Source organism: Paenibacillus sp. FSL R10-2771 (assembly GCF_038000205.1).
Lineage (GTDB): Bacteria > Bacillota > Bacilli > Paenibacillales > Paenibacillaceae > Paenibacillus_AQ > Paenibacillus_AQ phytohabitans.
The window spans coordinates 1-115,343 of the sequence record NZ_JBBOBM010000001.1; the positions used below are offsets into that span (position 1 = coordinate 1).

Annotated in this window: 107 protein-coding genes, 12 tRNA genes, 1 rRNA gene, 2 pseudogenes and 1 other annotated feature (1 of these 123 running past the window's edge); of the genes and pseudogenes, 101 read left to right on the top strand and 21 right to left on the bottom strand. The window is 50.4% G+C overall.

All coding sequences use genetic code 11. The features are described 5' to 3' along the window. The 13 genes from rrf to NSU14_RS00060 all read left to right on the top strand — a co-directional run. Positions 1-73 (top strand): 5S ribosomal RNA (rrf, locus tag NSU14_RS35885); the annotation flags it as partial. A 9-nt stretch (positions 74-82) separates the two neighbouring features. Next, a tRNA-Asn gene (locus tag NSU14_RS00005) sits at positions 83-158 on the top strand. 1 nt (position 159) lies between these two features. Then, positions 160-235 (top strand) — tRNA-Thr (locus tag NSU14_RS00010). A 12-nt stretch (positions 236-247) separates the two neighbouring features. Then, a tRNA-Glu gene (locus NSU14_RS00015) sits at positions 248-322 on the top strand. A gap of 32 nt (positions 323-354) precedes the next feature. After that, a tRNA-Val gene (locus NSU14_RS00020) sits at positions 355-430 on the top strand. 53 nt (positions 431-483) lie between these two features. Further along, positions 484-557: transfer RNA gene (locus NSU14_RS00025), tRNA-Gln, on the top strand. 5 nt (positions 558-562) lie between these two features. After that, a tRNA-Lys gene (locus tag NSU14_RS00030) sits at positions 563-635 on the top strand. A gap of 16 nt (positions 636-651) precedes the next feature. Continuing rightward, a tRNA-Leu gene (locus NSU14_RS00035) sits at positions 652-735 on the top strand. A gap of 7 nt (positions 736-742) precedes the next feature. Continuing rightward, positions 743-817, top strand: a tRNA-Gly gene (locus tag NSU14_RS00040). Between the two features lie 8 nt (positions 818-825). Further along, positions 826-902: transfer RNA gene (locus NSU14_RS00045), tRNA-Arg, on the top strand. Positions 903-915: 13 nt separating this feature from the next. Next, positions 916-989, top strand: a tRNA-Pro gene (locus NSU14_RS00050). A gap of 12 nt (positions 990-1,001) precedes the next feature. Beyond that, positions 1,002-1,075, top strand: a tRNA-Gly gene (locus NSU14_RS00055). Positions 1,076-1,093: 18 nt separating this feature from the next. Then, positions 1,094-1,167 (top strand) — tRNA-Pro (locus NSU14_RS00060). Between the two features lie 79 nt (positions 1,168-1,246). Here the strand turns inward: NSU14_RS00060 and NSU14_RS00065 are convergent. Further along, positions 1,247-1,660 carry an ImmA/IrrE family metallo-endopeptidase gene (locus tag NSU14_RS00065; RefSeq protein ID WP_039294354.1) on the bottom strand — a complete coding sequence of 138 codons (414 nt, stop codon included), beginning with the start codon at positions 1,658-1,660 and terminating at the stop codon, positions 1,247-1,249. A gap of 42 nt (positions 1,661-1,702) precedes the next feature. Continuing rightward, entirely contained in the window at positions 1,703-2,146 is a 444-nt protein-coding gene (locus NSU14_RS00070) for a helix-turn-helix transcriptional regulator (protein WP_340941949.1), read from the bottom strand. Between the two features lie 292 nt (positions 2,147-2,438). On the opposite strand from NSU14_RS00070, the gene NSU14_RS00075 reads away from it, so the two are divergent. From NSU14_RS00075 to NSU14_RS00230, 32 genes are all read left to right on the top strand, one after another. Next, entirely contained in the window at positions 2,439-2,915 is a 477-nt protein-coding gene (locus tag NSU14_RS00075; protein ID WP_418794484.1) for an ArpU family phage packaging/lysis transcriptional regulator, read from the top strand. 407 nt (positions 2,916-3,322) lie between these two features. After that, on the top strand, positions 3,323-3,745 hold the full coding sequence (locus NSU14_RS00080) for a phage tail terminator family protein (RefSeq protein WP_042140118.1): 423 nt from the start codon (positions 3,323-3,325) through the stop codon (positions 3,743-3,745). After that, on the top strand, positions 3,742-3,948 hold the full coding sequence (locus NSU14_RS00085; RefSeq protein WP_076247153.1) for a hypothetical protein: 207 nt from the start codon (positions 3,742-3,744) through the stop codon (positions 3,946-3,948). Before NSU14_RS00080 ends, NSU14_RS00085 begins: the two co-directional genes overlap by 4 nt. Further along, positions 3,948-5,270, top strand: coding sequence for a phage tail sheath family protein (locus tag NSU14_RS00090; protein ID WP_076247150.1), 1,323 nt, complete (start codon positions 3,948-3,950; stop codon positions 5,268-5,270). Before NSU14_RS00085 ends, NSU14_RS00090 begins: the two co-directional genes overlap by 1 nt. Position 5,271: 1 nt before the next feature. Beyond that, complete coding sequence (locus NSU14_RS00095) at positions 5,272-5,742, top strand: phage tail tube protein (protein ID WP_039294168.1); 471 nt, start codon at positions 5,272-5,274, stop codon at positions 5,740-5,742. Positions 5,743-5,849: 107 nt separating this feature from the next. After that, positions 5,850-6,272 carry a phage tail assembly chaperone gene (locus tag NSU14_RS00100; protein WP_039294170.1) on the top strand — a complete coding sequence of 141 codons (423 nt, stop codon included), beginning with the start codon at positions 5,850-5,852 and terminating at the stop codon, positions 6,270-6,272. Positions 6,273-6,464: 192 nt separating this feature from the next. Beyond that, on the top strand, positions 6,465-8,297 hold the full coding sequence (locus tag NSU14_RS00105) for a hypothetical protein (RefSeq protein WP_340941954.1): 1,833 nt from the start codon (positions 6,465-6,467) through the stop codon (positions 8,295-8,297). Between the two features lies 1 nt (position 8,298). Continuing rightward, positions 8,299-9,045 carry a LysM peptidoglycan-binding domain-containing protein gene (locus NSU14_RS00110; RefSeq protein WP_042140114.1) on the top strand — a complete coding sequence of 249 codons (747 nt, stop codon included), beginning with the start codon at positions 8,299-8,301 and terminating at the stop codon, positions 9,043-9,045. A gap of 12 nt (positions 9,046-9,057) precedes the next feature. Beyond that, the gene (locus tag NSU14_RS00115; RefSeq protein WP_042140113.1) at positions 9,058-10,020 is read left to right on the top strand and encodes an XkdQ/YqbQ family protein; all 963 of its coding nucleotides are present in this window, start codon (positions 9,058-9,060) and stop codon (positions 10,018-10,020) included. Positions 10,021-10,025: 5 nt separating this feature from the next. Further along, complete coding sequence (locus NSU14_RS00120; RefSeq protein ID WP_076247140.1) at positions 10,026-10,319, top strand: DUF2577 domain-containing protein; 294 nt, start codon at positions 10,026-10,028, stop codon at positions 10,317-10,319. Next, positions 10,316-10,744, top strand: a complete 429-nt coding sequence (locus NSU14_RS00125) for a DUF2634 domain-containing protein (protein WP_052422123.1) — start codon at positions 10,316-10,318, stop codon at positions 10,742-10,744. The genes NSU14_RS00120 and NSU14_RS00125 overlap by 4 nt, the downstream gene beginning before the upstream one ends. Continuing rightward, complete coding sequence (locus NSU14_RS00130) at positions 10,737-11,795, top strand: baseplate J/gp47 family protein (protein WP_340941961.1); 1,059 nt, start codon at positions 10,737-10,739, stop codon at positions 11,793-11,795. Before NSU14_RS00125 ends, NSU14_RS00130 begins: the two co-directional genes overlap by 8 nt. Before the next feature lie 2 nt (positions 11,796-11,797). Continuing rightward, positions 11,798-12,211: a hypothetical protein gene (locus NSU14_RS00135; protein ID WP_042140110.1), complete on the top strand. Its 414-nt coding sequence runs from the start codon at positions 11,798-11,800 to the stop codon at positions 12,209-12,211. Position 12,212: 1 nt separating this feature from the next. After that, positions 12,213-13,235 carry a DUF2793 domain-containing protein gene (locus NSU14_RS00140; RefSeq protein WP_340941963.1) on the top strand — a complete coding sequence of 341 codons (1,023 nt, stop codon included), beginning with the start codon at positions 12,213-12,215 and terminating at the stop codon, positions 13,233-13,235. A gap of 12 nt (positions 13,236-13,247) precedes the next feature. Further along, the gene (locus NSU14_RS00145; RefSeq protein ID WP_076247129.1) at positions 13,248-13,583 is read left to right on the top strand and encodes a hyaluronate lyase N-terminal domain-containing protein; all 336 of its coding nucleotides are present in this window, start codon (positions 13,248-13,250) and stop codon (positions 13,581-13,583) included. Positions 13,584-13,585: 2 nt separating this feature from the next. Next, the gene (locus tag NSU14_RS00150; RefSeq protein ID WP_076247127.1) at positions 13,586-14,197 is read left to right on the top strand and encodes a putative phage tail protein; all 612 of its coding nucleotides are present in this window, start codon (positions 13,586-13,588) and stop codon (positions 14,195-14,197) included. Positions 14,198-14,208: 11 nt separating this feature from the next. Continuing rightward, the gene (locus NSU14_RS00155; protein ID WP_340941966.1) at positions 14,209-15,759 is read left to right on the top strand and encodes a hypothetical protein; all 1,551 of its coding nucleotides are present in this window, start codon (positions 14,209-14,211) and stop codon (positions 15,757-15,759) included. Positions 15,760-15,772: 13 nt separating this feature from the next. Then, positions 15,773-16,246, top strand: a complete 474-nt coding sequence (locus NSU14_RS00160) for an XkdW family protein (RefSeq protein WP_340941968.1) — start codon at positions 15,773-15,775, stop codon at positions 16,244-16,246. A 51-nt stretch (positions 16,247-16,297) separates the two neighbouring features. Continuing rightward, positions 16,298-16,429, top strand: coding sequence for a hypothetical protein (locus tag NSU14_RS00165; RefSeq protein WP_340941970.1), 132 nt, complete (start codon positions 16,298-16,300; stop codon positions 16,427-16,429). Between the two features lie 89 nt (positions 16,430-16,518). Beyond that, positions 16,519-16,833 carry a hypothetical protein gene (locus tag NSU14_RS00170; RefSeq protein WP_039294205.1) on the top strand — a complete coding sequence of 105 codons (315 nt, stop codon included), beginning with the start codon at positions 16,519-16,521 and terminating at the stop codon, positions 16,831-16,833. Between the two features lies 1 nt (position 16,834). Further along, positions 16,835-17,032 carry a hypothetical protein gene (locus NSU14_RS00175; protein ID WP_042140105.1) on the top strand — a complete coding sequence of 66 codons (198 nt, stop codon included), beginning with the start codon at positions 16,835-16,837 and terminating at the stop codon, positions 17,030-17,032. Further along, positions 17,019-17,411 (top strand): hypothetical protein, encoded by a 393-nt coding sequence (locus NSU14_RS00180; RefSeq protein ID WP_076247123.1) that lies wholly within the window; start codon positions 17,019-17,021, stop codon positions 17,409-17,411. Before NSU14_RS00175 ends, NSU14_RS00180 begins: the two co-directional genes overlap by 14 nt. Beyond that, positions 17,383-18,090 carry a M15 family metallopeptidase gene (locus tag NSU14_RS00185; protein WP_340941976.1) on the top strand — a complete coding sequence of 236 codons (708 nt, stop codon included), beginning with the start codon at positions 17,383-17,385 and terminating at the stop codon, positions 18,088-18,090. The genes NSU14_RS00180 and NSU14_RS00185 overlap by 29 nt, the downstream gene beginning before the upstream one ends. After that, positions 18,087-18,368, top strand: coding sequence for a holin (locus NSU14_RS00190; RefSeq protein WP_076247118.1), 282 nt, complete (start codon positions 18,087-18,089; stop codon positions 18,366-18,368). Before NSU14_RS00185 ends, NSU14_RS00190 begins: the two co-directional genes overlap by 4 nt. 288 nt (positions 18,369-18,656) lie before the next feature. Next, positions 18,657-21,449, top strand: coding sequence for a phosphoenolpyruvate carboxylase (ppc, locus tag NSU14_RS00195; RefSeq protein ID WP_039294221.1), 2,793 nt, complete (start codon positions 18,657-18,659; stop codon positions 21,447-21,449). Between the two features lie 580 nt (positions 21,450-22,029). Continuing rightward, entirely contained in the window at positions 22,030-22,596 is a 567-nt protein-coding gene (gene sigW, locus NSU14_RS00200; RefSeq protein ID WP_039294228.1) for an RNA polymerase sigma factor SigW, read from the top strand. A 124-nt stretch (positions 22,597-22,720) separates the two neighbouring features. After that, a complete protein-coding gene (locus NSU14_RS00205; RefSeq protein ID WP_039294231.1) occupies positions 22,721-23,335 on the top strand; it encodes a zf-HC2 domain-containing protein in 615 nt (204 codons plus the stop codon). Positions 23,336-23,546: 211 nt separating this feature from the next. Further along, positions 23,547-24,377 (top strand): diadenylate cyclase CdaA, encoded by an 831-nt coding sequence (gene cdaA, locus NSU14_RS00210; protein ID WP_039294234.1) that lies wholly within the window; start codon positions 23,547-23,549, stop codon positions 24,375-24,377. Then, a complete protein-coding gene (locus NSU14_RS00215) occupies positions 24,370-25,818 on the top strand; it encodes a CdaR family protein (protein WP_052422121.1) in 1,449 nt (482 codons plus the stop codon). The genes cdaA and NSU14_RS00215 overlap by 8 nt, the downstream gene beginning before the upstream one ends. A 111-nt stretch (positions 25,819-25,929) precedes the next feature. Further along, entirely contained in the window at positions 25,930-27,270 is a 1,341-nt protein-coding gene (gene glmM, locus NSU14_RS00220) for a phosphoglucosamine mutase (protein WP_039294242.1), read from the top strand. 648 nt (positions 27,271-27,918) lie between these two features. After that, positions 27,919-29,751: a glutamine--fructose-6-phosphate transaminase (isomerizing) gene (gene glmS, locus NSU14_RS00225; RefSeq protein WP_340941985.1), complete on the top strand. Its 1,833-nt coding sequence runs from the start codon at positions 27,919-27,921 to the stop codon at positions 29,749-29,751. Between the two features lie 213 nt (positions 29,752-29,964). Continuing rightward, on the top strand, positions 29,965-30,300 hold the full coding sequence (locus tag NSU14_RS00230; RefSeq protein WP_340948869.1) for a helix-turn-helix domain-containing protein: 336 nt from the start codon (positions 29,965-29,967) through the stop codon (positions 30,298-30,300). A gap of 629 nt (positions 30,301-30,929) precedes the next feature. Here the strand turns inward: NSU14_RS00230 and NSU14_RS00235 are convergent. Both NSU14_RS00235 and NSU14_RS00240 read right to left on the bottom strand, forming a co-directional pair. Then, positions 30,930-31,217, bottom strand: a complete 288-nt coding sequence (locus NSU14_RS00235) for a Dabb family protein (protein WP_340941987.1) — start codon at positions 31,215-31,217, stop codon at positions 30,930-30,932. A 24-nt stretch (positions 31,218-31,241) separates the two neighbouring features. Further along, complete coding sequence (locus NSU14_RS00240; RefSeq protein WP_340941990.1) at positions 31,242-31,967, bottom strand: TetR/AcrR family transcriptional regulator; 726 nt, start codon at positions 31,965-31,967, stop codon at positions 31,242-31,244. A gap of 386 nt (positions 31,968-32,353) precedes the next feature. Here NSU14_RS00240 and NSU14_RS00245 point away from each other — a divergent pair, with 386 nt between their 5' ends. From NSU14_RS00245 to NSU14_RS35890, 3 genes are all read left to right on the top strand, one after another. Then, positions 32,354-32,917, top strand: a complete 564-nt coding sequence (locus tag NSU14_RS00245) for a DUF402 domain-containing protein (RefSeq protein ID WP_340941992.1) — start codon at positions 32,354-32,356, stop codon at positions 32,915-32,917. Positions 32,918-33,162: 245 nt separating this feature from the next. Beyond that, the gene (locus NSU14_RS00250; protein ID WP_340941994.1) at positions 33,163-34,077 is read left to right on the top strand and encodes a phosphotransferase; all 915 of its coding nucleotides are present in this window, start codon (positions 33,163-33,165) and stop codon (positions 34,075-34,077) included. Beyond that, the gene (locus tag NSU14_RS35890; protein ID WP_076248456.1) at positions 34,037-34,252 is read left to right on the top strand and encodes a DUF4275 family protein; all 216 of its coding nucleotides are present in this window, start codon (positions 34,037-34,039) and stop codon (positions 34,250-34,252) included. Before NSU14_RS00250 ends, NSU14_RS35890 begins: the two co-directional genes overlap by 41 nt. Positions 34,253-35,005: 753 nt before the next feature. On the opposite strand, the gene NSU14_RS00255 is transcribed toward NSU14_RS35890, so the two are convergent. Then, positions 35,006-36,172, bottom strand: a complete 1,167-nt coding sequence (locus tag NSU14_RS00255; protein WP_340941996.1) for a hypothetical protein — start codon at positions 36,170-36,172, stop codon at positions 35,006-35,008. Between NSU14_RS00255 and NSU14_RS00260 the strand changes: the two genes are divergently transcribed. The 3 genes from NSU14_RS00260 (at position 36,124) to NSU14_RS00270 (ending at position 38,769) form a co-directional block, all read left to right on the top strand. Continuing rightward, complete coding sequence (locus NSU14_RS00260; protein ID WP_340941999.1) at positions 36,124-36,720, top strand: HNH endonuclease; 597 nt, start codon at positions 36,124-36,126, stop codon at positions 36,718-36,720. The two genes, NSU14_RS00255 and NSU14_RS00260, sit on opposite strands and share 49 nt — an antisense overlap. 830 nt (positions 36,721-37,550) lie before the next feature. Then, the gene (locus NSU14_RS00265; protein WP_076247110.1) at positions 37,551-38,087 is read left to right on the top strand and encodes a GNAT family N-acetyltransferase; all 537 of its coding nucleotides are present in this window, start codon (positions 37,551-37,553) and stop codon (positions 38,085-38,087) included. A 139-nt stretch (positions 38,088-38,226) separates the two neighbouring features. Then, a complete protein-coding gene (locus NSU14_RS00270) occupies positions 38,227-38,769 on the top strand; it encodes an O-acetyl-ADP-ribose deacetylase (protein ID WP_340942001.1) in 543 nt (180 codons plus the stop codon). 93 nt (positions 38,770-38,862) lie between these two features. Here the strand turns inward: NSU14_RS00270 and NSU14_RS00275 are convergent, their stop codons facing one another. Next, a complete protein-coding gene (locus NSU14_RS00275) occupies positions 38,863-39,684 on the bottom strand; it encodes a DUF2785 domain-containing protein (protein WP_336102573.1) in 822 nt (273 codons plus the stop codon). Positions 39,685-39,990: 306 nt separating this feature from the next. Here NSU14_RS00275 and NSU14_RS00280 point away from each other — a divergent pair, with 306 nt between their 5' ends. Next, entirely contained in the window at positions 39,991-41,817 is a 1,827-nt protein-coding gene (locus tag NSU14_RS00280) for an APC family permease (RefSeq protein WP_039300618.1), read from the top strand. A gap of 75 nt (positions 41,818-41,892) precedes the next feature. Here the strand turns inward: NSU14_RS00280 and NSU14_RS00285 are convergent, their stop codons facing one another. Continuing rightward, positions 41,893-44,547 carry a cation-translocating P-type ATPase gene (locus tag NSU14_RS00285; RefSeq protein ID WP_340942006.1) on the bottom strand — a complete coding sequence of 885 codons (2,655 nt, stop codon included), beginning with the start codon at positions 44,545-44,547 and terminating at the stop codon, positions 41,893-41,895. Between the two features lie 265 nt (positions 44,548-44,812). Here NSU14_RS00285 and NSU14_RS00290 point away from each other — a divergent pair. The 6 genes and pseudogenes from NSU14_RS00290 to NSU14_RS00315 form a co-directional block, all read left to right on the top strand. Beyond that, positions 44,813-45,237, top strand: a pseudogene (locus tag NSU14_RS00290) (DMT family transporter); the annotation flags it as partial. A 221-nt stretch (positions 45,238-45,458) separates the two neighbouring features. Then, positions 45,459-45,950 carry a DUF6933 domain-containing protein gene (locus tag NSU14_RS00295; protein WP_042140097.1) on the top strand — a complete coding sequence of 164 codons (492 nt, stop codon included), beginning with the start codon at positions 45,459-45,461 and terminating at the stop codon, positions 45,948-45,950. A gap of 18 nt (positions 45,951-45,968) precedes the next feature. Beyond that, entirely contained in the window at positions 45,969-46,784 is an 816-nt protein-coding gene (locus NSU14_RS00300; protein WP_336102571.1) for a GNAT family N-acetyltransferase, read from the top strand. A 553-nt stretch (positions 46,785-47,337) separates the two neighbouring features. Beyond that, the gene (locus NSU14_RS00305; protein WP_340942011.1) at positions 47,338-47,874 is read left to right on the top strand and encodes a M50 family metallopeptidase; all 537 of its coding nucleotides are present in this window, start codon (positions 47,338-47,340) and stop codon (positions 47,872-47,874) included. 146 nt (positions 47,875-48,020) lie between these two features. After that, on the top strand, positions 48,021-48,533 hold the full coding sequence (locus NSU14_RS00310) for a nuclear transport factor 2 family protein (protein WP_340942013.1): 513 nt from the start codon (positions 48,021-48,023) through the stop codon (positions 48,531-48,533). Next, a complete protein-coding gene (locus tag NSU14_RS00315) occupies positions 48,530-49,189 on the top strand; it encodes an NAD(P)H-dependent oxidoreductase (RefSeq protein ID WP_042140094.1) in 660 nt (219 codons plus the stop codon). The genes NSU14_RS00310 and NSU14_RS00315 overlap by 4 nt, the downstream gene beginning before the upstream one ends. Before the next feature lie 13 nt (positions 49,190-49,202). On the opposite strand, the gene NSU14_RS00320 is transcribed toward NSU14_RS00315, so the two are convergent. Further along, the gene (locus NSU14_RS00320) at positions 49,203-49,553 is read right to left on the bottom strand and encodes a winged helix-turn-helix transcriptional regulator (protein WP_042140093.1); all 351 of its coding nucleotides are present in this window, start codon (positions 49,551-49,553) and stop codon (positions 49,203-49,205) included. Between the two features lie 337 nt (positions 49,554-49,890). Between NSU14_RS00320 and NSU14_RS00325 the strand changes: the two genes are divergently transcribed. The 7 genes from NSU14_RS00325 (at position 49,891) to NSU14_RS00355 (ending at position 57,088) form a co-directional block, all read left to right on the top strand. Beyond that, positions 49,891-51,309, top strand: coding sequence for an ABC transporter substrate-binding protein (locus NSU14_RS00325; RefSeq protein ID WP_081970294.1), 1,419 nt, complete (start codon positions 49,891-49,893; stop codon positions 51,307-51,309). Positions 51,310-51,371: 62 nt separating this feature from the next. Then, positions 51,372-52,355: a carbohydrate ABC transporter permease gene (locus NSU14_RS00330; RefSeq protein ID WP_039300634.1), complete on the top strand. Its 984-nt coding sequence runs from the start codon at positions 51,372-51,374 to the stop codon at positions 52,353-52,355. Further along, positions 52,345-53,199, top strand: coding sequence for a carbohydrate ABC transporter permease (locus NSU14_RS00335; protein ID WP_042140092.1), 855 nt, complete (start codon positions 52,345-52,347; stop codon positions 53,197-53,199). Before NSU14_RS00330 ends, NSU14_RS00335 begins: the two co-directional genes overlap by 11 nt. A 300-nt stretch (positions 53,200-53,499) precedes the next feature. Continuing rightward, positions 53,500-54,462 carry an AraC family transcriptional regulator gene (locus NSU14_RS00340; protein WP_340942020.1) on the top strand — a complete coding sequence of 321 codons (963 nt, stop codon included), beginning with the start codon at positions 53,500-53,502 and terminating at the stop codon, positions 54,460-54,462. Positions 54,463-54,693: 231 nt separating this feature from the next. Beyond that, on the top strand, positions 54,694-55,590 hold the full coding sequence (locus tag NSU14_RS00345; protein ID WP_336102569.1) for an SDR family oxidoreductase: 897 nt from the start codon (positions 54,694-54,696) through the stop codon (positions 55,588-55,590). A 197-nt stretch (positions 55,591-55,787) separates the two neighbouring features. Continuing rightward, positions 55,788-56,273, top strand: a complete 486-nt coding sequence (locus tag NSU14_RS00350; protein WP_042140090.1) for a cysteine hydrolase family protein — start codon at positions 55,788-55,790, stop codon at positions 56,271-56,273. 29 nt (positions 56,274-56,302) lie between these two features. After that, complete coding sequence (locus NSU14_RS00355) at positions 56,303-57,088, top strand: alpha/beta fold hydrolase (protein ID WP_340942024.1); 786 nt, start codon at positions 56,303-56,305, stop codon at positions 57,086-57,088. Between the two features lie 102 nt (positions 57,089-57,190). On the opposite strand, the gene NSU14_RS00360 is transcribed toward NSU14_RS00355, so the two are convergent. Beyond that, positions 57,191-58,240 carry an LLM class flavin-dependent oxidoreductase gene (locus NSU14_RS00360; protein WP_042141705.1) on the bottom strand — a complete coding sequence of 350 codons (1,050 nt, stop codon included), beginning with the start codon at positions 58,238-58,240 and terminating at the stop codon, positions 57,191-57,193. Between the two features lie 192 nt (positions 58,241-58,432). Here NSU14_RS00360 and NSU14_RS00365 point away from each other — a divergent pair, with 192 nt between their 5' ends. Continuing rightward, positions 58,433-60,136 carry a peptidase G2 autoproteolytic cleavage domain-containing protein gene (locus tag NSU14_RS00365; RefSeq protein WP_340942027.1) on the top strand — a complete coding sequence of 568 codons (1,704 nt, stop codon included), beginning with the start codon at positions 58,433-58,435 and terminating at the stop codon, positions 60,134-60,136. 296 nt (positions 60,137-60,432) lie between these two features. On the opposite strand, the gene NSU14_RS00370 is transcribed toward NSU14_RS00365, so the two are convergent. Genes NSU14_RS00370 through NSU14_RS00380 form a run of 3 tightly spaced genes read right to left on the bottom strand, consistent with a single transcriptional unit; the run spans position 60,433 to position 62,277 of the window. After that, complete coding sequence (locus NSU14_RS00370; RefSeq protein ID WP_340942029.1) at positions 60,433-60,933, bottom strand: arsinothricin resistance N-acetyltransferase ArsN1 family A; 501 nt, start codon at positions 60,931-60,933, stop codon at positions 60,433-60,435. Positions 60,934-60,962: 29 nt separating this feature from the next. After that, positions 60,963-61,781, bottom strand: coding sequence for an arsenite methyltransferase (locus NSU14_RS00375; protein ID WP_445669988.1), 819 nt, complete (start codon positions 61,779-61,781; stop codon positions 60,963-60,965). A 46-nt stretch (positions 61,782-61,827) separates the two neighbouring features. Continuing rightward, on the bottom strand, positions 61,828-62,277 hold the full coding sequence (locus NSU14_RS00380) for a MarR family winged helix-turn-helix transcriptional regulator (RefSeq protein WP_042140086.1): 450 nt from the start codon (positions 62,275-62,277) through the stop codon (positions 61,828-61,830). Between the two features lie 140 nt (positions 62,278-62,417). Here NSU14_RS00380 and NSU14_RS00385 point away from each other — a divergent pair, with 140 nt between their 5' ends. From NSU14_RS00385 to arsC, 3 genes are all read left to right on the top strand, one after another. Further along, on the top strand, positions 62,418-62,744 hold the full coding sequence (locus tag NSU14_RS00385; RefSeq protein ID WP_042140085.1) for an ArsR/SmtB family transcription factor: 327 nt from the start codon (positions 62,418-62,420) through the stop codon (positions 62,742-62,744). A gap of 119 nt (positions 62,745-62,863) precedes the next feature. Then, the gene (locus tag NSU14_RS00390; RefSeq protein ID WP_039300663.1) at positions 62,864-64,153 is read left to right on the top strand and encodes an arsenic transporter; all 1,290 of its coding nucleotides are present in this window, start codon (positions 62,864-62,866) and stop codon (positions 64,151-64,153) included. Between the two features lie 25 nt (positions 64,154-64,178). Then, a complete protein-coding gene (gene arsC / locus NSU14_RS00395) occupies positions 64,179-64,598 on the top strand; it encodes an arsenate reductase (thioredoxin) (protein ID WP_171717555.1) in 420 nt (139 codons plus the stop codon). Positions 64,599-65,042: 444 nt separating this feature from the next. Here arsC and NSU14_RS00400 read toward each other — a convergent pair whose 3' ends face one another. Further along, positions 65,043-66,278, bottom strand: a complete 1,236-nt coding sequence (locus NSU14_RS00400; protein ID WP_340942039.1) for an oxalate decarboxylase family bicupin — start codon at positions 66,276-66,278, stop codon at positions 65,043-65,045. Between the two features lie 150 nt (positions 66,279-66,428). Here NSU14_RS00400 and NSU14_RS00405 point away from each other — a divergent pair, with 150 nt between their 5' ends. The 5 genes from NSU14_RS00405 (at position 66,429) to NSU14_RS00425 (ending at position 72,399) form a co-directional block, all read left to right on the top strand. Then, positions 66,429-67,985: a hypothetical protein gene (locus tag NSU14_RS00405; protein WP_076247087.1), complete on the top strand. Its 1,557-nt coding sequence runs from the start codon at positions 66,429-66,431 to the stop codon at positions 67,983-67,985. An 81-nt stretch (positions 67,986-68,066) separates the two neighbouring features. After that, positions 68,067-68,329, top strand: a binding site (T-box leader). 76 nt (positions 68,330-68,405) lie between these two features. Beyond that, the gene (locus NSU14_RS00410; RefSeq protein WP_340942043.1) at positions 68,406-70,109 is read left to right on the top strand and encodes a glutamine--tRNA ligase/YqeY domain fusion protein; all 1,704 of its coding nucleotides are present in this window, start codon (positions 68,406-68,408) and stop codon (positions 70,107-70,109) included. Positions 70,110-70,183: 74 nt separating this feature from the next. Continuing rightward, entirely contained in the window at positions 70,184-70,387 is a 204-nt protein-coding gene (locus NSU14_RS00415) for a hypothetical protein (protein ID WP_340942046.1), read from the top strand. A 414-nt stretch (positions 70,388-70,801) separates the two neighbouring features. Continuing rightward, the gene (locus NSU14_RS00420; protein WP_042141703.1) at positions 70,802-72,097 is read left to right on the top strand and encodes an Nramp family divalent metal transporter; all 1,296 of its coding nucleotides are present in this window, start codon (positions 70,802-70,804) and stop codon (positions 72,095-72,097) included. A 32-nt stretch (positions 72,098-72,129) separates the two neighbouring features. Further along, positions 72,130-72,399: a hypothetical protein gene (locus tag NSU14_RS00425; protein WP_340942048.1), complete on the top strand. Its 270-nt coding sequence runs from the start codon at positions 72,130-72,132 to the stop codon at positions 72,397-72,399. Positions 72,400-72,692: 293 nt separating this feature from the next. On the opposite strand, the gene NSU14_RS00430 is transcribed toward NSU14_RS00425, so the two are convergent. The 3 genes from NSU14_RS00430 to NSU14_RS00440 all read right to left on the bottom strand — a co-directional run bounded on the left by NSU14_RS00430 (position 72,693) and on the right by NSU14_RS00440 (position 75,851). Then, positions 72,693-74,009 carry an ABC transporter substrate-binding protein gene (locus NSU14_RS00430; protein ID WP_340942050.1) on the bottom strand — a complete coding sequence of 439 codons (1,317 nt, stop codon included), beginning with the start codon at positions 74,007-74,009 and terminating at the stop codon, positions 72,693-72,695. A gap of 115 nt (positions 74,010-74,124) precedes the next feature. Beyond that, positions 74,125-74,961 (bottom strand): carbohydrate ABC transporter permease, encoded by an 837-nt coding sequence (locus tag NSU14_RS00435; protein ID WP_039300683.1) that lies wholly within the window; start codon positions 74,959-74,961, stop codon positions 74,125-74,127. After that, the gene (locus tag NSU14_RS00440) at positions 74,961-75,851 is read right to left on the bottom strand and encodes a carbohydrate ABC transporter permease (protein ID WP_039300685.1); all 891 of its coding nucleotides are present in this window, start codon (positions 75,849-75,851) and stop codon (positions 74,961-74,963) included. Before NSU14_RS00440 ends, NSU14_RS00435 begins: the two co-directional genes overlap by 1 nt. Before the next feature lie 191 nt (positions 75,852-76,042). On the opposite strand from NSU14_RS00440, the gene NSU14_RS00445 reads away from it, so the two are divergent. The 3 genes from NSU14_RS00445 (at position 76,043) to NSU14_RS00455 (ending at position 80,628) form a co-directional block, all read left to right on the top strand. Next, positions 76,043-77,866 carry a sensor histidine kinase gene (locus NSU14_RS00445; RefSeq protein ID WP_340942052.1) on the top strand — a complete coding sequence of 608 codons (1,824 nt, stop codon included), beginning with the start codon at positions 76,043-76,045 and terminating at the stop codon, positions 77,864-77,866. 78 nt (positions 77,867-77,944) lie between these two features. Beyond that, positions 77,945-79,525, top strand: a complete 1,581-nt coding sequence (locus NSU14_RS00450) for a response regulator (RefSeq protein ID WP_340942055.1) — start codon at positions 77,945-77,947, stop codon at positions 79,523-79,525. 101 nt (positions 79,526-79,626) lie between these two features. Beyond that, on the top strand, positions 79,627-80,628 hold the full coding sequence (locus NSU14_RS00455; RefSeq protein ID WP_039300694.1) for an HD-GYP domain-containing protein: 1,002 nt from the start codon (positions 79,627-79,629) through the stop codon (positions 80,626-80,628). Positions 80,629-80,645: 17 nt separating this feature from the next. Here NSU14_RS00455 and NSU14_RS00460 read toward each other — a convergent pair whose 3' ends face one another. Continuing rightward, the gene (locus NSU14_RS00460; RefSeq protein ID WP_340942057.1) at positions 80,646-81,782 is read right to left on the bottom strand and encodes an N-acetylmuramoyl-L-alanine amidase; all 1,137 of its coding nucleotides are present in this window, start codon (positions 81,780-81,782) and stop codon (positions 80,646-80,648) included. A 224-nt stretch (positions 81,783-82,006) separates the two neighbouring features. Between NSU14_RS00460 and NSU14_RS00465 the strand changes: the two genes are divergently transcribed. Further along, positions 82,007-83,008, top strand: a complete 1,002-nt coding sequence (locus NSU14_RS00465) for a TIR domain-containing protein (protein ID WP_042140073.1) — start codon at positions 82,007-82,009, stop codon at positions 83,006-83,008. A gap of 4 nt (positions 83,009-83,012) precedes the next feature. Beyond that, positions 83,013-83,240 carry a hypothetical protein gene (locus tag NSU14_RS00470; protein ID WP_052422117.1) on the top strand — a complete coding sequence of 76 codons (228 nt, stop codon included), beginning with the start codon at positions 83,013-83,015 and terminating at the stop codon, positions 83,238-83,240. A gap of 874 nt (positions 83,241-84,114) precedes the next feature. Here the strand turns inward: NSU14_RS00470 and NSU14_RS00475 are convergent. Beyond that, positions 84,115-85,356, bottom strand: a complete 1,242-nt coding sequence (locus NSU14_RS00475; protein WP_340942062.1) for an MFS transporter — start codon at positions 85,354-85,356, stop codon at positions 84,115-84,117. A 126-nt stretch (positions 85,357-85,482) separates the two neighbouring features. On the opposite strand from NSU14_RS00475, the gene NSU14_RS00480 reads away from it, so the two are divergent. After that, on the top strand, positions 85,483-86,349 hold the full coding sequence (locus tag NSU14_RS00480) for a helix-turn-helix domain-containing protein (protein ID WP_336102479.1): 867 nt from the start codon (positions 85,483-85,485) through the stop codon (positions 86,347-86,349). Positions 86,350-86,424: 75 nt separating this feature from the next. Here NSU14_RS00480 and NSU14_RS00485 read toward each other — a convergent pair whose 3' ends face one another. After that, the gene (locus NSU14_RS00485) at positions 86,425-87,537 is read right to left on the bottom strand and encodes an LLM class flavin-dependent oxidoreductase (protein WP_076247058.1); all 1,113 of its coding nucleotides are present in this window, start codon (positions 87,535-87,537) and stop codon (positions 86,425-86,427) included. Between the two features lie 471 nt (positions 87,538-88,008). Here NSU14_RS00485 and NSU14_RS00490 point away from each other — a divergent pair, with 471 nt between their 5' ends. The 9 genes from NSU14_RS00490 (at position 88,009) to NSU14_RS00530 (ending at position 96,865) form a co-directional block, all read left to right on the top strand. Next, positions 88,009-88,785 carry an ABC transporter ATP-binding protein gene (locus NSU14_RS00490; protein ID WP_042140068.1) on the top strand — a complete coding sequence of 259 codons (777 nt, stop codon included), beginning with the start codon at positions 88,009-88,011 and terminating at the stop codon, positions 88,783-88,785. Between the two features lie 355 nt (positions 88,786-89,140). Beyond that, entirely contained in the window at positions 89,141-89,962 is an 822-nt protein-coding gene (locus NSU14_RS00495) for an ABC transporter permease (RefSeq protein ID WP_340942068.1), read from the top strand. A gap of 14 nt (positions 89,963-89,976) precedes the next feature. Then, a complete protein-coding gene (locus tag NSU14_RS00500) occupies positions 89,977-90,864 on the top strand; it encodes an ABC transporter permease (RefSeq protein ID WP_052422116.1) in 888 nt (295 codons plus the stop codon). 49 nt (positions 90,865-90,913) lie between these two features. Beyond that, the gene (locus tag NSU14_RS00505) at positions 90,914-92,521 is read left to right on the top strand and encodes an FAD-dependent oxidoreductase (RefSeq protein WP_042140066.1); all 1,608 of its coding nucleotides are present in this window, start codon (positions 90,914-90,916) and stop codon (positions 92,519-92,521) included. Further along, positions 92,518-92,850 (top strand): 4Fe-4S dicluster domain-containing protein, encoded by a 333-nt coding sequence (locus NSU14_RS00510; protein ID WP_042140065.1) that lies wholly within the window; start codon positions 92,518-92,520, stop codon positions 92,848-92,850. Before NSU14_RS00505 ends, NSU14_RS00510 begins: the two co-directional genes overlap by 4 nt. Positions 92,851-92,944: 94 nt before the next feature. Beyond that, entirely contained in the window at positions 92,945-94,015 is a 1,071-nt protein-coding gene (locus tag NSU14_RS00515; RefSeq protein ID WP_042140064.1) for an ABC transporter substrate-binding protein, read from the top strand. A gap of 53 nt (positions 94,016-94,068) precedes the next feature. Then, on the top strand, positions 94,069-94,869 hold the full coding sequence (locus NSU14_RS00520) for an alpha/beta hydrolase family protein (RefSeq protein ID WP_340942074.1): 801 nt from the start codon (positions 94,069-94,071) through the stop codon (positions 94,867-94,869). Between the two features lie 44 nt (positions 94,870-94,913). Continuing rightward, complete coding sequence (locus NSU14_RS00525) at positions 94,914-96,524, top strand: FAD-binding protein (protein ID WP_340942076.1); 1,611 nt, start codon at positions 94,914-94,916, stop codon at positions 96,522-96,524. Then, positions 96,521-96,865, top strand: coding sequence for a 4Fe-4S dicluster domain-containing protein (locus NSU14_RS00530; protein ID WP_039297374.1), 345 nt, complete (start codon positions 96,521-96,523; stop codon positions 96,863-96,865). Before NSU14_RS00525 ends, NSU14_RS00530 begins: the two co-directional genes overlap by 4 nt. A gap of 120 nt (positions 96,866-96,985) precedes the next feature. On the opposite strand, the gene NSU14_RS00535 is transcribed toward NSU14_RS00530, so the two are convergent. After that, positions 96,986-97,531: a glutathione peroxidase gene (locus NSU14_RS00535; RefSeq protein ID WP_039297377.1), complete on the bottom strand. Its 546-nt coding sequence runs from the start codon at positions 97,529-97,531 to the stop codon at positions 96,986-96,988. Positions 97,532-97,822: 291 nt separating this feature from the next. On the opposite strand from NSU14_RS00535, the pseudogene NSU14_RS00540 reads away from it, so the two are divergent. The 10 genes and pseudogenes from NSU14_RS00540 to NSU14_RS00585 form a co-directional block, all read left to right on the top strand. Beyond that, positions 97,823-97,912 (top strand): annotated as a pseudogene (locus tag NSU14_RS00540) (Na-translocating system protein MpsC family protein); the annotation flags it as partial. Positions 97,913-98,029: 117 nt separating this feature from the next. After that, on the top strand, positions 98,030-98,497 hold the full coding sequence (locus tag NSU14_RS00545; RefSeq protein WP_340948870.1) for a Na-translocating system protein MpsC family protein: 468 nt from the start codon (positions 98,030-98,032) through the stop codon (positions 98,495-98,497). Between the two features lie 150 nt (positions 98,498-98,647). Continuing rightward, positions 98,648-99,037 carry a response regulator gene (locus NSU14_RS00550; RefSeq protein WP_076247047.1) on the top strand — a complete coding sequence of 130 codons (390 nt, stop codon included), beginning with the start codon at positions 98,648-98,650 and terminating at the stop codon, positions 99,035-99,037. A 218-nt stretch (positions 99,038-99,255) separates the two neighbouring features. Beyond that, positions 99,256-101,532 carry a PAS domain-containing hybrid sensor histidine kinase/response regulator gene (locus NSU14_RS00555; protein ID WP_076247044.1) on the top strand — a complete coding sequence of 759 codons (2,277 nt, stop codon included), beginning with the start codon at positions 99,256-99,258 and terminating at the stop codon, positions 101,530-101,532. Positions 101,533-102,029: 497 nt separating this feature from the next. Continuing rightward, entirely contained in the window at positions 102,030-103,106 is a 1,077-nt protein-coding gene (locus NSU14_RS00560; protein WP_042140059.1) for a bifunctional 3-deoxy-7-phosphoheptulonate synthase/chorismate mutase, read from the top strand. Between the two features lie 197 nt (positions 103,107-103,303). Then, positions 103,304-104,758, top strand: a complete 1,455-nt coding sequence (locus tag NSU14_RS00565) for a SulP family inorganic anion transporter (RefSeq protein WP_042140058.1) — start codon at positions 103,304-103,306, stop codon at positions 104,756-104,758. Between the two features lie 248 nt (positions 104,759-105,006). Next, positions 105,007-106,716, top strand: a complete 1,710-nt coding sequence (locus NSU14_RS00570; RefSeq protein ID WP_256703995.1) for a methyl-accepting chemotaxis protein — start codon at positions 105,007-105,009, stop codon at positions 106,714-106,716. 127 nt (positions 106,717-106,843) lie between these two features. Beyond that, a complete protein-coding gene (gene deoC / locus NSU14_RS00575; protein WP_042140056.1) occupies positions 106,844-107,521 on the top strand; it encodes a deoxyribose-phosphate aldolase in 678 nt (225 codons plus the stop codon). A gap of 989 nt (positions 107,522-108,510) precedes the next feature. After that, the gene (locus NSU14_RS00580; protein ID WP_042140043.1) at positions 108,511-109,806 is read left to right on the top strand and encodes a homocysteine synthase; all 1,296 of its coding nucleotides are present in this window, start codon (positions 108,511-108,513) and stop codon (positions 109,804-109,806) included. 539 nt (positions 109,807-110,345) lie between these two features. Then, entirely contained in the window at positions 110,346-111,407 is a 1,062-nt protein-coding gene (locus NSU14_RS00585) for a hypothetical protein (protein ID WP_340942087.1), read from the top strand. Positions 111,408-112,531: 1,124 nt separating this feature from the next. On the opposite strand, the gene NSU14_RS00590 is transcribed toward NSU14_RS00585, so the two are convergent. After that, entirely contained in the window at positions 112,532-113,332 is an 801-nt protein-coding gene (locus NSU14_RS00590) for a polysaccharide deacetylase family protein (protein WP_340942090.1), read from the bottom strand. 628 nt (positions 113,333-113,960) lie between these two features. Between NSU14_RS00590 and bglB the strand changes: the two genes are divergently transcribed. Both bglB and NSU14_RS00600 read left to right on the top strand, forming a co-directional pair. Continuing rightward, positions 113,961-115,025, top strand: coding sequence for a beta-galactosidase BglB (gene bglB, locus NSU14_RS00595; RefSeq protein WP_340942092.1), 1,065 nt, complete (start codon positions 113,961-113,963; stop codon positions 115,023-115,025). After that, positions 115,018-115,343: the 5' portion of an SGNH/GDSL hydrolase family protein gene (locus NSU14_RS00600; RefSeq protein WP_083705677.1), read on the top strand. Its footprint extends 700 nt past the window's final position; only the first 326 of its 1,026 coding nucleotides appear in the window; the start codon lies at positions 115,018-115,020; the stop codon falls past the right edge of the window. Before bglB ends, NSU14_RS00600 begins: the two co-directional genes overlap by 8 nt.

Here is a 115,343-nt window from a genome sequence, read left to right on the forward strand (position 1 = left end):
CACGACCGTTAAGCCCTCCAGCGCCGATGGTACTTGGACCGAAGGGTCCTGGGAGAGTAGGACGCTGCCAAGCGGACAATATTCCCTGATAGCTCAGTTGGTAGAGCACTCGACTGTTAATCGAGTTGTCACAGGTTCGAGTCCTGTTCGGGGAGCCATGCTCTCATAGCTCAGCAGGTAGAGTGCTTCCATGGTAAGGAAGAGGTCACCGGTTCGAATCCGGTTGAGAGCTCCACAGATTTACTAAGGCCCGTTGGTCAAGGGGTTAAGACACCTCCCTTTCACGGAGGTAACATGGGTTCGAATCCCATACGGGTCACCAATTTTTATACCCCTTTGGGTCACCATACATATGGAGGCTTAGCTCAGCTGGGAGAGCATCTGCCTTACAAGCAGAGGGTCGGGGGTTCGAACCCCTCAGCCTCCACCATAATTTTCTTGATATTTGTGGGAGATTGTGGGCATTATATAGGTATCTATTGTAGGGGATTCGCCAAGCGGTAAGGCAACGGACTCTGACTCCGTCATCATAGGTTCGAATCCTATATCCCCTGCCAATTGCGAGCCATTAGCTCAGTTGGTAGAGCACCTGACTTTTAATCAGGGTGTCGAAGGTTCGAGTCCTTCATGGCTCACTTTTATTAGTTTTATGCGCGTGTGGCGGAATGGCAGACGCACCAGACTTAGGATCTGGCGTCGTAAGACGTGGGGGTTCAAGTCCCTTCACGCGCACCACTTGTTTGCGGACGTGGCTCAGCGGTAGAGCATCGCCTTGCCAAGGCGAGGGTCGCGGGTTCGATTCCCGTCGTCCGCTCCATAATTTTTGCGCCCTTAGCTCAGCTGGATAGAGCGTTTGACTACGAATCAAAAGGTCGGGAGTTCGAATCTCTCAGGGCGCGCCATTTATAACTTCATCGGGATGTAGCTCAGCTTGGTAGAGCACCTGGTTTGGGACCAGGGGGTCGCATGTTCAAATCGTGTCATCCCGATATTTCACCTTTGCGGGTGTAGTTCAATGGTAGAACTTCAGCCTTCCAAGCTGATAGCGTGGGTTCGATTCCCATCACCCGCTCCATATTAAATTTCATAGTTTCGGGATGTAGCTCAGCTTGGTAGAGCACCTGGTTTGGGACCAGGGGGTCGCATGTTCAAATCGTGTCATCCCGATAACACAGCTAATAGCTGGCAATGAACTCTTACTTCGGTAAGAGTTTTTTGTTGCGTTATTAAAGGAACATATGTTCCTTTAATCGTCTAAAAAAAAGACAACCTCTGCCGGGATGCCGATCCTTGCATAATAGCTCTGTAAAGATTCATCCTGCTCGATAGAAGTTCCAGCGGATAGCAGCTTCACTGCGAATATATTAGCCTGACGCTCCAGCTTCCCCGGTGAGAAAAAAGAGTTTTCCTCCAGGAAAAAACGGTTGACCCCTTTATGCAGACGGTCATGAGCCAATTCATGCGCACATACAAACCGCTGCCACTCCAGAGGCAGCTCATTATGAATGACGATAAACCTTCTTCTTAACTTACGGTAATACAAGCCCTTGGTGCCTTCGCCCAGATTGATGAATCTGATGTGAATGCCGAGGGCCCCAGCCAGCTCGAAGGGGTTGTTGGTTTTATATTTTTTGACCAGACGCTTGATTAGCTCATCCATATTCTTCACCCGCAGCATGTTAATAGTTGTATGATTGCCTGGCTATTCCTTCGTACCTGAATCGTGCTTGGGCTTGGTTCTTTTGTTCATCTGCTTGGCCTCCCAGAATAGGCCTGTTAATACATCCTTGATCCGCTGCTTATCCTCCTTGTTCAGTGGGATTCCGTCGAACATCAGCTCGCCATCATCCTCAAGCATTTGACGGAAATCCCGTTTATCCTTACTCGTAGCCCATGCGGGCACTAACCCTCCAGTACTGCTCTGTGATTCGGTTAAATGACCGGCATGGCCCATAAGCTCCTCATAAGAGACATCGGTCGCTTCAGCAATCTTACGCAGTGTAGCCGGCTTAGGGACGCCCCGCAGTCCATTCTCTATCCGCGAAATTTGTGCTCCGCTAATCCCGGCAAGGGATGCCAACTGATTGATTGTCAGTCCCTTTCCTTCCCGTAGCTGTTTCAGATAGTTCCCGAATTCCTCTGCCATCGTTAACCACTCCTTATCACCTAATAAGCTGTTGCTATTAATATAAGCTATTTATGCCAATAGGTAAACAATAAAGCGGCTATTATTGCCAAAAGGTAAGATAAATAATGAATATAGCTTGTTTATGCTCTAAAACGGGCCTAAATGGCATTTTACGGAATTGGCAGATAAGTGGTATATTATTGAAAAATGCGAACAACATACGAACAAGTAGAATTCTACCACATTTCGCTGGAAAGGTCCGCAATAAAGTTCTCAAATCTGTATGACATCAAAAGGAGTGGTTAACATGATGATTCTAGCTTCGCTGCCCGAGCTTGACCGCCGTCTTACTCAGGTCACTATAGAGAATATGCTGGAGAAATACCGTATTTTTAAGACCGTAACTTTCGAGGCTAAAGAGGCCGGGATTACGTACTCCTATACGGAAAGATTCCATGGCGCGACTAACTCGGTTACGGATCAGACGGCGGCCATAGCAACTCATAACGTGGATGTGCCAGCTGCAAGAAGAGCATACTGTGCAATGATAGATTCCGTAGTAGAGAGACTTACACTTAGAGAACAGCAGCTTGTGCGGGAGCGTTACTTGCGCAGAGAGGAGAGCTACGACTACACGATCTATAATCATGTGTTTGATCCCCCGGTGAGCAAGGACACTTATGTGAAAATAAGGTCGAAGGCGTTCTATAAGATGGCGCTGGCGCTCGCAGATCTGCAGTTGTTGTCATTAGCTTCGCTAGAGAAAACATCAGGGACCCGCAAGTAGAAATAGCAGACTGCCTGCTGAAGCTGAAGCGCTTCACGTTTAGATAATAAGTAGTGCACGAAGCCGTGTTGCCCAATGGGTGATGCGGCTTTTTTTGCGGCACCACTGGTACCTCCTTTTTTCATCCCAAGGGTCTCCGGAAGTTAGTCCTTTCTCCTCTATAATAGCGTCTGCGCAAGGATTCAAAGGGTCTATATTTATAACATGGCAAATGAAGCAGAAGGACACCGCAGGAGCATGAATGCTCTACAAGATACAGTCCCTTGGTGGCTGAGGCACAAGTGTGGTGGAAGTTCCTTCAGCAGTTGCCTAATACAAGCGGATATTATTCTTGTCAGGATAGTATCCGTTGTGATTCCAGGAAGGGGGGAGGGATTATCACAACTAATCTTGAGAGGAATGAAATCATGACTGTACAACAATTGCGGGAGAACATCACAGATGCGCTGGCACAGTTTTATCCGGATGTACCTGTCTATGTGGAAGGGGACAAGCCGCAGTCAGCCTACTTCAAACCGGAGCTCATCTCAGCAACGTACGACCGGCAGCGGGAAGGCCGATATATGGCGGTGTACCGCTTCGGTATCCGCTACGAGCAGGGAAGTCTGCTGGATGCAGAGAGCATGGCGGACGGCTTGTGTGAAGCGCTGGCGGCCAGGGAAAGCGGGAATTCTTCTTTTCGTGTGATTCGCCAGTCATGGGAGGCAGGAGCAGAGGGACATGGGCCGCTGTTCACAGTGGACTATATGCTCTATCTCCAGAAGCAGAAGCAGCCGCAGGGCGAGTCAGAACTGATGGGTCACTTCACAGAAGGAGCACGGCTGAAATGAGTTCAAAGGAAACGAATGCAAGTGAACTGAAGCGGGGCGGGGAAGAGCAGAATGCTTTTGGCAAGAAGCAGATTATGGGTTCTGTCGTATACACGCCGAAGGAAAAAGATGTACTGGAAGTAGTTCTGCAAGAGAGCGGGAGCTACACCCTGGAAGAGGCTAAGCAATTAATGGAGCTTTATCTAAATAAGGAGGTTATCTAATGGCTGGAGGAACATGGACAACACAAAACAAGGTGCGTCCGGGGGTATATGTAAATGTGGCTTCGAACGGAAGCGTGTCAGGTAAAATGGGGGAACGCGGTACGGCGGCCCTGGCGCTTACGCTGCCTTGGGGACAAGCTGGAGTCATTCTTAAGCTTACTGCCCAGGATGATTTCAAGCAGAAGCTAGGGTTTGATCTGACAGATTCGCAGCTGCTGCCGGTAAGAGAGGTGCTGAAACGGGCAGGTACGCTGCTGCTCTACCGCTTGAATCAGGGAGTTAAGGCTACTGTCACCAATAACGGGGTTCAGGCTACAGCGCTGTATGGTGGGGAACGCGGAAACGCACTCAAGATCGTTATCGAAAAGAATATCGACGACAACGCTCAGTTCGATGTGCGGACTTTGCTTGAGAATACAGAGGTGGACAAGCAGACAGTAGCTGCGGCTGCCGGGCTGACTGCGAACGACTATGTAGAATTTAAGCCGAATGGACCCGGTGCGCTGACATTAACAGCTGGAATGCCGCTTGTAAGCGGTGCGAATGGTACGGTAACGAATGCAGAACATAGCGACTTCCTGGCGGCGCTGGAGGTTCAGGACTTCCAGACTGTGGGGCTGGTATCCGAGGATAACACACTCAAGGCGCTATATAGCGCTTATGTGAAGCGTCTGCGCAATACGGAAGGCAAGAAGGTCCAGGCGGTATTGTCCGATTATGCTACGGCTGACCATGAGGGCATTATCAGTGTGGCAAACGGTGTAGTGCTGAGTGATGGAACCGTGGTGGATAAAGCGCATGCCGTGGCTTGGGTAGCCGGTGCTACTGCCGCCGCTGCAGTGAACGAATCTCTGACTTATCAGGCCTATGATGATGCCGTTGACGCGGATGTGCGCTTCAGCCATTCCGAGACCGTAGCCGCGCTTACAGACGGTGAACTGCTCTTTACGTATAATGGCGGCCGGGCTGTGGTCGAGCAGGATATCAACACGTTCACTTCCTTTTCACCAGACAAGGGGAAGGCATTCTCCAAAAACCGTGTGCTGCGCGTGCTGGATGGAATCGCCGGAGATTTGAAGCGGATTTTTGAGAATTACTTCATCGGTAAATTGCCGAATAATGAAGACGGGCGTGCGCTGTTCTGGTCGCAGTGCGTTACCTATATGAATGATCTGCAGAACCTGGGGGCGATTGAGAACTTCAACGCACAGAGCGATATTGTAGTTACCCCGGGAGCGGACAGTGACAGTGTTGTACTGGATGTGGCTGTGAAGCCGGTGGATTCCGTAGAAAAAGTATATATGAAAGTGAAGGTGGTTTAAGATGACATTCTTGAAAGCCAGCGATACGCTATCCGGCCAGGAGGGCCGGGCCTATGCCACAATTAACGGACAGACGGAAGAAATGTTCTATGTAAAAACGCTGGAGGCCACGGTGGAGAAGCAGAAGGCGGAAGTGAAAACGCTTGGCCGCCGCGGGGTGCAGCATAAGGCAACCGGATGGTCGGGCAGCGGTACGATGACGATTTTCTATATGACGAGCCGTTTCCGCCAAATGATGCTGGAATACATGAAGACGGGGATTGACCAATATTTCAGTATTATTGTGACGAATGAAGATCCGTCCTCTACAGTTGGCGCGCAGCGCATCATGCTGAAGGATGTTAATCTGGACAGTGTCATTATGGCCTCGCTGGATACGGAATCGGATGCGCTTGAGGAAGAGGTCAGCTTTACCTTTGAGGATGTGGAATTGGTTCAGCCCTTCAGTGCCCCGGCAAATTCCGGCCAATAAGATTAAGCAGGCATATCCATAGACAACAGCTGGAAAGACCCGGGCGTATTATATGGCGGCGGGTCTCTTCTTTTGTTGATACACAATAAGAATCCGGGAGGAACAACATGAGTGAATTAAGTTTGTTTTTTGCACAAAATGCGGCATGTGATACAACAGAGGAGTTTGTGGTCTCGCAACGTTTCAAGGATAAGGAAGGTAAAGCTGCCGTCTGGAAGCTGCGCAGCATGAATGAGGATGAGAACCAGGAATGCCGCAAAGCCGCAACCCGCAAGGTCAAAGGAAAAAACGGCACCTACACCACAGAGATTGATCCCAATGAGTATATGGCCAAGCTGATGACAGCAAGCGTAGTGCATCCGGATCTGAAGAATACCGAGCTGCAGCGTTCTTATGGGGTGATGGGGGCCGAATCACTGCTGCGCAAAATGCTGCTGCCCGGTGAGTTCGCGGCGCTTGGAGAGCGGGTACAGGCCCTGAACGGCTTCGCTACAGATATGAACGAGCTGGTAGATGACGTAAAAAACTAATCAACGAGGGCGATGGTGAGGCCAATCTGGCCTACTACGCCCTCCACGAGCTGCATATTCTGCCGCATGAGCTGATGAAGCTCTCCGTCCGCGAACGTGCGGCGATCTATGCCATGATTGCTGTGCGCGTGGACAAGGAGAAGCGGGAGCGCGCCCGGAGTAAGGGGAAGAAGAGATGAAGGGGGTGAATGAATGGAAATTACGAGTACAGCATTGGTTCCCGTAACAGCATTAACCGTCTGGCAAAATGTGAACTCACAGTGGGACCGGCTGAACCAGAATTTTAACCGGGCCAGCCACTCGCTGGGTGATCTGCAGCAGATACTGGAGCGGGTGTATGAAGAGAAAAACAAGTCTTTCATGGAAGGGTTCATGCAGTCTCAGGAAGCGGCCAGACGGATCGCGGATGAAGGTGACTCTTCCAGGTCCCGCCGCTCTGCGGGCAGTTCTAACGATGACGATCCGGATAATAACGGTGTCCGGAATGCCAAAAGCGGATTCATGGGTGAAGTTCAAAAAATAATGAAGGCACTGGACGTAGGCGGATTCGAACTAATCACTTACGTTGGGGATAAAGCCATAGGTTATATGCAGAACAAGAAGAAGGAAGCTGCAGCGGAAAAGGAACAAAAGGCAGCAGAAAAGGCACGGAAAGCAGCGGAGCCGGGATTCCTCTCCAAAACGAAGGACTCCTTGGGTTCACTGGACCTTGGCGGTGTGTTCGATAAGGTTAAGTCTCTGGGTACGAAAGCGATAGCTGCGAACGCAACGGAAGAAGATAAGGGGAAATGGAACAAGCTGCAGGGCAACATGGATAGCGCAGTTGAAATGATGGGTCAAAAAGCCATCGTTGCGTTGCGTCCGATTCTGGATACCTTGAATAATGCATTTCAGTCTGAAGGAATGTCTACTGCACTAAATCTGATCGCGAATGCATTCTTGGTAATAGCTGCTGTGATTGGAGAAGTTGTAAATGGCATCTTGTATATGTTTACAGCGTTCCAGGAGAACTGGGATGTTGTAGGGCCGATCCTTGCGGCCATTGCCATTGTCTTCATAGCTGCAATGATTGTGCAGTTATATAATCTTGCTGCCGCGTGGCTTGTAGGCATGTGGCCGATCCTTTTAATTGTTGCGGCTGTAGCGCTGCTTATCTATATTCTTCAACAAGCAGGTGTGTCCGTAAACGAGGTAGTGGCTTTTATCGGGGGAGCTTTTGGCTGGCTGCGGGCAACGATAGAGAATTTTGTTATCGGTCTCTATAATAACTTCGTTTCATTTGCAGACTTCTTCCGTAACTTGTTTATTGATCCGACATATGCGGTTCAGAAGCTGTTTTATGACCTGGCAACGAATTTCCTGGGCTTCATTTACCAAATGGCGTTAGGTGTTGAAAGCTTTGCAGGCGGTTTCGTAAAGGCCATAGCAGAAGGCATCAATTTTGTACTTAAGGGAATTCAAGTTATGGCAGGGTGGTTAAGCAAATTCCCCGGTTTTGAATTTCTGGCCGATTTCAAACCTAACTTTCTTGAAGCAGAGAATCCGCATGTCTTCAGTGATATGGTTAAGAATGCTCAAGGTACCCTGGTAGAGCCTACATCAACTAAGGATGTATACAATACCCCAAAGAAAAAATTTGTGGATACCGTCCAGGCTGTAGAGGAGTACAAGGACAAAACATTAGCTGTAGTCAATAAATTCAATACCAAGCTGGATCAGGCTAAGCCTAAAGATGATAAATCCCAGAATCCTGCTCAAGCCGCTGCAGCGAACATCAACAGCGTCAACAAAGTGGGCGAAGTAGGTTCTATTAATGAAAAGGTGGATATCTCAAGTGATGACCTGGACATGCTGCGGGAGCTGGCGGAGATTCAGTCGATTCAGAATTTTGTCGAGCTGACGCCAACTGTGCAGGTAACAACGGGTAATATTAATAACTCCGGCGATATTGACTCCATCATCACGAAGATCGGGCAAAAGCTGAAAGAGGAATTTGTCTCTACGGCCCAGGGGGTGTACACGTAACATGGAGGAGTATGGGTTCTATCTTAGCTTCAACAACTATGAAGAGGTGATCCGGCTTCCGGTTAACCCTGAGACCCTCGAGATCAAAGAGAATGGCGACAGCAAGAGCTATACGGTCATTGATTTTGGCGAGATCAATGCTATTGCCTATCCGAAGCTGACGGAGATCACCATTGAGAGTATTTTTCCGGCTCAGTATTATCCGTTTGTGGTGTATTCGGGAGAGAATGCCGGCAAGCTGCTGAAGCCCTATGAATATGTGGAGCTGATCCGGAAATGGATGCTGAGCCGCAGGCCGGTCCGGTTTGTTTTCTCGGGGCTGAAGGCGGTGAATATGCAGGATACGCAGACTCCAGATTGGCTGAAGCAGGCGAATACGCAGGCGCAGCAGACTTTTACCGGGGACATTGGCATCAATATGGCGGTCAGCATTGAAAGCTTCTCCTGGAAGCTGAGTGCGGGTTCTTCCGGGGATATCGAGTATACTATCGGTCTCAAAAAATATGTGTTCTACCAGGCGTTAGCCATGAAGGTTGACAACAAGGGTGAAGTGAAGACGCAGCAGAAACGGGCAAGCGAGAAGACAGCTCCCGCCACTTATACGATCAAAGCCGGGGATACCCTCTGGTCTATTGCTCAAAAGCACCTGGGTGACGGCAGCAAAAGCAAAACTCTGCAAAAGCTTAACAGTATCCCGGACAGTGAACTGAAGAAGCTTAAAATCGGCAGAGTGATTAAGCTGTCGTAGGAGGCCATGGCGATGGAATTAATAGTAATCAATAAAGAAGGCGCGATCTGGGATGTTTCCGGGATTGCCACTGATATCTCATGGAAAACCACGCGTACCGGAAAGCCTGCCACACTAGAGCTTACGCTGGCGGACAGCGGGATTTATCAGCATGCGAAGTTCGGCATCAGTAACGGGGATATTGTGCAGTTCAGGAAAGACGGGATTGATGTATTCTACGGATTCGTCTTCAGCATCGATACGGGAGCGAATCAGGAAATTAAGCTGACGGCGTATGACCAGATCCGTTATCTGCTGGGCAACGGCAGCTACGTGCTGCAGGATATTACTGCAAGTGAGCTGATCCGCAAAGTCGCTACAGACTATGGCCTTCGGCTCGGAGTGCTGGACCCGGCGAAGTACACGATTCCCTCCCTGATCGAGGATAATAAAAAATTGCTTGATATTATTATGGGCGCCATCGGCAGCGAGCTGCAGTATATGGGCCAGCTGATGGCTTTTTATGATGATTTCGGAAAGCTGACCCTGCGTGCGCCTCAGGCAATGCTGCTGAATGTGATCCTTGGTGCTGGTCATTATCTGTATGATTATTCGCTTAAAAGAAGCATTGACGATGATACGTACAATACGATCCTGCTCTATCAAGACAATGAGGAAACCGGCAAACGTGAGTTTTTCCCGGCAACGGATAAGGAAAATGTGGAACGCTGGGGAATTCTTCATCTGTACCAGAAGGCGGATGACAAGGCGAATGCTGCGCAAATCCAGGAGAAGGCAGGCAATCTGCTCAAGCTGCATAACCGCGAGAAGCTTAGCCTCTCTGTACAAGCGATTGGTGATATTCGGGTCCGGGCCGGGAATTTCATCTATGTACTGCTTGATGAGTTTGAGACGCAGCTGTTTCTGGTCGACCAATGCAGCCATAAGATTTCAGGCGGGGAGCATACGATGTCCCTAGACATTAAGGTGGTGTAGAAGACATGCTCGATATTATTAAACAAGCAAGCCTCGGGGCCGTATCGAATACGAATCCGGTGGCTTTTTCTTATGGAACGGTAGTCGGGGCACAGCCGTTGCAGATCCAGGTGGAGCAGCGGTTCATTCTGACTGGACCGGCGCTGGTTGTGCCAGAGTCCGTGATGGAGAGCAAGGCAGTGCTTGAGGGCAGAGAGATCTTGCTCCGCCGGGGTCTGGCAGCGGGTGACCGCGTGCTGCTCGTCCGGATGCAGGGCGGGCAGAGCTATATCGTTCTGGATCGGCTGGTGGACCTATGATCCCGGCAATCGGCAGATCGGGTCCGGTTACGGCAGCTCTTGAGGGGAGTGCAACAGCTTCAGGCATTAGCCCCAGCCTAACGTACCGGATGGATTTTGAGCACAAGCGGATAGCCGGACGTATGGATGGACTTGAGGCAGTGAAACAGGCAGCAGTTAAGGTGCTGCAGACCGCCCGTTTCGAGCATTTGATCTATAGTCCAAACTACGGAACGGAATGGAGTCTCGTACTGGGACAGGACAGGCTGCTGGCCCGGCCGGAGCTGCGCAGAATCGTAAGTGAGGCGCTGCTTCAGGATGAGCGGATTCAGCAGCTTGAGGATGTGGAAATTCTTTTTAACGGTGATACGGTAAGCTTCAGCTGCACAGCTGTCACGGTTTACGGCAATTTTGAACTGAGAAAGGAGGAGATTGCCGGTGTATGAAGATCAGACCTATGAGGCCCTGCTCGAACGCATGCTGGACCGGGTTCCGGAAGGGATGGACAAGCGCGAGGGAAGCATTATTTATGATGCACTCGCTCCGGCGGCGGCCGAAATGGCCCAGATGTATATTGAGCTTGAGGTCAGCAATAATCTGTATTTCCCTGATACAGCGGGTGGTGAGTATCTGGAACGCAGCATTGCCTGGACGGGAATCACCCGTCACCCCGCAGGAAAAGCGCAGCTGAGCGGAAAGTTCTATACCAGCGGAGGGGAACTGCTGGATGTTCCTCTGGGCAGCCGGTTTTCGCTGGGCTTGCTCAACTATAGCGCGGCGGAGAAGCTGTCACCCGGAACGTACAGTCTCGAAAGTGAGACCGCCAGTGCAGAGGGGAATCAGTACTCGGGTGCGCTGCTGCCCATCGATTATATCCCGGGGCTGGCACGTGGGGAGATTACGGCACTGCTCGTTCCCGGTACGGATGCGGAGTCAGATGAGGCGCTGCGCCAGCGGTACTTTGATTCGGCAAGACGGCCTTCGACGAGCGGCAATAAATATCATTATATGGAATGGGCACAGGACATCCAGGGCGTAGGGGGAGCGCGGGTCTTTCCGCTATGGGCCGGACCGAAGACGGTCAAAGTGGTCATTGTAAATGCGGAGCATAAGCCTGCTTCCGCGCTGCTGGTCTCTCAAGTGCAGCAATACATTGATCCTGCTCCGGGACTTGGCGAAGGACAAGCTCCGGTGGGAGCTGTAGTGACGGTGGAATCGGCCACAGGCAAAACCATTAACGTCACTGCCAGGGTTACACTGGCAGCGGGTTATGCGCTGCAGCCGGTCATTAATGCTTTTACAGCGATTCTGGAGAAATACCGCAAAGAGAAGGCTTTTGCCGCCACCTATATCAGTCAATCCGTAGTTGGATCGCTGCTGCTGGATACCGAGGGTGTTATGGATTATAGCGGTCTGAAGCTGAACGGCGGGACGGGAAATGTGACTCTAAACGAAACTGAAGTGCCGCTATTCGGCAATGTCGTACTGGAGGTGTAGCGATGGGATATCCGGAGCAGATTGACGTCTTTCAGGACAAGTTGAACAAAAAAGCAAACGGCAGCAGCTATGTCGTCGAGGAGAAGCTTCTTCTTGCAGGCGGTGTATACAGCGGGCTTCTTGCCCACGATAACATCAATAATCAGACCCTATCCGTCTATACAGGCTCACGTTATAGCGGGACTGAGGTGCGGAATTACTCGGTGTCTTTTCCTGACGAGGCGCCTTGGCGGCGGATGATTAAGATCTATGCCGATGTGCCGGAAGTGTATGTGACTTACGAAACGCCGGGAGATACGGTGGAAGCGGATGATGTGAATCAGCTGCAGACAGGGCTGACAGCCACGCAGAGTGAGCTGGAGCGTTATAAAAAGGCCGGGCTGATTGACGGCGGATCTTTCAAAAGAGAGGTGTAAAATGGCACAAACTATTCAAGTGAAACGCGGTACGCGGGCAGAGCTGTCCACTTACGGGACGCTGAAGGCCGGCGAAATGGGCTTTTGTACAGACACGAAAGAGATGTATATCGGAGATGGTAGCTCCAATTCCATGGTCGGACGGGCGTTGTCCGGTCCAGAAGCTTCGCGTCCTGCGGCAGCGTCAGTGGGCCGGCTGTATTATGTGAGCAGCGGAAGTAACAGCGGTTATTTGTACTTTGATGAGGGGGCGGCCTGGCGCCGGGTGAATGCGCAGAAATTAACAGATCTGACCGGCACCGTGGATGATATCGCAGACGGCACTACCTATGCCAAAGTACTCAAGGCGGACATCACTGCAGGTCATCCCAATAAGGTGTCGGACGGCACCAATACGAAGACCGCAGCAGAGATCAAAACCCATATCGACGATGCCACTAAGCACCGGTTGATCAATGATACGGGTACGGCAATTACAGATCTGTGGTCTGCGCAAAAAATCAAAAATGAGATTGAGCTGGCTAAGCATAATATTGAGCCTCAGGCTTCGGTCAAGGATCAGAATCTGACCGCTCCGCCGGCCAGTCCGGTTGAAGGTGAACGGTATATCATCCCGGCTGGAGCTACCGGTGTATGGGCAGGGAAAACCAATCAGGTCGCAGAGTACCAATCTGCGGTCTGGGTGTATTATGTTCCTGCGGTCGGCTGGACGGCTTATGTGGATGATGAACAGAAAATTTACAGCTGGAACGGGACCGCCTGGGTGCGGACGGGCGGGGCGCTACAGACTATTACTGCGGGGAGCGGACTCATCGGCGGCGGACAAGCTGATGCGGTGACGCTGAATATCGGAGCGGGCAACGGGATTACGGTAAGTGCGGATGCAATTGCTGTCACAGCAGGCAAAGGAATTACTGTAGATGCGGCAGGTGTTGCAGCCAACGTGGACGGAAGCAGCATTGTGTATGATGCGGGCAACGGCAACCGGCTGACAGTGGGCAGTATAGATGGCGGAACATTCTAGGGGGCGGTGACCATGGCACTGAAGACATTGATTCAAATCCGCCGCGGCCTGGAAAGTGCGCTGGGTACGCTTGCCGCAGGCGAACTGGGCTACTGCACCGATACAGGCAAGCTCTACATTGGGAACGGCAGCAGCAATTTGCTGCTGGTAGCCGCCCAAAGCACCGGCGACATGCTGAAGAGCATCTATGATACCAATAACAATGGCAAGGTCGATTACGCGCAGGTTGCGGATAGTGTGCCTTGGTCCGGTGTGGACGGCAAGCCATCCGTATTCCCGCCGGCGGCCCATACGCATGAGTATATGCCCAAAGGTCCGCTAACCTGGAATCAGCTTAAGGGGGTGTAGCCGTGGCCTACGGAGACAGTATATATGGCCTTTTGGAGTATTCGACAGATGGTGTGACGGGGGAGGGGCCGGAGGTTAATATCCCGGATCTGATGAAGTACCTGCCGGAGTATTACCAGGGCGTGCCCGAGATGGAGCAGCTGCAGGCGAGCGCCGGTGCGCAGTGCGGTGAGCTTGCCTATGCGATGGCTGACAGCGATGCGCAGAAGGCTCTGGAGTCTGCAACGTGGAGTCTGTCCCGCTGGGAGCGGATGCTGGCGCTGACTTCGGATACGGGCAAGTCTTACGCAACCCGCCGGGAGATGATCAAGGCCAAGCTGCGGGGTAGCGGAACGACCACGCCGGAGATGATCCGGCGGACGGCATCCGCTTTTTCCGGCGGGGATGTTGAGGTGGTGGAGGTGCCTGGAGCGTACAGCTTCGAGGTGCGTTTCGTCGGCACGCTGGGTATCCCCGCCAATATGGCGGGTCTGATCCAGATCATGGAGGAGATTAAACCGGCACATCTGGATTATAGCTTCGTGTACAGCTACACCTGGTGGGACTCTGTTATGAAGCTTACCTGGAATAGTGCACATGCCAGAACCTGGAACGAATTAAGAGTATACGAATAGGAGTGTGAGCGATGAAAACAACGGGGAATTTGGGGCTGAAAAAGCCGGATGGTACAGACATTGTAGATATTACGGATTTGAACGGCAATATGGATATTCTGGACACAGCCGTCAAGGCTGTGCAGGATCATGCCGCAGATGCGGTCAAGCATATCACGGCTGCTGAGCGCACCGGTTGGAATGCCAAGGCATCCACCGCAGCCGCTACTGCGTCCGCCGCCGGGCTGATGGCTGCAGCGGATAAGGCGAAGCTGGACGGCGTGGCTGCCGGGGCGAATAATTATGTTCATCCCAATCATACCGGGGATGTAACCAGCACGGGGGATGGCGTAACGGCGATTGCTCCGGGGGTGATTGTGAATGCGGACGTTAATGCCGCTGCAGCGATTGATGCGACTAAGATCGGGACGGGTGTTGTGTCTAATGCGGAGTTTGGGTATTTGGATGGGGTGACGTCGGGGATTCAGGGGCAGCTGAATGGGAAGTCGAATCTGACTACTACACCTCAGCAGACGACGGCCGATATTACCTATTATGTCCGGACGGATGGGAATGATGGGAATACGGGGCTGGGGAATAGTGCGGGCGGGGCATTTAAGACGATCAGCAAGGCAATCAGTATGGTCCCTCAGACGGTTAATCACACTGTTTCAGTCAATGTTGCGGTGGGAACATATGCGGAAGACGTCTTAATGAGTGGTAAACAAGGCGGTGGGTATGTAAACATTACAGGTACATCCGCAATTGTACAGTCAATCACGTTGGAAAGATGTTTGCGTGTTCTGGTCACAGGGTTCACGGCAACCTCTATGACAAAGACCGCCTTTTTCGCCTATGACGGTGGGACAGTTGATTTTAAAAGCTGCGTATCTACGGTTGCGGCGGCAACGGATGGCATAGCTTTTTATAATCAAAAAGGGATGATCGAAAACTGCACAATATCGAACCATGAAATAGCTATTCATACGGATCGAGCCCAAGTCACAATTAATTCCTGCAACGGTGTGAACAATGTTACATCAATCCTGCCTGCCAGCAGTTCAGTTGTTACGTACGGGGGTGCGATACCGAGCGGTATTGTACACAATAGCTTTGGCGGTATAGTTAACCCATGGGGAGATAATACCAATGCATTAAGGCCTTCTGGTGAACTATCGCGGGGGAACAATACGACCACGCAATCTTTTACAGCTAACGCATGGCAGAAACTACTCTTCACTACTAATTTCGCGAATCAAAAAGGAATTGTTGATTTAACGAATTCAAGGTTTGTAGTTCCGGAGAGCGGCACATATATGGTTTGCATACGGTTCGCTCTTACATTTTCTGCATCATCGTTTAATGAAAGGATTCTTGGAGGCATATTTATCGACGGGAATTTTAACGCTCTTATAGCTGCTGGACATGTATTGGCAGGTACTCCTGGTGGACATGCGACGGGTGCTGCTCAGTTGTATTTGGGTGCGGGAGCAGTTGTCACCTTCCATGTACTCCCATCAATTTCATGCACTGTAGATAATAACGGAGTATATACACATGCATCAATAATTAGAGTTGCATAAAGGAGGAAACCTGATGAATATAGCACTAGCAATCATGTATCTATACCCAGACGCCAACCCAATGCAGGATTTCATCGTCCAGGACAACGGCCCAGAACCCGTCCTGCGGCCCGGAGCCGAAGAAAAAGGCCGTGTCCGCTACGAAATCAAATCGCCAGAATTCGGCGAAGAACCGGTTGAGGGTATCCATTACTGCTTCGGCATCGACTACAATCTTCTAGTAGAAGGCGAAGACTACGATCTCGTAGAGCGCGGACCTTTTATCGCGGTGTGGAATCTGCTGGATCCACAGCCGACAGAAGCTGAACTTCAAGCAGCCTGGGAAGCGTACCAGGAAGCTGAGGCTAATAAGCCAGTGGAGCTGACGGAGATTGAGCAACTGCAACAAGAAAATCTGCTGCTGAAAGCTCAGAACAATGCGCTATCCGAACGGGCGGATTTCATTGAAGACATTATTGCCGAAATGGCAATGCAGGTCTATCAATAATGCCTCGTCTTTTATAAGCTCATGCTCATATGGAAAGGTGGTGAGGATATAATGGCATTATTTTTTGCACAACGCGTAACCCTGGGTAAAACCAAGTATAGTGAAGTCCCTTCCACACTTAAGCTGGCAGTTAAAGAAATTTTGGCAGATAGCGGCCTTGAGTTTCTTGTAACCGAAGAATAGATAACCGCAGGCGCCCTATAAGGCGTTTTTATTTTGCCCCCGGCCCGTACGGGGGCATTTCTTTTACCAACTCAGAAGGGAGTGAAGCAATGGACAGCAACGATGTTGCGAATTTGGAGAAGCTGCTGCCTTTGGCAGATAAGTATGGGCTGGCCTACATCATCGCTTTGATTCTGCTAATGATTTTTCTTGTGCTTTTGCGGTCGATTGTGAAGGGGAATCTGGTGCCGCGTGAACTGCTGGAGCGTGCCGAGGAAGACAGGGACAGGCTGCAGAACATCCTCGACAAAGAGCGGTCCGACTTCATGGCACCGACACTTGAAGTGCTGCAGCGATTGAAGATCGACCATTCAGCGGGCAACAAGAATTCGGATGGTATTAATGAAGAAGACAGGGGGGGATAACGTGCTGAGTGAGTGGATCAAGCGACTATCTCCCCTGCACCGGGATAGAGAACGGAAGCTGACGCAAGCGGGAATGAGAGTATCGCTCTCTATCCGAAGGTACAAGAATGTCTCCAAAGAAATTCAAGAGGAAATCAGGAATAACGGGTTCGCCGAGTTCCTAATCTATGATCGGGGGGCAGAGGATGGGCATCATTGATATTGTGTTGTTAATAGCGTATTCCATATCCTTTATCTGTGCGCTGCTGCTGATAGCTGCGCTTTTTTTGTATTTCCGCAAAAGGCTCCGGGCGCGCGTAGTCAGTTTGTTTATGCTGGCAGCATTCTTTTTTCTGGGGGCGTATACCGTTAAGATGGCGGTTGCCTTCTGGATCAGATTCAGCAGCACTTCCGGTTCGGACGCCGTGCTAAGCTTGCTGCAATCGGAAGCCTGGGCCATTGCCCAGACGTGCACTACTGTAGGATTGGTCATCCTGACGCTGTTAATGTACACCAAACGCCAGGATCTGTTCGTGGTGTTGTCCGGGATCAGGAAAGGGAGGAATCCGCATGCTGACTCTGACTCAGGTTCTGAATAAATCCGCTGCTCTATCCGGGCTTCATCCCGCTGTACTCACCGCAGCCACAACGCTGATTGAACGCTGCTATGCTTGCGGTGTTCCCATCCTGATTACCCAGGGGCTGCGGACGACTGCCGAGCAGGATGCGCTTTACGCCCAGGGACGAACCAAGCCGGGAGCGATTGTCACTAATGCACGCGGCGGATATAGCTATCACAATTATGGACTGGCGGTGGATTTTGCGCTGCTGCTTCCGAATGGTTCAAGTGTTTCTTGGGATATGAACAGGGACGGGGACAATGACTGCACGGCTGATTGGCTGGAGGTGGTGCAGCAGGCCAAGGCGATCGGGTTCGAATGGGGCGGGGATTGGACCAGTTTCAAGGATTATCCGCATTTTCAGCTGAGCTTTGGAATGACGCTGGCAGCACTTCGGACAGGAGCGAGGCCTGCTGCGGTGGCAGTAGCGGCGGTGTATGAACGCATCAAGCTCAAGGAGGAACAAACTGTGAAGAGTGAAATTACAGCGACGGTAAAAGTGAACGGTGTGAAGATTGCAGAAGGAATAATGGAGAATGGCATTACTTATGCTCCCGTTCGCGTTATTGCCGAAGCGCTTGGGGCACAGGTAGGCTACAATCCGGCCACAAAAACAGTAGATATTACAAGTAGCCACCAGAAGGGAGCGAACTCATGATTAACAGTGAACTGTTTGACAATGTGTTAACTTTTGCTTCAATACTGGCCGTAGTTATTCTGGCGTTGGTGCAGCTGATCAAAAATAATACCCGTTTGCCCCGTAACATTATCCCGTTTGTAGGACTAGGAATTGGACTGCTGGTTGGAGCGGCAGCGTATCCTTTTACGGATCTCGGTATGACCCTTCGCCTCTGGGCAGGGGGGCTTGCCGGACTGTCTGCTACAGGATTATTTGAATTGGCATTCAATAACCGCTCAGGGAATACCATGAAATGAAACGTGACTTAAAATTGACGGCCGGCTCTGCGGAGCCGGTTTTTTTGCTGTTTTACGTCATATAATATTACATAGTCACTACATAAAACAGACAGTATAAATAGGAAGAGATACATAATTAATTCTGACTGTATAAATAACTGGATTGGTGTATAATCTTAATTGCTGTATCGCTTTACCGCGCAATAAAGTTGAAGATTTCCGGGCGGTTTTATTGTATGATATGAGGAAAGCTTTCAAATAGACAATGTTAAGAGCATTGATCCGGAAGAGGATGGGGGGAGCAGCATGACCGAACTTACGACTACCGTTAGCAAAAGCAACTCCAATAATCTGCTGCGGCGGGACGTACGGTTCCTGGGGAATATTCTGGGCGAAGTCTTGGTACACCAAGGCGGCAACGAACTGCTGGATATCGTGGAGAAGATCCGTGAAACCAGTAAATCGCTGCGCTCATTGTTTTTGCCTGAACTGCACAATGAATTTAAAGAGCTAATTAGTTCACTGGATACGGAGAACCGGCATCAGGTGATACGGGCTTTCGCCATTTATTTTCAATTGGTGAACATAGCCGAGCAGAATCACCGCATTCGCCGTAAGCGCGATTATGAACGTTCTGCCGGGGAGACCGTACAGCCAGGGTCGATCGAAAGCGCGATTCAGGAGCTCCGCGAGCGGGATTTCTCCCACGAGGATGTTCATGAGATCATGAACGGCCTGTCTCTGGAACTAGTTATGACGGCTCACCCTACGGAAGCCATGCGCCGTGCGATTCTCGATATCCACAAACGGATCTCCGATGATGTCATGGGACTGGATAATCCGACTCTGACTTTCCGCGAACGCGAACAGCTCCGTGAGAAGCTGCTGAATGAAGTAATTACTCTGTGGCAGACGGATGAGTTACGTGACCGCAAGCCTACCGTGCTCGATGAAGTGCGCAATGGCATGTATTATTTCCATGAGACGATTTTTGAAGTGTTGCCGGATGTGTATCAAGAGCTTGAGCGATGTCTAAGCAAATATTATCCGGGCCAGAACTGGCATGTGCCGACCTATCTGCGTTTCGGTTCATGGATTGGCGGCGACCGTGACGGTAACCCTTCGGTGACTGCGGCCGTAACCTTGCAGACGCTGCGTCTGCAGCGCAAGCTGGCTATTCGTGAATATCAGCGGATTATGCGCGAATTAATGCAGTACCTGAGCTTTAGTACAAGCATCGTCAATGTGACGCCGGAGCTGCTGGAGTCCATTGAGAAGGACCGTAACATTATCAATCTTAACCGGGTTGATGCCTGGCGCAATGATAATGAACCTTACCGGATTAAGCTCAGCTATATGATCTCCAAGACACAGAATGTTCTGGATGATGAGAAAAAAGGTACGCCTGAGCGCTATTCCTCACCAGAGCAATTTATAGATGATTTGAACGTGATTGACCGCAGCCTGCGGCATCACTATGCCGACTATGTAGCAGACACCTATATTAAGAAGCTAATCCGCCAAGTGGAGCTGTTCGGCTTCCATACGTCGACCCTGGATGTCCGCCAGCACAGCCAAGAACATGAGAATGCGATGACGGAGATCCTGGCCAAAATGAATGTTACACCGGATTACTCCAAGCTGGAGGAGAAACAAAAGATTGAGCTGCTCGAAAAGCTGCTGAATGATCCGCGTCCGCTGACATCCCCTTACCAGTCTTATAGTGAAGGTACGGAGGAATGCCTTGCGGTATACCGGACGATCTTCCAGGCACAGGAGGAATACGGCAAGCAGTGTATCACAAGCTATCTGATCAGTATGGCAGAAGCAGCCAGTGATATTCTTGAGGTCATGGTTTTCTCCAAAGAAGTGGGTCTGTTCCGCAAAGACAACGACGGTACGGTTGTTTGTACTTTGCAGGCGGTGCCACTGTTTGAAACCATTGACGACCTCCATGATGCACCGCAGATTATGCATACGCTGCTCAGCATGCCGATCTACCGCGATGCCGTTACTGCGATGAATGACCTGCAGGAAATCATGCTTGGTTATTCGGACAGTAATAAGGACGGTGGCGTGGTTACGGCAAACTGGGAGCTGCGCGTTGCCCTGAAGCAGATTACAGCGACTGCCGATGAATTCGGCATTAAGCTGAAGTTCTTCCACGGACGCGGCGGAGCCCTGGGACGCGGCGGTATGCCGCTGAACCGGAGTATTCTGGCCCAGCCGGCTTCCACCATTGGCGGTGGTATCAAGATCACCGAGCAGGGGGAGGTTATCTCTTCCCGGTATTCGATGAAAGGCATTGCTTACCGCAGTCTGGAGCAGGCGACATCTGCTCTGGTTACGGCGGCGATTCATGCCAGATCGCCACAGGCGGATCTGTATGAAGCGAAGTGGGATGAGATTATTGCCCGCATCTCTGAAGTCTCCCTGAACAAATATCAGGATCTGATCTTCCGTGATCCGGATTTCCTGACATACTTCAAAGAATCAACCCCGCTGCCGGAGGTTGGGGAACTGAATATCGGTTCACGCCCTTCGAAGCGCAAGAACAGTGAACGCTTTGAGGATCTGCGTGCCATCCCATGGGTATTCGCCTGGACCCAGAGCCGCTATCTGCTGCCTGCCTGGTATGCTGCCGGAACTGGACTGCAGAGCTTCTATGAGGATAAAGAAGAGAACCTGAAGATCATGCAGCATATGTATGCCAACTTCTCTTTCTTCACGACCTTGATCGATACCTTGCAGATGGCTATTGCCAAGGCAGATCTTGTAATCGCTAAGGAATATGCCGGAATGGGCAAAAACGAAGAGGCGCGGGTGCGTATCTTCGGCCAGATCGAAGCCGAGTTCAAGCTGACCTCCGAGCTCATCCTGAAGATTACTGGCCAGCAGGATATTCTGGATAATGTTCCGGTTATTCAGGAATCGATCCGCCTGCGTAATCCGTATGTTGATCCGCTCAGCTACCTGCAGGTCCAGCTCCTTGCCGAGCTTCGCGCCCTGCGCGATGTGGAGGGCGATGACGCTGAGCTGCTGCGTGAGGTGCTGCTTACGATCAACGGTATTGCCGCCGGCCTTCGGAATACCGGCTGATGCCTTAGCTCGAGCGCTTGCTCTTACGATCTTGATCTAGCCGATCTTAATCTTCAAAGTCGGCGAAGCCGCTTTAAAAGGTTTGTTTGTGTCTGAGGTCGGCGAAGCCGCCTCAGGAAACCCCGTCCGCCTCTTACCCAGAGGATGGACGGGGTTTTTATTTTTCTAAGTGAGGCCGGGAGTCATAGACCCGGCCGAACCCATGCTCACCCATTGTTGCCTGAGATATACTTTGGGCAACAAAAAAGAGGTCCACACTGGCTGAGGGAGACGGCGGAGCGGAAATTTGGAACTGGAGGAGCGGCAGCGTTCGCCTTTATTGGCAGATTTCGACCGCAGACTGCGGTTCTAATCAGGAAATCTGCCAATAACAGCGACCGGAAGTCCAAATGTTTCGCGCAGTCCGCGACTAATCAGCCGCCCGTGTCAGCCCCCGGCCTCTTTTCAGAGTACAATATATATAGAAGGTAACAATACAAACCTTGATTTTTACAAGAACTTGAATTACGATTTAAATGCTTGTACCGTGGATGATCAAGAGCTGAGATACCAAGGGCGGCAAGTCTGGGGGAGTTAACAGGTGGAGAATCTGGAAGGCAGATTGACAAAGCTCGCCTTGAAGGGCGACCAAAGGGCATTTGCCGAGCTTGTGGAACTATATAAAGACAAAATATATCATTTGGCTTACCGTATGCTGAATAACCGCCATGAGGCGGAAGATATTGTTCAGGAAACTTTTTTGCGCGTGTACCGGAATTTGGACCGTTATGATGATAAACAGAAGTTCTCAACGTGGATCTACCGTATCGGCACGAACCTTTGTATTGACCGGCTGCGCAAGCGGCGCCCGACGTATTCACTGGATGCCGAGATGAACGATCAAGAAGGAATTGACGGGTATTCGATGATTCCGAGCGACAATGTGACACCGGAGACGGAGCTGCTGCTCTCGGAGACACAGAGCCTCATCTATGAAGCCATCGACAGCCTGCCCGTGAAATACAGGTCGGTGATGATACTGCGCTATCTGCAGGATTTATCGCTTCAGGAGATCAGTGATGTGCTGGATATGCCCGTGACGACGATCAAGACCCGTGTGCATCGCGGACGTGAGTTTTTACGTAAAAAATTAGGCCCCAAATTGTAAAAATAGATTATTTTTTTATGAAACTCCTGCATGGCAGTGACGTATGTAAGTTAAGCAAGTCTTATGCGTCCTGCTCCTATGTCTTGAAAGAATTAAATAAGCACTCATGAAAGGATTGGCTCCTATGGAATGCAAACTGGCCGTCTCTATGATGCACGACTACCTGGATGACGACTTGCCCGAACTGCAGCAGAGGGAATTGAAGGAGCATCTTCTATCCTGTACGGATTGCCGTGTGAAGTTCAAGGAACTGGAACAGACCGATATGCTGATGTTTTCCCTGATGCACCAGACCCCTGTTGCCTCGGAGGATCTTGTAGGCCGGATTATGAATTCATTACCGAAACCCAAGAAGGAAAGAGCTTTTATCACCTGGATCAAACGGCATCCGGCGCTTACGGCAGCCTCTGTGTTTATCTTCGTGATGCTGATGAGTTCTGTAACTTTTTGGAATCAGGATAGACAGCTTGTAGTCAGAGGGACTGACCTCGATCAGGTTGTTATCAAAGGGGATACGGTTATCGTACCCTCCGGCAAAATCATTTCCGGGGATCTGACGGTGGAGAACGGTAAAACTCAAGTATACGGGGAAGTCAACGGCAATGTGACGGTGATCGACGGCTCGCTGTATCAGGCTTCAACCGCCCATATTTCCGGGCAAGTCAAAAGCATAGACCAAGCGGTAAGTTGGCTCTGGTATAAAGTGACGAACATGTTCTCTGAAGTTGCCTACCGATAGCTAATGTTGGTCGCTTGTAGCAGAAAACTCATTTGCGCCTCTTTTTCCGGAAAGATGGCGCTTTTTTGTTGCCTGAAAACACCAGTTTTGCAATTTGCTTCAGCCCTAAACTTGCAACCGGAGGCTGAACGTTATAACCTAGATATGATAAAGTGCTAACAGACAATTTACATAAACCCAGCTAATTTTGAAATGACGGGGGTTTTCGGCAATGAGCTATTTTACCGACCTTACATGGAAAGAGTCCATTAAAGATATAATCGATATTCTGATTGTCAGTTACATCATCTACAAAGTACTGAATATGGTGCGTGGTACGCGGGCCGTTCAGCTCCTGAAGGGAATTCTGGTCCTGGTTGTAATCTGGGGGGGCAGTACCCTATTGGATTTGTACACGCTCAAATGGCTGATGAACCAGATGTTTACGTTTGGGGTGTTTGCGATCTTTATTATTTTCCAGCCGGAACTGCGCAGGGGGCTGGAGCAGCTCGGCCGGGGGAAATTCTTCGGGCGGACTGCCGAGAATGATGAAGAGATCAGTAAATTAATAGGTGAAGTAATTAAAGCGGTGAATTATTTAGCTGTGCGCAAAATCGGGGCCTTAATCGTCTTCGAGCGGTCTACGGGACTCAACGAATATACGGAATCCGGTATTGCTATGCGTTCTGAGGTCAGCTCTGAACTGCTGATTAACATATTTATTCCCAATACACCGCTGCACGACGGGGCGCTGATTATGCAGGGGAGCCAGATTGCTGCGGCCGCCTGTTACCTGCCATTGTCGGAGAATCCATTCATCAGCAAGGAGCTCGGAACAAGGCATCGCGCCGCCATTGGCATTAGTGAAGTGGCAGACTCCGTATCTGTTGTCGTCTCCGAGGAGACCGGACAGATCTCTCTGGCCATTAACGGACAAATCGTCCGGGATATCAAGGAAGAGTCGCTGATCTCGAAGCTGCATCAAGAGCTGAGTGCAAGCTCACTCCTGAAGGATAAAAGTTCCGCTTTCTGGAAATGGAGGGGGACTAAGAACAATGGATAAATGGATGAAGAATAATAACTTCAACAAAATTCTTGCGCTTGCCCTCAGTATTATTCTCTGGACCATTGTGCATGTAGATACGGCGCCGGCGAATCAGACTACGGTTAATACCGAATCGAAGACCATCGAGAATGTCAAAGTGGAGATCGAAGGCTTCGATAGTGATACCTATGTGCTGACGAAGGATGTAGAGAGCGTCAGGATGGAGGTAAGGGGCAAAAAGTCCGATCTTACCTACAAGTTCTCCGATGCCTACCGGGTGTGGCTGGATCTTAGTGATGTGAAACCCGGCGACAATACGCTTCCCTTAATGTATTCGACGCCGAGTGGGGTAACCTTGGATGATATGGTGCCGAATCAGGTGAATGTGCATATTGAGCTGCGGACGACCAAGTCTTTTCCGGTTACCCTGAATATCACGGGGGAGCCTGCAGCAGGCTATGAAGTGGGGACTCCGGTGGTTGATCCGTTATCGGCAGAGGTGACCCTTCCGGCCAGTGAACTCGGACGGGTAGCGAAGGTACAGGGGAATATTGAGCTGGATGGCGAGAATGAGCCGGTCAGTGAGAAGAAGCTGAAGCTCTATGCTTATGACAGTGAAGGGAACGAGCTGAAGGATGCTGTGATCGAGCCTTCTACAGTGGGTGTAGAGCTGCCTATTACGCTTCCGTCCAAAACACTGCCGCTGGATATCAGCTTTACCGGCAGTCTGCCCGGTTCACTGGTCCTGTCCCGGGTTACGCCTGAACAGGATATGGTGACTGTATATGGCAGCGCGGAGACTTTGCAGAACCTATCCTCCTATGAGGCGGTTCTTAATCTAAGCTCCATTACAGCTGCCGGTACAGAACAGCTGAAGCTGGAGCTGAAGCCGCCGGAGGGGACCGGGAAGATCGAGCCTGCGGCCATGAATGTATCGGTCTCAACAGCGGAGATCGCCCAGCGGACGATCTCCGCTGTGCCTATTAAGCTGGAGGGGGTAGGCAACGGGCTGACAGCCCTTATATTAGATCCTGTGAGCACTTCCATGGATCTGACGGTATCGGGTGCGCCTACCCTGCTGGACCAGCTGGACCAGGATAATGTCAGTGTGGTTGCTGATGTGGGCGGGCTTACGGCTGGAATTCATGATATTCCGCTGCAGGTCTCCCTTCCCCGGTTCATAGCACTGCAGAATGACGGTTCGCAGCTTACGGTAAAGGTAGAACTGCTCGCTCCAGCTACACCGGAGCCTTCTGCCGCAGCTGACAACAGCACGGCTGTTCCTACTACGGAGCCCAGTGCTGAGCCGGCTGCCGTTGAGGAGACGCCCCTAGAGCCGTCTCCTACCCATACTGACGAGTCTGCAGAGCCGACCCCGACTCCGTCACACACTCCTGCGGAGAACGCAGCTACACCGGCAGCAGGCGGCAATAACGCCGGCAGTACGGGTGGAACGTAACTTTTTGTTCAAGACCACGTCTATTTATTATGCATCTCATATACACGGAATAAAGAATCAATCATACTATAATTTATTAAGCTGAAGCAGCGTATTAAAAGGAGAAAAAAGATGGGTAAGTATTTCGGAACAGATGGCGTACGCGGAGTCGCAAACCGTGAATTAACAGCAGAGATGGCATACAGCATTGGGCGCTGCGGGGGATATGTACTGGCAGGAAATGTGGAAAAGCCTAAGGTCGTAATTGGGATGGATACACGGATATCCGGTCCGCTCCTGGAATCGGCACTGATTGCCGGCTTATTGTCCATTGGCGCGGATGTGATCCGCCTGGGTGTGGTATCTACACCTGCGGTTGCTTATATTACAAGATTGCTCAAGGCTGATGCCGGTGTCATGATTTCAGCTTCGCATAACCCGGTGGAGGATAACGGGATTAAGTTTTTTGGCGGAGACGGCTTCAAATTGACTGATGAAACAGAGCTGCGGATTGAAGAGCTGATGGATGCCGAGCAGGATGAGCTGCCGCGTCCGGTCGGATCGGGTCTTGGTACGCTCCGGGTAGATAATGATGCGAAATATCTGTATCTGGAATATCTGAAAACAACGATCGACCAGAACTTCAAGGGCATTAAGGTAGTACTCGACTGTGCGCACGGCGCGGCTTATGAGCTTGCGCCACGGCTGTTCAGAGAGCTGGGAGCCGAAGTAATCTCCATCGGTGCAGAGCCGGACGGGCTTAATATTAACGACGGATTCGGTTCCACACATCCGGAGACCCTGCGTGCGGAAGTACTGCGCCACGGGGCGGACCTGGGACTCGCTTTTGATGGCGATGCCGACCGCCTGATTGCTATCGATGAGAACGGCGATGAGGTTGACGGCGACTTTATCCTCTGCATTTGCGGGGATGCCATGAACCGTGCGGGTAAGCTGAAGGATGGTACAATTGTATCCACCGTAATGAGCAATATCGGATTCTACAAAGCTACAGAGAAATTATCGCTGAATACAGCGAAGACTGCGGTCGGCGACCGTTATGTCATGGAAGAAATGCGCCGTGGCGGCTATAATCTGGGCGGAGAACAATCCGGCCATGTAATCTTCCTGGACTATAATACAACAGGTGACGGTATTCTGACGGCGATTCAACTGGTCAATACGATGAAGACTTCCGGCAAGAAGCTTAGCACGCTGAAGTCCATGATGACCAAATATCCGCAAGTACTGGTAAATGTGCGTGTGCAGGACAAAACCAATTATCCGAACAATCCGGCGATTGAAGCCGCGATCATAGAAGTGGAAGGCAAGCTGGGCGACAACGGGCGTGTATTGGTGCGTCCTTCGGGAACCGAGCCGCTGATCCGTGTAATGGCGGAAGGACCGGATAAGGCCGAGCTTGATCTTTTTGTAGGACAGATTGTTGAAGTGGTTCAGCGCGAGCTGGTGTAATTACGCTAATAAGGTAAGAATGGGCAGCCGGTGGACGGAGGAGTAATGTTCGTTCACCGGCTGAACCTTTAGTGTGGACGATGTTTTCAATTGAAATGGATGAAAAAGGTTTTCTTTGCCGCATCATTGCCAAAACGATGTAAGGTGCATATAATAGACTAAGTGTCATTCCAGAAGGAAAGCGGGGATAGTAAGGTTGAAGCAATGCAAGCGCCAGAGCTTGATCTTGCGCGGGGGAGAAGGGAAGACCGGAAGCTGCCAATAAGGGCAGAACGGCCTGAACGGATCACGGCAGATGTAAGCTGACGAGGTGGAGGTGTTCGAAATGTTCGGCGGGGACCTCCCGGTGATGCACCAGAGCCGTAAATGGAAGCGGAAAATGCGAGGGCGACCTCTCACACAACGCTCCTGTGGGTGCCAATTGAAATGTACAAATCATGGGTATGCGCATATGCAGGAAACGCAGATGGTTCTGCCACGGCAGAGGAGAAGACTGTGCATTTTCATGACTATAGATGCAAGTGACAGGTTATTTTGTTGAGCTGTAACGGACAACAACATATTTGCTTTTCTTCAAAACATGCCGTACGGCACGTTTCTTTCCTCATGGCCGCCCTTACTACGAAAAATTGGACGGAGGAAAATATAATGTGTGGTATTGTGGGATATATTGGTAATCAGAATTCGCAGGGGATCTTGGTCGAGGGTTTGAAGAAGCTGGAGTATCGCGGGTATGATTCCGCAGGTATTGCCGTATTCACCAAGGAAGGTCTGCAGGTTGTAAAAGCACAGGGCCGTATGGCGAACCTGGAATCCCGTCTCGAAGCAACTCCGCTGACAGGCAGCGCAGGAATTGGCCACACCCGCTGGGCTACACACGGCAAACCATCCGATGAGAACTCTCATCCGCACACAGATAACACCCACAAATTCTCCGTAGTTCATAACGGGATTGTTGAGAACTATCTGGATCTCAAGGAAGAACTGATTGCCGGAGGAGCTAAATTCTCTTCCGAAACAGATACCGAAGTTATCTCCCATCTGATTGCGCGTGAATACAATGGGGATATCGTGAAGGCTGTGCAAAAAGCGATCACTTACATGCGCGGTGCGTTCGCGCTGGGTGTTCTGACTGAATACGAACCGGATAAACTGGTAGCGGTACGTCAGGCCAGTCCGCTGATTATCGGTCTTGGAGAAGGCGAAAACTTTATCGGGTCTGATATTCCTGCACTGCTGGAATACACCCGCAACGTATATATTCTGAACGACGGCGAAATGGCTGTATTGACACGGGATGCTGTCGAATTAATGACGATTGAAGGCAACTTTATTTCTCGGGAAATGATTACTGTCGATTGGGATGCTGTTACCGCAGAAAAAGGCGGTTATGAGCACTTCATGCTGAAAGAAATCCACGAGCAGCCAAAGGCTTACCGCGATACAATGCGCGGACGCATGAATGCTGCAGGCAACAAAGTCATTCTGCCTGAGCTTAACCTGACTGAAGAACAAATTAAGAACATCCGCAATATCCAGATCGTCGCTTGCGGTACTGCTTATAACGCAGGTCTCGTAGGACGTAACCTGATTGAGTCCCTGGTGCGTATTCCGGTAGAGAATGATATTGCTTCCGAATACCGTTACCGTGCGCCGATCGTGACTCCGGAAACACTGGTTATCGTAGTCAGCCAATCCGGTGAAACTGCAGATACACTGGCCGCTCTTCGTGAAGGTCAAGCCAACGGAGCCCATGTTCTGGCAATCACTAACGTAGTAGGCAGCTCTATTGCCCGGGAAGCCAACAGTGTACTGGTAACACTGGCTGGCCCGGAAATCGCTGTAGCATCGACCAAAGCTTATACTTCCCAGCTGATCGCATTCACTTTGCTGGGTCTGTACCTGGCTGAAGTACGCGGTACCCAGTCCGAGCCTGAAGTTGCCAAGATTCTGGCAGCTATGCAGTCCCTGCCTGAGCAAGTAGAAGTAATCCTGGCTCAGAAAGACGCAATCAAAGCCTATGCTGAACAAATCGCTGAGCATAAGCACCTCTTCTTCATCGGCCGCGGCGTAGATTACGCAGTTGCCCAAGAAGGATCGCTGAAGCTGAAAGAAATCTCTTACATTCACTCCGAAGCTTATGCTGCGGGTGAACTGAAGCATGGTACACTGGCGCTGATCGAAGAAGGCGTTCCTGTCATTGCCCTGGCAACCCAGGAATCCGTACTTGAGAAGACTGTCAGCAACATCAAAGAAGTGAAAGCCCGCGGCGCACATGTCCTGGCGATTACTCATGAAGAACACAAAAACGATCTGCTCAGATCCGTTGATCAGGTGTTCGTGATTCCTCAGACTCTGCCGCTGCTGACCGCTGCTTTGTCCGTAGTGTCGCTGCAGTTGCTGGCCTACTACGCGTCATTGGCTCTGGGTCATGATGTTGATAAGCCGAGAAACTTGGCTAAGAGTGTTACTGTGGAGTAAGGGGATTATTACTAAACATGTGTTGTCCAGTGAAATAAAACAGTGGAACCAGTAATAAAACAATGGAACCAATGACAAAAGTGTGGAACCAGTGATAAAACTGTGGAACCGCTATGTAATGATATTACACCTAGAGAGTAGCCTGAAGAAATATTCAGGCTACTCTCTTTTTTAGAAGGTGAATCAAGAATTTCAAGAGTGGTGGTGAAAAAGATGAGTGATATTGGCTATAGAATTAAATCTATCCGAAAAGAAATGAATTTAAACCAATCTCAGTTTGCAAGGAATATAGGGATTTCTCAAGGGAACTTAAGCGAAATAGAAATGGGAAATAGCAATCCTTCAGCAGAAACATTAATAGCGATTAAGGTTAAACATAATGTTAATTTAAACTGGTTGTTAACTGGTTTGGATATGGAAAATGGAGTTATATACGAAGATCAGGATGTGAAAAAATTGGTTAAGGGTTATAGAGAACTCAATGAATACGATAGGAATGAAATTATTGAGATAATAGAACTGAAGAAAAGATTAAGATCTAATTCCTGATACATACGCCTACCAGTTACTTGTGCCCATTAGATAACCTTGATTTTTTCATTCCCTTAGTTTCCCCCGATATCTTGCTATCCTGATGTCTCAATTAAGATAGACGTACTGTTGGAAAATAATATGCTCCCTACTGTAGGGAGAAAATAAAGTTCAACAGAGAAAATAGATGTAAAAAGAAAATAAAGTTCTAGACTGAAAAATAAAGTGTTAGACTCGGCAAATAAAGTTGTAAACTGAGAAAATAAAGTATTAGACTGACAATACTTTATTAAGCTATACCAGCTAATAGCTTATCAACATTACCAGTAAAGTGATTCTAAATCATGTGGTATAGTTAAAATGAGCATGCCAAATTCCCCTCCAATTTTCGTTGTGTATTGCAAGGTTATGCCAATACCATTTTTTAAATTGGGGCAGCGTCCAAGAAATACAAAGCAGTACCGATCTATTGGGATAATGGCCAGCATGGCTTCGCTTTGGCAACCGTACAAACAACGCCATAACCCAGCAAGGCATTATAAATGCAATTATGCAAGGCATGCAATAACCCGTCTTGTATGCATAGATGAAAGAAGCTCCTGTGATGATCACAAGAGCTTCTTTTCTTCTGTAGTATATCATCTATATTATATTTCGTAGTTCACGGTTACCACCTTCTCTTGAACTCCAAAAATATATTTAGCAACTTCAAGATGTGCAGGATGTGCAAGATATGCATTAAAATCCTCTTTTGAATTAAATTGTGCTACCATCGCTATATCATAAGAGATTTGAGCGTGAGTAAAGTCCACCCCAACCGATAAATCCTTCAGATGTTCAATTTTGCCCTTCATTCCCAGCAGCTTGTTTTTTACGTTGTTTATTGTTTCTTCATTGCGGTTCTTAAGCTTAGTTACAAAAACATGTGTAATCATAATATACCCTCCAGTAAGTGAGCTCTAATTGCCAGACAATATGTCAAGCCATTCCTTAAGCAGTGCAGTTTCGGAAGCTCTTAGAGCAGAAATTTGGACTTTGGATAATTCATGCCGCAAAGTAGAAGCGGCCTCTACGATTTGTGGTGAGACCAACTGATCATCGTATGAGGGGGCGGGCCCAATTAAGATCGAGATCAGCATGTCGCGGGTAATGGAGACCAGAGGATGGTGAATGTTGCTGTTCGAGCGAATGAGATGAAACGTTAGCCCTGTCGCGACCGACTCTATAAGATCGGTTGATACGTTGATCGGTAACCGCAGCCGGCCGACATCTTCAATATGACGCATGCACTCCATTACCTCCGAGCGGGCGGTGGCGGCGGCTGGTGACACCGTGTGTGTGGATGCCCGACAGTACATCAAATCATACAGCGCCAGATTATCCAGTCCAAAAGTGATATGCATATCCCATAACTTTTTAAAGTCGGCAATGAGGTCACCTGTATGTTCAATCTTTCTTTTTTGAGCGAGGTACTGATCAAATGCCTCCTTAACCACAGCATGTAATAAAGCCTCTTTATCGTCAAAGTAATGATACAGCGTCGGTGCTTTCACTCCTGCGGCTTCGCATACCTCGCGGTTTGAAATGTCACCGGCTGGTGAAGCGGCCAGCAACTGGGCTGTAGAATTCAGAATTCTTGTACGCGTCTCGTTGGGCCGTTCAGCATTTCGCATTAGCTTAATCACCCCTATTCTTGATAAGTAGTAAAGAAAATAAACTCATTTAATATATCAATGTTATACAATTAACATATATTAGTCAAATGCCGATATAAAATAACTCTAAATCCCTGACAACAGCGGCAGTCTAAGACTTTATTTATCAAGTCTTGGTCCGCCGCTGCCTCTTTTAATTGATCAGTCTAAAACTTATTTTTCAAAAGCTGACGATTCTTCAATTCAAAAATCGCGTTAAATCAACGAATCCAGTCTAATACTTTATTTTCAACGAACAATAGAACATGAGACCGGTAATGCCTTCATTAAGCTAACGGACAGTTTAGTTCAAATAAGTAATTTTCCTTAAAGTGGGAAAATGTTAAGCTGAAAGCAAAGAAGATAGGGGGAGAGAAATGGTGCTGAAGAGAAAGTTCGGGGACCGTTCAGATTGGCAGCGTGTTTTAATTAGGGAATACGCTCAGTCTTTTATCGAATCGGATAGCTTCAATGGATATGTCACCCTCCTTCGGATTATCAAAGTATCGGACCCATTTTACGTTAAATATCACGGAGAAAAGTTTTGCATTGTTGATGATGGATATTTATGGCTTCAGCAATTCCCTTCTGATCGTAACCATTCGGTTACAACAATGTTTGATTCAAAAGGCAGTATCGTACAGTGGTACATCGATATTTGTTCCCGAAATGGAGTTAGCGAGAATAATGTACCGTGGATGGACGATTTGTTTCTGGATTTAATTGTGTTACCGTCTAGTGAATTAATTATAAAGGACACGGATGAACTGGAAGAAGCTTTAATCAACGGAATTATAGATAAGAATCTATATGATTTAGCCTGTGAGGAATCAATTAAGGTCAGAAAACTAATCGAGCGTGATGATTTCGCTTTATTAAAGCTATCAGAAGATCATAAGGAATTACTGTGCCAAAAGCTAGAACGAAAGGGTAACTTTTAAACTAAACGGGAAACGATAGCTCAATAACGACACAAAGGCAGTCGGTCAGTGGATCGGCTGCCTTTGCTCAGCTAACGGGCAGAATAGCGTGGTGGATACAGGTTTCTTAAATGTACTATAGGGCAGTTTCGAGAGTTAATTCCTATAACTGTTTAATACCAACCGCAATGAAATTTTAGTGGTAAAATAATACTGTTTCATGTTTGCATGTCATTATTAAAACGCCAACTGTTAGGGGAAGGTATATGGGAAGTTCGAATTTATGGGATGCAGATTGGGAAATTTCAGAGGAATTGGCCCAAAGATTAATAAGTAGTCAGTTTCCACAGTTATCGTCTAAAGAAATCAAAAGACTAGGTTATGGTTGGGATAATACAGTTTTCCTTGCTGGAGACGAATATGTTTTTCGTTTTCCAAGAAGAAAAGTTGCTATTGATACGTTAAAAATGGAAGCGAAGATATTACCGAAGCTTGAGGATTTTATTTCTATCCCTTATTCGAAACCACTTTTTTTAGGTGAAGGGAATAGTGACTATCCTGCACCATTTCTTGGTTATCCATATTTATCGGGAATGTTTCCAATTGGATTAACTGATGAGCAACGCACATTATCGGTAGCAACACTCGCGCACTTTTTAAAAAGATTGCATGCATTTCCAGTACAGGTGGCTCAAGAAAACGGTATTCAACATGACCACAGGAATCTCACAGATATAGCATTACGAAAAGAAAAAATGCTAAAATTCTTGTCCGATCTGAAAATTCATATTAAGGAGGAAGAACATTCTGCAATTGCTGATTATTTGGTGCAGCTTAAAACAGACCAAGTAAAACAAAGGAACGTATTCCTTCATGGTGATCTTCATTTTAAAAATATGTTGGTGGACGAGAATGGAAAAGTTTCAGGAATTATTGACTGGGGAGATATGAATATTGGTCACCCTGCCTGTGATTTGAATGTTGTTTATAGCTTTTTGCCTTATCATGCTCGTACTGAGTTTTTCAGAGAATATGGGGAAGTGGATGAAGAGACGAAGTTATTAGCTCGTTTGATTGCTGTGTATATTCCGATGTTAATATTAATGCAAGCAATTGACGACAAAGATGAAAGAGTAGCTGATGAAGCAAAAGCGAATATTACACGAGCGCTCGCTGATTAATAGAAGTTATCTTAATATAGTGTTTAATAATGAACCAAAGGATTCTTGTTTTGTTTTTTATCAACATTCAGATTATGCATTAATTTTCGAGAAGGCATTTATGTTTACAGTTGATGATATGCTCACCGAATCTGATATATATGTTGTAGACAAGAGTTTAACTAGACATATGTAAAAACTCATGAGACTGGATGATGTGGGCCTTACTTTGGCCGAAAAAGTGAAACTTCATTGAAGTAACGAGGAACGATTGTTCAATACACTACGGTATCTTGTCTAATGCTCAGCTGCCGTTTCTAATTGAAGTAAGAGCAGGAATATAAATAAATGGAAACGAAAACATAATTCAGCATCCCAAATAGGTCGATTAGCATGATTTTAACAACCGAGGATTTTTGTAAGCATCATAAAACTAAAAGGAGTAGCTGTTACTATGAAGGATTTACATAATTTTGTTTCAGATCCTTATGGATTATTATGTTGCTCAATTAATGAAATGGATTACTAAAAAAGAGCCTTCTCAAGGAACTATGATAGACGCTACAGGCAAAAAAATATTTGAAGCCATCCTAAGTAGTGAAAAGTCATGAACTAACGGGAACGTTAGTTGAACAACACAGCAGCAGTCTATGACTTTATTTTCTCGTTCATGGCTGCCGCCGTTTGAAATATTGAGATCAGTCTAAAACTTATTTCTCAACACCTGGAATTTTAAAATTCTGAACCCGCGTTAGATCAACAACTGCAGTCTATCCTGAAATAACTTTATTTCATCATCTGATGGTGCCGCGTTAGCGGCATGGACGTCTAATACTTTATTTCTTTGGACACTTAGTTTTGTTTTTAGTTTTTGAAAAAAGGAAAGCCTAATGCATTATGTCTTTTCAAGATAAAAAGACACACAGCAAAAGGCCATTTCTTTTTTTTATCAAATTAACTTTGTGTCCTGTTCTAATAAATTATACAAATGGAAAATAGGGCTTTTCATAAAATCCTCTTGCAATTGACTTTCCATTTTTTTAAAAATAAGCCTCGCTTCGATCTTACTTTTCAGCAAAACATTTACACAGAAATGGAGTTGAATAAAATCATTTAAAGGAAACTGATTTTTTAAATTCAGCAGAGTTTCTTTTTCTTCGTCTAATAATTCCTCTTTTCTTTCCTTTATTTGCATTTCGTTAATTTTTACAATAGCAGCGTCTCTTGAAGAGGGGGCGTATGTAGGAAGTTTGTAGTATTTATTGATTAAGTAGTTGGCAACATCCAGTAATTCCATCCTATGTGATTCATCATATGCACTTATACAATTCAAAATAAAACTATTTGTCTGGCTAAAAACCAATTCATTTGCAAAGGGATCAAAACGATCAAATGAATTCATTAATTTTTGAAAATCTATATTCAAACCAAAAGCCAATGATTCAGCACTCAAATGAATAAATGGGCTTTGATCATAGGATTTTCCAGTTATGCTATCTTCCACTTTAAAGTGATTTATTTTAATAGCAAAGGTATTGATTACTCGCTTTTTATCATCATCCGCATGATAGAACAGCAATACTAATCGATTACCAACCTTATAATTAAAAAAAATATCCATTTCGTTTTCAAAAAAGGCTTTTCCTTCAGTCTCATCAAAAATATATAGTCTTCTTAGGAGCTCAAATTCATAGTAAATAGATTTGTCTTTATCAATGGGTTCAATTTCAATTTCTTCAGGAATATTTAGTTCTTTATAAATTTTTTGTACATCCAGCAGTAATCCATAACAATAATTGATAAATTTAGACCATTTCACAAAATGCGGATTCTTATAGTTCTTTCCATGCTCAAAAATACTTTTTAGAAAAGAAATGATTTTTAATTGCACAGACAAGGAAACAAATTTAAGCAATGTTATGCTTATTTTATTATTTTTAGTATCGTATGTCATTTGAAGTGCATCTTCAAATTCTCGTATTATGTAATGTTCCTTTCTAGTAGTATTTATAGTAAATTCATACTTATTATCGCCAATTTCAAACGTCTCAACATCAGTATTTAGCAATGAATCAATTCGTCCAAAATTTAAAGGGACTATTAAATCTTTATCCATTCCATTCCTTATACTCCTTTTTACGAGGCAGAAATGAAACGCTTCATATATTTTTAGAAAGAATTGGCCTTGAACGACTGGATAAAGATGAATACCAATCTCGTTTTGGGATTACAGGCGCGATTTTAGATAAATTAAAAGAGTTGCAATCGACTCCCCAATATGAGATTAATCCAACTGCACGGATTATGAGAAATAAAAAAATGGTGACTTTACTCAAAAAATTGTATGACTATCATTGTCAGATTTGTGGAATGGATAATCCTCTGGTTCCTCGTATCGAAAAAGATGATGGCACATATTATTGCGAAGTCCATCACGTGACCCCGCTTGGAACTGCGGAGGCGGCTTCTGACATTGAGACGTTGGACCATTATTCAAATGCAATTTGTTTGTGCTCTTTCCATCATTCTTATGTTCATTATCATAAAGGAGGAGCCTTTCAAATCAGCTTGGATGGAAACCAGATTTTCCTTCTTTCGACTCTGGGGGAGAAGTTACCTATACAAATAAACAAGCACATAAGCTTTCATATAAAGGAAAATTAAGAATCTCATTGTAATATAGATACTATCTAAATGCTTTCTATTGAGCTGAGGTTTATAGTGATGGCTGTGTTTGCTATATTATATGATTTATTAATAGTACTCAAAAATATATGAGTCATTAAACGTACAACAGAAAGGGAAATTGAGGAGTTATTACCTCAGTAAGATGAGGAAAAAGAATCGGTTAATCATCCGCTAATCTCACTTGAGATTGCAGTATATGAAAATCAACTTGTTAAGATGGAAAATAAATTTAGGCATTATATTAAGTGATTAATTTAAATTTTTCTAGATGAAGGGCTGAGAACTTATAACATTATATTCACGCACCGGGCCTAGGCACTGGGTCCAGCAGAGGCATTTCAGATAATATTACGAATAAAATTATAGACGATTAACTTTCAATTTCGGTCGGTTAAATTAGTTTCCAGGTTTCTTTTCATGGTAATTTCTAGCGGTTCCACACTTTCTTTTTTTTATGTTTATCAAGTGCACTTGTAAATCCAATAAAACCAACATAATTAGTTCCACAGTTTTATTTCCCCCGACATGTGTCCAAGAGTTTGGATACTTTAGAGTTATGAATTGTCTGATGTAAAATTTCAGACAACAAGCCAGACATCATGCGCCGTCCTGAAATCTCAGGACGGCTTTTTTTTGATGGAGGACAAACCCAAATTATTAAACAATTAGTATTGTTAAGAGAAAATGCTTCATTAACTAACAGGGGAAAATAACGTGAAAAGTGATAAAACTAAAAATTTCTAATTATGGTAACCCGTAATTGTGAATGCTTTTTAATTTCAGACAGAATAAGTGAGGGTTTATTAATGAGTGACTTGAACACAGTTTATATCGAAACAGAAAGGCTGGTCGTCAGAACTTTTGACGATAATGATTTCGAGCAATTCGAAAAGCTTTTGGATTTGTATGAAGGTTGGCAAATGCAGAAGCCAAGGGCAAAAGAGTTTTTTAATTGGCACCTTTCTAACTATAAAAATATGGGTATTATAACTGGAACATTATGCTTAGGTGTTTTTGAAAAAGAAACAGGTGATATTCTTGGCCAGGTCGCTGCACAAGAACATGATGAGTTACATGAACCTGAATTTGGCTATGGAATCCTCCCATGTGCAAGAGGGAAAGGTTATGCTAAGGAGGCTGCAAAGGGAACACTTGAATGGATAGCGGGAAAATACGATATTCCCTATATCATTGGAACCGTTGAGCTTGACAACATCCCATCTCAAAAGGTTCTTGAATACTGCGGATTCCAGCTTATGGATGAGCAAAATTTGCTGATTCATATATTGAATGAGCGACATGATTTTAAGTATTACCGGTATTATTTGAGTCCTCCTGAATAGGCCGATATGCAATATATCGACACAAAGGCAGTCGGTTAATAGTCGGCTGCCTTTGTTCAACGAAAGGGCAGGATAGCTCAATAATTCCGCGAATATTCTACATATGTAGTTATTTACGAAGTACTAGTGGAGGTTATTCATGGAAGTTATTATGAGAGACTCAATCGTTCAGTTGGTCCGGGGAGATATAACTAAAACTGAAGTAGAAGCAATAGTCAATGCTGCCAACACTAGTCTGTTGGGTGGAGGCGGCGTAGACGGTGCTATCCATAGAGCTGGGGGAAAAGCAATATTAGAAGAGTGCATGAAGATCCGCAATCAACAGGGTGGCTGTGCAGTTGGAGAAGCGGTAGTTACCACAGGAGGGAACTTGAAGAGCCGTTTGGTTATCCATACCGTGGGGCCCGTTTGGAATGGCGGATTGAACAATGAGGAACAAAAGCTAAAAGACTGTTACAGGAATTCATTAACGCAAGCGGAGTTAAACGAAGCTACAAGTATTGCTTTTCCAAATATAAGTACAGGTATATACAAATATCCGAAAGACTTAGCCTGCTACATAGCCGTAGAGGAAGTGTCTAAGTACTTATTAAATAAGGAAACAAATATTAAGAAAGTAGTATTTGTATGTTTTGATGAAGAGAACTTTGAAATATACAAGAATGAACTAAAGAAGTATTGAGATTGACTAATTAGAGATTGAAAAATCACTAAAAATAAAGCAAATGGCTCCGCCCTTATTATCAAAGGGCGGAGCCATTTGTGATTTCTTTAATCAGCAATAATACACTTTCTCTACCTTATATAAAGTATCCTCAATCACCGGGCAGAGAGCAGCATCTGCTTTGTAGAATTTTACCCGGAAATATAAGCTTTTCAGGAAATTCTTAATATTATTTTTTTGCCTGAAGGCAGGCAGGAAGTCTGGACTTTTCTCCACCTTACCAAAACGTTGAATCCATTGCTCTACATCAGTCTGACTAAGCAGTTTTCTGTTTAAAACACTGATTACGGGTCTGACCATCCGCTCCTCCTCACCATCGGAGTAAACCCGTTCGGTTATGGTCATCTTGTTGTAAACCAGGTCGAGGATGGTAAAGAGGTCAGCCTGATCCAATTCGGAACATTGGGCTAAATCATCTAATGCATCTGCCCCATGGGCTATGGCATGAGCCCAGCCCTTTTCTTCGTCATACCCGCGGTAATCCTGCTCTTCCTGCACACTGTAGAACACTTTCTCTTTGATCTGGTGAACTTGCTCTCTTGAGAGGAAGGGGGATTCCCTATGCTTCATGATGAGAAGCGGGATGACCAGCATAGAGAAAGACCGGGTGAATACAGAGTCTGTATTGCTTTCACCGAGCTTATAATGCAAATGATCAGTATCCAATAGGGCAGGGAGAAGTTGCTCCAGCTCGTCTTCGGAAAGCGAATTACCGGGAATCCAGTGGGATAGGGTTGTATAGATTAGATCATCACGCAGCCCGGCATCCAAGGAGCCGATGTTATGTATCATTTCTTGTACCAGCTGGAAGGGTTCCGCTGGTGTCTGGTAGTCATTTTCTTTGATTAGGATCAACTGTTCTTTTAAATTCATGGTTTGCGCTCCTATCGGGTATTTTCCGGACTCTTCTCTTACTATAAGATACAGGCATGATGGGATACAACTTCATCATATCTTAATGCAATCTTAATGTCTTTGAGGAATCCTTAACGCTATATTAATGCCGGAAATGATAGGCTGAACTTGGAAGTAAATGATAGTTTACTCCGCAGAATTCGAACAGTTCCTTGCCTCTATAATCACGGAATATTCTTCTGTGGTCTTTTTGTTGTGTCTGAGTAGGGTACAGATGCTGCACTATCAAGAATTTTACAAAATAATAAGCGAGTGGTGAAACCCGTGATCTCATTTTTAAAACGATTTCTGATCGGCAGGCCCTTAAAGTCTACTGAGTTAGGGGAGCAAAAGCTAAATAAAAAGAAAGCGCTGGCCATACTGTCTTCAGATGCCTTGTCTTCCGTTGCGTACGGGCCGGAACAAATCTTGATTGTTCTCGTTACGATTGGGGCAGCTGCCTTCTGGTATTCCATTCCGATTGCGATTGGCGTATTAGTATTGTTGACCGCACTCATTTTGTCCTACCGGCAGATTATTTTTGCTTATTCGCATGGTGGTGGAGCCTATGTGGTATCCAAGGAAAACCTGGGGAAATACCCCGGACTGATTGCCGGCGGATCGCTGTTGGTGGACTATATTTTGACGGTGGCTGTAAGTATATCGGCCGGCGCGGACGCGATTACCTCAGCTTTTCCAAGCCTGCATGAGCATAAAGTAGTTATCGCTATCGTCTTCGTGATCCTGATTACGATTCTAAACCTAAGAGGGGTAACGGAATCCGCTTCCGTACTTGCTTATCCGGTTTATTTATTCGTGCTGGCTTTATTCATACTAATTGGTACAGGTTTGTATAACATTTTAACCGGTAACGTTCCGGCAGAGCTGCATACCTCATTGGGCACGCCGGTAGCGGGGATCAGTCTATTCCTGCTGCTGCGCGCATTTTCTTCCGGGAGCTCTGCGTTAACGGGTGTAGAGGCGATATCCAATGCCATTCCGAATTTCAAAAGTCCGGAGGCTTCTAACGCTGCCAAAACCTTAGTGGCCATGGGAGCCTTACTTGCTGTTATGTTCTCAGGAATTGTTGTGCTGGCCTATTACTATGGTATAGCTCCCCGTGCTGATGTGACGGTCGTGTCGCAAATTGCCGAGCAAACGTTCGGCCGGAATGCGATGTATTTCTTCATACAGGGAACCACTGCATTAATACTAATTCTGGCTGCCAACACCGGGTATTCCGCATTTCCTTTACTGGCTGTGAATCTGGCCAAGGATAAGTTCATTCCGCGGATGTTCACCATGCGTGGAGACCGGCTGGGTTACTCTAACGGCATTATCATTCTGGGTGTTCTGTCTATGGTCCTGATTTATGTATTTGAAGGGAAGACAGAGCAGTTGATCCCACTTTATGCTGTAGGTGTGTTCATTCCCTTTACGCTGTCACAGACAGGGATGATGGTTAAGTGGCTCCGGGAAAAACAGGCGGGCTGGCTGCAAAAATTCATCATCAACACCGTTGGTGCTCTAATCAGCCTTATTGTTACGATGATGTTCTTCTTGACCAAGTTCACACAGGTCTGGCCGGTATTTGTATTTTTGCCGATTCTCCTTCTGGTGTTCCACCGGATTCATAAGCATTACGAGGCCGTTGCCGACCAGCTCAGAATAACCACCTGTGAGGAAACGATTAAGATTGAAGGCAATGTAATCATCGTGCCGGTTGCCGGAATCACTCATGTGGTGATGAACTCCCTGGAATATGCCAAATCGCTGAATCCGCAGCAGATTATCGCCGTGTATGTGCCTTTCGAAAGAGAAGAGGAAGCCATATTCGAGGAGAAATGGAAAAAGTGGCAGCCGGAAATAAGATTAGTGACTTTGTATACTCCCTATAGAAGCATCGTACAACCATTGACCAAATTCATTGATACGATCAATTGGAAGGCTGCAGAGTTGAATCATAGGGTAACGGTCATCATTCCACAGTTCATTCCGAAGAAAGGCTGGCATAACATCCTTCATAATCAATCGAGTCTGCTGATACGTGCCCGGTTACTGTTCCGCAGTGATGTTATTGTCACTACAGTGCCTTATCATTTGAAGAAGTAATTTATTATATAAAAAAGCCTGCACCCCATACCGGGCGTGCAGGCTTTTGGCTATTTCAGATCCCCTAAGCTAAGCCTACGCGGCCTGCTTAGACGGCAGCATGCGGCGGATAAGCTTCGCCAGCTCCATCACGATGACCGAGCCAAGGGCGAGGCCTGTGGCTGTCAGCCAGTGGTCCATCCCGAAGGAAGCGGGGATGGAGAAGATGTCTCTGACGCCGGGCAGGACGGCAATACCGTAGAAGGCAAAGCAGACCATGACAGCGCCGATCACATATTTGTTGCTGAAGAAGCCGGCTTCCACCGAGGTCTGGCTGTTGGAGCGGGCTGCGAAGGTCTGGAGCGTACGCGCCAGAATCAGCGTGGTGAAGGCCATGGCGATGCCCATTTCATCGGAATGCTGCAGCCCGATGTACTGGGAGACAATGACGGCAATCCCGATCAGCAGACCACGGGTAATGACAGCCTGCATCATGCCTCCGGCGAAGATGCCTTCGCCAATGTCCCGCGGCTTGCGGCTCATTACATCCGGCTCAGCCTTCTCCATGCCCAGGGCAATGGCCGGCAGGGAATCGTTGGCCAGGTTAATGAACAGTAACTGGATGGCGGTAAACGGGTTGATCCAGTCGAAGATCAGCGCGAACAGGATGGCGATGATCGCCCCCAAATTGCCGGCGAACAGATAGGCAATGGCCTTCTTGATGTTGTCGAACACCGTCCGGCCGACAGCGACCGCATTGACGATGGATACGAAGTTATCATCGGTCAGGATCATGGCTGCGGAATCCTTGGCTACATCAGTTCCGCTGCCCATGGCTACACCGATATCGGCCTGCTTTAGGGCCGGGGCATCATTGACTCCGTCGCCGGTCATGGCGGTGATTTTGCCTTTACGCTGCCAGGCACGGACAATTCTGATCTTATTCTCAGGAGAGACACGGGCATAGACGCCAATCTGCTCCAGCCTGCTGTCCAGCTCCTCCTCGGACATGGCATCCAGCTCCTGGCCGGTGACCGCGATCTCATGCTCAGCCATCAGTCCGATATCGCGACCAATCGCCTGAGCGGTGGTCTTATGGTCCCCGGTAATCATGATCGTGCGGATACCCGCCTTGTTGGATTCAGCAATGGAGCCATATACCGCCTCGCGCGGCGGATCAATCATCGCTGAGAGGCCAACCAGAACCAGGTTCTGCTCATCTTCAAGGCCTACTTCGGTGACGGTATTTGGCACGGTCTTATAGGCATAAGCAAGCACCCGCAAGGCTCGGCTGGAGAACTGCTCGTTAGCTTCGGTGAAGCGTTCCAGAACCTCCGGTGTCAGCGGGACCTCCTGGCCGCTCAGCAGCACGTGGGTACATCTGCTGAACAGGACATCCGGGCCGCCTTTGGTAAGTAGGGCTTTCTGGCCGTCGAAGGTATGCAGCGTCGTCATCAGTTTGCGTTCTGAGTCGAACGGCAGCTCGGCTTCGCGCGGGAAGTTATCGCGGATCTCGCGGTAATCCCGGTTCTTGCTGTTACTGAAGGCAATCAGCGCAACCTCTGTAGGGTCACCCAGCTCTTTGCCTTCCTCGTTAATGTTGGAATCGTTGCAGAGTACGGCGATATGCAGCAGTCTGCGGGCTTCTTCCGACCATTCATCGGCCTGCAGGCTGAACTGCTCCTGCGATCCTTCCGGCAGGAAGTAATCGACAACTGTCATTTTATTCTGTGTCAAGGTACCGGTCTTATCTGTACAGATTACACTGGTTGATCCCAGGGCTTCAACAGCGGGCAGCTTGCGGATAATGGCGTTCTGCCGGGCCATCTTGTTGGTGCCTACGGAGAGCACGATGGTTACAATCGAGGACAATGCCTCGGGAATCGCGGCGACGGCTACAGCGACGGCGAACATAAGGGCATTTAGAATCGCTTCGGTCGTGTCGACCGTATCGTTCGAGAGCCAGACGCGTGCAGCCTGAATGGAGAAGATGAGGATGGACAAGCCGAGAACGGCCAGGCCCAGCTTCTTGCCGAAGCTCTCCAGCTTGCGCTGAAGCGGAGTCTGCTTCGCTTCTGCACTCTCGATCAGACCGGCAATCTTCCCAAGCTCAGTGCCGAGAGCAGTTCCTGTAATGACCAGCGTTCCCCGGCCATAGACAACGAGCGAGCCGCTGAAGGCCATATTGCGCCGGTCTCCAAGCGGAGCGTCATGATCAATAGGCTGAATATGCTTCTCTACGGCTTCGGATTCTCCGGTCAGCATTCCTTCGTCAATCCTCAGGCTCCCGGATTCAATAATCCGTCCGTCCGCAGGCACGTAATCGCCAGCCTCCAGGAAGACGATATCACCGCGGACCAGTTCCCTCGCGGGAATGGACAGCAAGGCTCCGTCCCGGATGACCTTGGCTTCAGGCGCAGACATTTTGCGCAGTGCGTCAAGCGAGCTCTCGGCCTTACGGGTCTGGACAACGCTGATCACAGCATTCAGAATCAGCACTACAAAGATAATGACGGATTCCATCACATGCCCCATCACAATCTGAACTGTTGCTGCTATGAGCAGCACAATAACCATCGGATCTTTGAAATTCTCCAGAAACAGCTTCCAGAGCGGGTCTTTCTGTTTACCTTTTAACTCATTGTAGCCGTCCTTGGTGAGCCGGTTGTCTACTTCAGCAGACGTAAGCCCTTTGGTCTGGCTCTGCACTTCTTCCAGGGTGTCTGTCACACTGCGGCGGTAATACTCCATCAGGTACAAGCTCCTCTCCAGTTTTTCATTCTCTGTATGGTCCAAATCTACGTTAGAAAATATGACAAGTTTCAACATTTCTCGTTCAGGGCAGTTAAATACTTATACCCAGATGGACGTTGTTCGTATAGAATAGAATGAAAAAATTGAAAACTACAACTCCGTTAAGGACAAGGAATGTCTGGAACAACGGAGGGTACAAAACATGAAAAACACTTTATTAGGTTCTTAGTATTTATCGCTCGATGCCAGCATCTGGGGCGGGATGTATGTGGTTGTAAAATACGTGGTGGACGTTGTACCGCCGCTTGAATTAGTATGGATCCGCTATGTAATTGCGGTTATTGCATGCTCCTTATTGGTATTATTACCAGACAATCGTGGCGTATCGAGAAACGGGATATCCTGTTAATTGTCATGATTGGCGTGATTGGAAATACCATTTCAATCGTAACCCAAGAGATAGGCACGATGCTCTCTACCGCACAAATGGGTGCGATCATTACCGGGGCGACACCTGCATTTATGGTTCTGTTTGCGCGGATTATTTTGAAAGAGAAGATCACCCTTAAAAAGGCCTTTTCCGTTATTTTAGCAACGCTCGGTGTCGGTATTATTGTCGGAAATGCGGACATTGATCCATCGCTTCAGCTCGGCGGGATATCCCTGCTCGTTGCGGCGCTTTCCTGGGGTGGTTATTACTCGGAGAGCAGATTGGCTTGTCCTTTTGGGCAGGGACCGTTCTGATTTGTATGGGAGTTGCTGGTCATTAAGGAAAAATAAGTGTGAAAACATCGGGTCGTCCTCAGTTGAGGGCGGCCTGATTTCCGTTCTGCAGAGAGGATAGTGCGGGGGTACTCCCGAATACAGATGAATGGGAAGCATGTAAGCGTTAAGAAAGGAAGTGCAAAATGGTTGTATTAAGATTCACGCAGGCTTTATTGAAGGAAATGAAAGCTGCACCGATAGAGAATGAGCTAACCGCTCCGTTATTCAGTTGGCACACGAATATGATATGGGTAAATAGACGAAAGCATATCCTCCTCATCAATGATCTAAGCCGGTTGAGTGTGATTTTTAACGGGGTAAGATCGGCTCAGTTAAATAGTTTAACCGATAAGTTCCGCACAGAATTGAGGGATTATCTGGTAAGTGAAGGAATTGAACCGAAGTTAATTGAATCGTATATGAAAGACAGCCAGCAGATCAATATAGCTAGAACTAACAATAGAAGTGTCTTAGGAACAATGAAAGAAGTAACCTTCTTTAATGATCATGCACAAGGAGAACACGCAAGTAAGGAAGAGCATATGAAATGGCTGAACAGAATAATTCACAAACCTATAGATTATGAAAAACCCATAGACGTATTCAAAAAAGCAATTGAAAAGCATTATTTGTAAGGACCGGAGGAACTGACAATGATCACAGAGCTTAATAAAGAGGACTTTTATAAGATACGGCATCTCACAGATCCATGTAAAAATATTGAGGCCAAGGCTATAGTTGATGGGATGAACCCGGGTAGGGTCTACGCAGATCATCCGACAGAACCAACAGCAGCGTTAATCTGGATTCAGGGACAGCAGGGGTTTCAAGTCGTTGGTGATGCGTGGAGTTCAGTGTTTGCAGAGAAGCTGGGCGAATACATGCGAACCGTTATAGAACCTGAGCTACAGAAACAAGGGATCAATTGGGTCGAGATCGGCGCGGAGATGGATACCTGGGATGAAACGCTAAGTACCATCTTCGGGGACAGTAATATTTCGGCGGAAAATCAGCATGTGTTCTGTGCAGGAGAGCAAGCGGGAGCTGTGGAATTTCAAGCTAATGAAATAACGATCCGGTCAATCGACAGGGAGCTGCTTACGTCAAGGCGATTAGAGAACCATTCATTTGTAGAAGAGAAAATACTGCATTACTGGGAGTCGGCAGATGTTTTCCTTCAGCAGGGACTGGGGTGTTATGCCGAGTATAATAACCAGGTCGTGAGTTTGTGTTTCTCGGCTTTTATTGCAAAAGAGACGCATGCGATTGATATCGAGACCCTGGAAGGATACAGAGGAAGAAATTATGGGACGGCAGTGGCTACTGCACTGTTACAAGAATTCAGACGAAAAGGAATCCTGCCTTACTGGGACTGTACTCCGGAGAACACAGGCTCTATCCGTATAGCTCAAGCAATCGGGATGAAGCCGGATTTTGACTATCGGATATTCTGGTATAAGTTCTCGTGAGGGAATCATGACTGATTCTAGTTAAAGCTATAGGGTTTGAAATTGCAGGGTGTATGCTAGGAGACTCGCGCTCAAGTTCTAACAGTTATTCCTGTGATTAAAAAGGTTGAAATCAAAAAAATCAACTACCAGGGGGAGCCTATTGTGGGTGAACCGCTGAAGTTAATACTAGATCAATTAATATCACCGAGACTAATACAATTCGGACTGAAATGGCAAAGGGCAAATTGAAAAGAACACTTCGTTAGGACAGATACATAATCCATCGCCAATGTATATATTGGCCTTCCTATATGCTAAAAACGGGCAAAAGGATAAAGCTTGTGACTTGTTGGAAAATAGAAATTCAACTATTTGTAGTGGGGAAATAACTAAAGAAGATATTAAGAAGAAGTTATTAGCGATCTAAAATAGCAATAGGCAACAGAAGTCTCTAAGAATGTGCTAATCACTTTATTAAGATGCAGTAATCTTACTGCAATTCTGATGACACTGGTAGATTAAAATAACTTGAAGGCAGGAAACCGTGTTGAACCGGACTTTTCTTTATATTATGTTGTTTATAGTATTCATCCTCTTGTTATCTATGGTTGAGCCGTCAGTCATGCATGGGTTACTCGGTGCGGTCATACTGACTTTGTTTAAATATCTGGACACGTTCGTACACGAACTCGGACATTATTTGGCAGGGAAGTTAATGGGGTACCCAATAAAATTAGTGGTCATAGGTGACCGGAAACAGTTGTGGAGTGCAGATATCTTCGGCACATCCTTTATATTCTGCTACGGATTTGGCGGGTTAACGTTTATAGAGAGCGGCAAAAAGGCCAGCAGGCTGCGTCATTCTATTTTTGCTCTCGGCGGGGTAATGTTCCAGACGTCTGTAATTGGCATCATCTACTTCACGCTTGGCATTGGCAGTGAACATAATTATTATCTTCCGCTGCTATTCATAGTTCTGAATGCATGGACAATAATAGTTAGTTTATATCCAAGAGATTTTGTCCGGTATGGAAAGTTTTATCCCAGTGACGGATTGCTCTTGAAAAGGATACTACAGGCAAAGACGCCTGCGGACATCGGGTTGTAGCATGACTGGACTGAAAGGTAGTACAGGCATCAAAGACTTTACTTTTCTAAAGTATATATAAAAAAATAGCCTCCTTATGAAAATAATAATTACCTGCTATAGTTTGTCTCGAGGCAATTGAATGCCAAAGAAGGAGAGACAATTATATGACAGATAAGCAGCACCATGAGCAGGCAGTCATGAACGGGCCGGAGATTATTATGAATAAACTCCATCAGCTGGAACGGAAAGTTCAACGGCTGGAGGGCATCGAAGAGATAAAAAAACTGAAAGCACGCTATTTCCGTTTTGTGGATGAGAAGAACTGGTCTGAATTAGCAGAAATTTTCACAGCTGAGGTCAAACTCGAACCTGATGGACATGTGTTCAAAAACGGGGAAGAATTCAGTAAAGTGATAAACGATCTAGTCGGAAAGGCACCTTCCGTTCACCATGGACATATGCCGGAGATTGATTGGATAGATGAGAATCACGCGAAGGGTGTTTGGGCAATGGAAGATTTATTGAGTTTTCCTGATAAGGACGACTCGCCTCCAGGACATAACGGGTATGGTCAATATAGAGAATCCTACGAGCGTGTAGATGGTGTATGGAAAATCAGCAGTTTAAACTTAACCCGGTTCCGGATGGATCCGCTGGCTAACTGGGAGGAGAAATGAATACATCTGCAAGAAAAACAGAGATGCTGGAAACCTTCAACTATCGGCATGCAACCAAAGAATTTGACCCGGAGAGAAAAATTTCTAAAGAGGATTTTCAATTTATTCTAGAGGCTGGCCGGCTATCTCCCAGCTCGGGCGGAAATGAGCCATGGAAATTCATTGTTGTGCAGAGCCCGGAATTCAGAAATGAATTGGCTCCATATGCATATGGCGCAGTTCGGCAGCTGCCCACATCGAGTCATTTTGTTATGATTTTAGCCAGGAAGGACCTTACCTATGATTCTCCTTATTTAAAAGAGCAGCAAACTCAAACCTTGGAGATGCCTCTGGAAATTTACAAGGGAATGAAGCCGGCATATGCCCAATTTTATCATGACCTGCATTTGGATTCAGAAAGAGCTTTGCTGGACTGGTCCTCCAAACAGACATTTATTGCACTTGGAAACATGATGACGGCAGCGGCGCATATTGAAATCGATTCATGCGCCATTGAAGGCTTCAATCTGGATGCCGTTAATGACCTGCTTCAAAAGAAAGGACTTCTGGGACAGAATGAATATAGCTTAAGTGTCATGGCAGCCTTCGGTTATCGCGTCCGGGAAGGGCGCTCTAAAAAAAGACGTCCGATGAAAGATATCGTACAGTTTGTCTAACGAATTGTCCTTTTTATGAGGATTGCTGGACAGGAGAATCCCATTCATTTTTCCAGTGATTGATCTGCTCAAATACCTTCGAGAAGGCTTTTCCCTTATCGGTAATTGAATATTCGACGGTTACGGGTACCGTTGGAAAGACCTGGCGGTTTAACATTTGATGTTCTTCTAAATTCCGTAATGTATCTGTTAGGCCCTTCGTATTGACGTTACCTAAATTCCGTCGGAGTTGGTTAAAACGCTGAGGTTCCCTAAGAAGCTGTGTCATCACCAGAAAAGTCCATTTTCCTGAAAGAAACTGTAAAACCTCAGATATTGAATCAATACAGCTACTCTCAAACTTTGATTCTTCCAATGCGCTCATCTCTCATTCTTTTATGATATCGAACTAAAAAATAAAGTAACTAATTTAATTATAGTATAGTGAAAAAGATTAGGACTGTCACTGGGAGTTGTATACTGATTTGGTTATTCGATGAGATGTAATGATGCCAGGCTACCGGTAAGATCGGTGGCCTGTTTTTTTATGCAGTAATTAACTGATTGTTCCATTTCGCTATTTTATGCCTGGTACAGAGCAGGAACCAAAAATAGTGGTATTTTTCCCAATGAGGGGTTCCTTATGTCTGAGAGAGTCTGGCACTATAATATGAATGCGGTTACATAAAACCGAGGATTGAATATAAAAGGGGAGGCAAAGTATGAAAAGTATGAAGCGTGTTCTAGCGGGGATCTCTACACTGGTTTTGATGTCATCTGCTCTGGCAGCGTGTGGAGGCAATAATAATTCAAGCTCATCCGGCGCAAACGCAACAACTGCTCCAGCAGCTAATACTGCTGCAGAGGCTACAACTGCTCCAGCAGCAGGATCTGGTGAGAAAGTTACTATCAATCTCTGGAGCTTCACGGACGAGATTCCAAACATGACCAAGAAGTACATGGAGCTACATCCTGAAGCGAATGTGGAATTCAAAACTACGATTGTCGCAACTACAGATGGAGCCTATCAGCCTGCTCTTGACCAGGCGCTGGCCGCTGGCGGAAAAGATGCACCAGATATTTACGCTACTGAAGGGGCATTCGTACTCAAATATACACAAGGCGATGCATCCACTTTTGCCGCCAATTATGCTGACCTGGGCCTTACCGATCAAATGGTTAAGGACGCAGGCATCGCTCAATATTCTGTTGATATCGGCAGCAAAGACGGTCAGCTGAAAGGTCTGGGCTATCAGGCAACAGGCGGAGCCTTTATCTATCGCCGCTCGCTTGCCAAGGATGTGTTTGGAACAGATGACCCGGCTACTATCAAGACTGAAATCGGTCCAGGCTGGGATAAATTCTTCAGTGCAGCAGAGAAGCTGAAAGCTAAAGGATATGCCGCAGTTTCTGGTGACGGCGATATCTGGCACGCGGTCGAGAACAGTTCTGATAAAGGCTGGATTGTCGATGGCAAGCTGCATATTGATCCGAAGCGCGAAGAGTTCCTCGATCTTTCCAAGAAGCTGAAAGACAATGACTATTACAACGATACGACAGACTGGCAAGAAGCCTGGTTCGCTGATATGAACGGTACTGGTGCAAAACCGGTCTTCGGCTTCTTCGGTCCTGCGTGGCTCATTAACTATACGTTAAGCGAACATGCAGTAGAAACAAAGGGTGACTGGGCAGTTACTGAATCACCAACTGGCTTCTTCTGGGGAGGCACTTGGTTGCTCGCTAACAAAGATGTAGTCAAGGACGAAGCCAAGAAACAAGCCGTTGCCGACTTTATCAAGTGGGTAACACTTGACACCTCTGAAACCGGACTCCAGTACTCCTGGGCTAACGGAACAATGAAAGCTGGCGAGCAAGGAGCGAAGGACAGCGTTGCTTCCTCCGTTGTTATGGATAAATCTAAAGGTGATTTGGAATTGGTTGGCGGACAGAACATTTTCGATATCTTTGTTCCAGCTAATGCCAACGCTTCGGGTAAGAACTTGACTGCATTCGACGAAACGATCAACAAGCTCTGGCGTGATCAAGTACGCGAATATACTGCAGGCAACAAAGACCGTGCTAAAGCGATCGAAACCTTCAAACAGCAAGTCAAAGATCAACTGAATATCGATAGCGAATAAAAAGCAATCGAAGGGGCGGGGGAGTCATCCCGCCCCTTCATATCAACTAAAGGGGTGAGAGCATGCGCCGCAATGGTGTGAACTACTCTAAATTTGGCTATATTTTTACGTTTCCGTTTGTTTTGGCATTTCTGATCTTCTCGCTGTATCCTATTTTATACACCGCATTCATCGGGTTCACCGATTTGCAGGGATTAATACCAAAACCAATACATATTTTGGATAATCCTTTTCAGAATTTCAAAGATTTGATCCTTAGTAACGCCTCTTTCCGAAAATCTCTGATTAACACCGGGATACTCTGGATTGTCAACTTCGTTCCCCAAATTCTTCTTGCACTCTTGCTTACTGCATGGTTTACGAACCAGCGTCTCAAAATAAAAGGACAAGGTTTCTTCAAGGTTCTGCTGTATATGCCTAATATTATTACTGCGGGTACAATCGCCTTGCTTTTCAGTACTCTGTTTGGCTATCCAATGGGTCCAGTAAACAGTTTCTTTGAAATGATGGGTTGGTCCGACGCTCCGATCTACTTCCTTCAGGATAAGACGACAGCGCGGGGCATTGTGGCGTTCATCCAGTTCTGGATGTGGTACGGTAACACCATGATCATTCTGATCGCAGGTGTTATGGGTATCAATCCCGCGCTCTTCGAGTCTGCAGCGATTGACGGTGCAAACGGAGTTCAAACGTTCTTCCGGATCACGCTGCCAAGTTTACGTACAATTCTACTATTCACACTGATTACATCTATGGTCGGTGGCTTGACCATGTTTGATATTCCGCAGCTCTTCCTTGCGGGCGGACCGGATGACTCTACGCTTACCACGTCCATGTTCATTTATGGGCAAGCCTTTAAGGGAAGCTATTTATACAATCGCGCTGCTGCTGCGAGTATGATTATGTTCTTGATTTCAGGGGTATTGTCTGTACTTGTGTTCTATTTAATGCGTGACCGTGACGCGGCAAGACTTAAAAAAATCGAAAAAATGCACCGGAAATCCGCCAAGAGCAGCCATAAGGGGGGCGTATCACATGAACAATAATAAAAAAGACGGAAACGTCACCCGGAGGATCAACAAGACGATTGTCTATATCGTCTGTATCTGTCTGGCGGTACTCAGCGTTCTTCCGTTTTGGATCATGTTTGTAAACGCCACCCGCTCTTCGGCAGAAATTCAAAGCGGTATCTCACTGTTTCCTTCGACACATATGATGGACAACCTACGGGTACTGCTCGAAAAGAGTTTCGATCCGATTCAGGGGTTCATGAATTCATTTATTATCTCTTCTTCAGCAACTCTCTTAACGGTCTATTTCTCCTCCCTGGCGGCTTATGGTCTTGTGACCTATAGCTGGAAGCTGCGCGGGGCATTCTTTACCTTTATTTTGTGCGTAATGATGATTCCTTCTCAGGCAAGTGCCATCGGATTCTATCAGTTCATGTATAAAATCCATTGGACCAACAGCTTTCTCCCACTGATTCTGCCTGCGATTGCAGCGCCGGCGGTAGTGTTCTTTATGCGCCAATATCTGCTGGCAACGCTGTCGATAGAGATCGTGGAAGCAGCACGCGTAGACGGGTCCGGTGAATTCAAAACCTTTAACCGGATTATCCTGCCGCTCATGGTTCCGGCAGTGGCGACGCAGGCAATCTTTGCCTTCGTGGGGAACTGGAACAACCTGTTCATGCCGCTGATCCTGCTTACCCAAAAAGATAAGTATACGATGCCAATCATGGTCAGCTTGCTTCGCGGGGATATATACAAGACGTCGTTCGGCTCGATCTACATGGGTCTGGCTTTGACGGCACTGCCGCTGTTTGTGGTGTACTTCCTGCTATCCCGGTATATTATCGCGGGTGTAGCACTGGGTGGCGTCAAAGAATAAACCCACTCAGAATCATCCCAAATTGAGATCTGTTGATTAGCTAAATTATGGTTATGGAAACGTAGTAGACTTTTTCTTGAGGCCGCCACATTGCGGAGATCTGCAGAGGTGTAGAAGATTTACGGAATGAGCGATTTCTTTGCTACTTATTTTGGCTAATCAACAGGCGTACTCCCGATAATGCACAACATTATCGGGAGTCTTTTTATTTTCACATCCATCCATTAGTGTATAATAAACGTTACTTGTCCATACGGATGTACTTTATAGCATGCTTAAAACAAAGGAGTTGCCCGCTGCATGATGAGGCTGCAAGATGAATACGCAGTGACAACGGAGCCTGGAAATGCAGAGAGGCTGCTTGAGGCAGAAACAGCCAGACTGGTCCAGCTGATCTCTGCCCTTGTTCCTCATGACGGTACCTTTAGCCAGCGCATACCCGGGCTCTATGTCAGCCAGTATTCACGTACCGATAGGGATACCATCAAAACCTTCTATTCCACCTCGTTTATAATCGTGGCCCAAGGGTCAAAGGATGTCATGATCGGGCAGGAGGTTTATCATTTTGACAAATCGCAGATGATTCTGTTGCCTGTCGCCCTGCCGTTAGCCATGCAGCTCATGGAGGCCAGTTCATCTGAGCCTTATCTTGCCGTGAGGCTGGAGCTTGATCCGCAGCGGATTAGCGAATGGGTCCTGAAGCTGTACCCCCAGGGTTTGCCCCCGGTACGTCAGATGAGTAAAGGTTACATTGCTGATGTCAATCTGAGTATCATTAACGCAGTGGCGAGACTGGTGGAATGCCTGCACAATGACGGTGATGCTGAATTGCTTGCCCCGCTGGTTCTGGATGAAATTCTGATCCGGATTCTGCGCAGTCCGATTGGCGCCCAGGTTGTGGAGATGGGGTTCGCGGAGTCGGATGTGCAGCGGGTGTCGAAGGTCATAACCTGGCTGCAGGGCAACTTCTCCCGGCAGATGAAGGTTGCTGAGCTGGCGGAGCTGGTACATATGAGTCCATCTTCTTTTCATGTGCATTTCAAGTCCGTCACCTCCATGAGCCCGCTGCAATATCAAAAAGCGCTGCGCCTTCACGAAGCCAGACGTCTGATGTTAGCCAGTGCCATGGACGCGACCACTGCCTGCCGGCTTGTCGGATATGTGAGTGATTCCCAATTCAGCCGGGATTACAGCCGGTTCTTCGGAAATCCGCCAAGCAGAGATATCGCCAGATTACGTCAGCAAACCCACAGAACCGACTGAACCATTCCTTCGGGAAGCCCGCAGCCGCTTGGTCTGCGGGTTTTTGTGTGCGGTCATAAGACCAGTTCGCCCTTCTTGTAGGATCGGGCAAAAAGTGAAAGGGAACAGGCAAAGGTTCCGGTAATGCGCAGACTATAATGAGTGTAGCCTTGTACGCGCGGCGGCAACCGGTTATGCCGCCAGGGTGCACCGGGCAGTTCTACCACATAATAGTTATTGGAGGAATTTAATATGCGTGTTTTTGTCACAGGTGCTACTGGTTTTGTCGGCTCTGCCATTGTACGTGAATTGATAGATGCGGGGCATGAAGTACTCGGCCTCGCCCGTTCGGATGAGGCTGCAGCTGCGCTTGCTGCTGCCGGGGCCGCCATACACCGCGGTTCTTTGGATGATCTGGACAGCCTGCGGCGGGGAGCGGCTGGAGCGGATGGTGTTATCCATGCCGCGTTCATTCACGACTTCTCGGATCTTACGGCTGCAGGCGAGTCAGACCGGCTTGCGGTCGAAGCAATAGGGGCCGAGCTTGCGCAGTCCGGCCGGCCGTTAGTCGTAACCTCTGTGATCGGGCATCTAACGCCGGGTCAGCTGGGAACAGAAGAGGATGCACCCTATCCTGGCTCTGTGAAGCATCGCTCGGCCTCGGAGGAAGCGGCCCTTGCATTGGCAGCGCAGGGCGTACGCGTATCGGTGCTGCGGCTCCCGCTATCCGTGCATGGTGATGGCGACATCGGCTTTGTTCCGGGCCTAATCAATATGGCCCGTACTACAGGAATCTCGGGATATGTGGGCGATGGCGCAAACCGCTGGCCAGCTGTGCACCGGCTGGATGCCGCACATCTCTACCGGCTGGCGCTGGAATCAGCTCCTGCCGGAGTTCGGCTGCATGCAATCGGCGATGAAGGTGTGCCGGTCCGTGATATTGCCGGCGTAATCGGCCGCCGGCTCGGGGTACCTGTAGTCAGCATTCCCCCTGAAGAGGCAGGAGGGCATTTCGGCTGGCTGGCTCACTTTGTGGCGCTGGATATCCCAGCTTCGAGCATCTGGACCCAAGAGCAGCTTGGATGGAAGCCTGTGCATCCGGCACTCCTTCCAGATTTGGACCGGGAGCAGTATTTCATACGGAGGTAGAGATGGATTACAAGATAAGACTTGTGAACGAAAGTGATAGAGGCTGCCGCGGGCAGTCTCTTTGTCTTGAAAGCTGCATTCATAAAAGGGCAACTGGAGCTGTCAAAAAAATAAATATCGGATGAGTCAGGGCTTATTGTACAATTGGAGGGATGATGTGAAGTTCCTTTTATTTAGCTTATAGGGAGGAAGAATGGATGAAAATCGGTTTGCTGATTATTGATTTGCAAGAGGTGCATTTGGGCAAGGTGGAACAGAAAGTAATAGATCAGGCCTGCGAGTTCATTAACTATGTCTCGGAGCTGCTGCGCTCCAAAGATCATACGGTGATTCATATCCAGGACATCGAGGGGATGCAGCCTTCCGATGAGGAGAAATTCAAGATTATTCCGGGCATTGAAATTAAGGAGACGGATCTTAGAGTGATGAAGGAATATTCGAATGCTTTTTGGAAGACGGATCTGGAAAAGATTGTGCTGGAGCAGGGCATTGATCTGCTGATTCTCTCGGGATATGCCGCTGAGCACTGTGTACTGTTCACCTATAACGGGGCTATGGAAAGAGGGTTCAAAGCTGTACTTCTGCAGGATGGGATTCTAAGCTCGAAGAGTGACGTGATTCCTGCAACCTACAGGGACCGTAAACTGATCTCATATCCTGTGATTGAAGCGTTAGTGCAGTAAGGGCGTATCGCAGGGCTGGAGGAAGAACAATGGAACGGTATATTGTCTACAATGCGGAGAACAACGATAGAACGGTTGTGGTGCTTCCGGCGCTTGGTGAACGAAAGGAAATATACGCTCATTTAGCTGAGCAATTGCCAGATTTCAGGTTCATAGCAATCGACCTGCCAGGACATAACCAGGACGATCAGGCAGATGTGTCGATTGGAGCTTTTGTACGGGAGATTAAAAGGATTCTGAATGATCTGCAGATTCCGGCAGCACATTTCGCAGGGAATTCCATTGGCGCATGGATGTGTGAGGCTTTTTATGCGGAGTATCCTGCTGATGTGAAATCACTTACTTTGCTCGATGGCGGATATTATTTTCTTGCGGACAGGGAAGAGGATGAGGGGGAGATTACGTTACCCGTCATTGATAGTCTGGAGGAGCTTGAGCAGGCAGTGGATGAAACCATCCTGGCGATGGACAAGCTTGCTGAATCTGAACGACAATTATTCAAGGACTATTTAATGAATAACTTCTACCTGCAGGGTGATTCCTATATGCACCATAGCCGTGAACAGGCTTTAAATCGTCTGAGCAAGGAAGTAACTGCCACCGATTATTGCCTGAAGCAAGCGGCTGAACTTCCTTTGATATTGCTGTTGGCAGAAGAGAGTATGGATGAATTCAGTCTGGAGAAAATGCAGCTTTTCAAGGTTGCCCACCCTGATGCGGATGTGAAAATAATCGGCAGAGGCTATCACTTCCTCCCGATTACGAATGCAGCAGATGTGGCAGCGGTGATGCGTAAATTGTTAAGTCCGCAGTAACACCGCTTCTTTAATTCAGCAGAGCATAAGAATACGCCAAAAACACTTCAAGAGCAGTTAAGCGCCTGAAGTGTTTTTGGCGTATTAGGGTCACATTATCAGTTATTTAGCCCCGGTACGGGCTAATTCTTGATGCACGATAGGGGCAACCTTGGTGCCCAATAGCTCAATGGCGCGCAGCACCTCGCGGTGCGGCATGGTGCCTACATTCACATGCAGGAAGAAGCGGGTCACGCCAAGATTCTTGCGCAGCAGGAGGATCTTCTCGGCTACATATTCGGCATCGCCGACATAGAGTGCGCCGCGCAGGCTGCGGGCATCGTCAAAGGCCGCACGGTTGTAGGTTCCGCCCCAGCCCCGTTCGCGTCCGATGACATTCATCTGGGCTGCGGTAGACGGGTAGAACAAGGCGGCTGCCTGTTCGTTAGTTTCACCTACGAAGCCGTGGGAGTGCGTGGCAATCTGCAGCTTGTCAGGATTATGTCCCGCGCGGACAGCAGCCTCCTTGTATAAGGCGACGAGCGGAGCGAAGCGTTCCGGCATGCCGCCAATGATCGCGAAAGCGATCGGAAGGCCGAGCGTTCCGGCCCGCACGGCAGATTCAGGATTGCCGCCGCTGGCCACCCAGACGGGAAGCGGATCCTGGACGGCGCGGGGATAGACGGCAAGATTATTAATCGCCGGACGATGGCCGCCGCGCCAGGTGACCTTCTCGGAAGCGCGGATCGCCAGCAGTAGCTCCAGGTTCTCTTCGAACAATTCATCATAATCATCCAGGCTGTAGCCAAACAGCGGGAAGGACTCAATGAATGAGCCGCGGCCCGCCATAATCTCTGCCCGGCCATTCGATATTCCGTCCAAAGTGGCGAAATCCTGGTATACCCGGACCGGATCATCTGAAGACAAGACGCTGACCGCGCTGGTCAGTCTGATCCGCTTGGTCGTAGCTGCCGCTGCGGCAAGAACTACAGCCGGAGCACTGCCTGCATAATCGGCCCGGTGATGTTCACCTATGCCATATACGTCCAGGCCCACCTGGTCAGCGAGCACAATTTCTTCTACGGCTTCGCGCAGTCTCTCCGCATGGCTAATGGCCTTGCCGGTTACCGGATCAGGCGTAGTCTCCAAAAACGTGCTTATTCCTATTTCCATCAATTGTTTCTCCTCGGCCATATCAATCCGCCCCCTTCTTCATGTACTCATTCTACTATACTTTATAATGTTTCTCAACTTTAGTAAGTGAAATTTAGATGGAAAGTGATCTATAACTTGGCCACGTTCGCCGTTACCGCCGCTCGTCCGCAGACATAAATATATTGTAATACGATGAAAGCGGTGATCAGGATGGGAAACGGAGTAGGGAATACGGCGAGCGGCTTTGCTGCGCATGCCGAGGGGCTCAATACAACAGCAAGCGGTGCAGCCGCTCATTCTGAAGGGTTCTCTACACTTGCCAGCGGAGATACCGCGCATGCAGAAGGCAATACTACTATTGCCAGCGGAAGCGCATCGCATGCGGAAGGCTATCTCTCCCAGGCAACGAATGATACGGCACATGCAGAAGGATCTTCTACTATAGCCAGCGGAGTAGCAGCGCATGCAGAAGGTTATTTAACCAACGCAATGGGCGAAAGCTCACATGCGGAAGGCTCGACGACACTGGCTGCCGGCCTCGAAGCCCACTCTGAAGGGTTCGGCACACAGGCCTGGGGCGCACGTTCACATACAGAAGGCTTCAATACTTCGACGCAGACGACAGCCATTAACGCCCATGCGGAAGGAGAAGGCAATTCAGCCAGCGGCCGGGCCTCCCATGTAGAAGGCGGCGGTGTCGATCCGCTGGATAATCCGGCACCAAGCTTTGCCAGCGGCGCCAGCTCGCATGCCGAGGGAGTAGGAACCACGTCCATGGGCTTCGCCTCACATGCGGAGGGCGGCACTGCGGACATCACCCTAGCCGCCGGGCCCTCAGCTCTTGGCGACTTCTCGCATGCCGAGGGGCAGAATACAGTGGCCAGCGGTTCGGCTTCCCATGCCGAAGGATTAGCAACAACGGCCAGCGGCAATGTGGGTGCGCACGCTGAAGGGCAGAATACAACGGCCAGCGGAACAGCCTCGCACGCCGAGGGCTTCCAGACTACAGCCAGCGGGGCTTCCGGCCATGCCGAAGGGGCCAACACACAAGCCAGCGGCTCCTTTTCCCACGCCGAGGGAGTCGGTACATTGGCGAATGCGCCTTATGCGCATGCCGAAGGTGCGGATACTACTGCTTCCGGCCAGGCTTCCCATGCGGAGGGGTTCCAGACCCAGGCTTTTGCTCCGAACTCCCATGCCGAGGGGGAAGCGACGATTGTTCTCGCGGAGCATACAGGCGCCCATATCATGGGCCAGAACGGCTCAACGCGGTTTCCGTATTCGTGGCATTTGGCCAACGGGCTGGCGGTCGGCCCTACCTTTAACTCGGCAGTGATTGAAGGGCTTACGGGTAATATTTATCTGGATGGTACGCTGATGTCTCCAGGTGCAGCAGATTATGCAGAAATGTTCGAAACCTCGGACGGGCTCACCATTGACGCGGGTTATTTCGTTACGTTTGATGGGGCCAGTGACAGAATCCGCAAAGCCAAGGCAGGGGATGAATATATTCTTGGTGTCATCAGCGCCAGACCGGCTATCGTTGCCGATTCGAGTGACCTGCGCTGGAACGGCATGTTCGTAACCGATGAGTGGGACCGGATTCTGTATCACGAGGTAGAGGTCGCTGAGGTTAGAAATGAATACGGCGATATTGTCCGTGAGGCGGGTACGAAATCAGAACCGGTGCTTAACCCTGAATGGGATGGCTCCCGGGAATATGTTTCCCGCCAGGACAGGGAAGAATGGGTAGCTGTAGGAATTGTCGGCAAGCTGCTTGTCCGTGATGACGGTACCTGTGTAGCCGGGGGCTACTGCCGCCCGGACGATAACGGAATGGCAACGGCAGCGGATACCGGGTACCGGGTAATGAAACGTACGGGTGAACGTCAGATTCGCATTTTTGTGAAATAACCGGCCGGATCAGCGGCCCAGCCAAACAAAGCCAAGCGAACCGGGATGACCCCCCGGATCCGCTTGGCTGTTCGCTGTCCTCAGGATTTATCCTTTTTGACAGCAAGCTGTACGATCATAATGATGAGAACGAGCAATGCGATGAGCTGATCTGTACTCATGGTGGTCCGGCCTCCAATCCACTGGCTAGGATGGCTCTTCGGACCTGCATCTCCTCTCCAAGAAGCTGCTGCGTTCCCCATAATCTAACCTATGAACCGGCAGAGAAGGTTAGTACTTAAGGATATAAAATATTGTTATAGCAGCAGCTTCTCCATAATCATGACATCTGTCATCCGGCCGTCCAGTTTCCCCTGTTTCTCGAAGACGCCAACCTCACGGTAACCGCTTTTGCGGTATAAGCCCTGAGCCATTGGGTTAAAGGGAAAAGTGAACAGCACAATTTTATAGAAATCAGCCGCTACGGCCTTTTCCTCCAGGGCATGCAGTAATAGACTGCCAATGCCGCGGCCGCGGGAGGCCCGTTCAATATAAATGGAGAGATCGGCGACACCGTCATAAGCGCAGCGGTGGGAATAACGATTGAGCGAAGCCCAGCCCAGAACACTGCCTTCGGCTTCGGCAACGAGTATAATAAAGCGTCCTTGATGTTCCTGGAACCAGTCAGACATCGCATTCAAATCTTTAGCTGAGCTTTCCAGTGTAGCGATCCGGTCTTCAATCCCCTGATTATAGATATGCAGGATGTGGGTGAGGTCTTGGAAGGTGGCGGGACGAATCATGAATGTCGAAAGCATATTATCGGCCTCCTAAGGTACCTTGCGAATTATGGCTTCACAGCAGTAATTACTGCTGAGGCAATATACTGGTCAATGTCTGCACCGGGAACCCAGTCTTTAATGAAGGCGCGGGATTCATCCTTAGGTTCGACTGATATCCGGATGAAACCGCTGTTTGCCAGCATGGTCTGCAGGGCAGGCACAGAGGAGGCTCCTGAGATGCAACCGGAATAAAGATTGCCCAAATCCTGTGCGATTTCAGTAGGCAGCTCGGCAGTGGTGACGATGTCGGATATTGCCAGCCTTCCGCCAGGCAACAGCACCCGGAACGCTTCATTGAATACTTGCTGCTTATCAGGAGAGAGGTTGATTACGCAGTTGGAGATAATGACGTCTATGATGGCATCGGCGACAGGCAGATGTTCGATTTCTCCCAGCCGGAAGCTGGTATTGGCGTAATGTCCCCGGGCAGCATTATCACGTGCCCGGCTGATCATTTCAGGGGTCATGTCTACGCCTATGACAGAACCGGACGCTCCCACCTGGCGGGAAGCCAGGAAACAGTCGAAGCCGCCGCCGCTGCCAAGATCCAGAACGGTTTCTCCAGGCTGCAGTCCGGCAATCGCCTGCGGATTGCCGCAGCCAAGTCCAAGGTTCGCGCCTTCAGGTACAGCGTTCAATTCTTCGCCGGAATAACCAAGACTTGCGGAAATGCTGTTGAAATCGGCTGGTGCCGAACAGCAGGCGGAGGAAGCCTCCTCCGGGCAGCAAACGGAGGGAGCAGAGCGGCCAGTAACAGCGATTTGCTGATACCGGGTTCTTACATTTTGGCGGATTCCATCATGAGTAGGCTGGTTCAAGTTCATCACTCCTTTATAATAATTGCAAATTGCAATTATGTAGCGGAAGAAATCAGCCTGAGACAGGCGCACAGCATTTGCTTGATTTCCCCATAGCTTCATTGAAGATCTTTACGGATCGCAGTACCGTTTCCTGTTCAAATTCAGACATGTAGGAGAAGACCTCCTCCAGATATTCATTCATTTGCCGGTCGATGGTTCCGGCAACAGATGAGCCTTGCTCTGTTAAAGACAATATAAACACCCTGCCGTCGGAGGGATCGGGACTTTTGCGGACGAGTCCCATTTTGACCAGTGCCTGCACCTGGCGGCTGAAGGTTGTAACATCCGTTCCGAGCACTTCCGCAATTTGCTGCATGGACGGATTATGCCTCCGCTGTACTTCATAGAGCAGATGGCTCTGGGCCAGAGAAATGTCATGCCCGCCTACGGTGCAGCAGTTTTTGTTAAGCAGACCGAAGCGGCGGGTCATGATCTGAAAGAGCTCGCGTGCATTTTCCATTGAAGTTCACCTCATATTTCAGTTATAGCTTATATATTTGTAAAGTGCAACTATAGAATCGAAATATTACCTCTTGTCCTTTTGATAAGACTGTTTTAGTATATAAGCATTGGCTTATATACTAAGGAGGCTGAACCGCGATGGATAAGCTTAACGAGGTGGCTGATGACCTGAAGCTTCTGGGGGACAAGACCCGCCTGATGATGCTTGGACTGCTGCAGGAGCGGGAATGGTGTGTCTGTGAGTTCGTCGAACTCTTTGAGATCTCGCAGCCGGCCATCAGCCAGCATCTGCGTAAACTGAAGGATAAGGGGATGGTGAAGGAGAGTAAACGCGGGCAGTGGGTGCATTACTCCCTGAATGTGGAGGGCAAGCCGCATATCACGGCCGTCCTGCATGGATTGCCGGATTCACATACTCTGTTGTCGTCATTGAATAAGACAGGGGTTACTGCCTGCTGCGACTGATATAATACTAGATCGATGAGAACGTCTGGAGGACAGGCTGGCGTTACTCTTATATATAAATTTATCTATTGGGGAGTGCTGCGGGAAATGTTGCTGCGGGTCAAACGGAGGGCGGGATTATGGTTGTCCTAGCCAGCCTTATTTTTGTTATTACTTTAATCTTTGTGATCTGGCAGCCGCGTAAGTTATCCATTGGCTGGTCAGCCTGCGGCGGAGCGCTGCTGGCCCTGGCGGCAGGCGTGGTCAGCTTCGGGGATGTCCGCGATGTGACGCTGATTGTGTGGAATGCCACGCTGGCCTTTGTAGCTATTATTCTGATTTCTTTGATACTCGACCGTGTTGGATTCTTCGAATGGGCGGCACTGCATATGGCAGCGGCGGCACGCGGCAATGGTACGCTGATGTTCATCTATGTCATCCTGCTGGGCGCAGTGGTAGCGGCGTTGTTTGCCAATGACGGGGCGGCGCTGATCCTGACACCGATTGTGCTGGCGATGGTCCGGGCGCTGAATTTTGATGAGAAAAAAGTGTTTCCCTTCATTATCGCCAGCGGCTTCATCGCCGACACGACTTCGCTGCCGCTGATCGTCAGCAATCTGGTCAATATTGTATCCGCCGATTTCTTCGGCATCAGCTTCACGGAGTATGCAGGACGTATGCTGCTGCCTACGCTGTTCTCGCTCGCCGCCAGTATTCTGGTCTTGTACCTGTTCTTCCGCAGAAGTATACCCAAAGTGTACGACACTGCCGGGATGAAGCTCCCGGAGGAGGCGATTAAGGACAAGCGGATGTTCCGGTTATCCTGGGGCGTGCTGGCGCTTCTGCTGGCCGGGTATTTTGTCAGTGAATTTCTGAACATTCCGGTCTCTGTAGTGGCAGGTGTAATCGCGGTTTGCTTCCTGCTCATGGCCCGCCGCAGTCCCTACGTCAAGACGATGGAAGTGGTCAAAGGCGCGCCGTGGGCGATTGTCTTTTTCTCCATTGGCATGTATGTCGTGGTGTATGGCTTGCGCAATGCCGGACTGACCGATGTGCTTGCAGAGATGATCAGTGAGGTGGCGGAGCACGGTTTGTTCGCAGCAACGATGGGGATGGGCTTCCTCGCCGCGATCCTCTCCTCAGTGATGAATAATCTGCCAACGGTGCTGATTGGGGCGCTGGCCATTGATAACGCACAGGCGACAGGTCTCATTAAAGAGGCTCTGATCTACGCGAATGTCATCGGTTCCGATTTGGGTCCGAAGATTACGCCGATCGGTTCGCTCGCTACTCTGCTGTGGCTGCATGTGCTATCAGGCAAAGGTGTAAAGATTTCTTGGGGCACTTATTTCAAAACAGGAATTATTCTGACGATTCCGACGTTATTTATCACATTGTTAGGTTTGTATCTGCAACTGAAGCTGTTCTAATCTAATCCTGAAGGAGAAATCAGACATGGGCAAAAAGACGATCTATTTCCTGTGCACGGGGAATTCGTGCCGGAGCCAAATGGCGGAGGGCTGGGCAAAACAATTTCTCGGGGACGGCTGGAATGTGTACAGTGCGGGAATTGAAGCCCACGGCTTAAATCCCAAGGCGGTACAGGCAATGAACGAGGTGGGGATCGATATTTCGGCCCAGACCTCGGATATTATTGATCCTGCGCTGCTTAACAGTGCTGATCTCGTAGTAACATTATGCGGGGATGCCGCCGATAAATGTCCGGTGACGCCTCCGCAGGTCCGGCGGGAGCACTGGGGATTCGATGACCCGGCCAAAGCGCAGGGCAGTGAGGAAGAGAAGTGGGCGGTATTTCAGCGGGTCCGAGATGCAGTCGGCGAGCGGATCAAGCGGTTTGCTGAGACGGGCGAATAGAGGTTTCCTATACGGGAATGAAACACAAACTGATGATTAAGAACAAAAAGCGGTGCAGACGGGTGTCTGACCGCTTTTTATGTTGTTCTGGAATGAATGCAGTTCGAACAATTGGAGCTACCCATTAATTATAGGACGATCATTAAAATCTTGCAGAAAATACAACAATTTTCTCCGGATATTGCTTCTAGAGCAAAATTGTTGTATGAATTACAACATTTTTACTGCTCCAGCTTCTTAATGGAGGATATTATTGTATTTTGTGCAACAATTCTCCCAAACAGCCGGATATTCAGATGTTCAAGTTGCAGAATGTACAACATTAAGGCCGGTCTATACAGCTGACCTTAAGGATTTTCACTTCAGCCGCCTGGTTGGGTAAAGATAAGGCCATAGGGCAGACTGACCTGCCCAATCCAGTCTCAAACTGGGCAAAACCACGCGCTACTCCTTCTGCTTCCCATGCCCAAGCTCATGCCCAAGCTCATGTCCGTGCTCATGTCCCTGATCCGGGTATTTCACCACAGGCCATTTCACTTTGCGCAGGGCATCCATCAGCTCCGGCCCCACATTCAGATTGCTGCTGACCAGTTCATGGGGAGTAAGCGCCATCCACTGGTTCAGGGAGACATCGGCGAACCGGTCGCTCCGGAACATTTCCAGGAACCAGAGCGTGTCTGTCCCGGTATTCTGAATATAATGTCCCTGGGCAAAAGGCACATAGCCGACATCGCCGGCTCTGACATTAAATGTACGCGCTGCGCCGTCCCCGCCAAAGACCGTCATCCGGCCTTGCCCGGTCAGATAATACTGCCACTCGTCATTATTCGGATGCCAGTGCAGCTCCCGCATGCCGCCGGGCTCAATCTCCACCAGCGCGGCGGCAATATTCCGGGAGATGGGGAAATTGCCGGAGTCGACAATCCGCACACTGCCTCCGGGCGTCCGAAGCGGCGGCTGGGCCAGCAGCTGATGCTTGAAGCTCAGTGGAATTTCCCCGTATGGCGATTCGACTCGCTGACTCTCAAGGGGGCCGGGCACCTGATCCTGATATATATATACTTGTTCCTTCGGAATACACTCAAATGCAGATTCAGGTACGCCGAAGTTGGCGGACAGGACCTCGGGCGGCGTATGGGCGAACCAGTCGGAGATCGACAGGGTGTTCAGATCCGAGAAGCTTCCATCGTCAAAAACAAGCAGGAACTCGCATCCCTCCGCCAGCCCCTGGATTGAATGCGGGATTCCCGGAGGGAAGTACCACAGATCGCCCGGGCCGACATCGGCAATGAAGTTCCGGCCATTCTGGTCCACGGCGGTAATCCGGGCGCTGCCGAGCAGCATATAGGACCATTCCGCCTGCTGATGCCAGTGCAGCTCGCGTACTCCGCCCGGGGTCAGGCTCATGTTCACTCCTGCAAGAGTGGTGGCGATAGGCAGCTCTCTGACGGTAACCTCCCGGGACCAGCCGCCGAAGTTCAGCTGCATATGGGCGTCGGAGAATGAGAATTTCAGATTGGGGATCAGCCCGTTATCTGTAGAGGGCGGGACGAACATATCGGGATTCTCCCGGTCGCGCAGAATATCGCGGGGGCCGAGGTCGACATTGCCAGCACCGTCACTGCGGATAGGCTGGGGGATAACGGGCTTGCTTGAAGAACCGGGTTCGGCAGGGCTCATGGCTTAAGCTCCTTTCTGGATCGCACAGCACTCCAAGAAATATATGCGCCAGTATGCCACTTATGTGTTGTGAAGGGCTGAGCGAAATGTGATAATATTTGACTACCGGACAAATTTCCGTACGATAATCAGAGAGCAGGGTTTGAACTAATGACAATAGACGGACAAGAACGCTACCGCTTCAGTGAAGCGCCAATATGGGAACTGCAGCGCAGGTATTATGAGCAGCTGGGACTGCAGGCTTGGGCGAATGACCAGGTCCCGCAGTACATTACAAGCAATCCGATGATCGGAACAGCGTATGCGGAGATGATCTTCGGGTTTCTGCAGGACCGTGCAGAGAAGGGGCATACTACAGAACCGGTTATTATTCTGGAGCTTGGCGCAGGTGTCGGACGCCTGGCATTCCATGTCCTGCAGCAGCTGTGTGAGCTGATTCAGTATGCCGGAGTGCTGCTGCCCCCTTTCCGCTACGTCATGAGCGATTTGCCCTGGAAGAATATTGAGGGCTGGCAGAAGCATGAAGGGCTGAAGCCTTTTGTGGAGCAGGGGATTCTTGATTTCGCCCGCTTTGATGCGGTGCAGGATACAGAGCTGTCCCTGACGCAGAGCGGAATGGTGATTAAGCCCGGCGGACTGCAGCAGCCGCTGATGGTGATCGCCAACTACTTCTTCGATAGTATTCAGCAGGAGCTGCTCTATATTGATGAAGGCAAGATTTATGAATGTGAGGTTTCGTTAAAATATCCCGAGCAATCCGGCTCGATGAGCACGTCCGAAGTACTGCGGGATCTGGTGCCGGAATATCATTACAAGCGGGCCGAAGGCTATGAGGACCCTTCATACAAGTACCATGAAGTAATTTCATTCTATCTGGACAAGCTGGAGGATTCGCATATCCTGTTCCCGGCGGCTGCCATTTCCTGTATGGAGCGGCTCGGGGCGCTCTCCCAGGGGAGCTTCCTGCTGCTTACCGCAGACAAAGGCGACCACCGGCTGGAGAACTGGGAATTCGCCGAGCCGCCGAAGCTGATTCACCACGGCAGTATTTCACTCACGGCGAATTACCATGCGCTGGTGCATTATTTTGAACGGAAGGGCGCACAGTCCCAGTTCACGCAGCATCATTATAAGAATCTGAATGTCGGGTGCATTCTGATGCTTGAAGAGCCGATGCTCCATCCCCATACCCGTCTGGCCTACCGGCGGTTTGTAGAGCGGTTCGGACCGGATGATTTCTTCAGTCTGAAGGTGTGGATCGACAAAAATTACGATACGATCGGCATGCAGCAGATCCTGGCCTTCTGGCGGCTGGGCGGATATGATGCCGAGCTGTTCATCCAGAGTGCGGAGCGTATCTCCGCTCTGCTGCCGGATGCCAGTGATGATGAGCTGCTGGATCTGCAGCGCGGGATTGATCTGATGTGGAAAGGCTTCTATCCGATGCCGCAGAAATATGATCTGGCCCTGGACTGCGGTCTGCTGCTGTTCGAGATGGAGCAGTACGGGGAGTCCCGCCGCTTCCTGGAGCATTCACTGGCGACCAGTGACGAGGAGCCGGTAATTACTGTACTGTACTGCCTGGCTATTTGCAGCTATGAGCAGGAGGATGACGAAGCGGCGCTGGATTACACGCGCAGATCGCTTCTGATTGAGCCGGAGCATGAGGAAGCTTTGGAGCTCTTGGCGGCGCTGAGTCAGGGGTAAGGTTGTCCCGCAGACTGCTGCGCCTCCGGACACTGCTACACTTTACACGCTGCCTGTGATTTGTTATTCTGGATCAAATGATGAAACGCGATGACGAGAAGAGTACGTCTATTCATTCCCTCACAGAGAGCTCCGGGTGGTGCGAAGGAGCAGGGAAGGCTGGACCGAAACAAGCCTCTGAGCGGTGCACCGGAACCGGCTATGGCCGGGGATGGTACAACAGGAGCTCCTGTTACAGAGCTAGAGTATAAGCCCTGCCTTGCCGGCAGCGCCGTACTTGATGAGATTAATATGGCGACATATTAATAAACCTGGGGTGGTACCGCGAGAATCTCGTCCCCAAGACTACAGTCTTGGAGGTGAGGTTCTTTTTGTTGTCCCGTAAGGGCAGGTATCACCAATATACAGGAGGAGATCAGAATGACTGACGTTAATGTGAATGAGAGTGAACCGGCCGTGCCGGAGAATTATATGGATAAGCTGATCAGAGAAGACGTGGAGGGCGGAGTCTACAGCAGGGAGATCTGCACAAGGTTTCCGCCGGAGCCCAATGGTTATCTGCATATCGGCAGCGCTTTTGCCATCCACACGAATGTTGAGATTGCACGTAAGAATGGCGGCAGATTCCATCTGCGCTTCGATGATACCAACCCGCTGAAAGAGGATATGGAGTATGTAAAAGCTATTACCGAGGACATGGAATGGCTGGGCTGCAGCCCGGGAGAGCATATCTATTATGGCTCCGATTATTCGGAGGAAATCTGCCGCAGCGCAGAGGAGCTGATTCTTAAGGGGAAAGCTTATGTCTGCGACCTGACTCCGGAGGAGGTGACGTCCTACAGGGGGACATTAACCGAACCTGGTAAGGACAGTCCGTACCGGGAACGCTCGCCGGAAGAGAATTTGCGGCTGTTCAGGGAGATGCGTAATGGAGAATATCCTAACGGTGCTAAGGTGCTGCGGGCCAGAATCGACATGTCTTCGCCGAATATCAATCTGCGCGACCCGGTGCTATACCGGATCATTCATGCGGAGCATTACCGCACGGGGAAAGCCTGGTGCATCTATCCGATGTATGATTTTGCCCATCCGATTCAGGATGCCATTGAAGGGGTGACGCATTCACTGTGCTCCATCGAGTTCAAGGATCACCGGCCGCTATATGAGTGGGTGCTTAAGGAGCTGAATATTCCTGAACCCCCTAAGCAAAGGGAATTCGGCCGGGTGAATCTGACGGGAGTGGTCACGAGCAAACGTTATCTCCGGGCGCTGGTTGCCGGGAAGTATGTGGACGGCTGGGATGATCCGCGTCTGCCTACGCTCCGTGGACTGCGCAGACGCGGATTCACTCCGGAGAGCATCAAGGCTTTTGTCCGGGAGATCGGGATGGTCCGCAATACGGCAATGGTTGATTTCTCGCTGCTGGAGCACTGCGTAAGACAGGATCTTAAGGCGAAGGCACCGGCCATCATGGCCGTGCTGAATCCGCTGAAGGTCGTGCTTACCAACTATGAAGCCGGGGCTTCTGAATTCCTTACCATTGAGTACAACAGTGAGAATCCCGCGCTCGGCACAAGGGACGTTCCGTTCTCCGGCACACTCTATATCGAGCGGGAGGACTTCATGGAGGTACCCTCCAAGGGCTTCCGCAGACTGACGCTTGGCGGTGAAGTAAGGCTGAAGGGCGGGTATTTCATCCGCTGCAACGAAGTGATTAAGAGTGCGGACACTGGTGAGATTGTCGAGCTGCGCTGTACTTATGATCCGGATACGAGAAGCGGGAGCGGTTTTGACGGGCGGAAGGTTAAAGGAACCATCCATTGGGTGTCCGCCGAGCATGCGGTCAAAAGTGATGTGTACCTGTATGAGAAGCTGCTTGTAGACAATGAAGGGCCGAAGGAGGAAGGGGAGACCTGGGAAGCGTACATCAACCCGGATTCTGCCACTTTGCTTAAGGATTGTCTGCTGGAGCCGCTTGCGGATAAACCACAGCCCGGGGATAAATTTCAATTCCTGCGCCACGGCTATTTCTGCGTCGACAGCAGGTTCAGCTCAGGGCACAGGCTGGTATTCAACCGGATCGTACCGCTGAAGGACACCTGGAAAGGGAAAGCAGAAAAATAAGCTTCAACACAGTTTCTCCACAAACGGCGGCTATACTAATGGCAGCACCTTGAATCCCGGAGGGAGGAAAAGCCATGAACTGGTCCTGGTTAATCACACTGATCTGTCCGCTGATGATGATCCTTATGATGTTCGGAATGCCCGGCATGCGCGGTATGCATGGACATGGAGGCCACTCGAGGAAGCAGGCGGATGTGGAGAAGCTGCAGCAGGAGCTGAATGAGCTGAAGCTGCAGAATGAACAGATGCGTGCAGATATCCGCAGTATTACCTCTTAAGCGGTGTGGATCACACCGGAATGCCCGGCGGGCGAGAGTCAGGATGAATGTCCTGGGGCTCGCCTGTTTTTTTGTTTTGGGGTTCCCGCAAAGTGCCTGAGTAATCGTCGAAGCTACGGCCCTACTCTGTGGGGTTATTTTATATTTTAACTGCTTAAATAACTCTGTGTTGTATTGGGTAATTACATATGGACCGGAGCATCACTTTGCCGCAGGTTTGCACATAATATAATTTGGAGCAGCCGGGCGGATGCCGTAGTTCAGAATCAACCCATTGCTCGTATGAAAAATCCAATGAAAATACATTTACAATTATCAATTAGCGGATTATAATGAAAACAAATCAAATGTTGCATCAGGGAAACTTTCGTGTATATAGACAACTTTTTCCGGGCAAGAGGAGGGATAGAAATGATGGAGCAAAATACAGCAGTAGAATCATCCCCTATACTAAAAGGACATACTAATAAACACTCGGCACAATCAGTGCTGAATGGAGATGTCAAAGGACTGAAGAGACTCCTTCCTTTCCTGGGTCCGGCTTTTATCGCTTCTGTAGCGTACCTGGACCCCGGCAATTTCGCCACTAATATTACAGCAGGCTCGAAATACGGATATTTGTTATTATGGGTTATCTTTGCCTCGAATCTGATGGCTGTCCTTATACAATCCTTATCCGCCAAGCTTGGCATTGCCACCGGCAAGAATCTGCCGGAGGTCGCCCGGGAGAAATTCCCGAGAGGTGTGTCCATCTTCCTGTGGATTCAGAGTGAACTGGTCATTATCGCTACCGATCTGGCGGAATTTATCGGGGCAGCCCTTGGACTATACTTACTGTTCGGTATACCAATGCTGCCGGCTGCGCTGATTACCGCTGTTGGATCTTTCGCTATTCTGGAGCTCCAGCGGCGCGGCTACCGGACCCTGGAGGCCGGAATTGCCGGGATGGTAATGATTGTTGTTCTGGCTTTTGCATTCCAGGTCATTATGGCGAAGCCCGATGCGGGCAGTGTGGTTGCCGGAATGTTTACGCCAAGATTCGAGGGTGTGGACAGCATCCTGCTGGCTGCCGGGATTCTCGGCGCGACAGTTATGCCGCATGCGATTTATCTGCATTCCTCGCTGACCCAGAGCCGGGTCGTCGGGATCGATGAACGGGAGAAGAAACAGATTTTCCGGCTGGAATTCATCGATATTCTGATTGCGATGCTGATCGCCGGTGCCGTGAATATGGCCATGGTGGTTGTAGCTGCGGCGCTCTTTTTCAAGAATGGTCTAGTCGTTGAGGATTTGGATGTCGCCTTCGAGCAGTTCCGTAATCTGGCAGGACCGGTTACCGCCATCTCCTTCGGCCTCGGCCTCCTGATCGCAGGTCTGTCGAGCTCGTCGGTCGGTACAATGGCCGGTGATGTGGTCATGCAGGGCTTCATTAATAAAAAGATCAATCTCTACCTCCGGCGGGCGATTACAATCATCCCACCGCTGACCATCATCGCCTTCGGGATTAACGCGACAAGTGCACTGGTGATGAGCCAGGTCGTGCTCTCCTTCGGGATTGCCTTCGCCCTGATTCCGCTCGTGATCTTCACCAGCGACCGCTCGATCATGAAGGGGCTGGTGAACCACCGGATCACCACCATCCTCGGCTGGATTATCTCGGCTCTGGTAGTGTCGCTGAATTTGTTCCTGATTGTGGAGATGTTTGTGTAAGCTCTATAAGGAATTGAATATTTTACGTTAGAATGAACAGAGCAGTGATTCTCCTTGACTGGAGGGTTGCTGCTTTGTTTTATGACTTGAGCGCTTGGATGGACGCTGTGTTAACGGTGAAGCATCTTAATGCCTATTATGTTGTACGTATTACAACTTTGGCCCAGCAACATCAGGGTATTCGCAAGGATTGTTGTAAGATATACAGCAATTTTCCCGGAAAATCGCTTGTAGCAGGAGAAATGCTGCTTTTTATACAACATTTTTGGATTTTGGCCGAGTTAGGGAGGGGAATGTTGTAATATATGCAGGATTATTGGGTTAGGTCTTTAAGATTGCAGAAGCTCCCCTCTTAAACAGCGGAGCGGACGGAATGACCCGCGGAAAAGCGGAGCGGTCGCCTTTGTATCCGGATTTTCACCGCTAAGGGGAATAAATAAAATCTGGATACAAGAGCGATTGGAACAACGTTCCGTTTGCGGAGCGTGCTCACCGAGCGTCGACGTAATTTATACTGATAAGCAAAACAGGGGGGTCTCAACAGCCAATCATGGCCGCTGAAGACACCCCCTATTTATGCACTAATTCAATAAAATTATTGCTTCACAATATCCTGCACAGCCTTATCCAGCTTATCCAGCAGCTTATCACGGTCAAGCTGTCCGCCGAGATATTCCTGCATCGCAGCGCCGAAGCCCTGGGTTACGCCGTCAGGGAACATATCCCAGTTCCAGCCGAGGGCGGTAGCGGATTTCTCCTGCACGGCAACGGCAACCTGGCCGATGTCTGCCGCGTCAGCGGTGACGTTAGTTTCAGCCGGAATGAACTTGAATTCCTTGGTCAGATACTTCTGGCCGGTCTCCGAGCTTACGAGCCAGTTCAGGAAGGCTTTGGCTTCTTCCGGATGCTCGGATTTGCTGTTCACCACATAGTTGTTAGGTACGCCTACCAGGATGGTGCCTTCTTCGTCGCTGATCGGAAGCGGGAGGAGGCCCAGATTCAGGGCAGGATCGATTTTGTCGATATCGCCTTGCGTCCAGTTACCCTGCAGCATCATTGCAGCTTTGCCGGATGCGAACTCAGCAACCTGGGTAGCATAGTCGGTAGTCATCTTGTTATCCTGAGCGTTGTCGAAGATCACATCCACCAGATCCAGCCACTGCTCGAATACAGCGTTGCCTTTGATTGTCTGCGTGCCGGCTTTGACATCGTCGATGAACTGCTTCGGATCAGGCTGATGGGCCAGACCTACGTTCACAAGGTGAATTCCCATCGACCACCACTCATTCGTAGCTTCAAACGGTGTGATGCCGGCGGCTTTCAGCTTGGCGGCCGTATCTTTCAGTTGCGAGAGGGTCTTAGGCTCTTCCGTAATGCCGGCTTTGGCGAACAGATCCTTGTTGTAGATCAGTCCATAGCCTTCTACGTTCATTGGCATACCATAGAGCTTGCCGTCCACGGTTGCCGGAGTTTTGGCGGTTGGGATCAGACTCTCCGCCCAAGGCTCATTGCTCAAATCAGTGGCGCGGTCCATATAAGGTACGAGGGCAGTATAACCGCCGTTATTGAAAATTTCAGGTTCAGAGCCGGAAGCAATCTCCGCTTTGAGCAGCGCGCCGTAATCTTCACCGCCGCCATGTGTTTCCACTTCGACCTTCACACCGGTTTCTTTCTCATATTCTTCGGCGAGTGCATTCAGCTGCTCGGCAATTTCAACCTTGAACTGGAACATTTTGATCGTAACATCCTTGGCAGGTGCCTTGGTTGCTTCCGGTGCTGTGGTTTCGGTTGACGTGTCAGGAGCATTGGTTGCGTTTCCATTGCCTGCGGAATTCGTATTGCCGCTATTCCCGCAACCTGCGATAATAAGTGTGCAAACGGTTGCGATAACGAACGCGAACTTTCTTTTCATAGAATAACCTCCCTGGTCTGTGGTTCCTGCAACTAGATCGTAATGCAAATGAGAGTGGACTTACACTTAATATTTTGCCGGGAAAAGTGGATATTGTTGCAAGGGGATCTCGCGATCATCCCTTAATGGAGCCTGTGGTTACACCTTCGACAATATAACGCTGCAGGGACAGGAAGAATATGAGGATAGGCGTAATCGCCATCACGAGACCCGCAAGGGCCAGATCCCACTTCTTGGTGTACTGCCCGAAGAACTTGGTCACGGCGACCGGCAGGGTCGTCAGATCCTTATTGCCCCCGATGACGAGCACCGGCAGCAGATAGTCATTCCAGATCCACAGCGTGTTAAGGATAATGACCGTTACAATAATCGGCATGAGCAGCGGGAACACAATTTTGAAGAATACGCCATACGGATTGGAGCCGTCCACCCGCGCCGCTTCCTCCAGCTCAAAAGGCACTGTCTTAATGAATCCGTGGAACAGAAACACCGACAGCGGCATACCGAAGCCGAGATAGCAGGCCACGATTCCGTATAATTCTCCGCGAAGCTCCAGAATACTGGTCACACGGACTAATTGCAACATCAGCGACTGGAATGGAATGATCATCGCCGAGACCAGCAGCAGGAAGACGAAGGAATTGAAGCGCGTCGGCTTCCGCACAATCTGGTAGGCGGCCATCGAGCTGAACAGGACAATGAAGATTACGCTTAAGACAGTGATTTGCAGGGAACTGAAGAAGGCTTGCGGGAAGTCAATGGCATCCCAGACCTTGGAGTAATTATCCCAGTGGAACACCTGCGGCCAGGAAGCAGCGTCGATCAGGATGTCCTTCAGCCCCTTAACCGAATTGCTCAGTACCAGGTAGAAGGGGGATAGGAAAATAATGGCCAGAAGTATGGCGGCGATCTCCAGAATGAAGTTTCTGGGCCGGTATCTGCTGCTGTTCATTAGGCCGACACCTCTTTTCTTTTGGTAAGCCAGACCTGTGTGACCGTGATCAGTGAAACGGCAGCGAAGAAGAGCAGCGCTTTGGCCGTACCGAGGCCGTACCGGTTGTTGATCAGCGCTTCCGCATAAATGTTATAGGCCAGCGACTGGGTCGAGGTGCCCGGTCCGCCTTTGGTCAGCGACAGGTTGAGGTCGAACATTTTGAATGCGTTAGAGGTTGTCAGGAACAGGCAGATGGTGATCGCCGGCATAATCAGAGGTACATAGACACTCTTGAACAGCTGCGGAGCACGGGCGCCGTCAATTTTGGCCGCTTCGACCAGATCCTTAGGGATACCAGCCAGCGCCGCAATATAAATGACCATCATATACCCGGCAGTCTGCCAGACGAACACAATGACCAGACCCCAGAATCCTGTACTGGGCGTACCCAGCCAAGGCAGCTGGAAGAAGGAAATCCCGGTAAGCTCGCCGATCGTGGCGAAGCCTTTGGTGAAGATGAACTGCCAGATGTAGCCGAGCAGAATGCCGCCGATTACATTGGGCATAAAGAAGATGGTGCGGAGCAGCTTCTTCGTCTTCAGCGTCGTCATCAGAATGAAGGCAAGCAGCAGCGCCAGTACGTTGGCGGCCACTACGGAAATTACGGTGAAGCGGAGCGTAAAGAGCAGAGACTCCCAGAACTTATCGTCGTTCGTAAAAATCCGTCTCCAGTTGGCCGCGCCGGTCCAGACCGCTTTGTCCAGATCGAGCCCGTTCCAGTCGGTGGAAGAGTAGTAGAAGCCGAGGAAGAATGGGGTGACCACAATGGTCAGGAAAAAGAGCAGACAGGGGCCGAGAAATACGATTTGCTGTCCCCAGCCTCGTTGCAAGCGCAGAGCTTTTCTCATATGGAATCTCCTTTGTATAATATTTCTACGTGTTCACAGCTTCATTATAGAAAGCCCGGGCCATCGCCAACACTCAATTTGATGATGAGAAAAGTGGATTATATTGCAGCCGGGTTGCTTCCGGAGCGAGTTCTGCTGCAAGGTTATATCAGAGAAGCGGTTCTTCCGCAAAACGTTCAGGAGGTTCGCCCATGTTCAGAAACAGTATCCGGACGCGGCTGATGGCCCTAGTGCTGCTGGCGTCAGTGATTCCGTCAGGCATATCCGTTACCTTCTCCTATCTCTATACCAAACAGTCGGTTACGGAGCAGTCCGTGAAGCAGAATACGAAGCTGCTGACGCTGGGGGAAGCGAATCTAAGCAGTTATTTCAGCGGCATGAATCAGCAGGCCATGTCGCTGTACAGCGGAATTAATGTTCCGAGCTCCTTCTACACCACGCTGCTTACCGCCAAAAGCAATGAGCAGGCGCCAGAAGGTACGGTTCTGCCGGATACCCGTGCGGTGATCTCCACCCAGCTATACAATTTGTTCCTCTCGGACCGCAATACCTTCCAGATCCATCTCTACGTCAGAGCGGCCCGGCAGTCCAATCTGCTGCTGGGCGGATTGTTCCGCCGGGAAGAGAATGCGGATTATGCGGAGGCAGAGCATCCTGAAGGGACATACCGTCCGTATATTGAGGTGACACATATGGATCATCAATACGGCGTAAAGTCCGGCTTCCCCAATCTGAAGCCGGGGAGCGTTCCGGTCTTCACTGCGCATTTCCCCCTCTACCGTACGCCCAGCGACAGTGTACTGGCGGATCTGTCCATTGATTACACCCTGGAGGAGCTGGAGGGAATCGTCAAATCGATGTACAACTCGGACACGGAGCGTCTGTATGTGCTGAATGAGCAGGGGCAGGCCTTGTTCGCTTCCGATCCGGACTGGGTCGGCAAACAGGTGGAGACCGGATGGAGCCGTCTTCCCGAAGATAGTGACAGCGGGCATTTCACCTGGAAAAAGGACGGCTTCCAGGGCATTGTCATGTACAAGCATATCAAGGACCCGCTCTTCAGCGGCAGCATCATCAAGCTGGTGCCTTATGAGGATCTGTATGGTGATGCGAGGGTTATCACCCGGTTCAATATGGGGATCGGGCTGCTGTTTCTCCTGATCGGGGGAATCAGCGCGGTGCTCATCTCCATCGGCTTTACCCGGCCGATCAAGAAGCTGATCAACTTCACCCAGAAGGTGCAGATCGGCCAGCTGGATGCGCATATGGACGCCGAACGCGAGGATGAATTCGGCCTGCTGACCCGCAAAATCACCGGCATGACCCGGACCATCAATGACCTGATCGTCAAGGAATACCGCCTGGAGCTGGCGAACAAGACGAATCAGCTGAAGGCGCTGCAGGCCCAGGTCAATCCGCATTTTCTTTACAATGCCCTGCAGTCCATCGCCAGCTTATCCTTGCGCTATAATGCGCCGAAGGTGTATGATCTCATCTATTCCCTGGGCAGTATGATGCGCTACTCCATGAACACGGAACGGACGCAGGTGCCGCTGCGCGATGAAATGGAGCATGTGCAGAATTATGTGATTCTGCAGACCGAGCGGTTCGGCGAAGAGAATCTGCGCCTGGAGATTCATGCGGCGGAAGCAGCGCTGGAGACGGTCCTGCCCAAGATGATTCTCCAGCCGATCGTGGAGAATATCTTCAAGCACGGCTTCGCGGACGGAATCCGCGAAGCCGTCATCCGGATAGACTGCACGCTGGAGGGGCAGTCGCGGCTGGTTCTTGCCGTCAAGGATAACGGCAAGGGCATTAGCCCGGAACGGCTGGAGGAGATTACAGCCGGACTTAGAAGCAGCGGCCGGCCTGAGAACGAAGAAATCGGCCTGTATAATGTGCTGGCCCGCCTGCGGCTGCAGTTCGGCAGCGACGCGGAGATGCAGCTGCACAATGAAGAGGGCCAAGGGGTTACGGTTACCCTGATTATTCCGCTGGAGGGGCCAGGCGAATAATGTTTAACGCGATGAATTATGGATTATAGAGTGATGAATGAAGAAGGGTGCAGACATAACCTAAAGGAGCGGCTATACATGAAGGTGCTGATTGTAGATGATGAGAAGCATGTACGGGAGGCGATCCGTTATTTTGTTCCGTGGGACAAATATAATATCTCCGATATATATGAGGCTACCAACGGTCAGGAAGCGACCCTGATTATGCAGGAGCATCAGCCGGCGATCGTGTTCACGGATATGCGGATGCCGCTGATGGACGGAGCGGAGCTGCTGGAATGGCTGCATAAGCATTATCCGAATACGAAGACCATTGTCATCAGCGGGTATCAGGATTTCAATTACGTGAAGCCGGCGATTGTCTACGGCGGGACCGATTATCTGCTGAAGCCGCTGAACAGCAAGCAGCTGATTGCCTCGGCGGAGCATGCCTTTAAGCTGTGGATGGAGGAGGAGGCGGTGCGGAAGCAGTCGCAGCGCCAGAACATGCAGCTGAACGTACTGCGTCCGCTCTACTGGGACAAGGTGCTGTCCGATCTGGTCTACGGGCATGCCTCCTTTCAGGAGCTGAAGCTGGCGCTCTGCGAAGAGCTGGGGATGCCGATTGGAGCAGCCTCCTGCAGAGTGGCTGTCATCTCGATGCAAGGCGCAGATTGCCGTCTGCTGCAGAGATTTCATGGCGATGTGGCGCTGACGGCTTTTGTGCTGGCCAACGTCTGCAATGAAGTTATGGCACCGGACTACAGCGGTTATGCCTTCCGCAGCTGGCAGAGCGGTGGAGAGCTTGTGATTCTGCTGTGGAATGCTGTTCAACAGGCGGAGACGGTACTGAACGGAGTGAATGAATCGATCCGCCAGGCGTATGGCGTTCAGGTGGATATCGGGCTCAGCCTGCTGAACCCGTTGCCGGAGGGGCTGCAGCCTGCTTTTGCCCAGGCACGCCAAGGGCTGGAGGAACGGAATCTCCTTCAGCGTGACGGACGGATACACCTCTGCAGAGCGGCTGGGGATGAGAGTAGGCCTAAAGAAGACTACGCTCCGGATATGCAGCTGGACAAGCTTAGAATCGCGGTATTGTCGGGCGATCTGGAAAGGATGCAGCGGGTTGTGGAGGAGTGGGCGCGGGAGCTTGCCGGGTTGCCGCTGCTTACGGAGAGCAGCTTTCTCCACCAGCAGGAGGAGATCCGTGCGGTTCTGACACGCTGGCGGCCGGAGGAGGAGATCAGCCTGGAGCTTTGTTATGACTCACAGGGGCTGTTCTCGGTGGAGAACTGGGAGAGTCAGCTTAAATCTCTGCTGCAGCACCTCTCCAAAGGTATCGCTCAGGCTCCGGATAGCAGACTCGTGCTGGAAATCAGGGAATACCTGAACCAGAACTATGCACAGGAGATGACGCTGCAGCATATTGCGGAACGCTTTTTCATCAGCAGGGAGAATGTCTCCCGCAAATTCAAGCAGATCACCGGGGAGAATCTGTCGGATTATTTAACGAGTCTCAGAGTGGATAAGGCGAAGACTCTGCTGCAGAATACGAATTTGCGGCTGTCGCAGATCGCGGAGCTGGTAGGGTATGAAGACGAGAAGTATTTCAGCCGTGTCTTCAAGAAATCCACTGGAGTAACCCCGCGGGAGTACCGTAAGCAGGAAGAGGAAGATTAAGAACGGCCTAACTTCCCTTTCAACATTTTCCAGCGATAAACCGATAATAGCTATATGGGCAATTTATATAATGTTTCGGTTATCTGGGAGGGCTGGAAGGTATGGACAACTATCTGGGAAGAACGATTAAGAATGATCTGATCAATGCATACGGAGTTACAGTTATTCCTGCCAAGAGCAAATTGAATGCAGAACATCTCGAACTCATCCGCAAACAAAGAATTGATGTGCTTGATATCATTTTTGTGGATGAACAGCAGGCTCCCTCTTATCGTCAAATGGCAAATAGTGTAGTAGATAGCTCCAAGGAAATGTTTGAATCTTACAGAATATCGCGGAAAATTCCCCTGGCGGATATCAGGAAGGATGTCGTTCCGGTAATACAGGAGATCTCGCGCAATCCGGATATTTTTGCTTTGTTCAGTTCAGTCCAGGGCAGAGATGATTATACATACCAGCACAACGTTGGAGTCGGTGTACTGTCCACCCTAATCGGCAGATGGTTACATATGAGTGAAGCCGAGCTGTCCGTGCTGTCCCTGGCGGCAACCCTGCATGATATCGGCAAGCTGAAGATTCCCAATGAGATTCTGAACAAGCCCGGCAAGCTGACGGACGAAGAGTTCAACCTGGTGAAGAAACACACAATATACGGCTATGAGATGCTGAAGGAAACCACCGGGGCCAATTCGCGCATTACACTGGCGGCACTGCAGCATCATGAGAGGAACGACGGCAAGGGATATCCGCTGGGACTTAAGGATGAACAGATTGATTCCTATAGCAAAATTATAGCGGTTGCCGATATTTTTCATGCCATGTCCAGCAAACGCCCCTACCATGAGGCTATGCCTTTCCATGTGATTGTCGATCAGATGAGAAGAGGCAGCTTTGGCGCGCTGGACCCGCATATTGTTTCGGTTTTTCTGGAGAACATTGTGAAGCGGACTGTTGGCCGTGAGGTGGTCTTAACCGATGGCCGGGTCGGCGAGATCGTCTATCTGAATCCGCATGATATCGAAACACCGCTTATCCGCATTAACGATGAATATATTGACCTCAGCAAAATAAAAGAACTCAATATCCGGGAAATCACCATATAATTTCAGATGACTTCCTTTCAGTTTTTATAATAATCAGCCAGCCCCTCGGCGATAGCCTGTGCAGCCTTCCGCTGATAAGCGGCCTTGCGGACAATTGACTCGTCGTAAGGATTGCTGAGGAACCCAAGCTCTATAAGGGCTGCGGGAAGCGGATTTTCCCTTAGAATATGGTAATTGCCGAAGGAGAGGCCGTTACTCCGGAGCCCGATTCCTGCGCCAAGCCGGGTTTCAATCGCCCGGGCCAGCCGGAGATCATTCTGCTCCGAGTAGAAGAAAGTCAGCGTGCCGGAGACATTCTTCGGAGAGGAATTATAATGGATGCTGACAAAAGCATCCGCGCCGAGCTGCGTCCCGAGCTGCACCCGCCGGGAGAGCGCCGGCTTCTGGTCTCCACGGGTACGGGTCAGCTCTACCCGGGCCCCCTTGGCGGTCAGGTAATCCCGGAGATATAGAGAGGTCTGCAGGGTAAGATCCTTCTCCATCGTGTCATAGGTTGTGCCGAGCATACCCGGGTCACTGCCCCCATGACCGGGATCGACGACAATCAGCTTGCCGCGGATGCTGCCGGATTTCCTTATTACACTGGTGTTCTGGGCGTTTGAACTGGCAGTGCTTAAGTTCGGGACGCTTCCCCCGGCAAGGTACTGGGTGGATACCCAGCCGGTAGTTCCTCCGGCTGTACGGATTCTTGACCATCCGTCCTGGCGGAGCAGAATCGTAACGGCATTCCCGGACTGCAAAGAACCCACTACCTCATAACTGGTTCCCGGTCCTCCCCGGATACGCAGGGAAGAGGCGGTGACAACAGCTGTTCCGCTGGAGGTAGAGGAGGTCTTAACGGATGTGCTGGCGGATGAGGTTCCAGCGGAGGCAGCTCGGCTGGTCCGCTTCAGATAATACCCGGCGACCCATCCGGATATAGATCCGGCCCGTACTTTGAGCCAGCCATGCTGCTCCTCTGTGACAGTAACTACGGCTCCACCCGCCAGAGAGCCGGTGATGGCTGCGCTTGCAGCAGGCTCACTGCGCACATTCAGGGAGTTCGCGTATACTTTGGCTGTATAGGTATCTGCAGCATGGGCAGCAGAAGACGGCAGCGCATATGAAGTCAACAGACAGGCTGCCAGTACGGCGGTATGTAATATTCTTTTCATATAAAGCCTCTTTTCCCGGATAGATAAATTTCTATTACCCGTTTCATCGGCCGGAGAACAACGATTTATTAAAATTGAGGATAATTGTGATTCAATTATACATATAACAACGACAATTCACACTAAGATGTCTTGCTGTTTAATATACCTGGCGGCCCTATTCCTAAGGGGGAAATGTCTGTATAATTATTACATATTGGGGAAACAGATAAAGGAGTGCCGCCGTGATCAGACCTAGATTATTCATTGGATCCTCCAGAGAATCCATCCGCTACGCCAGGGCCATCCACGAGCAGCTGAAGCGGACCGCAGAAGTTCATCCTTGGTATGCAGCTGCTTTCCGGCCGAATGAATATACGATGGAGGCACTGGAGCGGAATCTGGATATCAGTGACTTTGCCGTATTCGTGTTCTCGCCTGATGATGTAGCCCGGATCAGGGGTAAATATTATTATGTAACCCGGGATAATACCCAGTTTGAAATGGGTTTGTTCTGGTCCAGATTACGGCGCGGCCGGGTCTTCTGCCTGCTGCCGGATCAGGTACCCTCCCGCAGCGATCTGATTCCGGGGGAGAATGTGGAAGAGTACCACTTGCTGTCTGATCTGTCCGGGCTGACGCCGCTGGAATACGAGTGGCAGCATGAGAATGCTACAGCTGCGGTGGATGTCAGCTGCGGCAAAATCATCGACAGCATTCAGGGACAGGGCATGTACCATGATCCGGCTGTTGAGCTGCAGCAGCTTAGAGCAGAGCTTAGGCGAAAAGAAAGTATCCTTCACTTCTTTTGGCAATATAATAATAATGTGACGCCTCCCCAGCCGGGTGAGAACTATCAGGCGCTCAGCGAAGCCGTCCGTAATTCATTCATACCTCCGGAGGATTGCCGGGTGATCGGAGCCGCCATGTGGCGGGCCGAAGAGGGGGAAGGCCTGAAACAGGTGGGCGGCAATGTAGGCCGCGGGCATGTCTATCCGTTCTCGACCTCTGAAGACGGAGGCGGAAAACCGGGTGTGCTGGATGCTTTTTTGGCTAAGGAATGGACTTTCTTACAGCGTACGGAAGTTGCGGAGGTATATATCCTATGCTATCCTTTAGGGGAGAACCACGTGATTTCTGTACATTTCTCCGGAAGCGGGGGATTATCGGCAGAGGATCTTACAGCAGTGGTTGCCTATAACCGTGATTTGTTCCGTACCGTCAATCATCTAGTGGAAGGGGACTGACAGGATGAAGAATATGAAGAATGCAGTTAGTGTTTCTAGTAGCGTCCGCCGGTCTGAAGGCGGTAACGGTAACAGTGCGGGAGGCAAAGGCCGTTCCAGACGCAAGTCCGGCACCAAGCTCTCTCCATCCGCGCTTAATGTATATTTAGCGCCTTCTCTGGAGGGCGGAGACGACGAGTACAAGAAGCTGGTCAGCGGTAAAGTGGATAATAACAAGCCATCATTTGCATAACGCATACTGGATACAGTATAACGAATACTGAATATTGAATACTGAATACTGAATACTGAATACTGAATACTGAATACTGAATACTGCTTACATCGAGCATTGAGCAGGTCTCCGGCATGGCCGGGGGCCTTTTTTGTTCTTTAATTGTTCTTTAAGGGATTATGAGATTCGTCTATGTAGATAAGGAGCGTAATGTATGGATAAGTTTCCTTGGAGTTCGGGGCAGAAACGTCTGCCGGACGCAATAGTTCTTATAGCAGGAATCCCTCTGCCGGCCGGACGCGGGTGGTGTGGGGGAATCAAGGGATAAATCCCACTAATCCGGCCGAAAGTGGGCGGTATGAGAAAATTAAAGGCATAAATCCCACTAATCCGGCCGAAAGTGGACGGTATGAGAAAATTAAAGGGATAAATCCCACTAATCCGGCTGAAAGTGGACGGTATGAGAAAATTAAAGGGATAAATCCCACTAAATCCGCCGAAAGTGGACGGTATGAGAAAATTAAAGGGATAAATCCCACTAATTCGGCTGAAAGTGGACGGTATGAGGAAATTAAAGGGATAAATCCCACTAAATCGGCTGAAAGTGGGCGGTACGAGGAAATGAAAGGGATAAATCCCACTAATTCACCGGGTACGGGCCAAACGAGGAAATGAGGGGCATTAGTGCTCCTGAATTCACCGGGTACGGGCCAAACGAGGAAATGAGGGGCATTAGTGCCCCTGAATTCACCGGGTACGGGCCAAATGAGGAAATAAGTGCCCTTGATCCCGCCGACTACGGGCAAACGAGGAAATTAGGAGCACAAGCGCCCTTAATTCCGCTGGATGTGGGGCAATTTTACCGATGCTATTCCAGAAGTAGTTTGTTCTTTTACCCACCCTCCTGATGCACTCCTGTATATTTAGCATCCACTGGCTGCCGGGTCTTCCGCAGATGCTGGAACCATGCGCCTCCGATCAGAGCAGCCCCGGCAGCAGTAATCCCGCCAATCAGTCCGAACACCGGGACAGGAGATTCTACCCCGTACAGCCCCAGCAGACCCGCCCCAAGCATAGGGCCGAAAGTGGTTCCGATCTTAACAAACTCCGAGCAGCCGAAATAGAGCCCCTTATTACTCTCCGGGGACAGCTCATCCACCAAGGCATCGAACCGAGCACCAATCAGCAGCTCCCCCAGACTGAACACTGTAATGAACAGCAGCGGCATCGACGGGGAGACGGGCAGCACAAAGAACAGAAAGCTTGCGGCAATCAGCAGATTGCTGGTGAGTACCACATGGAAAGGATTCCACTTCGAGATCCAGCGCAGTACGGCAAATTGCGCAGCCAGAATTACAACCGCATTGAGCGACAGGATCACCGAATACATCCGGGCACCGTCGGCCAAGGCAGAAGTGGAGTTTAAATATTGGGATACGGTTCCGTTCAGCTGGGAATACCCGAAGAAGGAGAAGCTCATTCCGGCCAGCAGGAGGAGGAATACATAGTCCTTGCGGATTGCACCAAGATTCTTGAGGCTGCCGATACTCCGGGCTGCAACAGAAGCGTGGATGCGGCCCCCGTGCCGGAAGAAGAATTGCGTGGAGACGCCATACAGAATATAAAGCACGCCCAGAATAACATAAGGAAAGAGCGTCAGCTTCATATTGAACATCAGGCTTAACAGCGGGCCGAGAAAACAGCCCAGATTAATCGCCGTATACCGCAGATTGAAGACGAGCAGCCGGTTCTCCGGGAGCGTTTCGGTGGACAGCACTTTTTTGCTGGCAGGCTCGAAGATGGAGTAGCATAATCCGTTAAGGCCGTTAAGCAGCAGGAAGGCCGGGAAGCTGTCCGCATAATAGAACAGAATGAATAGGCTTCCCCAGACTACGGGGACAACGGCGATGATTTTGTGCAGAGGCAGCCGGTCCGCAAGCGCCCCTCCGAAGCCGCTGAAGAGTACATTCACCAGCGGATTGATACTGAGAACACAGCCGGCCAGGAAGATGGAGAGATGTTTTTGACTCGTCAGAAAGATAGCCAGATAAGGGACGCTCATAAATAGTGCAGTTCTCGTGAAAAAAGTTCCGGCCAGAATGTTCCATACTCTACTGTTTAGTTTCCGTGACAAATGAAAGCCCATGATAATCCTTCCCCTGCTTTTTATATTTTGATTTGTGCCGAGTGTAGCATACAATGAAAATCAGACCGGGAAATTGTGCTGTATACTCACACGGCAGAGCGGAGGAGTGAAATCATGTTTCTGGGCTCTACAATTAGGCAAATCCGTTCCTCCAAAGGAATAAGCCAGTCGATTCTGGCGGATGGGATTATGAGCCGATCCAACTTGTCACGCTTCGAGGGCGGTAAATATTATCCCGGGTATGACAAGCTGATCCTCTTGCTGGACAAGCTGGAAATGTCCCTTGAGGAGCTGCTGTTCCTGCAGAATGGCTATGCACAGCCGGAGAAACGTACGCTTCACCTAAGTCTGGTGGAGGCGGCGAACCGTTATGAATTCGACAAAGTAAGAACGATCAGCTATGAATGCCGTTTCTTGTACGGGGCGACGCGCACGGAGGTTTATTATCATTTGTATCTGCTGGGCCAGGGTTTTCTGATTCAGTATCAGCGGGAGGATGAGATCAGGCAGTTAAGCGAATTAGCCGGGGAGATCAAGCCTTATCTGATGGGTGCGGACATATGGTATCTGTATGAGTTCAAGCTGCTGAATAATTTCCTGTTTACGCTAAGCAGCGGCGACGCGATCTTTTTTGGACTAAGGGCTGTGGATGAATTTGATAAATACCATGACTTTGCCGAGAGCCGGACCATCCAGCAGCATCTGATGCAGAACATCGCGAAAATTTGCCTGAAAGAGCATAATTACGAGCAAAGCCTGTTCTTCCTTAAAAAAGCGCTGCCCTTAGCGGATAAGACGAACTTGCTGTACGATAAAATTGTCACATTGGTGTACCATGAGCTCACGCTGCTCTGTCTGAAGCATAAAGAAGATACGCAGCAGTTATTGGGTTACCTGGATATTCTCCGGCAGCTTGAGTTCAATGACAGTTATGACGCGCTGCAGCAGGTGTGCCGGATACATCTGCCGGATATATTCTGATACATATACTATTGAATTTCCGCAAAAAAAGGTTGCCGCCCTATCACCGGGCGGCAACCTTCTTGGTTCTGCTTATTATTGGGGGGAAGAGATGCCGCTGCGCTTCTTGGCAAGCTCGCGCCGCACAACCGGAGCTACTTCTGTTGCCAGCAGCTCAATGGCTTCTGCCACCTTGGCATAGGGGAGGCCGCCGATATCCAGCTGGGTCATGAAGCGGTGATGGCCGAACAGCTCATGCTGATAGAGGATCTTCTCAATAATCTGCTGCGGGCTGCCCACGGCCAAAGTATTGTCCGGAGAGGTGAACCGGCCGAATTCATTGCGCGAGACGCGGTATTGCTGGCCGGGCTTCGGGCTGATCGCATTGCGGTAGCTGTAGTAATAAGGATAATACTCATCCAGCGCCTGCTGGGAGGTTCTGGCGATATAGCCGTGACTTGTGATGGCGATCTTCAAGTCTTCCGGCCTGTGCCCTGCTGCGGCGCCGGAACGGCGGTAGGTGTCGGCCAGATTCTGGAAAGGCTCCGGACTGCCGCTTAGAATGGCGATAGCCATACCTACACCCAGCGCCCCGGCCTTCTGGGCACTTTCGGCCGAACCGCCGATGCCGACCCAGAGCGGAAGCTTCTGCTGCAGCGGACGCGGGGCAATCTCGGCGTTATGCAGCGGGGAGCGGAACTTGCCTTCCCAGTTCATGACCTCATGCTGGTTCAGCGTGAGCAGCAGGTCGAGATTCTCGCTGAACAGCTGTTTGTAATCCTCCAGCTCATAGCCGAACAGCGGGAAGGATTCCAGGAAAGCGCCGCGTCCGGCGATAATCTCTGCCCGGCCGTCCGACAGCAGATCCAGTGTAGCGAAATCCTCGAAGACACGAACCGGATCAATCGTGCTCAGTACGGTGGTTGCACTGGTAAGCTTAATCCGCTCTGTAACCTGGGCAATAGCTGCCAGCACAACCGGCACTGAGGAGATGACGAAATCCAGCCGGTGATGTTCACCCACGCCGAATACATCCAGCCCCGCTTCATCGGCAAGCTTCGCGGCGGCAATCACTTCATGGAGCCGCTGGCGGGGGCTAATCCGCTGCCCCGTTTCGCAATCGGTTACGATATCCCCGAGTGTATAAATACCGAACTCGAACTCCGGTTCAGCCGCTTGCTTCGCTTGATCATTCCCTAGATTGTTCATTGGTACAGACCCCTTATTATCCAGAATATTTATTAGGTTTAAAGCTTAAGCTTGTCCGTTACAGCAAGGATATACTCTACTATACCATAACGACTTACAAAATGTAAGTATATGAGTGTAAGTTTGTGATATGAGGAGATGGAGATGAGCAGATGAACAAATGAGCAGATGAGCAGCAGCAGGCATTACCAAAAGCGTAATACTGTCTTTTGCGTATACACTTGATGGGATACAGAGTGCTTTCAGAAAGTCTATATCGGAAATAATTAATCCGGGCGGAATTTGTGTATTTTCATTGACAGATTTACAGATAGGTGATATTTTAAATTTACAAATTCCAATTGATTTACTTTGGATTAAAATCAGCCGACTGTACAGACAGAGGTGCCGCGCGAGTTCTATCGCGAGGTTCCTCTGTTTTTTTTGTATTACAATAGTACATTTATATTTCAGCCAGAAGGAGGAGCAGATATGGGAGAAGCTTTATTGTCCATCACACAGCTGAATAAGCGCTTTGATACCGCCGGAGGACATGTGCAGGCATTGCAGGATGTGGAGCTGCATGTAGAGGAAGGGGAATTCATCACGGTGATTGGTCCCAGCGGCTGCGGCAAAAGCACTCTGCTGCGCATCGTTGCCGGTCTGGATACCGGCTATACCGGCAACGTTACGCTGGAAGGTGCAGAGATAGGCGGGCCGGGGATCGACAAGGGGTTTATTTTTCAGGAGCACCGCTTGTTCCCGTGGCTTACGGTAGAGAAGAACATTGCCTCCGATCTGCCGCTGGGCAGGCCGGATATCCGGAAGCGGGTGGATGAGCTGATTGATCTGGTGAAGCTGGGCGGCTTCGAGAAGTCCTATCCCCGGGAGCTGTCGGGCGGGATGGCCCAGCGTGTGGCAATTGCCCGTGCGCTGCTGAGGAACCCGAAGATTCTGCTGCTGGATGAACCCTTTGGTGCGCTGGATGCCTTCACCCGGGCGCATATGCAGACGGTGCTGCTCGATATTTGGCGGCGGAACCGGACTACGATGATTTTTGTAACCCATGATATTGATGAAGCAGTATTCCTCGGCAACCGGGTCGTTATTCTGGAACCCCGTCCGGGTAAAATCCGCAAGATCGTACCTGTCGACCTCCCCTATCCGCGTAAAAAAACAACAACCTCCTTTCAAGAGCTGCGCCTGAAGGTATTGAACTACTTTGAGAAGGTCGATGAGCTTGAGCTGAAGGACGGGGCGGGAATATAAAGTGACTCCTGATTCGTTGTTCGTGGATCGTTGTTGTCAGAATGGATACTCCTCAGTAGACACGGTATACACATATTGTTGTACGTAATACAACTTTGATCAACGATACCAGGCGAGCTCGAAGGGATTGTTGTACAAAATACAAGAATTATCCCGCTAAGAGGCTTGGAGAGGAAGAATTGATGCCTTTTGTACAACAATTTTGAGTTATGAACGATATGATGAGGGAAATGTTGTATTTTGTGCAGGAAGACGGTGCAGGAAGGTTGTATTGTGAAAAAGAGTGAACAAGTGCGGATTTATATCCGACTTAATCAATGTGAATATACTAATTAATTCAGAGGGAGGGACAGCCATGGCTGAACGGGCTGTAGCGGCAGGGAGTGCCGGAAGAACAGGAAGGCCTGACGGCCCCGGAAAGGCGGCGATTGCCGGTCTGGGATTGCTGCTTCCGGCAGGTGTATTAATCCTGTGGCAGATTTTGAGCCATTACGGAATGATCTCGGAGATGCTGTTCCCGGCGCCTTCTACGATTGTCCAGTCATTCATTACCCTGGCATCTACCGGGGATTTATGGAGCAACCTCAGAATCAGTGTCGTGCGGGCATTGTCAGGATTTCTGCTTGGCGGCGGGCTGGGTCTACTCTTTGGCATTCTGGTCGGATTATTCCGCAGATCGGAGAAGCTGCTGGACCCCTCGCTGCAAATGATCCGGATGATCCCGAGCCTTGCGGTAGTGCCGCTGTTCATTCTCTGGTTCGGCATCGGGGAGGAATCCAAGGTGCTGCTGATTGCCAAGGGAGCGTTTTTCCCGATCTATATTAATACCTTTATGGGCATACGGGGAACGGATAATAAGCTGTTCGAAGTAGCCCGGGTGCTTGGCTTCAGCAGAGGGAAGCAGATTCTGCGGCTGGTGCTCCCGGCAGCAGTGCCGAATATCATGCTCGGTGTGCGCTTGTCGCTGGGTCTCTCATGGCTGGGGCTGGTGGTGGCGGAGCTCATTGCTTCCACCTCGGGGATCGGCTATATGATGTCGGATGCCCGCCAGTTTGCTGATACGCCTGTAGTGTTTGTCGGGATAATTGTATTCGCCGCTGCCGGGCTGCTGAGTGACACCATTGTCCGCCTGATCGAGCAGCGGCTGCTGCGGTGGCGGGACAGCTATCAAGGATAGGAGGGAAGAACCGCATGAGTGAAGGGATAGAAGCAATAATCAAGACTGCCAAGGGGGTAAGGGAAGCCCGTGATTATAGCGGAACCGCTCCAATTACTACGCATAACAACAAGAGAAGATTAATGGTTGCGTCCTGGAAAACTCTTTTGTCCGACTGGGGCACCGGGGCTGTTATTCCTGTAGCTGTAATCGCCGTATGGCAGCTTGCCGGAAGCGCAGGCTGGATCTCGCCGGAGTTTCTTCCGGCGCCGCTGACGATTCTCTCCGCTTTTGCAGATCTGGCGGTTAGCGGGGAGCTTGTCCATCATCTGGGCGTCAGTATCGGACGGGCTGGCATCGGATTCCTTATCGGAGGAATTCTCGGCCTGCTGCTGGGGACACTGACCGGCCTGTTCCGCAGTGCAGCCTATCTGCTGGACCCGAGCGTGCAGATTCTGCGGCTGGTTCCCCATCTGGCTATTGCCCCGCTGATCATTCTATGGTTCGGCTTCGGGGAGATTTCGAAGGTGGTTATTATCATGAGCGGCTCTTTCTTTCCGCTCTATATCAATACATTCATGGGCATCCGGGGAGTGGACAACAAGCTGTTTGAAGTAGCCCGGGTGCTCGGATTCAGCCCGCTGCAGAAGCTGCGGCGGCTGATCCTGCCGGCGGCGCTGCCGGGCATTCTGCTGGGACTGCGCCTGTCGATGGCTGTGGCCTGGATCGGTCTGGTGGTTGCCGAACTGATCGGATCACAGTCCGGGGTTGGGTTTCTCATTAATGAGGCGAAGCAGAATTCCAATACGGCCGTTATTTTTGTCGGAATTATTATTTTTGCAGTGGTCGGCAAGCTGATCGATTCTCTCTTCCGCATCATCGAACGCAAATTCCTGTACTGGCGTGACAGCTATCAAGGTTAAAGACAAGCTAATGAAACGCTAACGCTAATGAAACCAAGGGGGCAACAACATGAACCAACCGGCACTGAAGGAAACATTGAAACTGACGGCGGATGTACTGGTAATCGGCGGAGGTCCGGCAGGAACATGGGCGGCACTTACAGCCGCAGCTAAGGGAGTGAAGGTGATCCTGGCCGACAAGGGATACTGCGGCTCCAGCGGTGCAACTGCCCCGTCGGGCACCGGAGTCTGGTACGTGAAGCCGGAAGAAGAGCTGCGCGAGGCAGCGAAGGCCAGCCGTTACGCTATGGGCGGCAAGCTGGCTGAGCACCGCTGGATGGACCGGGTGCTGGACCGGACTTATGAGAATATGAACAGACTGGGCGTTGCCGGCTATCCGTTCCCGGTGGATGAGGAAGGCAATCAATACCGCCGGAGCCTGCAGGGACCTGAATATATGCGCCTGATGCGCAAGCTGGTGAAGAAGGCGGGCGTGAAAATTCTGGACCATAGTCCGGTGCTTGAGCTGCTCGCCGATGAGCACGGGGTAGCCGGAGCGGCCGGCGTGCAGACCCAGAGCGGAGAAGCCTGGAGTGTGCATGCCGGGGCGGTAGTTATCGCTACCGGAGGCTGCGCTTTCCTCAGCAAGGCGCTTGGCTGCAACGTATTGACCGGTGACGGGTACTTGTTCGCCGCTGAAGCAGGAGCGAGCTTGTCGGGTATGGAGTTCTCCAATGCCTACGCGATCTGCCCGACCTTCTCCTCCGTAACGAAGACTGCTTATTACAGCTACGCCAGCTTCTATTATGAAGACGGAACTGTGGTGGAAGGAGCAGGCTCCAAGAAGGGCCGCTCAGTCATTGCCAGGAATCTGCTGGCCGGGCGCCAGGTATTCGCGAAGCTTGACGGAGCGGATGAAGCATTACAGCCGCTGCTGCGGGTGGCGCAGACGAACTTCTTCCTGCCATTCGACCGGCGGGGCATTAATCCCTTCAAGGATGTATTCCCGGTGACGCTGCGGCTGGAAGGTACAGTCCGCGGCACAGGCGGCATACGGATTACAGACGAGAGCTGCGGCACTGGGGTTCCGGGGCTGTATGCAGCAGGGGATGCGGCTACCCGTGAGCTGATCTGCGGAGGGTTCACCGGAGGCGGCAGCCATAATGCCGCCTGGGCGATGTCTTCCGGCTCCTTCGCCGGAGAAGGGGCGGCAGACTATGCAGCCGGACTCGGCTGGCATTCAGTTCACCGTGCACCCGTAGGGTTATCCTCTTCACCGCTGGTTCACCAGGAAGTGAAGGCGGGCGCCGCTGCCAGAACCGCAGAATATGTGGAGGCTGTGCAGGCAGAAGTCAAACCGTACGATATTAATCTGTTCCGTACAGAGCAGGGGCTGGAATCTTCGCTGGAGCGTCTGGACGGACTATGGAAAGAGCAGCGCAGCCGGGAAATCCAGCGCACGCCGGAAGGTGTGAAGGCACGCGAAGCCGAAGCGATGACGGCAACGGCACGCTGGATGTACAGCTCCGCTCTGGCCCGTACCGAAACCCGGGGAATGCACAAACGGGAGGATTTCAAGGGAAGTGACGACAGCCAGCATCACCGCCTGATCAGCGGCGGACTGGACCAGGTATGGGTGAAGACAGAAGAGGTAGCGAAGGAGAGTGTATTGTTGTGATTGAAGTCATCAGCGCTGACCGGTGTGTAGAATGCAATCAATGTGTATCTGTCTGCCCGACCAATGTATTCGACAGGGTGGATAACGGAATTCCGGTTATCGCCCGGCAGAGCGACTGCCAGACCTGCTTCATGTGTGAGCTGTATTGCCCGGTGGATGCCCTGTATGTGGCTCCGGATTCCGAGGGTATTACCGGAATTACTGAGGCGGAGCTGGAACAGCAGGGACTGCTCGGCGGTTACCGCGAGAAGGTAGGCTGGGGCAAGGGCAGACAGCCGGTAGCCAGTCATGACTTCATGTATAAGCTGGCAGCCCGGGCAGGCTTCTGAGTGATGCGCCGTTATAGACACTAATCCAAATACAGGCAAGAGTCCTTATACAAACATCAAACATCCAGCAGACGACTGAGGGGAGAATACAGAAATGAGCAAATTGTACAGAGAGATTAAAGGTGTATGGAGCAAAGGGGGACGCCTCACGCTGATTACAGGTGTGGTGATGATCATGCTGGTGCTGCAGGCTTGCGGTAATAATACCGGCTCCGGGAACAACGGAACGGCAGCCAACGGCGCAGGAACGAATACGGCCGACGCGGCGGGCAGTGAGGCTTCAAGCAATGTTCCGGCTGTGCTGAATTTCGGATACATTGGCTCCAATAAGCTGAATGTACCGGGCGGTGCAGAAGGCTGGGGACTCTATAAAGGGATTATTCAGGAAGAGCTGAAGCAGTACGGAATTACCGAAGTGAAGCTGACCGGCTTCCCGAACGGACCGGATCAGACGGAATCCTTAATCAGCGGAAGACTTGATTTCGGCAGCCTTGGGGATACCCCGGCGATTATCGCCTACGCTTCAGGAGCCAAGACCCGGTTGATCGCCCAGACTTCCGCGCATACGGTCGGTTATCTGATCGGCAAGAAGGACGGACCAAAGACAGTGCAGGAACTGAAGGGCAAAACCATTGCGATCCAGAAAGGGTCCTTCATGCACCGCTACGTAGTCGGCCTGCTGAAGCAGGAAGGGGTAACCGACTATAAGCTGGTTCACATGCTGATTCCGGATGCTACCGCAGCACTTGCCCGCGGCGATGTGGACGCGACCACCAATAACGGTGTAGCGGCGCTTAAGCAGATCGAGCAGGGATACACTCATTTGGATGATGCCTCTACCCATCCGGATCTGCTCGGAAGCAGTGCTACCGTAGTGTCAGAGGAGTATCTTGCGAAATTCCCGGATTTCCCTAAGGTCTGGAATGCGGCACGGGAGAAGGCACTGGCCGACCTGAAGCAGCATGAAGATGAGTATTATGAGTTCCTGGCCGAGATCGGGGATACAACCCCGGAACTCGCGAAGCAGGTGAATCCGATCAGTGATATTAAGGATACAGCCTTCACGGAAGACGGCACGAAGCTGCTGGAGGGCACCAAGAACTTCCTCGTGGAAGAGAAGCTGGCCAAGAAGGATTTCAACATCAGCGACTGGCAGCTCAAGTAATTCATGACAGGTAAACAGGTAAACAGGTAAACAGGTAAACGGAGGGGATGCAGATGTCCGAAGAAACCTTGACCATTGAACATTTCAAGCTGCCGCTGGAGAACGGGCTGTATCTGGAGGGCGAGGTGCGGGTTCCTGCGGGGACTGCACCAAAGCCCGTCATCCTGATCAGCCATGGCTTCCGAGGACATAAGGACTGGGCATTCTGGCCGGAGGTCTCCGGCAGACTTGCCGGGAGCGGGTTCTACACCGTAAGCTTCAATTTCTCACGGATCGCTGCCCGCAATTTGGACGGGGTTAGCCCGGAGGAAGCTGCCGGAGCGGCTACGCTGAGCCGGGAGCTGCTGGATCTGGAGCAGGTGCTCCACAGCCTGCTTGAGGGCAGGCTGCCGCTTGCCGGACTGGCCGACACGGAGCGGATAGCGGTTCTGGGGCACAGCCGTGCAGGCGGAAGTAACATTCTGTTCGCGGCAGAGCATCCTGAGGTGAAGGCGCTGGTGGTCTGGAACGGCGGTTCACCGCCGCAGCCGCAGCAGGGTGAAGGTGCCCCGGCGCTTACGCTGCAGGAGCGGGCGATCCGCGAGGATCAGCAGCGTAACAAGGAGCGCTTCGATCTGGAGAAGGCACTCGGCATAGTACCGGCCGCAGCGCTGCTGATTCAGGGTGATCAGGACCGTGAAGCCTTGCTGCAGCAGCATGCAGGCTTCAGGGAACAAGCGCCGCATCACCGGTATCAGAGCATCCGGGGTGCGGATCACACCTTTGGCACGGTGGACCCGTACGAAGGCTCCACCTCTGCGCTGAATGAGGCTGTTGCCTCGACAATAGCATTTTTGCAGGAGAAGCTGGTCTGATCTTAATTCTACATTTCAGGGGACCATGAAGAGGGGGAAGCGGAATGCCGCAGCAGCAACAGCAGGCAACAACAGATGTTCTAGTGCTGGGCGGAGGCCCGGCCGGAGCATGGGCGGCATGGAGTGCAGCTTCTCAGGGAGCGAAGGTAATTCTGGCCGATAAGGGATATCTCGGAACAAGCGGGGCTACCGCGCCGGGAGGAACAACGCTGCTGGTGATTCCGCCGGTGGCAGAGCTGCGGGAGCAGGCTGTGCAGGCCAGACTTAAGGCAGGCGGCTATCTCTCGGAGAATGCCTGGATTCACCGTGTGCTGGATCAGGTCGAGCAGAATCTGGAGCTGGTAGAGGAGTGGGGGTATCCCTTTCCGAAGGATGAGGAGGGCAGGCCGCTGCGGACGCATCTGCATGGCCCGGAATACATGAAGCTTATGCGTAAAGTGGTGCGCAAGGCGGGGGTGCGTATATGGGATCAATCGCCGGCGCTGGAGCTGCTCCATGATCAGCACGGCGTGGGCGGAGCACGCGGAATTAACCGCTTAACCGGGGAGACCTGGGAAGTGAAGGCGAACGCGGTGATTATGGCTACCGGAGGCTGTGCCTTCCTCAGCAAGGGGCTGGGCTGTAATGTGCTCACGGGCGAAGGACTGCTGATGTCAGCCGAGGCTGGTGCCGAGCTGTCGGGTATGGAATTCACCCGGCAATATGCTCCGAGCTTCGCGGACGGAACGGTAACGCGCGGGCGGATGCTGGCCTGGGCCACGCTGTATGATGAAGCGGGAAGGCCGCTGCATCAGGGTGACCGCACCTTCGGCAGCATCCCTGAGCTGATACTGAGGGGCCCGGTCTACGCCTCGCTGGATCTGGCGGATACGAAGGAGAAGCAGGATTTCCTCCGTAACGCCCATCCGATCTTCTTCATGCCGCTGGAGCGGGCGGGGATTGATCCGTTCAAGGATAAATTCCCGCTTACGCTGCGCTATGAAGGCACGATGCGCGGCACGGGCGGCTTGCGCCTGACCGGTACCGATTGTGCCACCTCGGTGCCGGGGCTGTATGCGGCCGGGGATGCCGCATCCCGCGAGAAAGTCACCGGCGCCATCTCTGGCGGCGGCGCCTACAATGCATCCTGGGCCATCTGCAGCGGCAGCTGGGCAGGACAAGGCGCGGCGCGGCACGCTCTGCAGGAGCCGCGTCCGGCGGACAGCCGGCTGCTCCGCGCGGCGGGCCGCTACGGGATGCCGGCTGGCGCCGGCACAGCCAGGGCGCTGGACGCGAAGCCGCTGATCGCGGCGGTCCAGCGGGAGATCCTGCCGCTGCGGATTAACTACTTCCGCAGCGAGCCTGTGGTCGCCGCAGCCCTGCAGCGGCTGAACAGCCTGATGCCTGAGCTCAGCGGGCAGGTGCCCGCGACGGTTCAGGGCATCGTGCAATCGCGTGAAGCGGCCGCCATGCTGAATGTCGGCCGCTGGATCTACACCGCCGCGCTGGCCCGCAAGGAGAGCCGCGGCCTGCAGCGCCTGGCCGAGTATCCGGCGCTGGACCCGCGCCAGACCCACCGCCTGATCCTCTCCGGTATCGATACGATTGGCATCCGCACCGAAAGTGTGTCTCATGCCCAGGAGCTGCGGATACCAAGAGAGGAGCGGGCGATATGATTGAACTGGTCAGCCAGGACCGCTGCATCGGCTGCAGGCTGTGCGTGAAGGTCTGCCCGACGAATGTCTTCGAGATGCAGGGCAAGCTTGCCGTCATTGCCCGCCAGGAGGATTGCCAGACCTGCTTCATGTGCGAGGCGTATTGTCCGGCGGATGCGCTCTATGTGGCGCCGCAGGCAGATCTGTCCATGGAGGTGGATGAGCAGGAGCTGATTGAATCAGGCCTGCTGGGCAGCTGGCGGGCAGAGATCGGCTGGAACCCGGGTGCGGAGGATACGATGGCGGAGCGGGACACGACACCTTTCTTCGAGGTGTTCACCGAGACTTACCGCGGCAAGTAATCAGGAATAAGCAAGTAAATGACAAAAAGGTGTTCTGCAGCCCTTGCCGGCAGCGGAACACCTTTTTTTATTTGAATATTTCACGGGTAACATAGCCTTCGTCATTCTCGCTATAACGCTTTACAGCAGCTTCTGAATGGCAGGCTCCATGTCCAGCGGATCAACCGGAGATTCGAAGCGCTCCACCACGTTGCCGTTACGGTCAATCAGGAACTTGGTGAAATTCCATTTAATCTCATCGTTTGTGAGCGCTGCAGGATCACGTTCCTGAAGCATGGTGTGCAGCAGCTTGCCGTTTGAGTCCGTGTCGTCAAAGCCCTGGAAGCCAGCCTGTTCCGTCAGATAAGCGAACAGCGGATGGCGGTTATCCCCCTTAACATCAATTTTTTCGAAAAGCGGGAAGGTTACGCCGTAATTGATCTGGCAGAACACGTTAACCTCTTCATTGGAGCCGGGCTCCTGTTCGCCAAACTGGTTGCTGGGAAACCCGAGAATTTGCAGGCCCTGCTCCTGGTACTTCTCATGAAGCTTCTGAAGGTCGGAGTATTGCGGAGTATAGCCGCATTTGCTGGCAGTATTAACGATCAGGAGGACTTTATCCTTGTATTGTTCAAGCCGGGTCTCTTTCCCCCGGATATTGCGGGCCTCATACTCATAAATGCTCATTGCTGCTTCATCCTCCCGGTATATGTAATTAATATTTACAACTATTTAATTGTAAACAATTTAATTTTAGGTGTCAAACTAATTATAAATAATTAGGGCAATACTAATGTTGTGCCCTTACATACATATCCAGGGAAGCCCCGGCAGCCCTTTATGAACTTTTATATATTTATATATACGAAGTCCCCCGGTTGAGATTATACTAAAGTGAACGAACCGTTTTTTCAGCAGGCGGAGCGTCTCCCCATACGTATAACACAGACACAAGAATATTATGCTGGAGGAAATTGAATGAGCACTACGGAACTTACTAGCCAACTTTCCAGTTTCACAGGAAGATTACTGCGGGAACGCTTTGGGAAAGGGCCTGAATCAATACACGCCTCTATCGGGAAGCAATGTATAGCACTGCATATCCGTAATTTTATCGGACCTGTGGAGAGATTTTTGTTAAATAAGGAAGAAGAACAGGCGTTTCGCTATACGAGAGAGCTTTTGATGAAGTCTCTGCTGCCCGAACTTGCGGCTTACCTGAAGGAAACGATGGCTATGGAGGTTGGCGAGCTTTTCTATGACTGGGGTATACATAACGCGTCTGGAATGATCGTTGCGCTCATTAAGAATGACGCTATGATTATTGACGATTATGCCGGGCGTCAAGAAGTCCATGCCCAGATTAATGAAGTTAGCAGAAAGGTTCAGAAGGAACCGGTCTATACCGACTCCTGGTGGCTGGGCCCGCGCATTCTGATTATCAAACGTGAGGGTATCCTGATCCCGCTGGAGAAGGAACTGATTGGCCTTGGTTATGAGAATACGCTTAAGACCACCAAACGCAAGATGGAAAAACGATATTTGGAGGATACCACCACGATTGCCCCGATGCTCGGCAAGGAACTGTCGGATATATATGTGGATTGGGATTTCGACAAAGATACCAGTGTGATAGCTTATACTTTTCAATAAGTTTAACTATAAATAGGGCGGAAATGAGTCGGACATGCGAATGAGCCGAACATGAGCCGGAGAAGGGGGAATGGTCCCTTTCTTCGGCTTTTTTATTTTTTTTCCTGTTTATGGGCTGTTGTTCTGGGACTTTTTAGGAGGATATGCCGGATGGAGGAATACAAGCGGACAGTATTATATGTGGAAGATAATCAACTCAACATGGCCCTAATGCATCATATCTTCAAAAGAAACCTGCCCTCCATATTGCTGCTGGAAGCTGAAACGGCAGAGCAGGGGCTAAGTATGGCCCGTGAAGCACTGCCGGATCTGATCATCCTGGATATCGGGCTGCCCGGCCTTAACGGATATGAAGCTCTGGAAATATTGCAGCAGGATGAGGCTACTTGCCATATTCCGGTACTGGGAACCAGTGCGTTTGCTCAATTATCGGATATTGAAAAAGCCAAAAACAGGGGTTTTGCCGCGTATATTACCAAACCGTTCCAGGTCAAAGCCTTCACCGAAACGGTGAAGAGGCTGCTGGACGGCGGGCTCTAAATCAAGGATAAAGTAATGCAGGAATGAATCGAACAAAGGTGGGGAACTGGGGAGAACTCTGTCTGAATTCTGGTTCGCAGGTTAATATAATCTGCTATACATTTTATAGTTTATATTTCGACATAATCATTTGACTTTCGCCCGGATATGCAAGATATTTATATTACAGATTTGAACTAAAAATGCATGTATTACTCCACGAACGGGCGGTGGAATTTATGCTAAGACAACATACGGAGATCTCTTCTCCATTCGAACAGGCATTCAAAAAGGGGACTGCCGGAGTCGCATTTCTCTCCATTTCCGAAGAATGGACTAGTGTGAATCCGGCGGTAACGCTGTTGCTGGGATACACGGAAGAACGATTGCTGGGACATGGCTTCACGGAGTTTCTGAATGAAGATTCCCTGGAGATACATAGGCAAAAGATGGGGACTCTAAAGGCGGGAGAGGTTCCCTTTTTTGAATGCGAACTGAATTTCCGGCATGCAGACGGCTCTGTAGTTGCAGTACTGCTGCATGTTTCTCTGATTAGCGAGCCCTCTACGGGAATGGGCTTGTATTATATCGTTCATCTGGCCGGATTGCCGCACCCGGAAGCTAAGTCCAAGGAAGAACTTCCTGCACCGCCAGATGAGCTGTACCGCCTGATTGCAGCCAACATTAGAGACATTGTATATTATGCTACCCCGGATGGTATCTGCAGATACTGTTCTCCTTCGATTGTGGAAGTACTCGGGTATAAGCCTGAGGAATTGATCGGCTGTGATATCCGCGGACTGGTTCACCCCGGGGATATGGAATTTATGAGCGCACCGCAGGCGGCTGAGCTTCAGAGTGTGCAGCTGCGGATTCTTCATAAGGACGGGCGGTATCTCTGGATTGAATTCACGCTGCGGATTGTGGAAGACAGCGGGAACTGGAGCGTGCTTGCCGTAGGCCGTGATGTGACACAGCGCAAGATTATGGAGCAGAAGCTGCAGGAATCGGTAGAGCGGTATACCTCGCTGAAGAAATATAACCATGATGCGATTATTTCCCTGGATCTGGAAGGTAACATTATCAACGGGAATGAGAAGGCCGTAGAGCTGACAGGCTACACGATTCCTGAGCTGGTGGGAATGAGTGTCGGACGGATTATCGGGAACCACCATCTTCACGACGTAATCAGCTTCTGCCAGAAGAAGGGTTCCATGGAACGAAGCATTGACCTCATCTGGCATAAGGACGGACATTCCGTGGAGGTGCTGACAACCCTTGCCCCTATCATTATCAACAATGAGACGGTGGGTTTTTATATTATCGTCAAGGATATTACCGAGCAGAAGAAGCTGCTGATCGCCAAAGAAACCGCCGAGAATACGAACCGGGCCAAAAGCGAGTTCCTGGCTATGATGAGCCATGAAATCCGCACGCCGATGAACGGGGTGATCGGGATGACCGATCTGCTGCTGGACCTCAGTGATCCGGATTCTCAGCAAAGGGAATACCTGGAAATCATCCGCCAGAGCGGAGAATCCCTGCTGAATATCATTAACGATATTCTGGATCTGTCCAAGATTGAGGCGGGCAAAACCTCATTGCATGAAGAACCGTTTGTCCTTCAGCACTGCATGGAGTCTGCTCTGGAGCTGCTGCAGCTTAAGGCGGAGAATAAGGGCCTCGCCATCCAGGTGGAGGTAGGTCCGGATGTACCCGCTGATCTGATCGGGGACGGAGAACGCTTGAAGCAGATCCTGATCAATCTGGTCGGCAATGCAGTGAAGTTCACTCACACGGGCGGGGTAAAAGTCGGCGTGCAAAGGATACGGGGAGAAGAGGCTGCTGATGGGGTAACGCTGCAATTTACAGTGGCGGATACAGGAATAGGCATTCCGGAGGATGCCCGCAGCCGGTTGTTCGAGCCGTTCTACCAGCTGGATCATTACATGAGCCGCAAACATGAAGGAAGTGGTCTGGGGCTGGCGATCAGCAAGCAGCTGGTTGAAATGATGGGGGGCAGGATTCAGCTGGAGCCGCAGACCGGGCAGGGGGCAACCTTTGTATTTACGGTGGTGCTCCGGACCGAGAAGCAGGCCCAGACTGCTGAGGGGGCGGAGCCGGGCCTGCTGAGTCCGCAGCAGCTCAGCCGTTCTTTGCGCATCCTGGTGGCTGAAGACAATGTCATTAATCAGATTGTGCTGCGCAAAATTCTGGAGAAGCGCGGGTTCGCCGTGGATGTTGCGGAAGACGGGCTGCAGGTAGTCGAGATGGTCACTCAGCGCAGCTATGATCTGATCTTCATGGATGTGCAGATGCCCGGCATGAACGGCCTGGAGGCTACATCGAGAATCAGGCAGACGCAGCCGGCAGATTCGCAGCCGGTCATTATTGCCGTAACGGCTAATGCACTCAAAGGCGACCGGGAATTATGCATTGAAGCCGGAATGGACGAGTATATCAGCAAGCCGCTGAGAAGCGAGACGATAGTGAATGTTATCGGAAAATTCTTTTAATCAGCAGGCAGTCTTCCGTCTATCCATCAATGATTAACGTTGCTGCGTTAAAGCTGTAATGCGTCACTCTGACATCTTGCATGTGGAAGTCATTTTGATTAAGATAGCAGAAACCGGTATACAAGACGCACCGATATACCATTAAATGACAATGACGAAGAGAGTAAGCACTTTATAGCGGATCTTAACAGGGAAGGTGTGCCGGAGACTGAGAGCACCCTCATTTGACGCTTAGTGCCGAAGTTCACTTCCGAGTCGGCCCCTGAAGTACACTGCTGCAGCAGGTATGAGTAGGGAGGCCCGCTTCCAGCGTTAACGGGTGTAAGACAGAGTTAATCCGGTCCGGGAATGAGGTAACAGCTTTCCGGGTGCTGACGCGTCAGCAGGATTCATCTCTAAATAAGGGTGGTACCACGGCTCCTCGTCCCTTGCGACGGGGGGCCTTTTTGCGTTCGTTCATAGGATTAACTATTAACTACTTAAGGGAGTGTCAGGAAATGAGTAATGTGGAATTGGATAAGCTGAGAGCACGGCTTGATGAAATTAACGGACAACTGCTGGAGCTGATCTCGGAACGTGCGGAAATCGTTCAGGAAATCGGAGTGCTCAAGGAGAAGCAGGGTGTACCGAAGTTCGATCCTGAACGCGAGAAAGCCATGCTGGATAAGCTGGTAGCAAGCAACAAGGGACCTTTCACCAGCGGCACGATCCGTACCCTGTTCAAGCAGATTTTCTCTGCTTCACTGGATCTGCAAAGCACGGAACATAAGAAGTCCCTGCTGGTAGCCCGGAAAAATCACGCCGAAGATACAGTAATTACCCTTCCGGGTAATGTAACCGTCGGCGGATTATCTTCGCTGATGGTTGCCGGACCCTGCTCGGTGGAGAGTGAGCTGCAGACCCGTACAGTTGCCGCTGCCCTGCAGAAGGCAGGAGTGAAGGTGATGCGCGGCGGAGCCTTCAAGCCCCGTACCTCTCCGTATGATTTCCAGGGACTTGGAATGGACGGTCTGAGAATTCTGCGTGAAGCAGCGGATGAATACGGGCTTCTGACCATCAGCGAAATTGTAGACCCGCGTCATATTGAAGAGGCCCTTGATTATGTCGATGTTATTCAGGTCGGTGCACGGAACATGCACAACTTCGAACTGCTCAAAGCGGTAGGGGAAGTGAACAAGCCGGTACTGCTGAAGCGCGGATTATCCGCTACACTGGATGAATTCGTCCATGCGGCAGAATACATTATGTCCCGGGGCAATATGGAGATCATACTGATTGAACGCGGCATCCGTACCTATGAGAAAGCGACCCGTAACACGCTGGATATTTCGGCAGTGCCGATTCTCAAGCAGGAATGCCATCTGCCGGTGCTGGTCGATGTGACCCATTCCACCGGACGCAAGGATATCCTGATCCCATGTGCCAAAGCCGCACTTGCCGCCGGAGCCGACGGCATCATGGTGGAGGTGCATCCCGATCCGGCAACCGCCTTATCGGATGCGGCGCAGCAGCTTAATATTGAAGAGTTCAACACCTTCTTCAATGAAGTGAAAGCCTCCGGACTGTACCGTTAATTTTAATATCTAGAGTTCAGGCGAAAATAGCAGGATCGGTGAGAACGGGGCAGGAAGTAGCGCTTACAAGCACAGGTTGGACTTTTGTGGAGGTTAAGGCGGGTCAGGTACAATAAGAAGCATTGGCGGTGCACCGGCCCCGGGCTCTATGGAAGAGCCTATAACCTTATAACAAGACACAGGAGGAGCAGCACAATTTGAAGCAGTCAAGCTTATACAACAACGGTTGGTTTTCCAACACACGGAGCGACATTCTGTCAGGTATGACCGTGGCGATTGCCTTAATCCCTGAAGCGATTGCTTTCTCCATCCTCGCCGGCGTAAGCCCGATGGTTGGATTGTACGCATCTTTCTGTATTGCTATTGTGACGGCATTTGCCGGCGGAAGACCGGGCATGATCTCAGCGGCGACCGGAGCGATGGCGCTATTGGTCGGCAGCCTGGTGATTTCACACGGAATTGAGTACCTGTTCGCAGCCACCGTACTGGCGGGAATCTTTCAGATTCTGATGGGGATGCTGAAGCTTGGCAGATTCATCACGTTCCTGCCGCAGCCGGTAATGACCGGCTTCGTCAACGCATTAGCCATTCTTATCTTCATGGCCCAATTGGTGCATTTTGAAGGACAGGGCTGGATTATGTATGCGCTGGTGGCACTTACACTGGTCATCATTTATACGGTTCCGCGGATCACGAAGGCGGTCCCTTCGGCACTTGTAGCGATTATCGCAGTTTCTGTACTCAGCATTGTTCTTAATCTGGATGTAAGAACCGTAGGCGATATGGGCACCATTACTTCGGCTCTGCCGGTGTTCCATCTGCCGGATCTTCCCTTCACGCTGGATACACTGCTGATCATTCTGCCCTATTCACTGTCGCTCGCTGTAGTCGGATTGCTGGAATCCCTAATGACCGCAACGCTGATTGATGATATTACCGGCACCGGCAGTGACAAGAACCGGGAAGCGAAGGGACAAGGCCTGGCCAATATCGTGACCGGCTTCTTCGGCGGGATGGCAGGCTGTGCAATGATCGGCCAGTCGATGGTTAATATGAAATCGGGCGGACGTACACGGCTGTCTACTTTTGTATCGGGGATCTTTCTTTTGTTCCTGATTCTCGTTCTGGGCGATGTGGTTAAGCAGATTCCGATGGGCGCCTTGGTTGGTGTTATGATCATGGTCTGCATTAGCACCTTCGAGTGGGGTTCACTGAAGACTTTAGCCAAGGTGCCGCTCAGCGATGCACTGGTCATGATCGTTACGGTAGTCACCGTGGTAGTGACGGATAATCTGTCGATCGGCGTATTGTTCGGTGTTCTGCTAAGCGCTTTGTCTTTTGCCTGGAAAATGGCTTCAATAAAGCTCGGCGTCCATACGACGGCATCTGTAACTACCTACAAAGTATCGGGCCAGCTGTTCTTCGGTACAACCAGTCATTTCGTGCATGAATTTATGTATGAGAGTGATCCGCAGCAGGTGATTATCGACTTCTCCCATTCCCATGTGTGGGATCAGTCGGCGGTGGGAGCTATTGCCAAAACGCTGGACAAATACGCGGCACTCGGCAAAAAGGTAACGATTACCGGATTAAATGAAGAAAGTGCCCGGCTGGTGAAACGGATCGGCCTGAGCTTGTCGGGCGGGCATTGAAGGATAAATGTATTGAGGCTGTCTTTGGAGCTGTTATGGCTTCAGAGGCAGTCTCTTTTTTTGTAATATCTTTTGCGGCAGGAAAAAGGAATTTCGAAAAAATTGTCGAAATTTTCCGGTAGAGGGACATTTGTCATTGCGTGTTCAGGAATGACCCTACTTTATTAACGCAATTGCCGTGCGCGAAAGGGAATGCCTACATGTTTTCTTTTATCCGAACAAGACTTATTGCCCGTATCCTCTGTATCATGACTGTAGTCATTCTATGTATCACGGCAGGGAACATTGCGATTCAGCGGGCGAACACCGGATCAGCGGTGAAAGGGACGATCAGCAGTTACAACATGAGTATTGCCAGCCATTATGTTACGCAGATTGATGCCGGCCGTTACAGCGAGTTCCTGGCCGATCCCCGGGAATCGGATCTGTATTGGTCGCTCCGCAATGAACTGGATCAGTTCAGGGTGTCGATCGGTGCCCGTTATGTATACTTTGTCAGGATCGATGAAGCCAATCAGCCGCAGCTGATGATTGACGGCAGACCGGAGGGGGACCCGCTGGCTTCGCAGATTAATGAAATTACAGATATGCCGGCTGCTGCAGTTGAGGCGGTCCTTGCAGGAGAGAATGCGAGTACGCCGCTGATCATGAATCCTGAATATGGGGATTATATCTCGGCATTTGTACCGGTGAAAGGGGCTGACGGGGCTCTGATCGGGGCGCTGGGCATTGACACCGATGTCGCTGTCCTTAGCAGCCTGACCCGTGACGTCCTGATCCAAAGTCTGCCTCTCTATGGTATTATTCTCGCCTTATCCCTGGCCGCTTTGGCGGTGCTGGCCTGGTTTGTATCCCGGTCATTGCGTCCACTGGGGACGATCACGCAGAGTGCGGGCACCATGGCCAGGGGCGACTTGGCTGAGGCCGCGCGGATTCTGAATGCCCGTCCGGTCAGGTCCCGGGATGAGATTGGAACGGCTTATCAGGCGATGCTTCAGATGTCAGGTGATTTGAATGCAAGAGTGAGAGGGATGGTGTCTGGTGTGTCCACGGCATCCGATTCTCTCTACGGCTCCTCTGAGACATTCGCCAGGAATGCCGATGATGTACTGAAGATGAGTGAGGCCGTTAACGGCAGAATCGGCGACATCTACGCCGGTGCCCATTCGCAGACCGAAGGAGCACAGAGCAGCGCTGTGGCAATGGATGAGATGGCGCAGGGGATTTCGCGCATTTCGGCAGCTTCGGCCGTTGTCTCCGAATTCGCGGTCAAGGCTCTGGATATCGTGCAGTCCTCCCAGACTGCCATGAATCATACGAATCAGCAGATGAAGTCGATTTCCGTATCTACCGGCCATACCCTGGACATCGTGCTGCTGCTGCAAGGCTATGCGAATGAAATCGAGGGCGCGCTGGCTGCGATCAGGCAGTTCGCCGATCAGACGAAGCTGCTTGCGCTGAATGCCTCGATTGAGGCAGCGCGTGCGGGAGAACACGGGCGGGGCTTCACTGTCGTAGCCGGAGAAGTACGCAAGCTGGCGGAGGGCTCTGCGGCTTCGGTCGAGCGGGTTGCCGATTTACTGATTCATATCGGCAATGCCTCAGCAAGCATTGGTACGCAAATGACGGACGCTTCCCATGAAGTCAGTGAAGGTGTGCGGATGTCTGCCGAAGCAGAAGCTGCGCTGCTGGAAGCATCGGCCGCTTTTCGTGAGGTGGCCGGACAGATTGTCGATATGTCGGCGACGGCAGAGCAGCTGTCAGCAGGCACAGAGGAGGTTGCTGCAACGGTGGGCAGCATGGCTTCCATTGCCGGAGGTGTCTCGGAGCAGACAAGGCAGATCCGTGAGCTGACCGGTCTTCAACTGGAGAAGATCAAAGAAGTATACGAAGCTTCGATGATGATCAGCGCGAATACAGGCGACTTGCGGGAAGCTATCCGGCAGGTGAAGGTGTAAGCGGCGCTTCAAGTGTTGATCGGGCGTAGTAGCAGGTGTTCGCTCTCCGGCTTTCCAAAGTGTTCGACTATTGGTATGATTACAAGGAATGCGAACATCTACTACCGATTACATGGAGGAATTAATAATGAGTGAAACTACAATATCCGGGATTATTGATCATACGCTGCTGAAGGCGGATGCCCGTAAAGACGATATTATCAAGCTGGCTGAGGAAGCCAAAGCATACAAATTCGCTTCGGTCTGTGTGAACCCGGCCTGGGTGTCCACGGCCCATGCAGTGCTGAAGGATACGCCGGAAGTTAAAGTATGTACAGTGATCGGGTTCCCGCTGGGATCGTCCACACCGGAAACCAAAGCCTTTGAAACCACCGATGCGATTGCTAACGGTGCCGGCGAAGTGGATATGGTTATCAATATCGGCGCACTGAAAGACGGTAATGACGAGCTGGTGAAACGTGATATCGCCGCAGTGGTTGAAGCTGCCCGCGGTAAAGCACTGACCAAAGTCATCATTGAGACCTGCCTGCTGACCGATGAAGAGAAGGTCCGCGCCTGTAAGCTCGCTGTAGAAGCGGGAGCAGACTTCGTGAAGACTTCGACCGGATTCTCCACGGGAGGCGCAACGAAGGAAGATATCGCACTCATGCGGGCGACTGTCGGCCCTGCTATCGGCGTTAAGGCATCCGGCGGTGTGCGCAGTGCGGAAGATGCCCTCGTAATGGTCGGAGCAGGCGCTACCCGGATCGGGACAAGCGGCGGCGTAGCCATTGCCAAAGGTGAGCAAAGTCAGAGCAGCTACTAAATACAACTCAGCTATGCACAGAAAAGGCTGTGGCCTCCTGGATTTCGGGAGGCCGCAGCCTTTTCGTTTCTGTAAAGGGAATTAGAATAGTCGTCTGGTATCTGTTGTAGATAAGCTGAATATGAAATGGGCCGCCGAAAGTTAGCCGAGTGGGCTGAGCGGCGGAAATAAAGAGATAAATCCCACTAAATCGGCCGGAAGTGGGTTGAGCGGCGGGATTAAAGGGATAAATCCCACTAAATCGGCCGGAAGTGGGTTGAGCGGCGGGATTAAAGGGATTAATCCCACTAAATTGGCCGGAAGTGGGCTGAGCGGCGGGATTAAAGGGATAAATCCCACTAAATCGGGCGGAAGTGGGTTGAGCGGCGGAAATAAAGGGATAAATCCCTCTAAATCGGCCTGATGTGGGCTGAGCGGCGGGATTAAAGGGATAAATCCCACTAAATTGGCCGGAAGTGGGCTGAGCGGCAGAAATAAAGGGATAAATCCCTCTGAATCAACCTGAATTTTGCTGTACTGCAGCGTGCTCCCTTATAAAAGGACGCTAACGCTTCGCTGGGAGGAAAGGAGGGGTATAAGTGCACCTGAATCCACTGGACACTACCCTCTGCTACCGAATCATATGCTTAAGCGTCTGCACAACTTTTATGACGGGGAAGAGGCAGACTGATTGAACACAGCATCGGCTCCTATAACACGGAGCTTCATCGTTATACGGTAAGTTACGACACCTGAAGCTGGGTCGAAATAAGGGTGGATTTATCACAAAAATTTAAAACGGATAACGTTATTCTCCGGCTCTCGCTGCTTGCGGAGGGATTTTTTGTTGTGGCCCGAGAAACAGGCTTGAATTATCCTTTTATTAAACTAATAAAACATAGGGAAATAATGAGAATTTTATCTTTCCAAATGACATGGTTTGTGAGAGAATAGGTACAATTCTTAATTGTTAACCTTTGCCATTATACCTTTAGAGGAGGAAATACCCCATGTCAGAAGAGCGCAAGCTGTCATTTGAAACCTTAACCGTTCATGCAGGCCAGGAGATTGATCCAACTACTTTAGCCCGTGCTGTACCGCTGTATCAGACCACATCCTACGGTTTCCGTGATGCAGAGCATGCTGCCAATCTGTTCGCGCTTAAGGAGTTCGGCAACATCTATACCCGGCTGATGAACCCGACCACCGATGTGTTCGAACAGCGCCTTGCCGCGCTGGAGGGCGGGGCGGGTGCGCTTGCGACAGCTTCCGGAGCAGCGGCTATTTCCTTCTCTATTCTGAATATTGCCGGTGCAGGAGATGAGATTGTTTCCTCTGCAAGCCTCTATGGCGGGACGTATAATCTATTCTCCACGACGCTGCCCAAGCTGGGGATTAAGGTGCATTTTGTTGATTCGGACAATCCGGAGAACTTCCGGGCAGCGATTACGGACAAAACCAAAGCGCTCTATGCCGAAACCATCGGCAATCCGCAGGGTAACGTGCTGGATATCGAAGCAGTGGCGGCTATCGCCCATGAGCACGGGATTCCGCTGATTGTCGATAATACCTTCCCAAGCCCGTACCTGCTGCGTCCGATTGAACACGGGGCGGATATAGTAGTGCATTCGGCTACCAAGTTCATCGGCGGCCACGGCACCTCCATCGGCGGAATTATTGTGGACGGCGGCAAGTTTGACTGGAAGGCAAGCGGCAAGTTCCCCGGACTTACAGAACCGGACCCAAGTTATCATGGGGTAGTCTACACTGAAGCTGTAGGACCTATTGCTTATATCATAAAAGCACGCGTACAGCTCCTTCGTGACCTCGGCGCGGCGATCTCGCCTTTCAATTCCTGGCTGCTGCTGCAGGGACTCGAAACGCTGCATTTGCGTCTGGAACGCCATAGCCAGAATGCCCTCAAGGTAGCCCAGTATCTCGAAGCGCATGATTCTGTAGAGTGGGTAAGCTATGCCGGGCTGCAGAGTCATCCGTCCTATGAGCTGGCGAAGAAATATCTGCCCAAGGGGCAGGGTGCCATCCTTACCTTCGGAATCAAAGGCGGAGCAGCGGCAGGCGTCAAGCTGATTGAGAATGTGAAGCTGTTCTCCCATCTGGCCAATGTCGGTGATTCCAAGTCGCTGATCATCCATCCGGCAAGCACTACACATCAGCAGCTGTCAGACGAAGAGCAGATTACGGCCGGGGTTACTCCGGAGCTGCTGCGCTTGTCCATTGGTACGGAGTCGATTGATGATATCCTCTACGATCTGGAGCAGGCAATCGCTGCCAGCCAGCAGCCGTAAATTTAAGTATCGTCCGGCTAAGTATCGTCCGGCGATTTCCAAGGGTATAAGGATGTACAGTATAATATTGCTATGTTTTAACCTGAGGGCACAATTCAATTGAATTGTGCCTTTTTCTCTCCGTTACTGTACTGAAAATAAGCTCCTTTTCATTGTTCCATTGGGGATAGCCGATTCCCGGGACCTGTTCGGGTGTAAGAAAAAGAAACTTTCCCCTAAAGTAACTACACGATATTTAACGATAACAGTTTGGGTCTGTTCAGGAGATTTGAGCAAACTGTAATGGTATTCCGTCATAGCATTCCATAAGACTCTAATCCAGAATAGTATAAGTGCTGTTGGCGGGAAAAAGGAATGGTTCCGGTATTTTAAATCGGTAAAATCACAGGTTTATAGGGCTGCGCTGTATTCATTTGATACCGTTTGCATATTTCGGGACCTTTGCCAGTATTTATAGATTGAAGCATCGTAAAATGCCGGTGGCATCGCCATAAGGGAAGCAGTGCCGGCAGCAATCCAAAGTTAAAAAGGTGGGTGCGATGATGAAGGGTGAACGTCAGCAGGATCAGAATCAAAATAATGAGGAGCGCCCGTTCAAGTATAATGCCGGCGACCGGACTATTGGCATGGAGATGAGCCAGTCTGCATCTGTAGCTTCCGCTGCAGCGGAATTTCTTACCGACGGGGAGCGGCGTAAGAGTAACGGGAACATGAGCCGGACCTATTTCCGCCGTCCCGGTGAACGTCCGGCTTTTCTGGTGCTGCGCGATGGACTGGGCGACCGGTCCCTTCTTCGGGAGGAGCCCGGCATTTACCCTGCTGGTCCCTGTCTGATCCGCAGCGAGGAATGGCTGCTGGAGCCGGAGCTTGCCGCACTCTATTCGAGCTGGATGTCCTGCGGGGATGAGGGGCAGGCCGAGCGTATCCTGCAGCGGATTTATTACCGGCTGCGGGCTGCCGCTGCCACACTTCTGGAGTCGGCGGACGGTGTCTGGGCCGCAGTAGCTCTGCCCTATACGCCGGAGCTTGCCGCTCGCCCGGCAAGACTGGCCGCGCTGCAGGATGCGCAGCTTGAAGCGCTGTTCGCCGCGGTGGCGGAGAGCCAGCGGCTGGGCGGCGACAGCCGCGTGGACCTGCTGGCGCCATACCCCGCCAGCGCAGCCGAATTCGCGGCACAGCGCGAATTCATTGAGGGCGTGGCCGAACAGACCCTCGGCCACGCTTACGCGGCAGCGTGCCGCATCGGGGCGCTTCTGCTCCCCGAGGTGGGGCGCGCTGCCGCGGGGGAAATCGCGCGTATCGCCGATTTCCTGGTGCTGGACGGCGCGGCCGGTGAAGCCGCGCTGGAGGAGAGCGCCGCCGAGGGCTTCGCCACAGCGGCGGCTGAGGTGTTAGCCGCCGTGCGCCGGGTGAAGCCGGCGGCGGCCGTGCTCGCCGCGGGGGCACCGGCGGCGTACGCGCTGGCCGATCTGTATCAGATCGGCCTGAGCGGGATCTTCTGCAGCGCGGCCCAGCGGACCGAAGCGCTGCTCCGGGCGGCCTGCCTGACGTGGATCGCCCGGCAGGACAATATAGATGCTGCCGCCGGAGGATGGCAGTAGCAGCCGGTTAGACCGGTTGTGCCCAATCTATCCATGCTGCTCATCTCACTCAAACTGCTGCTAACGCCATAAGCATCACCACTGTCACGCGCCGATAATCAGGCCTCTGCTGCTCACAGCCGCGAATCCATCTGAATCACTCGTCGTGTTCAATCTGTTACGGCGAGCTATAAGTATCTGCATTATCAAGCGCACCGTGAATCTAGCTATGCCGCCGTCCGACATCACTACCCTTACCGTAGACCCTCAGTGCCTAAGCGCATCTACTATAATAATAACCCGATTCCACCAGCCATCCAGGCTGCGTTGGAATCGGGTTTTATTATGCTCACAGAAAGAAGGGAATAAAAGTCACTAAGGTATAAGGGAATTTCGCTATCCTGAGATTCAAGTCCAAATCGTCATCTGTTTCAGTCCAACAGGTTTGCAAATCGAGTTCTGGCTAAATGAAGCAGATATTAATAGACTTAGCTAAATCAAACCACGTTTGTGGCAGAAATCCGGCAACTGTGACTGTGACTCTAACTGTACCTATGACTGTACCTATGACTGTAACTACGCCTGTAACTATGACTATGACTGTAACTGTAACTGTAACTGTAACTGTAACTGTACCTATGACATAACTGGTGCGGTTAATAGCTGGTTTTATTACGAATGCGTTACGGCGTGCGTTTACTACTAAAATCCTGCACTAAATACAACATTCTCTGCGATAAATCGGCTATAACTATGGATTGTTGTATGAAATACAGCATTTCTCATCACCAAAGCCGCTCAGTGAGAGAATTCTTGTATTTTGTACAACAATCCTCTCAAACGCCCCGGATTAATGAATCAAAGTTGCAATTTATACAACAATTTCTCCTTACCGCGCCAGCAACTGTGTCTGAGCCCGCCCCCGGCCGCGCCAGCAACCGTGTCTGAGCCCGCCCCCGGCCGCGCCAGCAACTGTGTCTGAGCCCGCCCCCGGCCGCGCCAGCAACCGTGTCTGTGCCCGCACCCCCGGCCGCGCCAGCAACTGTGTCTGAGCCCGCCCCCGGCCGCGCCAGCAACCGCGCCCGCGCCCCCGGCCGAATGCTCAAAAGCCATGGATCGGCTCCCTAACATACCCACAGCAATTCCTAACCCAGCTGCACGGTAGCTCCTCCGGATAGCCGGCAAGCCTCGTCCCCGGCGGTGATCCATACATCCACTGCTGACGGATTATAGACCATCTCCCGGGAAGCGGAGAAGCGCAGTCCTTGTACAGCGGACAAGTAGTCGGCAATCTCGATATTGGTGGCATACCAGATCTCTTCATGGCCGCCCATCATGGCGGCGAACTGCTCAAGCTCCTCCCAGTTATCATTGTCGTTGAATTCGTAGCTGTGTCCCCATACATACAGAAGCTGCATATGGGAGAACCGGGGCTGCTCCTCCAGGAACTGCTTGCCCAGCGCCAGCATGTCGCGGTGATGGCAGGTGGGATGCCAAGCCAGCAGGTTGTCCGGCAGGCTGAAGCTGCCATGGGACTTTACCGTACGTGAATATTCGATTCCCAGCGCCGGCAGAACGCTCAGCACCTGATCACTGTAATCGCCGAACGGATAGGACATGCCCCTTACGGGATAGCCCGCTATCGCTTCCAGATGTCTGCGGTCCTTCAGAATCTCTTCGGCGATGCCCTCACGCGGGGTCATGGAGAGAAAGGGATGAGTGCTCGTATGTGCTGAAATCTCATGCCCGTCATAGAGGGAAGCTACTTCCTCTTCCGTGATGTAGCCTTCATTGCCGAAGAATCCTGAATTCAAATGGAAGGAGCCCTTCAGCCCGTGCCGGTTAAGGATCTCCACAAGCCGTCTGTCGTGGATTCTTCCATCATCCCAGCTTAATGTGAGCGCTTTAGTAACGCCGCCCGGAAAAAGATCAAACTTGATTTTCATTACATGTTACCTCCCTGATTTCTCTCTTATAAGACTGAACTGGAAATTTGTAATTTGGGATGGGCTCCCGGCTCCGTGGAGGGTTATGCCTTCCAGGCGCGGCCAGTCTCCGCATTTCCTGAAAGTTAAGAATGTATTTGCTTCGCGCAATACATATTCCTTAGCTTCCCGCTGAAACGGATGCCGTCCTTTAAAAGGTCAGTAGAGCTTCTACTTGATTCACTTCTCCCATTATAAAATTTACAGGTTCAATCTATGTAAGACGCACTTCAGATTTGAACTTGAAGCTTAGTCGTCACAGCGGTGAACCCTTGAACTTCCGGCCGCTACCCGCACCTATAGTTCCAAATTTCACCTCCGCTTCTTTTCGCTTTTCGTTAATTTCTGTAGTGCTTCTTATCTATAGAGATGGTGAACGTGAGCATGTACTCCTCCTAATGATGAATACAGCCCCATTATGAACAATGCCAGAAGTGAAAGCGATTAGCAAGATTCTTGTTAATGGACGGTATTCCGGCGCTTGACTACAATGGGGTGGCGAACAGGGCTAATCAGTCATCAACAGGCTTCAGGCTTCACATGCTCATGGCCCCAGGTTCAGAGCAGGACATTAAGAAGGAGGAGCATTATGGAAGCAGTATCACGTACAGCACTCGAAAGGCAGATTGCCCGTGTGATTGAGCGGATGAAGGATATGAAAGGCTCCATTCAGGAAACGGCACCCATCGGTATTATTTCTATGGACAATTGGGAATGGCCGCAGGGAGTGGGGCTCTTCGCCTTATACAGCTATTACCGGGAAACCGGAGATGAAGAGATTCTGCACTATCTGACCGGATGGTACGACAACAAGCTTGACGGGGGCATTCCCGTAAAAAACGTCAATACCATGTGCCCGATGCTTACCTTAAGCTATCTGGCGGAGGAGACCGGACGCGCAGATTATCTGAAGCTGTGCCGGGAATGGCTGGATTATGTGCTGAATGACATGCCCCGCACAGAGGAAGCGGGCATTCAGCACGAGGTTACGGGCAGCCCGAATACCGGGCAGCTCTGGGACGACACGCTGTATATGACGGTGCTGTTCGTAGCCCGGATGGGGATTGTACTGAAGGAGGAGGAGTGCACACAGGAGAGTATCCGCCAGTTTCTCGTCCATCTCAAGTACCTGACCGATCCTGTCACAGGGCTCTTCTTCCACGGGTGGACCTTCGAGGGGGGCCATCACTTTGCACGGGCCTTGTGGGCACGCGGCAACTCCTGGTATACGGCGGGGCTGGTGGATTATCTGGAGATGGTGGAGCTGCCGCCGGGCGTGAGCAGCTTCCTGCTGTCCTCGCTGGAGCGGCAGGTACGCAAGCTGCTGGAACTGCAGGCGCCGGAAGGTGCGTGGCATACCCTGCTGGACGACAGCAGCTCCTATCTGGAGACCTCGGCAACCGCCGCTTTTGCTTACGGCATGTTGAAAGCGGTGCGGCAGGGACTGCTGGATGAGAGTTGCCGCCAGCCTGCCATGGAAGCTCTACACTATGTACTGGGCCAGATTGATGAAGAAGGGATAGTACAGGGAGTATCGTACGGAACGGGCATGGGAGCTACGCTTCAGGACTACCGGGAGATTCCAATCTGCCCGATGCCCTACGGGCAATCCATGACGCTACTGCTGCTGGTGGAGGCGATGAAGCATGGTTGATTCCGCCATGGTCAAGGGGCTGCCGGGACTGGACCGGATTGCGTTCCATAACGTCGCTGAGCTGGAGCCGGCAGCAGGGAATGGCGTGTATCTGCGCCGTATTCCCCGCAGCGTCAGGGAGCAGCTGAATGAGCGGGGCCGGTTCATCGCCGGGGAAGCGGGCGGCTGTGAGCTTCGTTTCGTCACAGCGGCCCCGAATATCCGGGTAACCCTGTCTTTGCCGGAGACGGATGGCTGTGTGACCGTATTCAAGGGCGGACTGTTCCATTCCAGGCATGAGCTTCAGGCAGGGACCATCCGCACGCTTCAGTTAAGCGA

Excerpts from the sequence above, each read along its gene's own strand:
- bglB (WP_340942092.1), top strand. The coding sequence starts at position 113,961 with ATGGAAGCAGTATCACGTACAGCACTCGAAAGGCAGATTGCCCGTGTG.
- NSU14_RS00140 (WP_340941963.1), top strand. The coding sequence starts at position 12,213 with ATGGCACAAACTATTCAAGTGAAACGCGGTACGCGGGCAGAGCTGTCC.
- NSU14_RS00500 (WP_052422116.1), top strand. The coding sequence starts at position 89,977 with ATGAGTGAAGGGATAGAAGCAATAATCAAGACTGCCAAGGGGGTAAGG.
- NSU14_RS00230 (WP_340948869.1), top strand. The coding sequence starts at position 29,965 with ATGAGTGATATTGGCTATAGAATTAAATCTATCCGAAAAGAAATGAAT.
- NSU14_RS00585 (WP_340942087.1), top strand. The coding sequence starts at position 110,346 with ATGATGAAGGGTGAACGTCAGCAGGATCAGAATCAAAATAATGAGGAG.
- NSU14_RS00145 (WP_076247129.1), top strand. The coding sequence starts at position 13,248 with ATGGCACTGAAGACATTGATTCAAATCCGCCGCGGCCTGGAAAGTGCG.
- NSU14_RS00295 (WP_042140097.1), top strand. The coding sequence starts at position 45,459 with ATGGTTGTATTAAGATTCACGCAGGCTTTATTGAAGGAAATGAAAGCT.
- NSU14_RS00530 (WP_039297374.1), top strand. The coding sequence starts at position 96,521 with ATGATTGAACTGGTCAGCCAGGACCGCTGCATCGGCTGCAGGCTGTGC.
- NSU14_RS00355 (WP_340942024.1), top strand. The coding sequence starts at position 56,303 with ATGGAACGGTATATTGTCTACAATGCGGAGAACAACGATAGAACGGTT.
- NSU14_RS00205 (WP_039294231.1), top strand. The coding sequence starts at position 22,721 with ATGGAATGCAAACTGGCCGTCTCTATGATGCACGACTACCTGGATGAC.
- NSU14_RS00270 (WP_340942001.1), top strand. The coding sequence starts at position 38,227 with ATGGAAGTTATTATGAGAGACTCAATCGTTCAGTTGGTCCGGGGAGAT.
- NSU14_RS00545 (WP_340948870.1), top strand. The coding sequence starts at position 98,030 with ATGAAGTCTCTGCTGCCCGAACTTGCGGCTTACCTGAAGGAAACGATG.
- NSU14_RS00085 (WP_076247153.1), top strand. The coding sequence starts at position 3,742 with ATGAGTTCAAAGGAAACGAATGCAAGTGAACTGAAGCGGGGCGGGGAA.
- NSU14_RS00330 (WP_039300634.1), top strand. The coding sequence starts at position 51,372 with ATGCGCCGCAATGGTGTGAACTACTCTAAATTTGGCTATATTTTTACG.
- NSU14_RS00370 (WP_340942029.1), bottom strand. The coding sequence starts at position 60,933 with ATGCTTTCGACATTCATGATTCGTCCCGCCACCTTCCAAGACCTCACC.
- NSU14_RS00245 (WP_340941992.1), top strand. The coding sequence starts at position 32,354 with ATGGTGCTGAAGAGAAAGTTCGGGGACCGTTCAGATTGGCAGCGTGTT.
- NSU14_RS00170 (WP_039294205.1), top strand. The coding sequence starts at position 16,519 with ATGGACAGCAACGATGTTGCGAATTTGGAGAAGCTGCTGCCTTTGGCA.
- NSU14_RS00550 (WP_076247047.1), top strand. The coding sequence starts at position 98,648 with ATGGAGGAATACAAGCGGACAGTATTATATGTGGAAGATAATCAACTC.
- NSU14_RS00455 (WP_039300694.1), top strand. The coding sequence starts at position 79,627 with ATGGACAACTATCTGGGAAGAACGATTAAGAATGATCTGATCAATGCA.
- NSU14_RS00570 (WP_256703995.1), top strand. The coding sequence starts at position 105,007 with ATGACTGTAGTCATTCTATGTATCACGGCAGGGAACATTGCGATTCAG.
- NSU14_RS00505 (WP_042140066.1), top strand. The coding sequence starts at position 90,914 with ATGAACCAACCGGCACTGAAGGAAACATTGAAACTGACGGCGGATGTA.
- NSU14_RS00440 (WP_039300685.1), bottom strand. The coding sequence starts at position 75,851 with ATGAGAAAAGCTCTGCGCTTGCAACGAGGCTGGGGACAGCAAATCGTA.
- NSU14_RS00090 (WP_076247150.1), top strand. The coding sequence starts at position 3,948 with ATGGCTGGAGGAACATGGACAACACAAAACAAGGTGCGTCCGGGGGTA.
- NSU14_RS00315 (WP_042140094.1), top strand. The coding sequence starts at position 48,530 with ATGAATACATCTGCAAGAAAAACAGAGATGCTGGAAACCTTCAACTAT.
- NSU14_RS00425 (WP_340942048.1), top strand. The coding sequence starts at position 72,130 with ATGAACAGAGCAGTGATTCTCCTTGACTGGAGGGTTGCTGCTTTGTTT.
- NSU14_RS35890 (WP_076248456.1), top strand. The coding sequence starts at position 34,037 with ATGAAGCAAAAGCGAATATTACACGAGCGCTCGCTGATTAATAGAAGT.
- NSU14_RS00480 (WP_336102479.1), top strand. The coding sequence starts at position 85,483 with ATGTTTCTGGGCTCTACAATTAGGCAAATCCGTTCCTCCAAAGGAATA.
- NSU14_RS00380 (WP_042140086.1), bottom strand. The coding sequence starts at position 62,277 with ATGGAAAATGCACGCGAGCTCTTTCAGATCATGACCCGCCGCTTCGGT.
- NSU14_RS00365 (WP_340942027.1), top strand. The coding sequence starts at position 58,433 with ATGGGAAACGGAGTAGGGAATACGGCGAGCGGCTTTGCTGCGCATGCC.
- NSU14_RS00340 (WP_340942020.1), top strand. The coding sequence starts at position 53,500 with ATGATGAGGCTGCAAGATGAATACGCAGTGACAACGGAGCCTGGAAAT.
- NSU14_RS00070 (WP_340941949.1), bottom strand. The coding sequence starts at position 2,146 with ATGGCAGAGGAATTCGGGAACTATCTGAAACAGCTACGGGAAGGAAAG.
- NSU14_RS00125 (WP_052422123.1), top strand. The coding sequence starts at position 10,316 with ATGATCCCGGCAATCGGCAGATCGGGTCCGGTTACGGCAGCTCTTGAG.
- NSU14_RS00495 (WP_340942068.1), top strand. The coding sequence starts at position 89,141 with ATGGCTGAACGGGCTGTAGCGGCAGGGAGTGCCGGAAGAACAGGAAGG.
- NSU14_RS00405 (WP_076247087.1), top strand. The coding sequence starts at position 66,429 with ATGACAATAGACGGACAAGAACGCTACCGCTTCAGTGAAGCGCCAATA.
- NSU14_RS00160 (WP_340941968.1), top strand. The coding sequence starts at position 15,773 with ATGAATATAGCACTAGCAATCATGTATCTATACCCAGACGCCAACCCA.
- NSU14_RS00450 (WP_340942055.1), top strand. The coding sequence starts at position 77,945 with ATGAAGGTGCTGATTGTAGATGATGAGAAGCATGTACGGGAGGCGATC.
- NSU14_RS00310 (WP_340942013.1), top strand. The coding sequence starts at position 48,021 with ATGACAGATAAGCAGCACCATGAGCAGGCAGTCATGAACGGGCCGGAG.
- glmS (WP_340941985.1), top strand. The coding sequence starts at position 27,919 with ATGTGTGGTATTGTGGGATATATTGGTAATCAGAATTCGCAGGGGATC.
- NSU14_RS00375 (WP_445669988.1), bottom strand. The coding sequence starts at position 61,781 with ATGAACTTGAACCAGCCTACTCATGATGGAATCCGCCAAAATGTAAGA.
- NSU14_RS00525 (WP_340942076.1), top strand. The coding sequence starts at position 94,914 with ATGCCGCAGCAGCAACAGCAGGCAACAACAGATGTTCTAGTGCTGGGC.
- NSU14_RS00490 (WP_042140068.1), top strand. The coding sequence starts at position 88,009 with ATGGGAGAAGCTTTATTGTCCATCACACAGCTGAATAAGCGCTTTGAT.
- NSU14_RS00135 (WP_042140110.1), top strand. The coding sequence starts at position 11,798 with ATGGGATATCCGGAGCAGATTGACGTCTTTCAGGACAAGTTGAACAAA.
- NSU14_RS00255 (WP_340941996.1), bottom strand. The coding sequence starts at position 36,172 with ATGGATAAAGATTTAATAGTCCCTTTAAATTTTGGACGAATTGATTCA.
- NSU14_RS00535 (WP_039297377.1), bottom strand. The coding sequence starts at position 97,531 with ATGAGCATTTATGAGTATGAGGCCCGCAATATCCGGGGGAAAGAGACC.
- NSU14_RS00265 (WP_076247110.1), top strand. The coding sequence starts at position 37,551 with ATGAGTGACTTGAACACAGTTTATATCGAAACAGAAAGGCTGGTCGTC.
- NSU14_RS00430 (WP_340942050.1), bottom strand. The coding sequence starts at position 74,009 with ATGAAAAGAAAGTTCGCGTTCGTTATCGCAACCGTTTGCACACTTATT.
- NSU14_RS00215 (WP_052422121.1), top strand. The coding sequence starts at position 24,370 with ATGGATAAATGGATGAAGAATAATAACTTCAACAAAATTCTTGCGCTT.
- NSU14_RS00485 (WP_076247058.1), bottom strand. The coding sequence starts at position 87,537 with ATGAACAATCTAGGGAATGATCAAGCGAAGCAAGCGGCTGAACCGGAG.
- ppc (WP_039294221.1), top strand. The coding sequence starts at position 18,657 with ATGACCGAACTTACGACTACCGTTAGCAAAAGCAACTCCAATAATCTG.
- arsC (WP_171717555.1), top strand. The coding sequence starts at position 64,179 with ATGGGCAAAAAGACGATCTATTTCCTGTGCACGGGGAATTCGTGCCGG.
- NSU14_RS00180 (WP_076247123.1), top strand. The coding sequence starts at position 17,019 with ATGGGCATCATTGATATTGTGTTGTTAATAGCGTATTCCATATCCTTT.
- NSU14_RS00335 (WP_042140092.1), top strand. The coding sequence starts at position 52,345 with ATGAACAATAATAAAAAAGACGGAAACGTCACCCGGAGGATCAACAAG.
- NSU14_RS00435 (WP_039300683.1), bottom strand. The coding sequence starts at position 74,961 with ATGAACAGCAGCAGATACCGGCCCAGAAACTTCATTCTGGAGATCGCC.
- NSU14_RS00250 (WP_340941994.1), top strand. The coding sequence starts at position 33,163 with ATGGGAAGTTCGAATTTATGGGATGCAGATTGGGAAATTTCAGAGGAA.
- NSU14_RS00555 (WP_076247044.1), top strand. The coding sequence starts at position 99,256 with ATGCTAAGACAACATACGGAGATCTCTTCTCCATTCGAACAGGCATTC.
- NSU14_RS00460 (WP_340942057.1), bottom strand. The coding sequence starts at position 81,782 with ATGAAAAGAATATTACATACCGCCGTACTGGCAGCCTGTCTGTTGACT.
- NSU14_RS00075 (WP_418794484.1), top strand. The coding sequence starts at position 2,439 with ATGATTCTAGCTTCGCTGCCCGAGCTTGACCGCCGTCTTACTCAGGTC.
- NSU14_RS00285 (WP_340942006.1), bottom strand. The coding sequence starts at position 44,547 with ATGGAGTATTACCGCCGCAGTGTGACAGACACCCTGGAAGAAGTGCAG.
- NSU14_RS00420 (WP_042141703.1), top strand. The coding sequence starts at position 70,802 with ATGGAGCAAAATACAGCAGTAGAATCATCCCCTATACTAAAAGGACAT.
- NSU14_RS00190 (WP_076247118.1), top strand. The coding sequence starts at position 18,087 with ATGATTAACAGTGAACTGTTTGACAATGTGTTAACTTTTGCTTCAATA.
- NSU14_RS00580 (WP_042140043.1), top strand. The coding sequence starts at position 108,511 with ATGTCAGAAGAGCGCAAGCTGTCATTTGAAACCTTAACCGTTCATGCA.
- NSU14_RS00445 (WP_340942052.1), top strand. The coding sequence starts at position 76,043 with ATGTTCAGAAACAGTATCCGGACGCGGCTGATGGCCCTAGTGCTGCTG.
- NSU14_RS00515 (WP_042140064.1), top strand. The coding sequence starts at position 92,945 with ATGAGCAAATTGTACAGAGAGATTAAAGGTGTATGGAGCAAAGGGGGA.
- NSU14_RS00590 (WP_340942090.1), bottom strand. The coding sequence starts at position 113,332 with ATGAAAATCAAGTTTGATCTTTTTCCGGGCGGCGTTACTAAAGCGCTC.
- deoC (WP_042140056.1), top strand. The coding sequence starts at position 106,844 with ATGAGTGAAACTACAATATCCGGGATTATTGATCATACGCTGCTGAAG.
- NSU14_RS00095 (WP_039294168.1), top strand. The coding sequence starts at position 5,272 with ATGACATTCTTGAAAGCCAGCGATACGCTATCCGGCCAGGAGGGCCGG.
- NSU14_RS00390 (WP_039300663.1), top strand. The coding sequence starts at position 62,864 with ATGGTTGTCCTAGCCAGCCTTATTTTTGTTATTACTTTAATCTTTGTG.
- NSU14_RS00275 (WP_336102573.1), bottom strand. The coding sequence starts at position 39,684 with ATGAATTTAAAAGAACAGTTGATCCTAATCAAAGAAAATGACTACCAG.
- NSU14_RS00470 (WP_052422117.1), top strand. The coding sequence starts at position 83,013 with ATGAAGAATATGAAGAATGCAGTTAGTGTTTCTAGTAGCGTCCGCCGG.
- NSU14_RS00305 (WP_340942011.1), top strand. The coding sequence starts at position 47,338 with ATGTTGTTTATAGTATTCATCCTCTTGTTATCTATGGTTGAGCCGTCA.
- cdaA (WP_039294234.1), top strand. The coding sequence starts at position 23,547 with ATGAGCTATTTTACCGACCTTACATGGAAAGAGTCCATTAAAGATATA.
- NSU14_RS00165 (WP_340941970.1), top strand. The coding sequence starts at position 16,298 with ATGGCATTATTTTTTGCACAACGCGTAACCCTGGGTAAAACCAAGTAT.
- NSU14_RS00100 (WP_039294170.1), top strand. The coding sequence starts at position 5,850 with ATGAGTGAATTAAGTTTGTTTTTTGCACAAAATGCGGCATGTGATACA.
- NSU14_RS00350 (WP_042140090.1), top strand. The coding sequence starts at position 55,788 with ATGAAAATCGGTTTGCTGATTATTGATTTGCAAGAGGTGCATTTGGGC.
- NSU14_RS00235 (WP_340941987.1), bottom strand. The coding sequence starts at position 31,217 with ATGATTACACATGTTTTTGTAACTAAGCTTAAGAACCGCAATGAAGAA.
- glmM (WP_039294242.1), top strand. The coding sequence starts at position 25,930 with ATGGGTAAGTATTTCGGAACAGATGGCGTACGCGGAGTCGCAAACCGT.
- NSU14_RS00360 (WP_042141705.1), bottom strand. The coding sequence starts at position 58,240 with ATGGAAATAGGAATAAGCACGTTTTTGGAGACTACGCCTGATCCGGTA.
- NSU14_RS00385 (WP_042140085.1), top strand. The coding sequence starts at position 62,418 with ATGGATAAGCTTAACGAGGTGGCTGATGACCTGAAGCTTCTGGGGGAC.
- NSU14_RS00065 (WP_039294354.1), bottom strand. The coding sequence starts at position 1,660 with ATGGATGAGCTAATCAAGCGTCTGGTCAAAAAATATAAAACCAACAAC.
- NSU14_RS00260 (WP_340941999.1), top strand. The coding sequence starts at position 36,124 with ATGAATCAATTCGTCCAAAATTTAAAGGGACTATTAAATCTTTATCCA.
- NSU14_RS00415 (WP_340942046.1), top strand. The coding sequence starts at position 70,184 with ATGAACTGGTCCTGGTTAATCACACTGATCTGTCCGCTGATGATGATC.
- NSU14_RS00300 (WP_336102571.1), top strand. The coding sequence starts at position 45,969 with ATGATCACAGAGCTTAATAAAGAGGACTTTTATAAGATACGGCATCTC.
- NSU14_RS00080 (WP_042140118.1), top strand. The coding sequence starts at position 3,323 with ATGACTGTACAACAATTGCGGGAGAACATCACAGATGCGCTGGCACAG.
- NSU14_RS00410 (WP_340942043.1), top strand. The coding sequence starts at position 68,406 with ATGACTGACGTTAATGTGAATGAGAGTGAACCGGCCGTGCCGGAGAAT.
- NSU14_RS00325 (WP_081970294.1), top strand. The coding sequence starts at position 49,891 with ATGAAAAGTATGAAGCGTGTTCTAGCGGGGATCTCTACACTGGTTTTG.
- NSU14_RS00320 (WP_042140093.1), bottom strand. The coding sequence starts at position 49,553 with ATGAGCGCATTGGAAGAATCAAAGTTTGAGAGTAGCTGTATTGATTCA.
- NSU14_RS00185 (WP_340941976.1), top strand. The coding sequence starts at position 17,383 with ATGCTGACTCTGACTCAGGTTCTGAATAAATCCGCTGCTCTATCCGGG.
- NSU14_RS00520 (WP_340942074.1), top strand. The coding sequence starts at position 94,069 with ATGTCCGAAGAAACCTTGACCATTGAACATTTCAAGCTGCCGCTGGAG.
- NSU14_RS00120 (WP_076247140.1), top strand. The coding sequence starts at position 10,026 with ATGCTCGATATTATTAAACAAGCAAGCCTCGGGGCCGTATCGAATACG.
- NSU14_RS00400 (WP_340942039.1), bottom strand. The coding sequence starts at position 66,278 with ATGAGCCCTGCCGAACCCGGTTCTTCAAGCAAGCCCGTTATCCCCCAG.
- NSU14_RS00560 (WP_042140059.1), top strand. The coding sequence starts at position 102,030 with ATGAGTAATGTGGAATTGGATAAGCTGAGAGCACGGCTTGATGAAATT.
- NSU14_RS00115 (WP_042140113.1), top strand. The coding sequence starts at position 9,058 with ATGGAATTAATAGTAATCAATAAAGAAGGCGCGATCTGGGATGTTTCC.
- NSU14_RS00105 (WP_340941954.1), top strand. The coding sequence starts at position 6,465 with ATGGAAATTACGAGTACAGCATTGGTTCCCGTAACAGCATTAACCGTC.
- NSU14_RS00155 (WP_340941966.1), top strand. The coding sequence starts at position 14,209 with ATGAAAACAACGGGGAATTTGGGGCTGAAAAAGCCGGATGGTACAGAC.
- NSU14_RS00345 (WP_336102569.1), top strand. The coding sequence starts at position 54,694 with ATGCGTGTTTTTGTCACAGGTGCTACTGGTTTTGTCGGCTCTGCCATT.
- NSU14_RS00110 (WP_042140114.1), top strand. The coding sequence starts at position 8,299 with ATGGAGGAGTATGGGTTCTATCTTAGCTTCAACAACTATGAAGAGGTG.